Consider the following 115,343-nt stretch of genomic DNA (forward strand, 5'->3'; position numbering starts at 1 on the left):
GAGGTATTATTTTCATTATGAAATATAATATTATGTAGAATTTTAAATATTGTATTGAGTTTTTTTCTATTATTTATTTCTTTTGCCAAAGCGATAGCATATGTCGAAACCTCTAAAACAGATTCATCAAAATTTATTTCACGCTCTAAATGAATAAGATAATAATCAAGTGCTTTATCAGCAGCCTTATAGTCTCTTTGATCCAGCCAAATACACTCCCAAATATAAGCACTAAAGTACGGCAAAAAATTGTCAAAATTTAATTTTTCTAAACATTCTAAATCAGACTTAACAAGAAAACAATTATTAACTCTTACTAAACTTTCATCTAAAAAAATATTTAATTTACGCTTCTTATTTTCTTCAATTATTAATAATCCACATATCTTTTGTAATATCTTAAGAGCTTTTTTCTCTCCAATATTTTCTAACTCTACGTCCTTTAAGTTTACTATTGGCCAGTATCTTAAATTTCCTGTATTTAATTTAACTTGATTAATCAGTTCATAAATATTCACTTCATCATTCCTTAATATATAATTAGTTGAAAATTAGTGTGCTACTTTTTTATAAATTGATTTAATATTTTCAAGAAAAGCGTCTTACATTCTTCTAATGAAATATCGCCTCTAATTAAATTAGTTATAGCCATTATACTTTCTGCGTTATCCTCAATTATTAAATATAATTTTGCATTATCTATTACTTTCTCAAAGGTCATATTATTCCAATTCTGTGAAGTAGAAATTGATACGCCAGTATCAATTAATGTAGTAGAAATCGAGTAACCTGCTGGTATCTTTTTCGCTTTTTGCATATTATGCTCTACAATTATTTCCTGTAAAATGATTTTATATTTCTTATTAAGAAAATCTAAATCCTCTTTAATGGCAATAAAAACTCCTTTACCATACTCTTTAACTTCCTCATAGCTTGGAAAGTGCCCGTGATGGATAACACGATTTCTAAGATTCCGTAATTCACCAGTTAATAAATACGGCTTTCTACCTTCATTATTAAAGTACTCGTTTTCAAATAATTCCAACTGAGCTCCACTTTTTTTTCGTACTGCATTCCACTTATCATCCTTTGATTCATGATTAAATCTACATATAACTTCAATGTAAAACTCATAATATTTTTCTAGTGCTGCGGCATAATTTAATATAGCTGCACTATAATTTTTCTTCAGCAAGTTATAAGTTGCATTAAAAAAAATTTTCAAAAACTTCAGCTTGCATAATTATTGCAAGTTTATGACCTTTAGAACATTCTACAATATAAACTCCATCATCATTAAGTGTAAAATCTTTAATAATAATGTTAGGCGGTGTTGTATCACATTGATAACAAGCTGTCATTAAATACATATTCTACTCCTATTTCTAATAAAAAATAAATTATTTATTAATTATTTATTCTTCAATTTAATCAATTATTCCTCTCCATATGCTATTTTTTCTTATTTCTTTTTATTATCAAAATTTTATGCTTATAGGACAAAAGGGCCTCGCACAAGTACAGTTAATACTGTATATAGCAAAAGCCCTTCTATTTTAATATATAATTTTTTATTTTACTTCTATACCATTAGTTTGTATAGTTCTTACTTTATAATAGGCAGCCATACCCTTATTTAACCAAAAATCATTTTGTGATTTTGGTTTTAAATCTTCCAAACCATGAGCCGCACTATATCGATTCATAACCTGTACCGGATTAACATAAATGTCTTTTTCGCCACGGGATATGGCCGTTTGAATAATCTGCTCATTTACAGCGACTTGTCTATTATAATCTATCGTACTTTCAACAGCCGATCTATATTCTCTCCCAAAGGATGCAAGCATAATAACACTCAACGTTGCAATCAAAGCAGTTTTATTAAAACCTACATACGCTTCATTTCTGATAAAGTCAGCTATTAATATACCCGTAGCAATAATAAAGAGAATCGTACCACTAAAGACGATACGTGACCCAAAACCACCTACGGCCGACATGGCAATAGCACAAAGAAAAGTACCAACAAGATAAATTAGTGAGCTTTGTTTATCCGTTTTCTTCAACAAGAAATACAATATCACGAATATAAGAACTAAGAACAAAGTCTTTTCATAATCAATCAATCTTAGTGCATTTTGTGGGATTCGCCCGATAACTTTAAGAAATGCTCCTTGATGGCCTTCGGCTTCATAACGAATAAAATTACCCGGTGCAAACCACATTGCTGCACTACCTGCTAGAGTACCAAGGAGGCCCCAAATACTAAATTGAGGAATTAAATTATATTTCTTTTTATACTGCCACATATAGCAGAGAATAAATCCAATAATTCCTACCGAAAAATTTTCATTGGCCCAACCGGAGAAAATCCCTAAGATAAATAAAAGAATATACAAGAAATAGTTTCTGAAAGTTTCACGGTTGCCATCATATAACCTATAAAACAACATGAAAATTAACGGAATAATAATTGTCCACAAATAATTACCGGCACCGGTTAACCACAAAATATTCTGACCAAAAGCCGGTAAAAATACCCAAATGGAAAAGTTAATATAAATGAGAATTGACAAAGACCAATACTTAGCCTTTGTAATGTGAGCATAAACCAGCAATAGCAGTACAACGTAGATGAACGAGTTAGCCACATTGAATATGGATTTTGGCATGCTTAAAAATAATAAGGAGAAAAATTCGCCCCATACACGGCCACTCCAAGTGAGATAGTATTTCTCTAAGGCTTGATACATATCCCCCACGGAATGAATTTTCACTGCTGTCGCATACTTTAAATAATCGTCCACAACAAACCCAGTCAGGCTATTTAGTTTGAACATCAAAATAAAAATGCCAACCAATAATCCTACAAATGCTATTTTTGTTGCCACCGGTGACTTTAAATACTTATACAAAACAATTTCATCCTTCCCTCAATACACTATACTCCACTAATTATATCTTCCCGCCATTGGTGGTTATCCAAATACCATTGTATCGTTTTTTTGATTCCGTTGGCAAACTTCGTTTCCGGTAACCATCCCAACTCAGTATAAATCTTAGTCGGATCAATGGCATAGCGCAAATCATGTCCTTTACGATCAGCAACATAGGTAATTAAGTCTTCCGATTTACCTAACTCTTTGCAAATCAATTTTACTATATTAATATTAGCCATTTCATTATGTCCACCAATATTATATACTTCCCCTTCACGGCCTTTATGAATAACCAAATCTATAGCTCTGCAATGATCTTCTACATAAAGCCAATCACGAACATTTTGGCCGTTACCATATACAGGTAACTGTTGATTATTTAGAGCATTAACAATCATAAGCGGAATTAACTTCTCTGGGTATTGATAAGGTCCATAGTTATTGGAACAACGAGAAATCGTCACCGGAAGTCCATAGGTTCTAAAATAGGACAATACCAATAAATCAGCTGCAGCCTTAGAGCTACTATATGGCGAGCTTGGATGTAATGGCGTTGTTTCCGTAAATAGCAAATCCGGTCTATCCAATGGCAAATCACCATATACCTCATCCGTCGAAACTTGATGATAACGTTTAATGCCGTATTTGAGACACGCATCCATCAATACGTCTGTCCCCAAGATATTTGTTTCTAAAAAAATACCGGGATTATTGATTGAGCGATCTACATGTGATTCAGCTGCAAAATTAACAATCATATCAGGTTTTTCTTCTTCAAACAACTGATTAATAGCTTTTCTATCACAAATATCTGCTTTAACAAATCTGAAGTTTGGATTAGTCATTACACTCGTCAATGTAGAAAGATTGCCGGCATAGGTTAGCTTGTCTACACAAATAATACGATACGAAGGATAGGTCTTCAGCATATAAAATATGAAGTTTGAGCCAATAAAACCAGCACCGCCAGTGACTAGGACTTTCACATTAGAACTCCTCAGACGTAACTTTAATCAATACTTATCTAAAATTATCTTTTTAGCAATCCACAAACAAACACCAATATAAATAATCGTAGTCCCAAATAAATCTAAAAAAAATCTCTCATCAATTGACGATAAAAATAATGGATACGAAATAGTCGCATATATTATTAGTGATGTAATCTTGATACTATTATTATATTTCAAATAATTATAGTAATAACTATAAAATACCCCTAATAACCACATAACTCCTAACATACCGATTATCCCAAAAGCCTTAATATATCTCCATTCTGCAGTATAAACATTAGTATCAATACCTTCAAAATTAACAAACGGCAAAAATATCTCTACTTCTGGTAAGTTAAACCCTAAGAAATTAAGATTCCTATAAACACTAACCAATAAATTAGAACCAATTAAAGAATTCTCTACTGGTATCTGATGATATATAACATCAAAAGCTGGAACAGATAAGCCTAAATAATGCGATAAAATTATAAAAGGTGTTCTAGTACTACTAGCAACCTTTCCAGATAAATACCCCATTATCAAGAAAAAGGCTATGGCCATAATCCCTAGTATGCCAAGAATAATAATTGATTTTATACCGGCCTCTAGCTTAAATTGATTCTTCTTCAAATAAAGAAAATTTCCAATTACCACAACAAATATAACAAATGACATCATTGCCATACGCCCGGTTGTAAATATCATAAAAGGAATATAAGCTAAAACTGGCACAAGTAAAATTAGATTTATATTTGACCATTTAAAAAATATTAAATTGCTTAAAAATGCATATATATATACTGAAGCAATCGCTAGAGAAATATATTGTCGATAATTCATCCAGCGACTCAACATAACTTGCTCAGCTTCAATTGCTGGTCTTACAGTTTTTATAATATTAAATATACCATCTGTATTTCCAAGTAATACAGATAAGTGATAAATTTCACGAAAACTAAACATCGCCAAAATACTCATTATCAGAAAAGAAAAGAAAATTAATTTATTAGCTTTATAATATTTAACAGTCAAAATTGGCGAAATCGGTTGTCTATAAAAAGCAATCTTACAAGCAGCTAAATTACCGCAAGCAAATGATAAAATGGCCATAAATAATACTATTGTACTTGACATTGAAAACTGTAATTGCCAACGATCTATGTTTAATGCAGCCAATATAGAGCTTAATAACATAGTCATACTCATTAAAATACCAGGTTGAAGTACATCCCCTTTAAAAAAGTATATTAAACCTATTGTTAAAATCAATAATAATGCAGATAAAATATACAAAAATCCTGGATCAACCATTTTTTTCATTCCTTATCGAAATTAAAAATACTATCACCACTCCAATAATAGTTCCTAAAACAGCGCCTATAATTCCATACTTTATTATTATAATATTTTTATCATTTGCTAATAGTTTTGGTTCTAATGTATATGTACTTACTTCTTTAAATTGACTTTGTGGGGTTATCTGATTAATCCTCGACTCAGCAAAAGAAATATATTCGTCTAAATATTTAGTTCCATATAATTTTATATATTCATAATCTTTTGCATCATCTGCACTTAATGTGAAAATAAACTGAATAACCCCCGAATGAATATCAACAACATGAATATGTTTCTGCAACCATTCAACCTTCTGAATTTCAGTTAGCTTATCCCAATCGCTATTAATTTTTTTATAATCAAATCTATTTTCTGATTGTTTCAAAAATAAATCAATTTCACTATAACTCTTTAAAAATGTACCATAGTCAAGAGAATTATTAAACATTAATGGCTGATTATACTCAATTTTTATAGTTTTTTCAGTATAAAATCGTGTACTTTGAATAACATAGTCTGTAAAAAAAGTTTTTTCAATTACTAAACCTAATGAAAAAATAATTGCTAATAGAATGATGTAAATAAACTTACTTTTTAGTGTATCAATAAAAACTCCAAATTTTACACTTTGCATCATGACCTCCTAAATTTTTTATTAAATCTCTTTTAATACATTATTTTTAAAAACATATCCCAAAATAGCAAATGTAATTACCCCTTCAACAATTACCATTATTATAGCAACACCCTCACCAAGCCAATAAGGAGCTATACAAAACATCAATATGATATCTAAAATAGCCCCCAACACAAGAATATTGCTAAAGATCTTTTGATAGCCATAATTTAACAAAACTTGAATTCCAAAGACATTACTTATTGATATTATCATAGGTAATAATGCTAATATTTGTAAAATTTCTACACTTGACTGATATCCTTCACCAAATAATAGCTGTACTACATAAGGTGCCAAAAAGATTAAAGATATACTTCCTATCAAACAGCCACCGATATAAACTTTTCCATACAGTTTTATAAAATTCAAAAAATTATTTTTACCCTCTTGAATTTTTTTACTGGCATAAGGATACACCGCTTGATTAACAGTAAACATAACACCTTTAATGCTATCTATTAATTTATTAGCCGCACTAAAATATCCCACTATAGTGTCATTAGAAAAAATACCTAATAAGACTATATTACTAGTTGTATATATGTTTATAGCAATAGTAGAAAGAAAAATATGCCAACCATCATTCATAGTTTTTATTACACCTTTAAACGTTGGCTTTATAAACACAAAACTATATTGTCTTACTATAATTATATACGAAAGTATCCCTGCGAGGATTAATGTACTAGACTGAAATAAAGCCGCTAACAAATAATCATCCTGGTTTCGAACAAACAAAAAAACCAAAATAACAGTTGCCAACCTAGCTATTATATTGACAATTGTTATATATCTCATTTGTTGAATTCCCTGAAAAAACCATGTAGGGAAAATAAAATTACCTAATGCTAATAAAAAAACACTCCAGTACAAATAAGCATCAAACTTTATTGCCATAAAATCAATGATCAAAATAGAAAAAAAAGAAAATAAAGCTGTTAAAAGAAGAAGTAATGCCTTACAAGTCATAATATTAATAAAAATATCTGCAATTTGCTTCTTTTCAATTACTCTTGCAATATCTCTAGGTCCAGTCATATTAAAGCCGTAATCTACAATAATAATACAATATTGAACTATGCCTTGCATAAAAGCAATCGCACCAAATTTTTCAACGCCTAATACTCGAACTAAATAAGGTAATAATATAAAATTCAATATGTATTCTGCACCTTTTAAACTTACCAATGAAAAAATATTTTCAAACAACTTATTTATTTTCATAGTTCAATCTCTTAATAATATTTATTTATATTTCTTATACAAATAGTAAAATTTAAAAATCAATTTCATCAAATATCGGTTTTTAATTTTCTCTATAATAGCCCCAGACAACCATGGACTATTCTTAATAGAATTTATAGAGTCTTCAAAAGATGAGGCTTTTGAACTTAAAATTAATGGTCGTAACTCATCAAGAATCACCCTATAATCTTTCCATATTTTTATATCTTCTAGAGTTGGTGTAATTGCAAAGTTTTTAAAGTTTTGCAGAGCTATATTAGTACTAATATCTTCATCAAAAAATTGATTCATACTAGATTCAAAAAATGACAATGCCCCCCTCTGCAATTCTTGAATATAATATTTTTCGTCAACTTTCCCGTCTCCAATATACTCGAAGTCAGCTAATATTGGTTCCACTTTATTATCTATAACTTGATAACCTTTAACGCTCCCATGCGGAGCAGTGAGAAATATTTCTAAAAACATATAACAAAAACGCAATAGGACCTTATACGGCTTGGTTTTATTACCTGAGTCAAAAAATATGTTTCTAGTTGTATTTTCCTCAATTGCAGAATGCAAATAAAAATAAAAAGGATTTACATCTAAATTCTCTTGTTTTAAATAATATTTTAATGCAAACTCAATGCTACAGCCGGCTCCCATGTCAATAATACCAACATTTCCATAAAATTGCTCTTGATGAAAATATGATTGAATAAGTATTGCCTGAGCCTTAGAATCACTGAATATCTGTTCTTTAATAAAATCAAACAAAGACTCTACTCGCTGATCAATTTTCAAAGTATCAATATTAAATCTATCTTGACGAGCCAATTTAAATTTGTCTAACACTACATCATCAACTGTAATGCAAAATCTATCTAACACATATTCTAATGTAAAAGATTTATCCCAAGATTTATAATGTTTTACCATATCGTCAAAAGATTTATCATATTGTAAAATCGGCCTTATTACAGACTTTCTTGAAATATAAAAATATTTTGAATCTATGTTAGGACAATATAAAGAAAAAGCTTTTTTCAAAATGTATCCATCTCGTGAAAAGAAGAAAACTTTTTTTAAATTTTTTTGCTCTACTTGTTGCGCTAACCACTTAGTAAAACCTAATAATAATGGACCAAAAACCTCATATCCTATTTTAAAAATATCATTTTCTTTAATCGGCATATTATTATTAATAAACCGATTTATCCAATTGTATGTAAAAATATCCTGACTAAATAAACCCTCTTCATCATAATAAGTGGGAAATAATTCCCCTTCATCAATCAAAAATGCAGATAATCCTTGCATTTTTGCCTTTTTAAAGTCAGCATTTTTGTCATTACCAATATGAAGAACTTGAGATGGTAATAATCTTTCTTTTTCTAAAACCTTCTTAAATAGTAAACCCTGCTCCCATTTTGTAATCCGTTCATCACACGAAGAGTAAACTATTTTATGATGTAAATAATCGTTTTTCTCTAAAATTTTATTAATATCTGATGCACTAAAGTACATATCAGAAATAATGAGAATAGGTTTTTCTATGGACACGCAATAATTATAAATCTCTTGAAGTTCTTGATTCGCTGTACAAACAAGAAATTCTATTTCTAACTCCATTTTCTTTATTAAATTTTTCTCATTTTCACTATAATTATCATCAAAATTTTCATAAATTTCATCAATATTTACTTCTCGATAAGTGCATCTTTTTCTTGCATTAGCCTCAGCCGCAATTCGGGCATCGTATATCTTTTTTGATGTTCCTAACAACTTATTAACTTTACATTCTAGTAACCTAAATACATCTTTATTATTACCAAGATTTCTTTTTATCAAAGTATCAAACACATCAAATGATATAACATCATGTTTTGAAATTATTAATTTTAGTTTCTCAAGATCCATTTAATTTTTCTCTTTCAAGTAAAAACTCATTATCTTATTAACTTCTGTATCAATATCATAATCGGCTAAACTTAAATCTTTCGAAGTGTCTCTTCTAGTAACAGCACTCTTCTTTAATATTATATCTGCCCAAGTCTTTTTCTCTAATTTCTTATCGATAAAATAACACAAGCCATCTACTAGCTTTAATTCTTTGGTTATATTATCTGAAAAAAAACAAGGCAATCCGCAGGCTTGTGCTTCTACACCAACAACAGTAAGTCCTTCAAACCTTGAAGGCATTACAAAACAATCCATTGCCTGCATTAATTCAGCCACATCATGTCGTATCCCTAAAAATAAAACTGATTCTTCTAAATTTAATCTTTTTACTTGTTCTAAAGCTTTTTTATAATATGTGTCATCACCTACATAGTCACCTATTAATAATAATTTAGCTTCCACTCTTTTATTATGCACTTCATTGAATACATCAATCAAAAATTCGTGATCTTTTTGATACACAAATCTACCCACATGACCAACAACAAAGTCTTCATCATCAAATTTTAACTCAGAGCGTTTGATTTGTCTTACTTTATCATTAAAAACTAAATCTTTTGTATTAATAGCATTATGAATAACCGTAAATGGTTGTGTATTCCCAAACATCCACTGCCCAGCTAAATTCGAGCAAGCAAAGTAATCAGTTACACTCCACTTCATAAGAATTCGATTAAAGCTTATTAAAGCCCGTCTAATTTGACCAATCTTATTTTCAAAACCACCATTATGAGAATGTATTATTCTCACCGGAATTCCCATTATTTTTCCTAGAAATAATGGAAAAATATATTCTAAACTATTAGTATTTAGTACAATCGCCTTATAGTTTTTTGATTCTTTGCGAAGTAGTTTTATCCATTGCCAATAATGTTTTAAAGGATTCTTATGACGGGAACAAACACCAAAAATCTTTGATCCGGCTTTTCTTATTTTATCGGCAAAGACAATATCATATTCATTGGTAATATTTACAAAATCATAAACTACTTTATTTCTATCTAAATGGTCAAATTGCTGCATTAAATATGTTTCAAGACCACCTATATTCCGAGTCATGCCAATTTGTAAAACTTTTACCGGCAATAAATCTTGATTCATTTTAATTATCCTTTAATTTTTGCAAATAAAAATGGAAATTGTCTTTTTATTAATCCAATCATCCGTACAAGCCACAACAACATAACTCCTTTTTCATCGCGCAACAAAAATATCATTAATTTCTGTTTCTCAGAAATGTTTATAAACTCAACACACTTAAAATAATTATATATTTTACTATCTCTAATTGACGTTAATAACTTTTGAATATTTTCATCTGATTCAATAGCTCGTTGTAGTGTAGAATATACAATCCGAGTATACATCCAAAACAACATACTCTTGGATTCATCATCCATATTTTCAAAACCATGAAAAAATGCTAAGAAACGCTCGATTTTCATTATATGTAGATTATAGTAATCATCGTTCTTTTGCGACGATAAACTATTAGACTCTGTTAATTTAATATAATGATATCCTGTATAGTCAATACATTTGAATATATTAACATATTCAAAATAGCGGATATTAAAGTCAAAATCTTCATTTACACGATATGAAGGATTTAGTTCAAGTCCATTTCCCTCTATTATTTCACGGCGATAAAAACCATTCCATAAATAGCCAAATAATGGCACTAACTCCATTTTTAAAATTTGCTTGGCAATTTCGTTTCGATCTCTATATTCATGAGTTAATAAACTTTGCACTTTAAAAAAATGATTTTTTGTATCTTTTTGAATATATTCTTCAATACAACCATACTTTAAACAATCTATATCGCACTCTCTCAAATGAATATATGCTGTTGCAAGTAAATCTTTATCAACATAATCATCACTATCGCAAAATGTTACATATTTTCCTTTAATATTTGATAAGCCATAATTTCTAGCTGCTGCGGCCCCGGCATTTTGCTGCATCTGATAAAGTTTAATTCGATTGTCTTTTTTTAAATAGGACTCACAAATATCATAACTATTATCTGTAGATTGATCATCAACTAAAATCAATTCAAAATTTGTATATGTTTGTTCCAATATACTTTCTATCGCCCTTTGCAAAAAAGGTACAGCATTATAAACTGGCATAATGACACTAAAAAACGGTTTATTAACTTCCATATAATACTTCTCCCTTGCATACAACGATAATCAAGTTACTATAATCTAAAATAGTGTTTAATTTCTTACTTTCCAAATACCTTACGTTTCAAAAAGCTACCGCCTTTTTTGAGCCAATTTTGTTTTTCCATAAAAGAAACATTTTGCTCTTTATAGTTAATCTGATTTTTTTCAATCCAAACATCGAGTAAAATTTCACTGACGAATCCAAAGATGCGAGATTCATATGGATTATAGTCGGAAATATCTACTCGTTTTTCCAATTCAAACAATATAGCAAATAGCCATTCACAATATTGATTGTATAAATCACGACGCATCACAAACATATTGAACATATGAGCCCAAGTGCGATTGCATACAGTTGCAAAAGCTTCTGAATATTCCGGATACATTTCAGCAATAATAGTTTCAGTTACATCTAACCCTTCACTATGATGGGCATGGTTATAATGCGAACGATTGCTTTCAATATAATACCGACGTTTATCGGCAACTACAACCGGATATTGCTCTAATAAAGTTTGCCATTGTTCGCTAGTTAAAACTTGCTGCTTCTTTTCTTCAATATTGCGAACTTCTTTATTGGTAAAATAGCGACGATAATGCACTAACCCCACATAATCCGCCTCTAAGTTTTTCCATGCCCAATAAAGTGCCGTTAATTCACAATAGTTAGGATTTTTAGCTGATATATTATCACCGGTATTATCACCAACATACCCTAAATCAGCTTTGCCTTCTCTACCTACATGTATAGGCATATATACTGAATCATTTGGCATCCAATACAATTTATGTGCTGCCACTAAAATTTTTATTTCCGCCACTTACTTCAATTCCTTTTCTACTAAACGCAATGCACTTGCAATCACTTTATCCATATCATAATATACATATTCAGCTAAACGACCACCGAATATAACATTTTTTTCTTCTTTAGCTTTTGAAGCATATTTCGCATATAAATCATAGTTCTTTTCATTATTGACAGGATAATAGGCTTCCTCTCCTACTTTCCAGTCAGCAGGATACTCTTTAGTTACATAAGAAACAGGTTGTGTGCCAAATTCAAAATGTTTATGTTCAATTATACGAGTGTATGGTACATCAGCTGCTGTATAGTTAACTACTGCTACGCCCTGATAATTATCTGTTTCTATTTTTTCCGTTTCAAAACGCAAACCACGATATTCCAATTGACCAAATTCATAGTTATAGTATTCATCAATCGGTCCTGTATAGATAATTTTATCCGCTAAGGCTGTTAACTCTTCACGATTTTTAATAAAATCGATACCTAAGCGTACTTCAATACCTTCTAACATATTTTCAATTAGTTTGGTATAACCACCTTCAGGAATCCCCTGATAGCGATCATTGAAGTAATTATTATCGTATGTATAGCGAACCGGCAAGCGTTTAATAATAAACGACGGAATCTCTGTACAAGGTCGCCCCCATTGCTTTTCGGTGTAACCTTTGATTAGCTTTTCATAGATATCGGTGCCAACTAAACTGATAGCCTGTTCTTCCAAGTTTTTTGGTTCATCAGTAATTACGGCTCTCTGTTTTTCAATAATAGCTTTAGCTTCAGCTGGAGTAGAGATACCCCACATTTTACTAAATGTATTCATATTAAACGGCAGATTGTACATTTCACCTTTATAGTTGGCTACCGGAGAGTTTACATAGTTATTAAAAGTGGCAAATTGATTCACATAATCCCACACATGTTTCATCGAAGTATGGAAGATATGAGCACCATATACATGAATATTAATACCATCCTTATTTTCGCAATACATATTACCGCCAATATGATTACGACGATCGATAACTAATACCTTTTTACCACGTTTATGTGCTTCATGCGCAAATACAGAACCGAAAGGACCTGCACCAACTACTAAATAATCGTACTTCATTCGCATCACTCCTCTACTAATAAGCACCTTTGCGTTGTAATACGGCTGTTACGGTTTTTACTAAATATACAATGTCAATCCAAACTGACCAATTATGTACATACCACGAATCCATCTGAACACGTTCATCATAAGTAGTATCACTACGGCCGCTAACTTGCCAAACACCGGTAATTCCCGGTGGCACTAAGTAGAAATCTTGTATATATTCACCATATTTCTCTACTTCAGCCTGAACAATCGGCCTTGGTCCTACTAAGCTCATTTCCCCTTTTAAAACATTGAGCAACTGTGGTAATTCATCAAGACTTGTTTTACGTAAAAAGTGACCGATTTTAGTAATACGTGGATCGTTTTTCAATTTAAAATCTCGATTCCACTCTTCCTGTGCTTCCGGATTATCTTTTAAATATTCCTGCAAGGCTTCTTCAGCATTTACTACCATCGAACGGAACTTATAACAAGGAAACTCCTTGCCATGTTGCCCCACACGTCGATGTGCAAATAAAATTGGACCGGGATCGGATATATAAATAAAGGCAGCTATGATAAGTCCAATAGGAAGGAAAACTATCATCCCGGCTAAGGTTAAAACAGTATCAAATACTCGTTTTAAGAATCGATAATATGGTCTGGCCAAGTTGTTTTTTACATTAACCAAAAGCATATTTTCTTCCATTAAGCCTTGAACTGACACATTCGCTACCGGTAACCCGATTAATTCCGGCACAAACGATACATTTTTGATTAAAATTTCCAACCGATTAACTAAAGTGATTAGTTTATCCGGTGGCAATCCCGGAGCGCAGACGATTACATGCTGAATCTTAGTCTTAGCCACAATTTCATCAATATCGCAAAAACCACCCAATAATAGATATTGTTCGATTAAATTCTTACAAACCGGATTATCATCAATAAAGCCGACTATTTCATAGCACATAATCGGATGGCGGTCAAAAGACTGTAAGACAAGTTCTGCCGTCTTGCCGGCGCCAATAATAATAACCGGAATTTTAAGAACGCCCTTAGCTATTAAAACGCGTTCTAAAATATAGCGTCCCAATAATAATGTTATAAAGGTCAATACCCAAGATCCTATAATAAATAATCGCGACACATCACCTGCCACATTAGCTGCATACATAAGAAATACAGTGAGCAAGACGCTATAAGAAACGGCCTTAAATAAGTTTCTAACACGTTCCCAATACGGCAAAGCAATTTCATAACAATGGCACACAAACATCATGAATAGAAATAATGCCGGTGCAATTAAATAAATATATATGCTACGAATATGAAATGTATCAGATACAGGTGGAAACATCCACATTTTTCTTGCTTCAAAGGAAAGCGAAAGGCCTGAAACAATCATAAAATAATCAATAATAAACAAACATAAAGGCAATACATACGTGGTATTACGTTTTAATAATGGGATTGAATCTTTCATCGCAGTAAATCCTTTCAATAAACTTTTTATTATATAATAATAGGTTATTAATTGTTTAATACAAGGATTTAAAACTTATCTAAATCTAACGTTTTTAAATATTCGGTTAATGCTTCCCCAACTTGTTCATTACGAAGTCCATATTCAATCATAGCTTGCAAATAACCAAATCGGTTACCGATATCATAACGTTTACCTTCATAAGCTAAAGCAAATACATCTTCATCCAGCTGTGCAATCGCATCGGTTAATTGTAATTCATTGCCGGCACCAACCGGAATATTTTCCAAACAATCAAAGATTTTTGGTGACAATATATAGCGTCCCAAAACCGCAATATTTGACGGTGCTAACTCTTTTTGTGGTTTTTCTACTAAACCTTCTACTTTATATACGGTATCAGTAATCGGAGTCCCCGCCACGATTCCACAAGAACTAACCATATTCTCCGGCACTCGTTGTACTCCCAACACGGTTCCGCCATAGGTATTATATGTATCAATTAACTGTTTTAGGCATGGGTATTCCGGATTGTATACCACATCGTCACCCAACAAAACGGCAAATGGTTCACCGGCACAAAAGGCTTTAGCACATAATACGGCATCCCCCAAGCCACGCGGTGCTTTTTGGCGAATAAAATGCACACGAATATCAGCCAAGCGGCGTACCATGGCCAACTGTTTCTTTTTCCTCTGCTGTTGTAATAACTGTTCCAATTCAACACTCGTATCAAAGTGATCTTCAATAGCCCGTTTATTTCGTCCCGTAATAATAAGAATTTCTTCAATACCGGAATCAACCGCTTCTTCAATAATATATTGAATGGCCGGAGTATCCACAATAGGCAACATTTCTTTTGGCTGCGCCTTTGTTGCCGGTAAAAAACGAGTACCAAATCCTGCTGCCGGAATAACGGCTTTTCTCACACTTTTCATACTACACCTCAATAACTAACGACTCAACTTGATTTTTATAATACACAAAATAAATAAGTAGAAAAAATTAATTTATCCGTTTATATTTCCTTTTATTATAACATTTTACATAAATCATAACCACCCGTAGAACGGGTGGTTTGCTCTGACCCTATAAGGGTCTTTCTCTAGTGATTGCCCTCTAAAGAGGGCTTTGAGTAATCTGACAACCACTCTATTATCACTGGCTGCCCCCTGATATGCTCCCTTTTAGGTAGACACCAGAAATAATAAAATCTTGTGTTACTTGAAAGGGAGTATTTTTATGCCCAAGTCAAAAATCTGTGCAGAAGAAAAAATAAAAACCATAGAAAATATCCTTGAAGGAAAAGAATCCATGTCCACAGCTGCTAAGAGGTTAGGAATTGATTGGACTACCGTTAGGGCTTGGATTATCAGTTATAAAAGCAATGGGCTCGATGCATTTACACATGTAAAAAATAAGCATTATTCTGCTAAAGAAAAAATAGAAGCCGTAATAGCTTATCTAAGCGGAGAAGGATCCTTGAATTCTATTAGCCAAAGATTTGGATTACGGTCAAACATGCAACTACGAGATTGGATTAAGAGGTATAATAGTCATGAAGAATTAAAAACATCCGGAACAGGAGGATGTTTTACCATGACAAAAGGCCGAAAAACAACATTCGATGAGCGTGTTGAAATAGTACAGTATTGCATATCTCACAACCATAATTACACAGAAACAGCAGCAAAATACAATATTTCTTACCAACAGGCTCGCAGTTATACAGTAAAATATGAATCCGGTGGGCTAGACGCATTACAAGATAATCGCGGAAAAAGAAAAGCACTAGATAGTCTTACTGAAGTAGAACGATTACGCACTGAACTTAAGATGGAACGTGCTCGCCGAATGAGGGCTGAAATGGAGGCATCTTTCTTAAAAAAATTAGACGAAATAGAGAGGAGGCGGGGCTAAGCCAAGTAAAATATTTTCATATTTATTTGGCGATAAAAGAAGAACACGAAGAGCATCACTATGCCATTTCAGCTTTATGTAAACTAGGTAACGTAACTAGAGCTGCTTATTACAAATGGTTACATAGACAAACGCCTATAAAAGAGCGAGAAAACATAATGATTGCGGAAAAGATAGAGGCCATTCACTCAGAAAGTCCCGATAAGGGATACCGTAGAATTCGAGATGACTTGGATCGCTACTATGACATACAGGTTAATGATAAGCGAGTACTACGAATTTGCCGGATACAAAATATTAAATCTACCATTAAGTATTGCAATAAGGGATGCACTCGACATGCGGCAAGACCACAATATGTAGCAGAAAACATTCTTAATAGAGACTTTACTGCTACAGCCCCTAATGAAAAATGGCTTACAGATGTTACTGAATTTAAATATTACTTGGGCAATGAAGTTCATAAAGTATACCTTAGTGCAATTCTTGATTTATATGATCGTAGAATTGTTTCATTTGCAATCCGAGACAGAAATGACAATATATTGGTATTTGATACCTTTACCCATGCCGTAACTTCTAATCCAGATGCACATCCATTATTCCATAGTGACAGAGGATACCAATATACTAGTCGAATGTTCCATGCAAAGTTAATTGCGGCAGGAATGAAGCATAGTATGTCTAGAGTAGGAAAATGTATTGATAATGGCCCTATGGAAGGGTTTTGGGGTATCTTAAAACGCGAACGATACTATGGGCGTCACTTCACAGATAAAGAGTCTTTGGTTAAAATGATTGAAAACTATATTGAATATTACAATACTAAACGATTACAAAGAAAGCTCGGTGTTTTAACACCTATGGAAAAACATGCTAAATATTGGTTAGCAGCATGAAAAAACTGCCACCGGAAACCGGTGGCAGATACAAAACTAATTTTATTTTTTCGAGTGTCTACTTGACGGGTAGCAGTTCACCCTACTCGGGGGCTTTTCTTTTAGCCTACTTTACCTGCTCACCCGTGAACGGGTCCATATATTCTTTAAAATTTAACGTATCTTGAGCTATATCTTCTTGTAATTGATTGCGAATATACTCCTTTATCGCTCCTTCGTATCTGCCTACTGTATCCACATAATATCCTCTACACCAAAAATGTCGATTCCCATACTTATATTTTAAATTAGCATGTTTATCGAATATCATGAGGCTACTTTTACTCTTTAAATACCCCATAAAACTTGATACACTTAAATGTGGAGGTATAGTAACGAGCGTATGTATATGATCGGGGCAGCACTCCGCCTCTATAATCTCCACATTCTTTCTTGTACATAAATCTCTTAATATTTTCCCTATATCAACTTTTATTCGCCCATATATAACTTGTCGTCTATACTTAGGTACAAAGACAATATGGTATTTACATCTCCATTTACTATGTGATAAGCTTTTTACGTCATTCATTGACATTGAACCTCCTAAGTTGAAATGTTGTGGTTGCCAGACCAACTTCATTGTATCATTAGGAGGTTCTTTCCTTTTCTATAAGAATTTTTTGGCTTATAGGACAAAAAGTGTGTGTGGCTTTTTTAGTTAATCCCAATAAATTGGAAATTCCGTGGACATATGAAACTCATTCCAGACGATGGCATCGCCCCATTGCGGTAAGATATTATCAGGACGGTTATTCCGCATTATCCTACGGTAAGTAGCAGCAATGGTTTTATCTGTAGGCATACATTTTAATATTTCAGCAACAGGAAGCGGTCTAGGTGAGTGCTCGTAACACCACCAATAGACCGCTTTTAATCGTCTTTCTAAGGATAACCCTCTGTGATCTCGTAACATCCCCCTAAGTTGCGCATTAACGCCTCCTTCCAGTCGATTGTTCGTTGTAGGTACGGTAATATCTACAAACGTCAGGTAGGTAAATAGAGTCTCATCTCTAATTAATCGTAAAAGTCCTGCCTCAGCTTTTAAGAGGCGTTCATGAGTTGCCCTTTGATTCCCATTTTCGTCGACTGTCATTTCACGTAAGAAGTCATCAAACTCTTCTCTCCAAGCTAATAATCCATCAATCCAAGTATAGGCATCAGCTATCGATTAAATCTTAAATAAACGCTTTGCCAGTTCATATAAGGCCTTGCCGGCTATTGTTTTTGGCGCAGAGGTTGTATACCTTCTTACTTGCGCAAAAACATGAAATAAGCAGCGTTGATGGTTACTTGTCGGCCACCTCTTTGCTAAGGCCTTAGCAAATCCAGATCCGCCGTCTGAGATAACAACACGCGGAGGAGCAATACGGTCCATTAATGCCTGCCAAGCTCTAGAGTTCTCATATCTACAAACATACCAGCCTAATACATGGTCCTTACTACAACAAATAAGTACACAGAGCTTACGCGTTAGGTATATGCCGTCAAAGTAAAGCACATCATATACTTCCTCAATCTTTGGTGGGAGGCACCATATGGACCAAAATTTAGACGTTTTACGTCTAAATGTACGCCCTCTTCCAGGCATATGCTGCTGCAATTGTTTACTAAATAACCATTTCAAAAACAGCTTTAGATCATTACTATCAGTGTTAATTTTGTTAGTGAAAGCGACTTTACAGTGCTTACAAAACCATCGCTGAGAACCGGATTTCAATATACCGTGTTTTATACATTTTCGACCACAATCAGGGCAAACTACTTGTTTAATATTAATCATCCTCCTATTTATGTTTTTATTTAGGAAGATATAATACCATTTTAGTCAGTAGTTATGTGGGTTCACGTATGTTTTTACACACACTTTTTGTCCACCCTTTATCTTTGTCAAAAAAAGATAAAAGTGCTGCAAACCCAGTATTTATCTAGGTTTGCAGCACTTTCTACACACACTTTTTGTCCTATAACTCAATTTTTTACCGACCCCCAGTTTAACTGGGGGTTTTGTCATGCCTATTCGGCGTACAAAAAAAGGGTGTAGAATATTCACTTATTTGTGAATCTCTACACCTTTTTTCTCATATTTCTTATTCGTTTGTCTTATGCGTTTTTAGCTACTTCAACGAATTTAGCGAAAGCAACCATATCGTTAACAGCCAAATCAGCTAACATTTTACGGTCAACTGCAACGCCTGCTTTAGTTAAGCCGGCGATGAAACGGCTGTAGCTCATACCGTTCATGCGGGCAGCCGCATTGATACGGGTAATGAACAATTTACGGAATTCGCGTTTTTTCGCACGACGGTCACGACGAGCATAGTATAATGCTTTCATTACCGTTTCGTTTGCTTTTTTGAACAAACGACTACGTGTACCGCGATAGCCTTTAGCTAATTTTAAGATTTTTTTATGACGTGCATGAGCAGTTACGCCCTTTTTCACTCTAGCCATTGTATATTTCCTCCATTATCCAGTAATTTTAACTATTAAGCGTATGGTAAACATTTAGCAACGCGTTTGTAATCGGCTTTGCTAACCAAAGTTGCTTTGCGAAGATTGCGTTTACGAGCCGGGGATTTCTTTTCTAAGATGTGGCTCTTGAAAGCTTTCGCACGTTTGAATTCACCGCTACCGGTCGGTACAAAACGTTTAGCCGCTGCACGGCGAGTTTTAATTTTTGGCATGATTAGTTTCCTCCTCAATTATCCTTTTTTTGCTAATATCATCGTCATGTTTCGCCCTTCAAGCTTAGCTGCTTTCTCAACAACTGCCTGTTCTTCCAATTCTTTGGCAAAACGGGTTAATACATTCTGACCCAATTCAGGATGGCTCAATTCTCGGCCACGGAACATGATGGTAACTTTTACTTTGTTACCTTCTGCTAGGAATTTACTAGCATTCTTCATTTTTACATAGAAGTCATGATCTTCAATATGGGGACGAAGCTTTACTTCTTTTAAAGTAAATGTCTTCTGTTTCTTTTTAGCTTCTTTTTCGCGCTTCTGTTGCTCATAGCGATATTTACCGTAGTTCATAATTCGACATACCGGCGGCTTACCGTTCGGTGCCACTTCCACTAAGTCCAATTGATGTTCTTCGGCTAACGCAAGAGCTTCACGAGCCGACATAATACCTAATTGCTCATTATCGGCACTTACCACACGAACTTCACGGGCGCGAATCTCTTCATTAATACGCGGCGTATCTTTGCTAATAATAGTCACCTCCAACAAATTATTTTCTATAATAAAAAAACGGACGGCATAATGCCATCCGTAACTGATAACTAGTTAGATATTCAACCCGTTATTTCGAGACAACAGGTGAGAAGCGGATGGCCTCTACTTCATTCAACTTCATTATGATAACAAATCTAAAAGATCTTGTCAACCACTATTTGCTCTTTTATTTCGTTAACTTTGATAGTATATCATAGTTTGAGCGTTCAGTCAAAGCATCTGCTACAGACTAAAATGCTCAACTAACTATAATTACTAAGGCAATCTTTGCTTAAATTTATACCTTTATCGGCTACTTCACTGAGTAATATTCTTTGTACCATGCCACGAATTTCCCTAATCCCTCTTCAATCGTTGTTTCCGGTTTAAAGTCGAAATCTCGTTCCAATTCACTCACATCAGCATAGGTCTGATACACATCTCCTGCTTGCATCGGTAAAAATTCTCTTTCAGCCGTCTTCCCTAATTGCTGTTCCAAGACTTCGATAAAATGCATAAGCTGTTCCGGTTTATTATTGCCAATGTTATACACCTTATAAGCATCCCCTGCTTCATTTTTAGCCGGCGGATTACATAGCATCCGTTCAATCCCTGCCACAATATCGTCAACATAGGTAAAGTCGCGATACATATCACCCTTATTGTAGATCTGAATCGGCGTTCCGCTCATAATCTTGTTGGTGAATTTGAAGTAGGCCATGTCAGGACGACCATATGGACCATATACGGTAAAGAATCGTAAGCCCGTAGTCGGAATGCCATACAAATGGCTGTATGTATAGGCCATGAGCTCGTTAGATTTCTTTGTGGCCGCATATAGACTGATTGGATGGTCCACATTATCCGTTGTGGCAAATGGTGTCTTCTGCTGATTGCCGTATACCGAGGAACTGGAGGCGAACAACAGATGCTCTACCGGACTATGACGACAGGCTTCCAAAATATTGAAGAAACCCATCATATTCGATTCCATATAGGCTCGCGGATTGTCGATGCTATAGCGAACCCCCGCTTGAGCCGCCAAATTAACTACAATATCCGGTTTGAAGTTTTCAAAAAGACCGTTAACAGCCACTTCATCGGCTAGGTTCCCCTTTACAAAGGTAAACTTTGAATATGCCTTCAGAATCTCTAAACGACTTTCTTTTAACGACACATCATAGTAATCGTTCAGATTGTCAAAACCTAATATCGTAGCCCCTTTATCGAGGAGCAATTTTACCAAATGAAAACCGATAAATCCGGCCGCCCCGGTAATAAGAACTTTTTTAGTTATATCAAATTCTTTATAGGAAGCCATTATTGCCCCACAATCCCTTCTCAAACCACTCATTATTACTGAGCAAAATTTCCATTTAATTTACTAAATAATATGCTCCGTTCTAATTAATCTCTGTCAAATAAATCTCGCGTATAAACCTTATCTTGCACATCCGCCAAATCATCAGACCAACGGTTTGTAATGATAACATCGCTCATGGCTTTGAATTCAGCCAAATCACGAATAACGCGCGAACGGAAGAAGTCATCAGCTTCTAATGTTGGTTCATACACAACAACTTCAATACCTTTCGCTTTAATGCGCTTCATAACCCCTTGAATAGCCGAAGCCCGGAAGTTATCAGAGTCGCTTTTCATCGTCAAACGATATACGCCAACAATTTTCGGTTGCCGCTCAATAATCATATCGGCGATATGGTCCTTACGCGTGCGGTTAGCTTCTACGATAGCCGACACCAAGTTCTGAGGCACATCATGATAGTTAGCCAATAATTGCTTCGTATCTTTCGGCAAGCAGTAACCACCGTAACCGAAGGACGGATTATTATAGAAATCACCGATACGCGAATCTAAGCATACGCCCTTAATAATTTCAGCTGTATTTAAATTGCGCATTTCCGCATAGGAATCAAGTTCATTGAAGTAAGCTACGCGTAATGCCAAATACGTGTTGGCAAATAATTTAATTGCTTCCGCTTCGGTAGAACCGGTAAAGATAATCGGAATATCCTTTTTAACGGCCCCTTCAGCCAATAAATTGGCAAAGACCTTAGCTCGATCTGACCGTTCGCCCACAACGATGCGAGACGGATATAAATTATCATGCAAAGCCTTGCCTTCACGCAAGAATTCAGGCGAGAAAATAATATTTTCTGTGTTATATTTTTCGCGCATCTGAGCCGTATAACCAACCGGAATCGTTGATTTGATAATCATAATGGCGTCCGGATTAATATTCAATACCTCTTCAATAACAGCTTCTACGGACGATGTATCAAAGAAGTTTTTCTTCGGATCATAATTAGTCGGCGTGGAAATGATGATGTAGTCGGCACCCACGAACGCTTCTTTAGCATCCAGAGTTGCTTTAAAGTTAATATCATCACGTTGCAAAAATGCGGATATATCCGCATCAACAATCGGTGACTGCCCTTTATTCAGCATGTCTACTTTTTCGGGAATAATATCCAACGCCACCACTTCATGATGCTGTGCCAGCAATAAGCCGTTGGATAAACCTACATAACCGGTCCCGGCAATTGCAATTTTCATCTTCGCCACTCCTAATAATCAAATACTTCAAACATTCAATTGCTGCCTAACTTTAATAATTAAGCTGCTAATCTTTATTCACCTAATTCTTCTTGTTGCCGCCCAATTTATAAATCACACGCAACACACTGTACCAGAAAATACCTTGCAAGAATTTACCGTAATGGCCCTGCTTTTTCTGGTAGTCGCCCCATTGCTGGAAATCATGGTAGTTTTCCGGCTTTTTCACCGGCAAGACATGCGCAATCGTCTCCCATGGTGCCAAGGCATTATATTTACGCCACAAAGCATCAATATCGGTCAACACCATTTGCCAAGGTTTGCGACGACCCGTCCAATGAGCAATAACCGGTTTGCCGTCAAATTCAGCAGCACCGCCGTACGCATTAAAAGCAGCCGGCAAGAAATATAAATCACCATCAAATACTAAATTCAACACGTCCTGGCTTTGCCCTTTGAAACGACTAGGCGGTTCATTCTGATACGCAAAGGCCTTTTCGGTGATTTGGTCTATTTCCCATTGGGTAATATCTATAACCATAACGCCATCGTTAAAATATTTACCGGACTTTAACTTCAAATGACCGGCTCGATACGCAACGGATTCCGGTGTTTCCGAAACAGCACCCATAGCCTTGCCCTGCAAATCCATGTTCCATAATTCAGTAAGCGAATCGCACACCATGGTGTCCGCATCAAGATAAATAAACTTATCGCTGTATTCCTTAATGACTTTAGGCATATAAATTCGGGCATAGGTAATTCTGGAAAAACGCACCACTTTAATATGGAAGTCGTTAAACGGCGTCATGTCGAGCAAGTACACAATGCAATTACATTGCCACTGTTTGGCCATTTCTTCGATTTTTGCCAAATTTTCCGGACTGTAACCGTCCACAAAAATATGAACCACAAAGTTTTTATCTTTGTTATTTTCCAGTACCGACACAACCGAAACGCCCATGATATGAATGAACCCGTCATTGACATTATAGGCGATGTGGTAAGCACCTTCATCCGTGCTCGAGTAGTTAAAATCTATTCGCTCTTTTATGAAATTTTTTATTTGAAAAAAATCTTTTGAAAATGTTTTCATCTGTTTATCCACCTATAGCTTGCCAAAATTTTGCCCAATGAATTCGCATAAGCTGTCTTGCAAGGGATTTTCCGTGCATATCTTTACTCAGTTGTGGCATAACCGCATCATTAAAACGAGTTTCTTTTAACGCCTCATAATATATGCCGTTAAATGCTTTTTCATAGGTAAATTCCCACGGTTTATAGCGCCCCGCCCAGTGTATTACGGCCGGGCTTTTCAAGGCCTCAATGGCCTTTTTACGCCACTTGGCACTACATAGAATTTTTAGTGGCAACGAGAACACCGGCGGTATAACATTCCAACGGAGCGGCAATTCCTGCCAATCATTTTTAAACACTTTATTCAAACCGTCCTGGTCGTGGTGACGAAATTGATTCGACGTAATCTCAGCTAGTACTGCATTGCCATAATTTTTGACGCGCCACTGAGACACATCAATGACCATCATACCGGAATTAAAGTAGTCATCTAACTCATGTAAGCCGATAGATGCATGTTTTTCACGACGACTACGTTTGGATGACATAATACCTAAATCAACCGTCGCTCCCACCGGATGACCGCCCAATGACAGCTGCCAAAGTTCGGCCACATCACCGGTCACAACTAAATCCGTATCAAAGTAAATCGCCTTCTCAACATGGTCGGGCAACAATTCCGGAATCATTAAACGTAAATAAGCCGCTTTACTGATGTGACCGCTGGTAAAGCCTTCGATGGCGTCACCGTCCACGGCTATCAGCTGTACTCGGCCTTTTAAATCGTTAACCGTGTCTTTAATTTTCTGTTGCTTCGTTTCACTTATACCATCACTTAAGATATACAATGAAACTCGTTGCGGCTCAGTCGTATGAAGTAAGATAGAAGCCGCCGTTACGGCCGCGTGCTGTGCATAATTATCATCAGCCGCCAATACTATAACTATATCATCCATGCTTATTTACCCTTTTCCCGTTGCTGCAATTCATGCAATTTTACATATTTCAGCATGGTATAAAATGCGTGCTGATAGGAAGAAAACACGCCCATCCAGCCATCTAAAAAAGCACCTTTTAAAAGTAAAGCTCGCAAGCCGCCAACAAAGGAGTGCGAAAATGCTTTTCCCAGTGTAATACGCTTGCCTTTAGAATACTGCTCTTCAGCCCAAATTGTCGTATAATGATCGGCCTTTTGAAGCCAATGATGCCAGCTTTCATAGGAGTAGTGATCTAAAGCACCTTTTAGTATCGATTTTTGCAAATTCGTTTCCGGATGCTCATGCACTTTGCCTACCCAGGTAACCGCTTCGCGGGGAAATAATCGATAAACGATGTCCGGTGCAAAAATGCCATGTTTAAACCGATGGCCGTTAAAGATAACTTCGCGTTTTAAACCATATTCGCCCACACGGTTCTCCACAACAATGTAGCGAATTTCTCGGCACATTGTTTCATCCATGCGTTCATCCGCATCCAAATACAACACCCAGTCAGCCGAGGTTTGTTCTAAGGCGAAGTTTCGCTGCGCCGCAAAATCATCATCCCAGGCGCGATAACGAACTATTGCCCCGTTTTTTTCGGCAATGGCTACTGTATTGTCCGTACTACCGGAGTCGATAATGAGTACTTCATCCGCACATTGCTTCACATTCTGAATGGCTGCTTCGATATGTTTTTCTTCATTTTTTGTCAAAATAATGACGGCTAGTGAACTCACTGATTCGCCTCCAATTACTCCATACTGTACTAGTTGATCCCTATTTATTGCAACTGATTAAAATCTATTCTCCCGCGCTCTTTTGTCCTACTTCGTCTTCTCTAGCCGGCAAGCTTCTATGAGCAATGGCCACAGCGATTTCGTTCAAATGCAAAATACCGACGCCTACATAAATGGCCACGCTGATGTGTTCACGATAACGGGCAATGCCGATTTTACCGCCCACATTGAGGCCAATGGCCTTACGTTTGAGTTGTTCCAACGCTTCTTGGGTAGCCCCGATAACGGCTCCTTCGCCGATGTGATTATCGGCTACTACTTTTTGACGCTGAGCTGCTACGACGGCATGTTCTATAATTTTAGGAATGGACTGTACGAATTGACCGCCAAAGTCAACCGCTACGGAGCGAATTCCTTTTTCTTGTAATTCTTTACGTAATTCTTGTTCTTTTTGACGCGATTCTGTAATCGCCAACTGCAATGCTGCCCGTCCTACCGCAATACTGTTATATTCCATGATAGTCACCTTCCTACCAATCTACCAATTTATCTCTATCTTAATATTATATCACCGGTTGAAGATATTCTCCAACCGGTGATATTGAAAGTCTATTTCTATGTTATTTAAAATCATAAAATTCAAATTTAATTCAATTTATCTTGTTGCATCTTTTGAATATAAGGGAGCAAATTAACTAGATTACTCTGCTTATTCTGCAAGTTTTCAGGGGCTATTGAGTACTTATCTTTATGACTCATTTTATTATAATACAGTCTATTATTAGTGATTGATTGACATCCTAACCAATAGCTGCCATGATTTTTACTAATAAAATCAGCAACTTTATTTCCTTTTTTATAATCCATAGCACTTAAATCATCACTAGTAAGGTTTGGCCTTCCAATACAACACGCTACCCAATATTCAATTTCAGGGCCGGTCAAAAAAATAGTATTCATATTCGATAAAATATTCACCTTTTTTATCATTTCATTTAACAATCTTCTCGCCGATTCATCATTTTGAGCTTTGTCCAAATCCGCAACAATAAAGAATATCGGATATAAATCCTTGTTGCGTTCTACATAATTGGTAAACTTACCATAGCCACCACCATCAATACTTTTAACAGTAATGTACTTATAATCTTTTAAAACGTCTTTTAAAATTGATTCTTCACTTGGACCCTCACAAGCAATATGAATTTTTAAATGACTCGATTGAATTATATTGCGTTTTCTCCGCTTATACCCCACTTTTATACCTCGAATTCCCTTTGTAAAAATTTAACAGCTAACCTCTTATTGCTACTACGTAAATCAAAATCCGCCAATGAATTTATTTCAGTAGACAAACAATCATTTTTTGAAAGAATATAAATCTGCTCCGGTGCAAATAAGTCTAGGTTCAATAATTCTAAATTATGTGTTGATACTATTAATTGACCGGATCTATTTCTACCATTATTAATCATATTGTTATAAATAAGCATTAGTGAACGAGTACTAATAGAAGAATCTAACTCATCAATTACTAATGTTTCCCCATCATAAATCGACAACAATTTAGCTAATAATGACACTATTTTCTTTACCCCACTTGATTCATCCGCTATATTTTGTTTAATATTATTATTTTCTCTTCGAGAATATCTATGTAAATAAATCTCATATGTTTTTTCTTCCAAATCATATAGCTTAAAGCTTATATCAACAATAGAACTATCAATTTGTTGCAATAATTCCAAAGCTAATGCTTTATTAGTCTCAATCTTTTGCTTCGTTATTTCAGAAAATTCATATCGTAGCCCTTTATCATCTAAATCATAAGAATTGGTTATTACCACACTAATCTTTTTAACTGCTTCCATAAACTCATCATATTCTTTATGAATAAAATCTTTAAGTTTTAAAAGCACTGGCGACGTTGAGCGGATTGAATAGATTTCTTCAATTTTATTGTCCAACAACTCACTTTGTAAAATATTCGAATCAAATGTAAAAATGTTCTCTTCGTTCTTTAATAGAGCTTCACTAACTATATAACCGTCTCTATTAATTTTTATTTTATATTCGTAATAATCTCGCCCTTTTGATACTACCAATTCAAAGCCCATTTGAGTATTATACCAATTAAACCATCGAGGATCAGGAAACTTTCCTGTATTTAAAATATATCTCAATGTACTTAATGCTAAAATTACATTTGTTTTCCCCACTGCATTATTGCCAAAAAATAATATTGACTTGCACTCCCTAAACGGGCTTTCTAATACATAGTTCTCTTCATATTTGGTATTTTTTATACGTTGCTTGTTGAACGCTGTAAACGATATTTCTTGACGCTCATTAAACGACGTAAACCCTTCAATCGCAAAATTCAGAATCATATATAACACCTCCTTTTTCTTTATTATAACAAACCTCCCCAAAAAGATAAACCGAAAATCGGTTTATCTTTTAATTTTTATTAAAGATATTTTCAACGCTAAACTCAATGGCTTTAGGACAAAATAATTATTGTAATAATCGCTTAAACACAAAAAAGGCACGAGATTTTCATCTCGCACCTTTCATTCTCTCTATATGCAGTTCAAACTCTCTTAAAGTTTCTAAAGCTTTTAAAATCTATACGGTTCCAATGCCCCTACAACTTCACTCACATGATTCAAACCGCTTGCTTCGCAGTACTCATGCATTTCACGTGCAATGTTACCGATGGCACATGGATCAACCATGGTTGCTGTACCGACGGACACGATATCCGCACCGGCCAACATGAATTCGATGGCATCGGTGCCCGTCATAATGCCGCCCATGCCCATAATCGGCAAGTCGATGGCTTGCGCCACTTGATGCACTAAGCGAAGGGCCACCGGTTTAACGGCCGGACCGGATAAACCACCGTACAAATTACCGAGTACGGGACGACGTGTTTTAATATCAATCGCCATACCAAGTAAGGTGTTGATAAGGCATAAGCCGTCAGCACCGGCTTCTTTAACAGCCGTCGCAATTTCCACGATGTCCGTTACATTCGGCGACAATTTCATGATAACCGGCAAATTCGTGTTTTCACGAACGGTTTTACAAACGGCCGCCGCCGATTCAGCGCATACGCCGAAGGCCATGCCGCCGTTTTTAACATTCGGACAGCTGATATTGACTTCAAGGCCCGCAATGCCCGGCACAGACAATGTCTTCGCCATGAATGCGTACCCTTCCACGTCGGCCGCCGAAATATTTGCCAAAATCGGCACATCGTATTGTTTCAGTTCTGGTAAAATATCCCGTACAAACGCTTCCGCACCAGGGTTTTCCAAACCGATACAGTTCAATACACCGGACGGTGTTTCCGCAATACGGGTGCCCGGATTACCGTTCCGCGGCGTCGGCGTTAAGCCTTTCACCGAAATGGCGCCCACTTCGTTGCTGAGGTCAAGATAATCGGCATATTCAAAACCGAACCCGAAGGTGCCTGAGGCAGCCACAATCGGATTTTTCATCTTAATCCCGCAGAATTCAACAGCCAAATCTTTATAAGACGGCTTTTTACCGTTCAAATCTTTGCTGTGATCCATAGTCTGATAGTCTTTTTCACCGTGTAAATTGGCGTCTGCACCGTGATTGGCATGCATTTTAGTATCTGAGGTATTACTCATTGAAAAACACCTCCTCAGCGGCAAATACAGGGCCGTCCTTACATACTTTGTAGCGTTTGCCGCCACGGCCGTCACAGCCGCAACCTAAGCAGCCCCCCGTGCCGCAACCCATGCGTTCTTCAAGGGATACTTGGCAAGGCACGCTGAATTCGGACGCCACTTTCGCAACGCCTTTCATCATTGGGGTCGGACCGCAAGTCAACACGCTCGTAAACCCAATGCTCGCCACCTTTTCAGAGGATTCAGACTCAGCGGCGACTACATTCTCAGCAGTAGCAGCAGCTTCAGCGCCTACAGAATGTTCACCGGCCGCTTCACCGTGTAAAAACGGCGTTAACTGACGCGCTATTTCACCGCGTTCAGACTGAATGAGTTCCGGCATAATAGCTGTCGGGAACCCTTTCGTCCCAACGGAACCGTCATCGGTAGTCACATAGACCGGCACATCATAGGCTTTAAACAAGTCGGCCCAGAAGGTTTCCGATTCATTGCGGAAGCCGAGCACGACGGTTGCTTTTTTAGCCGCCACCGGTTTAATCACTGTTTCGTCTTCTTCATTGGTGTAACGAGTTGTATCTTCAATTTCGTTCAATTTTGACGCAATGCAGAGCATCGGTGCAATGCCGACACCGCCGCCCACGAGGAGCATGTTGTCGGTCATTTCAAAACGACTGCCCAAAGGGCCCAAACAATCGAGGGTATCCCCTTCTTTGAGGTGCGTCATCATGTCCGTACCGGTCCCCACTACGCGATACAAGAGCGTAATGGTGCCTTCAATTTTATCAAAACCGGCATAACTGATGGGACGGCGCAATAAAGGCGCCGTTCCGCCGGTTACTCGTACATTACAAAATTGGCCTACTTCCGCTTCAGCGGCCTGTTTCGGTGCATACAGATCCATAATCCATACATCGGCACCAATTTGCTCATTGCGGAGCACTCGCGCCATTTCTACATAACCGCTCATTGCGTGTATCACTCCATCTCAAAATCTTGTAACGCTTCGACTTCAATCTTAATTTCTTCATTAGCTCGACCGGCTACTACACGCAATACTTCGCGTGCCGTATCCAAGGATGTCAAGCAAGGGGTGCCCATTTCAACGGCCAAACGACGAAGCTGGAAGCCTTCGCGTTCAGGGCGTTTGCCGTAAGTCAAGGTGTTCAACATCAAGTCAACTTCACCGCGACGAATCAAATCGGCACAGTTGTTTTGACCTTCGTGAATCTTGTTAACAATGACACATGGAATACCATGTTCTTCGAAATATTTGCCCGTACCGCCGGTTGCCTGAATGTGGTAGCCGAGGTCGATAAAGCCTTTGGCAAGACGTGCTGCTTCTTCTTTATCACGGTCCGCTACGGTCATGAGGATATGGCCTTTTTCAGGAATGCGCATGTTGGCGCCATGAATGGCTTTGAACAAGGCTTCCGAATAGGTACGACCGATACCCATAACTTCACCGGTGGATTTCATTTCAGGTCCCAAAGCGATTTCTACGAGGCCCATTTTGGAGAACGAGAATACCGGCGCTTTAACAGCTACATAATCTTTAGCCGGTACCAAACCGGTCGGTAAGCCCATGGATTTAATCGTTTCACCGAGAGCAATGCGCGTTGCATATTCAATCATGTTGATGCCCGTAACTTTACTGATGAACGGTACGGTACGGCTGGAACGCGGGTTAACTTCGATAACATTGAGTTCACCGTTAGCTACGATGTACTGAATGTTTACGATACCTTTTACATTCAAACCGCGAGCAATACGCTGGGTGTAATCAACGATTTGGTTCGTAATTTCTTCAGACAAATGCTGAGCCGGATATACCGCAATGGAGTCACCGGAGTGAACGCCGGCCCGTTCAATCTGTTCCATGATGCCCGGGATACATACGTCTTCGCCGTCGGCGATGGCGTCAACTTCCACTTCCATACCCACCATATAGCGGTCGATAAGTACCGGATGATCTTTGGAGGCCACTACCGCTTCTTTCATGTACACGTCAAGTTCTTTGTCGTTGTACACGATTTCCATGGCACGGCCGCCGAGTACATAGGACGGACGCACGATGAGCGGATAGGATAAACGCTGCGCCGCAGCCAACGCTTCTTCATGGCTCGTTACCAAGGCCCCTACAGGACGTGGAATACCGAGTTCGGCAAGGAGCTCGTCAAAGCGTTCACGGTCTTCCGCCATGTCGATGCTGTCCACGGAAGTACCGAGGATTTTAACACCCCGTTCAGCGAGCGGACCTGCCAAGTTAATGGCTGTCTGACCACCGAACTGAGCGATTACACCGATTGGATTTTCTTTGCGGATAACTTCCATAACATCTTCCACGGTAAGTGGCTCGAAATACAAGCTGTCCGATGTATCAAAGTCCGTACTTACTGTTTCCGGATTGTTATTGATGATGATAGACTGTTTGCCGGCTTTGCGAAGAGCCCAAGAGGAATGAACGGAGCAGTAGTCGAACTCTACGCCCTGACCGATACGAATCGGACCGGAGCCGAGTACGATAACGCTGTTTTCACCGCGAGGTACCACTTCGTCTTCCATAGCATAGGCACTGTAGTAGTATGGCGTATGGGCTTCGAATTCGGCCGCACAGGTATCTACATATTTGTAGGTTGGGAATAATTTCATGTCCTGACGTTTAGCCAATACGTCGTCAGCCGTTACATTGGCATAGCGGGCAATCACTTTGTCCGGCATGCTGTAGCGTTTCGCCTGACGAAGGTTGTCTTCCGTAATACCTTCGGAGGCTAATTTCTTTTCTAAGGTTACGATGTTCTTAATCTTATTGATGAAGAACATGTCGATTTTCGTAATAAAGTGGATTTTTTCCACGCTGATGCCCGCACGAAGAGCCTGAGCCACTACGTAAATGCGTTCATCATCTACCAAACGAAGACGTTCGATGAGCTGTTCCGGTGTTTCGTGAGCAATCTTTTTGAGCTCAATATGGTCGAGACCGATTTCCAAAGAACGGATGGCTTTTAAAAGGGAGCCTTCCAGGGTGCGGTCAATGGCCATAACTTCCCCGGTGGCCTTCATCTGAGTCCCCAAGGTACGATCGGCCAAGTTGAATTTTTCAAACGGCCAACGTGGGAATTTCGTTACCACATAGTCAAGGGATGGTTCGAAGCAAGCTTTCGTTTCCCCCGTAACAGCGTTAGTGATGCTGTCCAACGTCATGCCGAGGGCAACTTTGGCGGCCACTTTGGCAATCGGATAGCCCGTTGCTTTCGACGCCAACGCGGACGAACGGGATACACGCGGATTTACTTCGATTACATAGTACTGGTTGCTGTACGGATCCAAGGCGTACTGTACGTTACAGCCCCCTTCGATTTCAAGGTAGCGAATGATGTCTACCGATGCGGTACGAAGCATTTGGTACTGAATATCGTTCAACGTCTGGCTTGGTGCCACAACGATGGAGTCCCCCGTGTGAACCCCTACCGGGTCGATATTTTCCATGTTACATACGATAATGCAGTTGTCCGCACTGTCGCGCATAACTTCATATTCCACTTCTTTCCAGCCCGCTACCGAGCGTTCAACGAGAATCTGATGAATCGGGCTGAGTTTGATGCCGCGAAGGGCAATCATGTACATTTCTTCTTCATTGGCCGCAATGCCGCCGCCCGTGCCGCCTAAGGTGTAAGCCGGACGAATAATAATCGGATAACCGATTTTATTGGCAAATTCAACGGCTTTATCTACGTCGCTGAAAATATCACTTTCCGGTACCGGTTGGTTGATGCGTTCCATGGCTTCTTTGAAAAGTTCACGGTCTTCCGCCTGTTTAATAGCCGCCAAAGTTGTACCCAACAATTTTACGCCGTATTTTTCAAGAATACCCGCTTCGGATAATTCCACCGCCATGTTGAGGCCTACCTGGCCGCCCAAAGTAGCGAGCAAGCCGTAAGGACGTTCTTTGCGGATAACTTCCGTTACAAATTCCAAACTGATTGGTTCAATGTATACGCGGTCCGCAATGTCGCGGTCCGTCATGATGGTTGCCGGATTGGAGTTTACCAGCACTACTTCATAGCCTTCTTCGCGAAGGGAGCGGCAAGCCTGGGTACCGGCATAGTCAAATTCTGCTGCCTGGCCGATAATAATCGGGCCCGATCCGATAACGAGTATTTTCTTATTTTCCATTGTCATTGGTCAGCCCTTTCTATTTATATTCTTTCATCATTGCTTTGAATTCGTCGAACAAGTACAGATTGTCAGTCGGTCCCGGCGATGCTTCCGGATGATATTGTACCGACATGATTGGCAAGCTGTTGTGGCGCATACCTTCTACGGTGTTATCGTTTACACTGCGATGGGTAATCGTGATATCAGCGTCTTTTAAGCTGTTTTCATCTACCGCAAAGCCGTGGTTCTGGGAGGTAATGTACACGCGGCCGGTGCGAAGGTCTTTAACCGGATGGTTGGACCCGCGGTGACCGAAACGTAATTTATACGTGGAGCCGCCAAACGCTAAGGACAATACTTGGTGACCCATGCAAATACCGAAAATCGGTTTTTTGCCGAGTAATTTTTTAATTTCTTCAACGGCGTAGCCGAGGTCCGAAGGGTCCCCCGGTCCGTTGGATAAGAAAATGCCGTCCGGATTTACGGCCAATACGTCTTCCGCCTTGGTGTCAGCCGGGAAAATGGACAAGCGGCAACCGCTCGCTTCGAGGGATTTCAAGATGTTTTCTTTAACCCCGAAGTCATAAACGGCCACATGGTATTCGGCGTTTTCACTGCCGCGAAAACCTTGCCACTTGGTGGTTACCTGCATAACCTGGTCGGTCGGTAAATCCTGTTTTAACAACGCGTCAATGCGTTCCTGCGGCGTGTCTACCGGGCAGATCACGCCTTTCATAACGCCGTGATTACGAATGTTACGAGTAATGGCACGGGTATCCACATCATAGAGACAAGGTACGCCGTACGCCCGTAAATATTCTTCAAATAAGCCTTCATTTTGCCAATTGCTTGGGAAGGTACAAAGTTCGCCCACAATCATACCGCGGCAATATGGTTTCGGTGCCTGCGCAATGTCGCGGTACACGCCATAGTTACCGATGAGCGGATAGGTCAATGTGATAATTTGATCGGCGTACGAAGGGTCGGTCAAAATTTCCTGGTAACCGGTCATACCGGTGTTAAATACAACTTCGCCGAGGATTGGTCTAGCCCCTAAGAGCTTACCTTCGTATACGGAGCCATCTTGTAATACTAATTTGCCTTTCACTGAGTCACAACTCCCTCTTTCATCACAATATTACCATCTACAACCGTCAATTTGGCTTTGCCCGTTAAGGTCATGCCGTCAAACGGACTCGTCTTACCTTTAGTATAGAATAAATTGCGGTCTACCGTCCACTCTTCGTCGGTGCTGAAAACGGTGATATCGGCGGTTTTGCCCACTTCTAAAACGCCCGCATCAACGCCCATGATTTCGGCCGGACGAACACTCATGAGATTTACGATTTCATCCAAAGTCAAAATGCCGGTTTTATACGTATGTGTCAAAACGGCTGCCAAGGATGTTTCAAGGCCGCTGAAGCCGTTCGGTGCACAGCAGAATTCCACGTCTTTTTCTTCTTCCGCATGCGGCGCATGGTCGGTAATAATGGCATCGATGGTGCCGTCTTTAACGCCTTCCAAAAGGGCCTGACGATGTTCTTCGGAACGAATCGGCGGTGCCATTTTGAAAGCCGGATTATATTCACGCAAGTATTCATCGGTGAAGGATAAATGCTGAGCCGTTACTTCACAAGTTACCTTAATGCCCTTCGCTTTAGCCGCACGGATTTGGTCTACCGTATCTTTACTGCTTACGTGAGCGATATGGATATGACCGCCGGTCATCTGAGCGAGGAGCAAGTCGCGAGCTACGGCCATGTCTTCCGCTACGGCCGGACGACCTTTAACGCCCATTTCATAGGCTACGAAACCTTCGTGCATATGACCTTCATGGGTGAGACTCACTTCTTCGGCATGGTCGATAACCGGTTTGTTGAACATGCTGGAGTATTCCAAAGCGCGGCGCATGAAAGCGGCGCTTTCCACATAGTGACCGTCATCGGAGAAGCCCACCACACCGGCTTCCGCCATGTCGCCCATTTCGGCAAGTTCTTTGCCTTCAAGGTTTTTACTTACGGCACCGATGAATTCCACTTTTACAAGGCCTGTTAATTCAGCCTGTTTTTGCAAACCGCGCACCAACGCCGCATTGTCTACGACCGGTTTGGTGTTAGCCATGGTGGCGATGCGGGTAAAACCGCCGGCAGCCGCTGCCTGAGTACCGCTGTGGAAGTCTTCTTTCGCTTCCTGACCAGGTTCACGCAAATGGGTATGCATATCGATGAGGCCCGGTGTTACGACAAGGCCCGTTGCATCATATACTTCGGCGCCGTCAGCGCTTAAATTCTGACCAATTTCGGCAATCTTGCCGTCTTTCACCAAAATATCGGCTACTTCATGTTGTTGTTTTTTCGGATTTACAATGGTTCCACCCTTAATCAGCAAGTTCACTGCCGTCACCTCCTACAATCGTCAAGTATAATACAGCCATACGTACCGCTACGCCGTTGCGTACCTGTTCCTGAATGGCCGATTCATCGCTGTAAGCCACATCGTGAGCAATTTCAAGACCACGATTCATAGGACCCGGATGCATAACCATCACATCGTCTTTGGTCAAGGCCAACACATTTTTATTGATACCGAAGATGCGTGCATATTCACGATTCGTCGGATATAAAGCAGAGTTAATACGTTCTAACTGAATGCGTAATACGTTGATTACGTCGGCGTCTTTCACCGCTTCACGCACATCGTGGTGAATGGTTACGCCCATTTTGGCAAGTTCCGGATACAGTAACGTACGCGGACCAACCAAGTGAACGTCGGCACCCATTTTGGTAAAACCGTAAATATCGCTGCGCGCTACACGGCTGTGCATGATATCGCCGGCAATAACGATTTTTTTACCTTCCAAAGTGCCTTTGCGTTCGATAATGGAGTACATATCGAGTAAAGCCTGGGTCGGATGTTCATGTGCTCCGTCACCGGCGTTGATGATAATCGGATCAACCACTTTAGTGGCGTATAACGGAGACCCTTCCGCACTGTGACGCATTACGATGGCATCGGTACCCATGTATGATACGGTAAGCAAAGTATCGCGGAAACTTTCACCTTTAGCCATGGAGCTGCCGCTCTTCGTGATGTTAATAACGTCGGCGCCCAAATATTTCCCGGCTAATTCGAAGGAACTGCGCGTGCGCGTACTGTTTTCCATGAATAAGTTGATGATGGATTTGCCTTTTAACAAAGGATACTTCTTATCATCCGATAAGACGATTTTCTTCATTTTCTTGGCTACGCGTAATATAAGTTCAATTTCTTCCTTTGTAGCATGCTGTAAACCCAGCAAATGCTTGCCTTTCAAACTTACTTCTCCCATTGTCAGCCTCCTTAACTGAGATTCCCGGTTATAACAAAAAAAGACCCTTTGCCTGTGGCAAAAGGTCTATAGCAGACTTAGTGATACACCTATAGCAATATACAGGTGCCTACCATATCCTTTACTAGCCTCACAGGACTAACTTAAAAGGTAAATTGTCGTGAAACGAACAGTCTCTCGTACCGTCCTTCTGTTTCTTCTTTTTATATTTTACCTGTCTCAAGTTAGCCTGTCAAGGTTAGTATTATGAAGTTAATTAGAACTTAATTTCCGCCCCTACGCGCCATACGCGGCCGTACATGTTGAGGTCTTCCACATCTTTATCAAGGATGTTATTTACTGCTACAAAGGCCGAGAAGTTTTCATTAAAGTTACGCGTTACCGCTGCGTTCAATGTATTGAAGGAATAGAGATCGTAACTGGTGCTGCTGCGACCGCTCGCATTGTACGCATAGTCATGAGTGAAGCTATTCCAAAGGACTGCATTGTAGCCGGTCTTCTTGTGATCATCGTATACGAGTTGTACCGTCGTAATCGATTTGGCACGATTCAACAAACGAGTATCGGTAGTTTTATCTTTCGCATCGATGTAGTTGTAGGTGCCTTTTAAGGTCAAACGGTCGCTCAATTTATGGCCCACCGTTAATTCTACACCGTTAATCTGCGCTTTATTTACGTTTACATATTGCGCATGGTACACGCCGGTAGCCGCATCACGCCACTGATTGTAGTTTATTAAGTTGGATACCTTATTGTTGTAGTACGTAATTTTGCCGAAGGAATTACCCCGTTCGCCTTCCAAGGAGAAGTCGAAGTTCGTGGATTTTTCCGGTTGCAAGTCCGGGTTCCCCACTACGTTTACCATGATTGGGCCCGGACTGTGCCACATATCCATGTAGAGTTCGGACACGGTCGGCGCTTTATAACCTTTACCGTAGTTAGCTTTGAAACGGAGATTGTCCTTAATACTGTAATTTAAGCCGATATGCGGCGACACATTGGAGCCGAAGGAGCTGTTGTGCTCATAGCGAACCGATGGCTGGAGCATGAGTTTATCCGTTACCTGCCAAGTATCTTCTACAAAGCCGGAGTAGGAGTTAACCGTATGGGCTTCCTGCGTTTTCACACCGTTCGAATCGGCTTGGCCGCCCAAACGGGTGCCCGCATAGTACACCTTGCGATATTCACCGCCGAAGGTCAATGTATGTTGGTCGTTGAGGAACATGGTGTTCTGTGCATCCGTTACCCATGTGTAGTATTTCGCACGGTCATAGTCGGAGCTCGGATACATACGCTCCATCATGGTCTGTGCCACTTTGCTGAAACGGCCCAAGAAGGAGAAGTCCACATTATTGCTCATGTCATAATCTTTTTTCAACTGATTATAGTACGTGCGCACTTGGTATTCGTTTTTGGCAGTCGCCCCGGTATAGGTAGCACTCACACCGTAGCCCGTATTGTTGTAATGCTCCACCTTGTCTTTTTGCTGATCATAGGTCATGCCACGGCTGATGCCCTGTACATCGGCGAGCTCGGTGCGAAGTTTTTCTTTAAAATAATTCGCATCCAAACGAAGTTTATTCTTGTTGGCGTTTTCAAAATCATAGGTAGCGCTGATGTCAAAATTCTGGCGATTGCCGAACATGTAGCGATTATAGCCTTCACTGCCCATTTTAGTGGCAGACGCTTCCGTTACGGTCAAAATATTCTGCGGGCGAACTTTGGTAAATTGAGCGCCGGTGGTCAAATTCCAACGCCCCTGTTTGCCGGAATCATAGCGATAGTAATTGTTCTGCTGTCTGGTACCCGTATTAACACCGACTGTTACGCCTTCTTTGTCCGGAATCTTCGTAATGATGTTAATAACACCACCCATAGCATCGGAACCGTACAGGGAGCTCGTAGCACCGCGTACAATTTCCACCCGTTCCACCGTGTCAAGACTCATACGACCGAGCGTATACACGTTCGCCGTGCTGTCCGTATCTTCACCGGCAATACGCTTACCGTCTACCAAAATAAGGGTATGTTTCGTATCCATGCCGCGGAGCATGACCTGATTGCCCGTCATAGCCGATTCGGCAAGGCTCACATTGTCAGCCAACTGCAAGGCCGATACTAAGTCGGTAGCGCCCATGCGTTTCATATCTTCCGCCGTAACTACTTCTACCGCCTGCGGCGCCGCTTTAATAGTTTCTGCTGTTTTAGACGCGGTAACCACAATCGTATCTGTTTCTAAATCAGCGGCCTGCACACCATATACCGGTGCCAACAACACTGCTAAGGTCATAGCACGCAACACAAGTTCTTTGGATTTTACTCTTTTCATCTCTAAACACCTCTACACAACACAAAATAAAAACACAAATCAACACATTTCACAATTGCACATTACAAATCCCTAATTATATATAGAACTTACCGGTATATTTTTTAAAAATCTATGTATAAAAAATGACATAATAAAAGGACCTGTCTGCACCATAATGACTATAGCGGCAAAGCCCCGGTCGCCACGGAAGCTTCGGGGTCTTTAATCCGTCTATCACATATGTGTTTAGCTAGGTCCTTACCTATTATGTCAATTTATTACACTCAATATGTATTGTATTAGCCTAATTTGGCCAAAACGTCTTTAGCAAATGCGGCTGCATTGGCCAAGTCATTAGCATCCGGATGAGATGCCGCCTGTTTATGGCGTTCTTCACGTTCCGGATTGCGTCCGTGCGGATGACCGTCCGGGAAGATTTTAAACATCATTTCGATGACTTTCGGATCTACTTTGCCTTGGCACATGAAAGTCCCGATTGGCTCCTGACCTTTTGGCAAAAGACCGGTAGCGGCTACCATGGTTTCTTTCGCATGGGGCATCATCGGCGGTACACCTAACGTAGCAAAGAGAGCTACTTTTTCATTATCGATGCGTTTTAAAACAGCCTGCGCCGCTTTATCTGCATTGCCTTGGTCGGCCCAGAAGCCCATGAAAACCAAGTCGTATTGGCTCAAATCAGCCGGTGCTTCGTTTACCGGCACACAAGGCGTACCTTCCGGTAACACACCTACGATTGCTTCCGCTACTTGTTTCGTGTTCCCTGTACGGGACGAGTAAATAACAATGCTGTTCATCTATATCTCCTTTCAACGTTTCCGTTTTGAAAAATCTAAAGCTACGCTTTTGCTTTCATAGTAAATACCGTCTATCTCTGTAAGCGGTAAATGCCGATGCACTCAATAAAGCGACAACGACTCTAATACACTACCGACTTTCATAAGGCACGCATATATTGTGCGTTACGCCATTAATACTAAGTTCGGTAAATACCATCTGCACTTCGTACAAATCACTGAGAACCGGTTCTGTGAAAATCTCAGCCACCGGACCGTCCGCCACGATGTTGCCTTTTTTGACGGCAATCAAGCGGTCACTGAAATGAGCCGCATGATTCAAATCGTGAAGGACCATGATAACCGTAATCCCCCGCGTACGATGAAGTTTCACGACCAATTTCATGAGCTCCAATTGGTAGCGCACATCGAGGAAGGTAGTCGGTTCATCCAAGAGCAGAATGTCCGGCTCCTGTGCTACGGCCATGGCGAGCCAAGCACGTTGCCGTTCACCGCCGGATAAATCTTTTAAGGGACGATGTTGCAATTCCACGAGGCCCGTTTCTTCCAATGCCGTTTGCACCGCCGCCACGTCTTCCGTAGTGAGCGAACTGAAGGGATTCTGATACGGCAAGCGACCGCACATGACCAAATCCCGCACCGTCATATCCGCCGGTGCCTGCGCCGATTGCGGCAACATGGAAATAATACGGGCCACCGCTTTCGAATTCATGCTGTGAATATCTTTACCGTCAAGGTATACGGTACCGCCCAAGGGCTGCAACAAACGGCCCAAAGTTTTTAATACCGTCGACTTACCGGAGCCGTTCGGTCCGATAATGGACACGATTTCCGGTTTGTCAAAAACGAGCGAAACGTTTTCACCCACAGCCCGCGTATCGTAACCGATACGGCCGTTTTTCATAACTAATGTTCTTGTCATGCGCGGCTCCTCCGTTTCAATAAGTATAAGAAGAACGGTGCACCCAAGAAGGATAAGAAAATACCTACGGGAATTTCAGCGGGGCTGAAAATCGTGCGGGCAAATGTATCGGCACCAACCAATAGGCCGGCCCCGAATACAGCCGATGCGGGCAATAAGTACTCAAAGTCCGAACCCACAACCAAGCGCATCAAATGCGGTACAATTAAGCCTACAAAACCGAGTAAGCCTGCCACACTTACGGAAGCGGCCGCTAAAATCGCCGCCAAAAGTACTAAAATGATACGCGTTTTTTTCAAATTAATGCCCAGTGACAGGGCCACTTCTTCGCCCATTTGCAACGCATTGAGTTTACGGTAGTTCCAAAGGGCCCCTACCAAACCGATAATGCTGTATGGCAAAACAATCCACACATAGGTCCAACGGGCACCGGCAAAGCCGCCGGCCAACCAGTTAACTACGCCCTGAATTCGATCAGGGAACATAACGGATAACGCCGTCGTACCGCCCCCGAAAAAGGCCGCCACGGCCACACCGGCTAAGATAAGTCGCAAGGGATTAATACCGCGGTCCCAAGCCAGGATGAATACAACCGCTAAGGCCACCAAAGCACCTACAAAAGCGGCTAACGGCACCCACGCCGTCAAGGCCGGCGCCAAAATCATAACCGCCATGGCCGCCACACCGGCACCGGCCGTTACGCCGATAATCCCGGGGTCCGCCAACGGATTATGCAATACACCTTGCAAAATACAGCCGGCTAAGGCTAAATTCATGCCTACCAAGGCGGCTGCAATCACGCGGGGCAAGCGCAAATAATATAGGATACGCTCTGTATCCGCCGTTCCCTGCCCCTGCATTACAGCTAACAGTTCCTGCCAAGTAATAGGCACGGCGCCATACATAAAGCCGGTAATAACCACAAATACTAAGAATAGGCCGGCTATAAGATATGTCAGGCGGCGTTTACGTTGCCGCGAATCATGGTACTTTTGAGTTTGTTTCGAAGTCACCGCCGTTTGCCCGTTTATGGCTCGTTCTTGAGCTTTTATTGGTGTTGATGTGCCGGCCGGCGCGTTACGGTTCGTCATGTGCCGCCTCCTTTCCGTATAAATCATCATACATAATGGTGAGCGCCTCACTGATGCGCGTGCCCGGGTTTGCCGCAAACAAGCCACCGGACAAGTAATAAATCCGCTGTGTTTTAACAGCACTTACATCAGCCCAGGCCGAGCTCTCAAGCATCTCACGTTTAAATACATTAACGCTGTCCGATTTAGGCGACATACTGATAAAAAAGATAACTTCCGGATCGGTTTTCACCACATACTCCATGCTGAGCGGCACATAATCGCCGTCAAGGCCGGTCGCCATATCGGCTATATTATGCCCGCCCAAGAGTTCTAATAAATTACCGCTGAAGGCTTTACTTGTGGCCATGCTGAAACTGCCGGGGGCGCCGAAAATAATAAGGCTGCGCGGTCCCTTTTGTTTTTTAGCATCATCAACAAGTTTATTATAATTCGCCATTGCTTTGTCAGCCGTTGCTTTCGCAACATCCGGCTGATTGGTGAGTTCACCGAAAAATGTCAGCGTCGTCACCACATCGTCATAGGTGTCTAAATCATTAATGTATAACGGAATATCCGCCTGGGCGAGAATATCCCGTAAATTCGTGTTAAACGGTACATTTATACCGATAACAAGGTCCGGATGAAGCCCGATAATGGCCTCCACGCTGGGGCTGTGAAGAGTGCCCACGGCGGGCACATCCTTCGTCTTTTCCCTTATTTCTTTAGAAATATACGACGAAGTAGGCTTACCGACTACAGTGCCGCCAACGGCATAATACATGTCTAAATTGGCGGAGTTCAAAATAACGACGCGCTTCGGATGTTGCGGAATCACTACTTCGGTGCCGGTTGCATCCGTCACCGTGCGCATCGGTATCTTGGTGTTATCCTCATGAGTCAGGGAAATCCAACTTGTCAACGCTACAACGCACAAGACTACGATGGTCACCGGAATCAATACGTATCGTTTCAACCGGACACCTCATTTCCTTTGGCGCCACGCACCACATGGATGCCCGGCGGTTGTTCCTTAATCATACTGCCCATGTGACCCTTTATCATCCCTTCCGGTTCGGTCATAGCATGTGCCGATTTCTTAGCAATGCCGGTCGGATGACCCGGATTTCCCTGTGATACACCGGTCGGATGACCTTTAGGGATTCCCCCCGGATGACCTTTTGGCATGCCACCGGGATGGCCTTTTGGTACGCCACCGGGGTGGCCGGCCGGTTTACCCGGTGCATTTTGGGCCGCAATGCGTTCGTGGGACATACTCGATTCGCCAGTCAGTAAATACTGCGCCAACTCAATCGTTGTTTGTGTCAAATTCACATGCCAGAATTCACCGGCCAAAGTTAATTTATACATAATGCCGTTATGTTCAACGAGCCCTCGTTCACGCCACAAATCATAGAGCCAGGTAAGCTCGGCCAAACGTTCATCGTAAGCCACTAACGGCTTCAAGTCAAAATAACAATGCTCCAGTTGATCAACGATGATATTGGCCACTTCCTGTAATGGTGATTGCTTCATAAGCACCATGAACGGTTTTTGACCCGCTTCAACCATGTGCTCATAAGCGCCCAACGAACGATGAAGCATCGTCATGTAGCCACCCACATTACCGCCGGCGCCACAGCCGAACGGAAACATGGGATAACCGCGTTTAGCCATGGTGTTATATAAGCTGCGTTCACGGGACGAACGGCTCCAATGAGCGGCACTGAGGCGACGATAATTATACGAATCAACAAATGCACGCGCTTGGGCAAACATGGCCGCCTGTTCACGAGTTGTCGCCGCCGGCGATACTTTGCCGTTCTTGATAGCCGTATTCAAATCACTGTTTTCAAACACATTGAGCTGATACAAATCCATCCCGTCGATTGGTGCCGCTTCCAACAGCTCCAAATCTTCCTGCCATTTTTCAGGCGTCTGATCCGGCAAACCGTAGATTAAGTCGACCACCAAGGCACATTGATTGTACTCTTTTAATTGACGCAGTCGCTCTAAGATGGTCTCTTGATCATCAAGGCGTCCCAATTGACGACGAATCTTCGTGTGAAAAGACTGTACGCCCAGCGACATGCGATTCACACCGTTGGCAAACCAGGCCTCCATTTTCTCCGGCACCACATCATTAATGCGCCCTTCCAAGGTTAATTCGTAATCATTGGCCAGTGGCAAGCATTTTTTAATGGCCTGCAACAAACGAGCCGCATTGGTTGCCGATAACGACGTCGGTGTGCCCCCGCCGATAAATACGGTCTGAATTAAGCCGTCTTTTAAGCGACGCTGCGTGGCATCACTTTCTAAATCCTGAATCAATAAATCTATATAACGGTCCTCAGCAGACTGATTGGCCGCGTTTTGAAAAAAACCGCAGTACAGGCACTTCGTCTGGCAAAACGGAATGTGAATATACGCCGATTGCAATTGTCCTTTAACCGGCTCCGTTGCCATGACCTTTTGCCATGTTTGTTGCGCTTCTTCAGGGCTTAAAGGACGACCGTTGAGACCGGCATGAACGACGCGCTTCGCATCAAAGGCCTCCATCAACGGATTATCCGTAGCCCGCCCCAATTGCATCAATCGCTCTTCGGGGGACATCTTCGCAAATAACTCTTCCGGTTTCATCATATACAAATCCTTTCCATAACTTTAAGAGGCTATGCCTTCACAGCTCTGCTTGCCCGCTTATGCCGACTCCAATACGTTTTTCACCGTATGAATTCTACTTATTTATTGGTGGCACCGATGGAGAATTTTTTAATCCCCGCACTGCGCACCAGGTCCATAATAGCTACCACTTGACCGTGAGCCGAATGAGCATCGGCCTGAAGCACTACGGCCACCGCTGGATTGGCTTCCTGCTTAGTCACCAGTACCTCTTTAGCATCGGTCAAACTGAGCGGCTTCCCGTCGATTACGATATGACCCGCCGTATCCAAGGTAATAATAACCGGCACATGCTTTTGTTGCACCGCCGCCTGAGCTACCGGGAGTTGCACATCGAGCGACTTTTGCGCTACCGTTTGCAAGCTGTTCATCATAAAAAATACGAGTAAAAAGAAAATAATATCAATCATGGGAATAATCATGAACATGGGCTTTTGTTTCAATCCAAATTGCTTGAACATAGTATCACCATTCCTTTTTCATGGCATTCACCATGGTTAAACACAATTCTTCGGAACGAATCACAAACTGATCCAAGCGATGGCTGAAATAGGTATAAATGGCAAAGGCGATAATAGCTACGCAAAGGCCTGTGGCCGTTGCAATCAAGGCTTCCCCGATACCACCCGTAATCGCCGCCGCACCGCCGCCGTTATCGAGGACACCAAAAGTACCGATCATGCCCGTAACCGTCCCCAACAGGCCCAATAACGGAGCCACCGTAACGATAGCACTTAAATAATCCAAATACCGTTTGAAAGACGACGTTTCAAACGTCATTTGCTCCATAAAGGCATTTTTCATACTTTGCTCTGATTCTCGATTACTGCAACCGGCATGCACTACGCGACTGATAGACAACGGATACTGCTGACAAAGCTCATCGATTTCACGCCAATTGCCGGCTTTGGCACTGTGATACACGCCATGTGAAAAACCGCGACCGCCTTTCGTATTCAATCTGAAAAAATACCAGCGCTCTATCCCGATAGCCACGGTTATTAGCGATAATGCCAACAAAGGGTACATAACCAAACCACCGGTGACAAATAAATTAACGATATAGTTTATACCTTCCATTATAATGGCCTCCTTAAGCCCTAGCAAGCGAATTCAGCTGACTATACCAATTCGCTATACATTAAATGATAACAAATCTTAATTTCAGTAAACTACCCCAAAACGCCCAAACCAATCCGTTTAGACATTTAATCAACTTATTTATATGACTAATTTAGTAAATATTCGAAATAAATTTAACTCATTAAGTAAAGCAATTTAAAATCGCAAGTCAATTAATTCTCCGATGAATCAATATATTTATTACACTTACCTTAATTGAGCATTTTATTTTTTACCCGATATTCACGGGGATTACAGCCCATAATTTGCTTAAAAGCAGAAGAAAATTTGCTGCCGTTTTCATAACCCCAACGATTGGCTATCTCCAAAATTGCGTCATTGGTATTCACCAAATCTTTAGCGGCAAAGTTCATACGACAACGCTTCACATATTGGTAAATCGTAATGCCGTACACCGCTTTAAAACAACGTTTTAAAGCTGTCATAGAAATACGATGACGATTCGCCAAGGCTTCAATGGTGTGATGATTACCGAGGTCGTTATAAATTTCATCATGAATCCGCTTAATCGTTTCCACTTGAGCACGCTCGAAATAGATATGCTCATCTCCCGACTCACACGTCAATGTGCCAAGCAATACAAAAATCTCCACACATTTCACGCGCAAATACACTTCCGGCAGTACATCCGGCACATTATAGAGATCCATAAAAAGCTCTTTTAAGCGGCCCGTATCCTTCACCAGCCCCACACCGTTAGCCGTGCAGAAACGATTGCACACTTCTTCAAGGTCAATACTGTTTTTGCCCACAAAGGCATCCACCGCCGCCTGAGCCTTCGGCACATATACGGCGAGCGACAAACCTTTGTAAAAACCGGTCGGAAAATACGAACTATGGCGAAAGGTACTGCACGTTTTCCAGCCCAACGAAATATCGCCGCCATTCATGTACAGGCATTTGCCGTTTTCAAAAGAGCATTCAATGCGCCCGTCTTGGCAAAAATGAATCTCAAACAAACCGGACATGGGCTTGGCATTATGGGTAATTCGCTCCATCACGACATCGTTGTAGACGATGTCAATACCGTCAAATACGGGCTGACTAATCATGCGGGCATACCCGTTTTCATCCTTGCGCTCATATACTTTACGATTGTGCAGAATCTCGAGCAAACGTGTGCCGGAATCCTGCATTTTATCCCTAATCGATTCTACTAACTGCATATTTCCTCCAAAATGCAAAAAAAGACCTTTCTGTCAGTACAAACTGTATACCTGCTTTGAGGCTATACAAAATCTGTACTTACAGAAAGGTCTTTACTCTAAATATCAATGAATTGCTTTGGTATTCTCCATCTAAACTAAATGGATCCTTAATTCTATACTTGAGAATTAATCTTAAATAAATTATGTTAGTTTGTCAAGCGAAAACTAATCGGCACATTCACCGTGACACTTTCACCGGTCGGGTTGTTATATGGCGTGGCATTATACACAGCCTTCAACGCCGCATCGGCAAGCAACGAATTAGTTGAAGATATTACATCTGCCGCTACCAAATTACCCCCGCTGTCCAAAGTGACCTGTACCGTCACATCGCCTTCAATATTACGCCTTACAGCCATGGGCGGATACGATTTATTGGCATTGACGGCACTCCAAAAACCATCCATATCAAAGGGCTCACCGGGAGCTACGCCTTCTTCTGTGCCGTTCCCGACACCGGCACCTTCACCATTACCAAGGCCTTCGCCAACGGGACCACCCGCTTCATTCGCCCCTTGACCGATACCGTCAAATGATGTAGCAGTACCTTCGTGAGCTCCCGGTATATCCAATGTACCGCTGCCGGGCGCTACTATCGAGGCCGGTGCCACCGCTTGCGGTGTTTCTGACGGTGTCCCGCCGCCATAACCGCCGGCTGCCGGATTCGTAGTTTGACTCACCGCGGCTACACGCTGACTCACATCCTCTACGGCTAAGGGTTTGGGAAACTCTACTTGTTTCACTATAGTCTCTTCCTGCGCCACAGGAATCGATAAATCAATTTCATACGCCTCGGCTGCCGCCATTTGGCTCATGTGATAGCCGATAACGCCTAAAGCGACAGCAGCTATTATATGAAAACCAAGCGAGCCGATGACGGCTTTACGCCATACAAATACCTGTTCCATAATTACCACCTTATACGATAAATCCTAAGTCTAATCCTATCTAAATCAAAATTTAGATCATTTTTTACCTTTAGGAATTATGAGAATATTACTCAATAAGTTAATAATAACAGGGACATGTTCTGAGTTCTGCTCCAAAAAGACATTTAATTTCAATTTACAGGTAAGCTTGCGGTATAAAGCAAAAAGTGAGAGCAAAATACATCGCTCTCACTTGAATAAATTTATTCTACTTTGCAACTAGTACAAAGCCACTATTCAGCGCAATCTTAACTTTGCCTGTAATTATGCCTGTGGCACCAATAAGAACTGAATCGGCAAATTCGACGCCCCGGCCGGAATAAATTGAATCGTCAATAATTTACCCGCTTTATACGTATTAAAATACTGGCTGTCTTCCGTCGTATTATTACCTAAAAATAAGCGCGCCCCCGTCGGTACATTATAAATTTCCGATTGGCCGTCATACGTTACCTTAAAGGAACCGGCATAAGCCCCGCCCAAAGGGTTAATATAAAGGGCAAAATCTCGATTGCCCATAGTGGGAATCGTCACTTCATAGCTCACACCGTAATTACCGCGATTCGTTACGGCCGTTCCGCTTACCGCCGTAGCGGTGCTTATATCACCTGTAGCACCGGCAACACCGGCAGCACTTCCGGTACCTGAAGCATTGGAAGGTGCATTTGGTGTCAATTCATCAACGCCTTCCACGAAGGGATCTTCACGGTCATTGGCCACCATAACGGACACAGGTCCCAAGGAACTGTCAAACGGTTGCATCAAGGTCAAACGACGCTGAGCGCCCACATAGGTACCACGCAAAGCCACTTCATCCATAGGCAAAGTTTCCGCCATCAAAGAACCGCCCAAAGCCGGCGTTTCAAATGGCAACATCATAACTTTTACGTACACCGGACCGGTAGACGTAAAGTCAAAAATCCCGGAGAACAAGTCATCCTGCGGAATCGGGATTTTATCGAGTTTTGAAAAGAACGCTTGTTTGCCACCCGGCGCCAACGTCACCGTATCAAGCACGGTGGGCTTTAATTTAGCCTCAGCCTGAGCCTGCTGACGAACTTCTGTACGCCAAGCCTTTACCGCCTGTTCACGCTGTTTGCCCACTACGTCATCGCCTACTATGACAGCCTCATCGTCACCTCTTTGGCCGGCTACGGCCATCTTCTCAATCGCGCCACTTGTATTGGCCGTGACGACATTAGCTGTCGCTGTATTTGCTACGGCTGTACCGACCGTTGATTTATCGGTCGTGGCGGTATCGGCAATTTGTTCAATCGTATCCTTCTTTGCGGTTACTGTCGGCACCGGTACACCGGCTGCCTTTGCCGAACGTTCCCGTTGAGCGGCCGGTTGCCATTGACGATTCGTGCCCACGTATGGAGCATCCAAATCTTCCCGTGACAATTCACTGCCCACTACAAAATATTCACGATTCGGTTCTGCAAAGATCTCACGGTGAACCGTCACTTCCACATTCTTTTTTGATGTATTTTCCAGTACAATAGCGATTTTTTGTGGTTCTTTCATTTCATTAACATGGTAGAAATACACACGACCCGTGCCGTTAACCGTACCGGCCGCCAATACACCGCTTTTATTTACATATTCAGGACTGTCAGAAAAAATCAATGTGTCTTTTTCTTCCGTCAAAACTACGGGCAATGGCGTAAAGCTTGTAGTTTTGAAGTCCACCGTTTCCGGCGGTGCCCCGATTACAAAGCCTACGCCGCGTGTCCATAACGCTACTAAGATGGCTAACCATCTATATTTATTGCGTAATAATTTCACTGAATTATTCCTCTTTCCTACATAAATTCTTCAAGCCCCATAGGCTCATAAGACAGTGCTAATTGTTCCAATTTACGGAAGCGATGGCCTACGCCGGATTTAGAAATATGGCCGCCCAAAAGATCAACCAATTCCCCTAAACTGGCGTCCGGATTATCCAAGCGCACCATCGCCACCTCCAATAACTTCGGCGGCAAATCGCTAAGCTCTTGGTGTCGCTCGATGATACGAATGCTCTCGAGCTGACGCACGGCGGCATTTACCGTTTTTTGCAAATTAGCCGTTTCACAATTAACCTGCCGATTAATCTGATTGCGCACCGTTTTGACAACACGCACCGTTTCAAATTCCATAAGGGCTGACTGAGCCCCCATGATTTGTAGACAATCTGTTACAGCATCGCCTTCTTTAATATACACCACATAGGAATCTTTACGCTCCGTTACCCGCGCCACGATATGAAAGAGTCGCAGTACGCGCACAATTTCATCGGCAAAATGCTGATTACTCGTCATAAACTCCAAATGGTAATCACTTTCCGGTTTATTGACGGAACCGCCCCCTAAAAAAGCACCGCGCAAAAAGGCACGCCGTCCTTCCATGGTTGTCAGCCACTCCGCCGGTAACGCCGTATCCATGGGCCATAACGCCATATCTTCCAAAGCCTCACGGCCTTCAACGGTTGGCTCTACGGTTAAGGTATACACATTCTTTTTGCGTAAATTTAAACCGCGGCGAATGAGGACTGACGTATGCAACGCATAATGAGCGCGTAAAATAGACAATACACGCCGAGCTACCGCATTATTCGCCGTCGCCAAACGAATGCCTACACGGCCCTGACTGCCCAATAACAATGAACCACCCATGCGTAACAAACAAGAGGCTTCTACTTTGGCAGACAAACTGTCTTCATTCTTATACTGACACAGTTCGTTTTTTACATCTTCTGCAAACGACATAGGTGCCTCCCTTCTCTTCTCTCAAAACTGCCGGTAAGACAGCAGCAGGCTTACGCCTTATTTAATACAAAATCTAACTAAAATCGCAGTAACCGCATCAACCGCATCAGCCGCACCAATTACATCAATATTTTCAAGAGTTAGTATCAATCACACAAATGTCTTTAAGAGTTATCGGTGATTAACGGTCTTCGCGTTTTAAATAATATTCCAAAATATGCGGCTCTAAACCGGACTGCATGGCGTAAATAACATCCATTACAATCTTACCGAGACGTTCCGGATCATGAACAGCCGTTTCCGGATGCTGAATAAGACCGGCACGCACCGTACGCACCCCAAGGCCTGCCAATTTATCCGTATCCACCTTCACCGGTTCGGCGCCTACTGCTTTATACTTCTCGATAACTGCTTCGTCAAACGGCACATCATTGACAATAGCCGTATCGACAATGCCTTGACCGGCCAAGCGTTGCAAGGCGGCCACATGAGCGGCCGCTGTATAACCGTCCGTCTCACCCGGCTGAGTCATAACATTACAAATATAAATTTTTGGTGCCTTGGAAGCCTTAATATGCTCTGCAATTTTATCAATCAAAAGGTTTGGCATAATACTTGTGTACAAGCTGCCCGGTCCCAAAATAATAGCATCCGCTTCATCGATAGCTTGCAAAGCTGCACCCTGCGGTTGCGGTAAAGCAGGTTCTGTGAAAACACGTTTAATACGTTTTTGCACAGTCGGAATCTGACTTTCACCGGCTACAATGGAACCGTCTTCCATTTCCGCCATGAGCACAATATTCTGCGTGGACGCCGGAATAACACGGCCGCGCACCTTCAAAATCTTACTGGATGCGTCAAGCGCCTTATCCACATCTTCATCAAGAATCTGCGTCAACGCAGTTAAGAATAAGTTGCCGAAACTATGACCCGCCAAATCGCCTTCACCGCCGAAACGATAACGGAACAGCTGTTCCATGAGGCCTTCTTTTTCCGCCAAGGCCACTAAGCAGTTACGCAAATCGCCCGGTGCAATCATCTGGAAGTCTTCACGCAAACGACCGGACGAACCGCCGTCATCGGCTACCGTTACGATGGCCGTCAAATTGGATGTGTGCGTTTTCAAACCGCGCAACAAGGTAGATAAACCGGTACCGCCGCCGATAACAACGACTTTCGGTCCTTTCGCCATGCGGATATTTTGGAAAATATAGTCCCCCACCTTATCCGTATCGGCCGGAATGATGGCTCGCACCACCGCGCTACCTACCTGCTTGGTCCCGATAGTCATGAGCACGATGCCTACTAAAATGGTGATAAAGCCGCCGGTCGCCAACGTAGTATAGTTATAGGAACCGGTCGTTTCATATAAAAATTGTAAAAATAAATCTTCAAAATATGACAGCCATTGATAATTAAGCATCAAGGCCACACCGATGATTACGAGCAGCATACCAAGACCAAACACAACCAGCCATCGTTTTAATTTAAGGCCTGGCGTGAGCCACCGGAATCCTGACATATGTATCATTTGAATTCTCCTATCTAGCGATAACCCTGCCGAATTATTTGATTTCGGCCGCCGTTACCTCGCGAGGATTGCAATCCTCTTCAACATTATTTTTAAACATATCCCGATGCTCAATTGTTGCCCGATAGCCTAATGTCTGTACATGATTATACAACGCTTCCGCCATAGCTACACTGCGATGCATACCACCGGTGCAACCTACGGCCACTACGAACTGACTCTTGCCTTCTTTTTCATAATTAGGCAATAAGAAGTCCATAGTTGAAAACATGGTACTCAAAAATTGTTCCGTCACCTCGAAGGAATTAATGTATTCATTAACCTGCGGTACACGGCCCGTTTTATGACGAAATTCCGGATTATAGTACGGATTTGGTAAAAAACGAACGTCCCATACCATATCCGCATCAAGAGGAATGCCGTATTTAAAGCCGAAACTTACGACTGACACGGCAATGCCCTGTTTCTTTTCTTCCAATTGTGAAAACTTCTGACGCAAGTACGCCTTCAACTGGCTCGTTTTCATGTTCGTCGTATCGATAATATAATCGACAAACGGACGGATGGAGTCAAGAATCTTGCGTTCTTTTTTAAGACCTACCGTAATGCGGCCGTCCGGAGCCAACGGATGACTGCGACGACTTTCTTTGTAACGTCGAATCAGCGTTTCGTCGGTAGCATCCATGAACACGATTTCATAAGGAACCTGCATTTCTTTGAGTGATGCCAACGCGTCGGACAAGCTTTCAAAAAACTGGCCGCCGCGAATATCCACCACCAGCGCCACTTGATTAATACGGTCGCTTGCTTGGCGGCACAAGTTACTAAACTTCGGAATTAAAACGGGCGGCAAATTATCTACACAAAAGAACCCCATATCTTCCAGGGCTTGCATTACCTGTGTTTTGCCTGCACCGGACATACCTGTCACAATGAGTAATCTGAATGTACCTTCCACAATAGGTCTCCCTTCCTATAAAATATGCTCCTCGAGCCAGTGCGCTACCCCGTCATCTTCATTAGACGGACATATTTCGTGAGCCACCGCTTTTACATTATCATCCGCATTCGCCACGGCTACCGCCGTGCCGGCGTATTTCAGCATAGAAATATCGTTTTGCGAATTGCCGAACGCCACTACCTGCTCCGGTTTCAGCCCTAATTCTGAAACCATATGAGCCAAGGTGTTGCCCTTCGTGCAATTCATACTGTTAATCTCTAAGAAATTCGGCTTGCTGCGCACAATTTCCACTTTGTCGGCAAACTCTTTATTTAAACTTGCTTCTATGTGCAGAATCTTTTGCGGCTGCGCAATAAACAATAACTTATTCGGCCCTTTCGGTGCAGTGTACACCGCATCACCGATATATACCGGCTTGGCACCGACACCTTTTTCATACATGCGAGACTCTTCCGTTTCATGATGAACGAGCAATTCATCATCGATATAAGACTGCACATACCAATCATTGGTTTTGGCCAATTGCAAAATCTCGTTAGCCACCGACACATCTACCGTTTGTTCAAATAACTTTTCACCTGATTCGATGCGTTGCACCAACCCGCCGGAGAAAAGTATCATAGGCAAATCACCGATGTCCATGGCGAGCCCCACCGGCCGTGCCGTCTGGTACATGCGGCCTGTGGCAATCACAATGTGAATGCCCTTGGCCTGTACTATTTTCAAAATACTTCTTGTATAGTCTGAAATAGTATTATCTTCTCTCACTAATGTATCGTCTAAATCAATTGCCAATAATCGTATATCTGTCATAGATACCCTCACAATCCGATCTAAATTCTATCCTCTAAAACCCGCTAATCTATTTTAAGGGGCTATTATTAAGTATACCATATTTGCTGAAGTTATTCGACTTTTATCAATCTTTACTACTGTTTATGTTACGATATAATTATATAGTCATTTTATTTTTGAAAGGAGGGATTATTTTAATTGAGTACTCATCTTTATTCTTGAAAGGAGGTATTGCTATTGAATAGATGACTCAATAGCGACTATGAATGACTGCAAAACGTTCAGCACTTTACATTCGCGTATCTCACGAAGAACAAGCTATGAACGGCTACTCTTTACAAGCTCAGGAAAACAGGCTACGCCAATATGCCTTGGAGCATAATTATCAAATTGTGGAGTGTTATCGCGATGAGGGCATTTCAGCCCGCAGTCGCCCCGGTCGCCGTAAAGAGTTTGCCCGAATGTTACAAGATGTTCAGGCCGGTCGAATCGACTGTATCTTATTTATTAAGCTGGATCGATGGTTTCGTAATGTTTCCGATTTTTACACTTATCAGGCTATTTTGGATAAATATAATGTTGTCTGGGAAACAACGGAGGAAGATTACAATACAAATACGGCTCAAGGTCGTCTCTACCTTAACATTAAGCTATCCATTGCTCAAAATGAATCGGACACTACTTCGGAGCGAATCAATTTCGTATTTGCCGATAAAATTAAACGAGGTGAAGTTATCTCCGGCAAATTGCCTTTAGGTTATTCTATCAAAGATAAACATATCGTTCCCGATGAAAAAGCACCTATTATCCGTGATGTTTTCAATTATTATTTAAAAACTAAATCAATTCGACAAACCATGATTTATTTAGCTGAAAAACATGGCATCGTTCGTGCCTATCCTACCATTACCCAATTATTGCGTAATGAAAAGTATATGGGGCGTTTTTATGGAATTGATAATTATGCCCCTCCAATTATTTCTCAAGATACCTTTTCGGCAGTTCAACAGGAGTTAAAAAGACCACGCCATCATGGAGCATCCTTCTCAGCCAAGGAATTAAGCGAACCATATCTTTTTAAGGGACTGCTTCGATGCCCCTCATGTCACCACCGTTTAGTCGGTATGCGACGACGGTACAAAGATAAAATTTATGTGTACTATCAATGCCCTCAATCCATTAATCACTCCGATATTTGTGGCAATAAAGCGCTATATAAAGAACCTCAAATAGAAGGTGCACTATTGGTGGCTATACCGCAACTTATTAAAACGTCCGCCCCTTATCTTTCTTCATCGATATTACAGCTATATTTACAGTGCCATAAGGATTATCAGAAATGGTCACTTGTCGGTAAATATCAGTATTGGCATTTTTTACTGAAATCCGTACTACTCCCTGCTATATCGTCTCGAAGTTCGAACTTGTTAAATCCTACAGCAACACAGAAATTAAATGCAAAACTACTTTCAGCATTATTAAAAGATTCTTCTTTAAATGATTCTAAAAACAACAAACTATTTACAGAAACAAACTATGTAATACCTATTGAAAACGTACAACTCAATGAAAACTATGCTTTAAAATTCAGTAACAATTAAAATTAAATATGGCAAGAGTTTTAAAACACTAAGATAAATTTTTTCAACGTTAAATTGAAAATTCACTACTTGTTTCACGGTTTTACATAAATTGTACCCTAAGGGGTAATTACAATGAAAAAACGTTTTGCAGCCGTATTTGCAGCAACTGCTGTACTTGGCGTAACTACTGCATTCGCAACTAATCCATTCTCCGATGTAACTCCTAACGATTGGGCATACCAGAGCGTATCTCAATTGGCAGCAGCTGGTGTAATCAACGGTTACCCAGATGGCACTTTCAAAGGCCAGAACAACATCACTCGTTACGAAATGGCTCAGATGGTAGCTAAAGCTATGGCTAACGAAGCTCGTGCTAACGCTGAACAACAGGCTATGATCAACCGTTTGGCTGATGAATTCGCTAGCGAATTGAACAATTTGGGCGTTCGTGTTGCTACTTTGGAAAACAAAGTTGGTAACGTAAAAGCTACAGGCGACGTTCGTCTTCGTTACCAAGGCTTTGAAAAGAAAGGTATCATTAACGAAGATAAACCAAGCAAAAAATCTTACTTCGATTATCGTGGTCGTGTTCAATTCAATGCACAAGTAAATGAAAACACAACTGCTGTTATCCGTATCGTTGGTTCTAACGAATTCGGTAATGCTAACAAAGCTTCCGTATCTGCTGACCGTATCTATGTAGCTCATAAATTCGGTGATGAACTTACAGCTGTAGGTGGTCGTTTCGGTGCATTCGTTGGTAACGGCTTAATCTATGATGATACTTTTGACGGTGCTGCTTTGGCATAGCATACGACAATGGTAAATTCAGTGCTTTAGCTGCTTACGGTTACTTTGTTGAAGGCGAATTAAAAGGTCTTTCTGAAGAAAATAACCTTTCCGTAACATTGTTACAGGCTCAAGGTAAACTTAGCGATGACATCACTATCGGTGGCTTCTATGCATTCGCTAACAACAACGGTTCTAAATTTGCAAGTGCTTATAATTTAGATGGCGACAGCTTCGACATCTATGGCGGTTTTGCTGACTTCCAGTTCAAAAACGTTTGGATTGGCGGCGAATACGCTACATTTGCTGAAGATGCTAAAGAAGGTGGCAATGACGCTTGGGTAGCTGGTATCGGTTTCGGTAACTACAACATTAAAGAAGCCGGTTCTTGGGATGTTAAAGCTCAATACTTTGATTTAGCTGAAAAAGCTCCTGTATTCAGCTCCACTTGGAATCAACCTGCAAACTACAACTACAAAGGTTGGTTAGCAACTGTTGATTACGCTTTAGCTAAAAACGTTGGCTTATCTGCATACTGGGCATTCAACGGTGAAACTCAGGACGGCGAAGACGTATCCGATTACTACCGTGCAGAATTAAACTACAAATTCTAATTTCTTGTAAAACAGAATTAATAAGTAGTGAAAATAAGACAACCACTTCCTTCGGGAAGTGGTTGTTTTTGTTTGCCGTTTAAAAAAAATACGACTAAACTTTATTATAAAAATCTATAAATATGAAGGATTTTGAAAATTTATGTCGAAATTATTAAGTATGGTATTTTTAGAGTTATAGGACAAAAAGTGTGTGTAAAAACAAACGTGAACCCACATAACTACTGACTAAAATGGTATTATATCTTCCTAAATAAAAACATAAATAGGAGGATGATTAATATTAAACAAGTAGTTTGCCCTGATTGTGGTCGAAAATGTATAAAACACGGTATATTGAAATCCGGTTCTCAGCGATGGTTTTGTAAGCACTGTAAAGTCGCTTTCACTAACAAAATTAACACTGATAGTAATGATCTAAAGCTGTTTTTGAAATGGTTATTTAGTAAACAATTGCAGCAGCATATGCCCGGAAGAGGGCGTACATTTAGACGTAAAACGTCTAAATTTTGGTCCATATGGTGCCTCCCACCAAAGATTGAGGAAGTATATGATGTGCTTTACTTTGACGGCATATACCTAACGCGTAAGCTCTGTGTACTTATTTGTTGTAGTAAGGACCATGTATTAGGCTGGTATGTTTGTAGATATGAGAACTCTAGAGCTTGGCAGGCATTAATGGACCGTATTGCTCCTCCGCGTGTTGTTATCTCAGACGGCGGATCTGGATTTGCTAAGGCCTTAGCAAAGAGGTGGCCGACAAGTAACCATCAACGCTGCTTATTTCATGTTTTTGCGCAAGTAAGAAGGTATACAACCTCTGCGCCAAAAACAATAGCCGGCAAGGCCTTATATGAACTGGCAAAGCGTTTATTTAAGATTCAATCGATAGATGATGCCTATACTTGGATTGATGGATTATTAGCTTGGAGAGAAGAGTTTGATGACTTCTTACGTGAAATGACAGTCGACGAAAATGGGAATCAAAGGGCAACTCATGAACGCCTCTTAAAAGCTGAGGCAGGACTTTTACGATTAATTAGAGATGAGACTCTATTTACCTACCTGACGTTTGTAGATATTACCGTACCTACAACGAACAATCGACTGGAAGGAGGCGTTAATGCGCAACTTAGGGGGATGTTACGAGATCACAGAGGGTTATCCTTAGAAAGACGATTAAAAGCGGTCTATTGGTGGTGTTACGAGCACTCACCTAGACCGCTTCCTGTTGCTGAAATATTAAAATGTATGCCTACAGATAAAACCATTGCTGCTACTTACCGTAGGATAATGCGGAATAACCGTCCTGATAATATCTTACCGCAATGGGGCGATGCCATCGTCTGGAATGAGTTTCATATGTCCACGGAATTTCCAATTTATTGGGATTAACTAAAAAAGCCACACACACTTTTTGTCCTATAAGCCTATTTTTATTTTTAGGTAAGAGGAGGTTTATTTATGAAGAGAATTTTTTCACTGTTAATGATGGGGATTTTTGTTTTAGTTGGGGCTGTATTTACAACAAATGCCTTTGATGTTACCGCTTATTCTAATAGCGGTAGTAAAGAAAGAATAATGCCGCTCGTGTATGTAGGGAATGCAGGGGTGAGCAATGAAACAGAGGCAAGAGAAATTTTATACAAAGCTATCGATCGTGAACTGGCTAAACACAAAAATTTATCACCTGTTAATATGGCTGAAAGCCAAAGTGTATTTGAAGAATATTTATTGGAAAACGATTTGAATCCTGATGATACTGCTTTGGGGCGTGGTTATGTGCCGAAGAAAAAGGAATTAAATGAAATGGCACAGCAAACAAATTCCGATTATGTATTATTGATTAATGCCAGAATCACCGATTCGAAAGTAAAAACTGCTTGGCTCGGTTTTTCTCCGGTAAAATTTGAAGTCACCGTATTGTACACTGTTCTTATTTATTCCGTTAAAGAAGATAAATATGTGTATAATGAAAAATACATTGTAAAAGAAAATGCTGCCGGTACCAGCAGCACCGAACGTGCTTTCAAAAAAGCTTGCATCAAATTTGCCGATAGAGAATTTACACTCGATCATATGACTTTGACTAAAGAAGCAATGTTAAAACAGTAAAATGTCAGTCTTTAGCTAGTATACGTCTTATTAAATCTGGTTTAATCCCGATTAAAATCTAATGAAAGAAAAAAATAGCACTATGAATTTGAAATATTAATTCTCAAATTCATAGTGCTATAATAATATTCAGAGCTATTAACGTGAGTTAGGTTCATCACCGAAAGGTGGTGATACTATAACAGTATACGAAGCTATATCATTAATGATTGGTTTTGCTACTCTTATAGTGTTAATTATTTCACTAAAGAAATAGACCTAACGCCCAGAAGTATTGCAGACTTCACACGTTAGGTTTATCATTTGCTACAGCTTAGATGAGCCTAACGCCTTCACACGTTGATAGCTCTCTTTGTACTTTTAGTATATCATGTATTCCATTTTCGTCAAGTTATGAGCAACATGGAATATACATCTAAGTAAAAACAACCACCGCCATAGGCAGTGGTTGTTTTTTATGCTACGAGATAATTCTATTTCAGGAGAAATTAGAATTTGTAGTTTAATTCTGCACGGTAGTAATCGCTCAAGTCGTTACCGTCTTGGTCTTCAGCATTGAATGCCCAGTAAGCGGACAAGCCAACGTTTTTAGCCAATGCATAGTCTACAGTAGCCATCCAAGCTTTGTAGTCAGCATTGTATGGTTGGTTCCAAGTAGAGCTGATTACTGGAGAAGTAGCTCCTTCATCAAAGTACTGAACTTTAACACCCCAAGTACCTTTTTCTTTAATGTTGTAGTTACCAACACCAACGCCTGCTACCCAAGCATCTTTATCGCCGTTGTTGTCCGAAAAATCATCTTTCCAAGTAGCATATTCGCCACCAATCCACAATTTATCAAATTGAAGATCTAAGTGACCGCCGTAGATATCGTTATCAAGGAAACGGTTCCCAAATGCGTAGAAACCACCGATAGTAGCGTGTTCACCCAATTTACCTTGTGCTTGTAATAAAGTTACAGAAATATTTGTATCAGCATCTGCATCTTTAACATCTAAACCATCAAAAGAAGCGCTACCGAACAAGTTACCAGCCATGAAGTAACCATGAGCAGCTGTAGCAGAGAAATTACCATTGTCGTATGCCAAAGCAGCACCGTCAAAAGTATCATCATAGATTAAACCGCCGCCAATGAAGGCACCAAAACGACCGCCAACTAAAGTTGTATCTTGGCCGAATTTATGAGCTACATACACGCGATCGAATTCAACACTGCTACTAGATGCATTACCAAATTCTTTGCTACCTGTAGATACACGAACTACAGCAGATGTATTTTCATTTACATTAGCATTGAATTGGATACGACCACGATAGTCGAATTTAGATTTTTTATTAGGGTTGTTGTCATTGGAGAACATGTCTTTTTTGTCAGAACCCTGGTAACGAAGACGAACGTCACCGGTAACTTTTACGTTACCAACTTTGTTTTCCAAAGTAGCAACACGAACGCCCAAATTGTTCAATTCGCTAGCGAATTCATCAGCCAAACGGTTGATCATAGCCTGTTGTTCAGCGTTAGCACGAGCTTCGTTAGCCATAGCTTTAGCTACCATCTGAGCCATTTCGTAACGAGTGATGTTGTTCTGGCCTTTGAAAGTGCCATCTGGGTAACCGTTGATTACACCAGCTGCTGCCAATTGAGATACGCTCTGGTATGCCCAATCGTTAGGAGTTACATCGGAGAATGGATTAGCTGCGAATGCAGTAGTTACGCCAAGTACAGCAGTTGCTGCAAATACGGCTGCAAAACGTTTTTTCATTGTAATTACCCCTTTCGGTAAAAAACAGAAAAAAGAAATAAAATAGCAGATGGCATCTCATTTCATTCTTCATGTTTCTATACTCATGTAATTTACAATGGAGTGTCCATGTTTCCTCACACTTAATTACATTTTCTGTCAATCATGAAGCTGTCATGACTACCAATCTACGGACATAATACCACACTCGAATCAAAAATCAAAGGGTTTTGTTATGATTATTTCGCATAGGTTATGCATCTGTCTTCTTAGAAAGGATTCAACTTCATCAAACTCACACCTTACAACCCCTTTATTTATCAACGTTTATCCCTATATTGATTTTTGTTGATGTTTACGACAACAAAAAAAGACAACTTCCGAAGAAGTTGTCTTTTTTATATCCGAAACTACTATATTATAGTAATTATTGGTCAGATTAGAACTGGTAGTTCAATTCTGCACGGTAGTAGTCTGGTAAGTCAGCGCCGTCTTGGTTTTCAGCGTTGAATGCCCAGTAAGCGGACAAGCCAACGTTTTTAGCCAAAGCGTAATCAACAGTAGCCATCCAAGCTTTGTAGTCGGAGTTTACTGGTTGATTCCAAGTAGAGCTGATTACAGGAGAATGTTTAGCCTGGTCGAAGTACTGAACTTTAACGCCCCAAGTACCTTCGTTTTCAATGTCGTAGTTACCTACGCCAACACCGGCTACCCAAGCATCTTTACCGTCGTTGTTTACGCCAGTATTCCAATTTTTGTCCCAAGTAGCATATTCGCCACCAATCCACAATTTGTTGACTTGAAGATCTAAGGAACCGCCATAGATATCGTTATCCAAGTTGTCTAAGCCCCAAGCATAGAAACCACCGATAGTAGCGTGTTCACCTAAGTTACCTTTAACCTGTGCAAGTGCTACTTTGTAGTTATTATCAGCAGTTTTATTTGCGATATCACCGTCAAAGCCTACAGGCATGCCTGTTTTATCATTAACGATTTCATTATTAGCATTATATTTGCTGAACAAGCTACCAGTAATGAAGGAACCGTAACCACCGGTCAATGCGAAGTTGCCGTTGTCATAAGTAATAGCAGCACCATCAAATGGATCGTCGTATACTAAACCGTTACCGATAGTGTTATCGAAACGACCGATTACCGCAGTAGTGTCTTTACCGAATTTGTGAGCAACGTACATGTTATCAAATTTAACAGTAGTACCGGTTGCATCACCAAATTCTACACCGTCAAAACCATTATCTTCACCGGTTGTTACAATACGAACTACTGCAGAAGTGTTGTCAGCTACATTAGCATTGAACTGAACACGTGCACGGTAGTCGAACTGGGAACGTTTGTTGCTGTTTGCGTCAGTAGCGAACATACCTTTTTTATCGGAACCTTGGTAACGAAGACGAGCGTCACCGGTTACTTTTACGTTACCAACTTTGTTTTCCAAAGTAGCAACACGAACGCCCAAGTTGTTCAATTCGCTAGCGAATTCATCAGCCAAACGGTTGATCATAGCTTGCTGTTCAGCGTTAGCACGAGCTTCGTTAGCCATAGCTTTAGCTACCATCTGAGCCATTTCGTAACGAGTGATGTTGTTCTGGCCTTTGAAAGTGCCATCTGGGTAACCGTTAATTACACCAGCTGCTGCCAACTGAGCTACGCTCTGGTATGCCCAATCGTTAGGAGTTACATCAGAAAATGGGTTTGCTGCGAAAGCAGTAGTTACGCCAAGTACAGCAGTTGCTGCAAATACGGCTGCAAAACGTTTTTTCATAATAAATTACCTCTTTCCAAAAAAAGATTTAATAATGTTTGAACCAACATTATCTATTCTTCATTTCAGATACTCAGTAATCTTAAATGGAGTGTCCATGTTTCCTCACAAGTGACCGCTTTTCTCATATCAATGAATTTCGATGTCGTTCGTTCTGTAATCATTGTATCGCGGTCTTCATGATTTGTAAAGAAAACTCAAAATTTGTCCACGAGTTTTCAAGAAAAAATATGACAATTTTCGATGTAATGTAACTTGTAACCCTCATGAATACTTCAACTATCACTAACTCTCATTTATAGCAATATTACACGAATTGTTAATCTATTTTTTCAGAGTTTTCTGATTAAATTGAGTATTCATCTATATTTAGTCTATTAAGAGAAAACAAATTGTAAGATATCAAATACATATACCCCTCTCCAATTTGATTTATAATTTTAATATAATAATTAGCTTGATTTTTATATCTACTTTATGTTTCTTTTTATTAATACATGTTTTTGTCCACTACAATTACACATTTTGTAAAATTCATGTAAATTACACCAATCAGCATCTTATAAAATGCATAAAAAACAGAGCCGATTAACACGATTTCTCGTGCCAATCGGCTCTTAAAATTTACCTCAAAATTGACTTTTTATGGTCAATTTATATGTAGTTTTCACTGTTAATTGAGAATTAACTTCAAACTTATTAACTCTCTTTTTTCATTCGAATAACTTTTTGTTCATCCGAATTCACTACATCAATTCTATATTTTGAACTTTATATTCGTAAAGAACTTCTATCCAAGTCAAATATTAGAATTTGTAGTTCAATTCTGCACGGTAGTAATCGCCTAAGTCGTTACCGCTCTGGTCTTCAGCATTGAATGCCCAATAACCGGAAAGACCTACGTTTTTAGCCAAGGCATAATCAACGGATGCCATCCAAGCTTTGTAATCGCTGTTGTATGGTTGGTTGAATGTGGAGCTGATTACAGGCGAGTATTTACCTTCATCGAAGTACTGAACTTTAACGCCCCAAGTACCTTCTTTAGCGATATCGTAGTCGCCGTAACCAATGCCGGCTACCCATGCGTCTTTATCGTTGGATTGTACCAAAGTGCCGTCTTTATCGGAGAAGGTTGCATATTCGCCGCCTAACCAAACTTTACCGTAGTTGAGGTCTAAGGAACCGCCATAGATATCGTTATCTAAGTTCTTGTTACCAAAGGTGTAGAAGCCACCTACTGTAGCATGTTCACCAAGTTTAGCTTTTGCCTGTAACAAGGTTACGGTTGCGTTTTCATCGGAAGTTGCATCGCTGAAGTCGTGTGCATAGGAGCTCATGCTACCGTTATTGAATAAACCGCCTTCCATGAAGGAACCGTAAGCAGCGGTTGCGGAGAAGTTACCGTTGTCATAGTTTACAGCGGCACCATCAAACGTATCATCGTATACTAAACCGTTACCAACGAAAGCACCGAAACGACCGGCTACGGCAGTTGTATCTTTACCGAATTTGTGAGCTACATATACACGGTCAAATTCAACATCGGATGTTGTGGAATCACCGAATTCCATATCACCGCTGGTTACGCGGATAACTGCGGATGTGTTGTCATTTACATTAGCGTTGAATTGTACACGACCGCGCATATCGAACAAGGATTTTTTATTAGTGTTATCGGAGCTGATTTCACCTTTTTTATCGGAACCTTGGTAACGAAGACGAGCATCACCGGTTACTTTTACATTACCTACTTTGTTTTCCAAGTTGGAAACACGCACGCCCAAATTGTTCAATTCATCAGCAAATTCGTTAGCCAAACGGTTGATCATAGCTTGCTGTTCAGCGTTGGCACGGGATTCGTTAGCCATTGCTTTAGCTACCATCTGAGTCATTTCGTAACGAGTGATGTTGTTCTGGCCTTTGAAAGTACCATCAGGATAACCGTTGATAACACCGGCTGCTGCTAATTGAGCTACACTCTGGTAAGCCCAGTCATTAGGTGTTACATCGGAGAATGGGTTAGCGGCGAACGCTGTAGTTACGCCAAGTACGGCTGTAGCCGCAAATACTGCTGCAAAGCGTTTTTTCATAATTATTACCCCTTTCGGAATAAAACAACTAAAATATATCTTTTAGGTTGTCAACTTCCGAAACAGAAGGAATTAAGAAATAATAGTTTCGATTGGAGTGTCCATGTTTCCTCACAATGTAGTTTTATTATTTCGTTAACTCAGTTGTTTCATCGTCTGAACTAACCTATGGACTCATAATACCAATGAAAACTAAATTCAAAATGAAAGTACCAAAACTTCACGTTCAAGGAACGGATGTTTAAATCTATGATATTAGATATAAAGGTATATTGAACAACCTCTAAAGCCTGTTATTAAGGGATTTATACCCTTTTGGATTATTTTTATCTCCGAAAATTCACAAAACTAAAAAACCTAAATAAGTTTTTCAGTTTCATCTTCTTCATCATTTACCATGAATTTTTCATGTAAAACTGACTTATATTGTGAATTTACCATGAATTCTGACACACAAAAAGGGGCTTATAGGACAAAAAGTGTGTGTGGCTTTTTTAAATTAATCCCAATAAATTGGAAATTCCGTGGACATATGGAACTCATTCCAAACAATGGCATCCCCCCATTGCGGCAAGATATTATCCACACGGTTATTCCGCATTATCCTACGGTAAGTAGCAGCGATTGTTTTATCTGTAGGCATACATTTTAATATTTCAGCAACAGGAAGCGGTCTAGGTGAGTGCTCGTAACACCACCAATAGACCGCTTTTAATCGTCTTTCTAAGGATAACCCTCTGTGATCTCGTAACATCCCCCTAAGTTGCGCATTAACGCCTCCTTCCAGTCGATTGTTCGTTGTAGGTACGGTAATATCTACAAACGTCAGGTAGGTAAATAGAGTGTCATCTCTAATTAATCGTAAAAGTCCTGCCTCAGCTTTTAAGAGGCGTTCATGAGTAGCCCTTTTATTCCCATTTTCGTCGACTGTCATTTCCCGTAAGAAGTCATCAAATTCTTCTCTCCAAGCTAATAATCCATCAATCCAAGTATAAGCATCATCTATCGATTGAATCTTAAATAAACGCTTTGCCAGTTCATATAAAGCCTTGCCGGCTATTGTTTTTGGTGCAGAAGTTGTATACCTTCTTACTTGCGCAAAAACGTGAAATAAACAACGTTGATGGTTACTTGTCGGCCACCTCTTTGCCAAGGCCTTAGCAAATCCGGATCCGCCATCTGAGATAACAACACGCGGAGGAGCAATACGGTCCATTAATGCTTGCCAAGCTCTAGAGTTCTCATATCTACATACATACCAGCCTAACACATGGTCCTTACTACAACAAATAAGTACACAGAGCTTACGCGTTAGGTATATGCCGTCAAAGTAAAGCACATCATATACTTCCTCAATCTTTGGTGGAAGGCACCATATGGACCAAAATTTAGCGGTTTTACGTCTAAATGTACGCCCGCCTCCAGGCATATCCTGCTGCATCTGTTTACTAAATAACCATTTCAAAAACAGCTTTAGATTATGACTATCGGTGTTAATTTTGTTAGTGAAAGCGACTTTACAGTGCTTACAAAACCATCGCTGAGAACCGGATTTCAATATACCGTGTTTTATACATTTTCGACCACAATCAGGGCAAACTACTTGTTTAATATTAATCATCCTCCTATTTATGTTTTTATTTAGGAAGATATAATACCATTTTAGTCAGTAGTTATGTGGGTTCACGCATGTTTTTACACACACTTTTTGTCCACCCTTTATCTTTGTCAAAAAAAGATAAAAGTGCTATAAACCCAGTATCTATCTAGGTTTACAGCACTTTTTACACACACTTTTTGTCCTATAACTCCAAAAAGGCCGAACCACCTTGATTTCCTTCATGGAGCGTTTAGAAAACTCCATAAAATCAGCAAAATCGGCAAGCATTTTTGTTAATATCGCTAAATTTATAATATTCTGTATGGACAATCACATAAAAAAAACACCCGTGAAACCTTTTTTAAAGATTCACAGGTGTCAAAAACATATTAACTTACTTACTGTAACTTACTAGTTGTAAGTTACTTATTGTTTTACATATCGGCAGCGTCAATCCACGTCTGAAGTTCCTCTTCAGCAGCTTCAATATCTTCGTCAAAAGCGCCACAGAGGCTTGGATAACGACCTACTTCAAGCGTGTACACAATGGCTTCATCACGAGCATTGCGAAATGTACCGAGCCAAATACCGGAGAATTGTGTTTCATACCACTCTACGGGCTGATCGGTTTCCGTAAAATTAATGGTAATGTTACCACGCCCCAGCGTTTCCATGACTTCAACTTGTTCTTCCATGGTAAGACCCGTTTTTTCAATATAGATTGTATGAGTCTCCCCCGTTTCACGAAGTCGTTTTAACGCCAATTGCAATTCTCTTAAAATGGCCTGCACATTGCCATAATTTTCTATCATTTCTTACATACCTCAATTCCCCAAGCGTTTAGTTGCCGAATAACACGCTGTATCACGTCCGGCAAGGCCGCCTGTACAATTTCAGAAGGCTCAAAACCTACTTCAAGACTGGCCGGCTCTACGCCTATAACCATAGCATCTTCCAGGGGATCTTCTTGCAACGCACGAATGCGCAAAATATCCTGCATGCCCACTTCGTGAACCGAAATATTCCCGGTGAAGTAGTTTTCTGTTTCCTGATGGGGAAACTCATAAATTGTACCGGGCTTTTCACCACCGTTAACAGCATCCACCAAGAGCAGTTTTTTCATGCCTCGCATATAGCTGAGGAGCTCCATCCCCATGGTGCCGCCGTCAATTATATTTACGGCCGGGCTAAATTCGTACTCTTTTTCTAATTGATGTACGACATGTACGCCCAACCCTTCATCGGTAAGCAAAATATTACCTACGCCCAACACGGTAATACTATTCTCGTTTACCATATAAATCCTCAATATCTTCCGGATCCTGCGGATAGAATTTCATCCCCGATACCATACTGGATACTTCCCCGGATTCTTCCATTACGTCTTCGCGGAAAGCCAAGTATACATGGGCCACCGTGAACAACAAGAAGAACCAAGCAATATAATGATGAATGATATGGATCTGATATTCATTGAACAGTAAATTAATCGGATTAAATACAATGGCCAGCCAGCTTTCCGGACGAATCTGCGAATACATAGCCAGACCCGTGCAGATTTCGAAGAACATCATAATATACACAATTAAATAACTGGTACGTGCTAAGGAGTTACGAAGCACACGGTGTTCTTCCTGACGTGGCAACATCAAATAGTGTAACGTGGTTTGTTTTAAACCGTCCCAATATAAGCGTTTACGGAACTTAGGTAATAAACGGTCACCGCGATAGCGAATAGCCCCATAAATGCGGAATATAAAGGCAAAAATGAGGATAAATGCAAATCCGAAATGAACGCGTCGAATCATTTCCATGGAAAACCAGCTGTTAATAGCTTCTGCCGGTTCTTTTCCTACGAACATGCTGAAACCGGGATCACCAATATAGAGACCGGTCCAGAACAGGAACGTAACGCAAAGCACCATGGTCCAGTGAAAAATACGCAACCACAGACTAAATACACGATACGGCTTTTTTTCCGGTTGTTCTAACATATGAATCCCCCCTATTATTTGCACAAAGCATCCGTATTAACAGAGACGATTTTTTCACCTTTCTTATTGTACAAGTGGGTTGCACAAGCAAGGCAAGGGTCAAACGAGTGAATCCCTTTCAAAATTTCGAGCGGTTTATCCGCAATTTTAACGTGCGTATCAATCATGTTAGATTCGTAAGCACCATGTTCATTGGCCATTGTCTTAGGACATGCATTCCAAGTGGATGGTACGATACACTGATAGTTGTCGATTTTTGCATCTTTAATAACGCTCCAGTGACCGAGGGCACCACGAGGCGCATCAAGAACACCAACGCCTTTGGCTTCTTTTGGCCAAGAGTTAGGATCGAATTTGCTCATATCGGCTACTACTTCGTCGCCGCCTTTAATATTGGCTACGAGTTTATTGAACATGTATTGGCTCATATTAACCGCAACCTGTGCATCGAGGGCACGACAAGCGGTACGGCCTACCGTACTACACATCCATACATGAGCCGGAACGCCCAATACGGAAGAAACGGTATCAATTTGTTTTACAATCATCTGTTCTGCCCAAGATGGGTTACTGATGATGCCTTGTTTAACTTTCGTATACACTACGATATATTTTGCCAATGGACCCACTTCGCAGGCTTTGCCTTTAAATGTTGGGGATTTAATCCACGAATATTTCTTAGTTTCATCGAGGAATTCCCAATGTTCCTTCGTACCTGTCTTAGGACCGGTATAGTTAGGTTTGGTAATCCCTTCAGACGGATGGGCTGTCTTAGTACCGTTTGGATATTCATACCAAGAGTGTTCAACTTCTTCTGATAAGAAGTCAGGATTCATCAAATCAGGACCATCCATTGGGATAAATTTAGCTTTATCTACGCCGAGGCCGAAATCTTCAACTACACCGTTGGCACGGACTAAGATTTTTTTGAAATAATCGCCGTTGGAAATACCGCTGTATGGTTCATCCGGATAGTCACCGTAAGCCATGGCGCGTTTCTTGGATAAACCGCCGCCATCAACCATACCCGCTTTGGCGTAAATCTGACCGATAGCCAACACGTCAGGTACATAGAAGTAATTTACCAAATCCTTAGCCAACGAAATGGATTCATCAACTGTTGCGAGGCGCGCCGCATTAACCGGTGCATTCATGTCATCCATGGAGATGGAGCAAGGCATACCGCCGATACAGAAATGCGGATGTGGGTTTTTACCGCCAAATACAACATGCGGTGTTACAATATCACGCTGACGGTCCAAAATATTGAGGTAATGAGCTACGCCCATCAAATGAACTTCCGGCGGCAATAATTGATAATCAGGATGATCCCACCACTGAGCGGCAAAAATACCCAATTGACCGCTGTCTACGATTTTTTTAACTTTCGCTTGAATAGCGGCATAGTAAGTTGCATTGCCTTTAGGGAATTCTTTCGGATACGCCGATGAAGTACTTTGTGTTTCAGCCGGTTCTAAACCGCTCAAGTTGTAGTTTTTAAGCACGGTTTCCTGAAGGGCTGCTGTTTGCGCCGGATTGGCTTTTAACGCTTCGATTGGACTAACCCAGTCGAGAGCATGCAAATGATAAAAGTGAACGATATGGTCATGCGCATCTAAACAACTATGCATGATGTTACGAATATAGTTCGCATTTTTAGGAATTTGAATGCCTAAAGCATCTTCGACGGAACGCAAGGATGCAATGGCATGCGTAGATGTACAAACACCGCAAATACGCTGCACAAAAGCCCACACATCACGAGGATCGCGACCTTTAGCTACCAATTCAATACCACGCCAAGCAGTACCACTGGACAACGCGTCTTCTACCTTACCGGTTGCTTCATCTACATTCACCTCAACCCGCAAATGACCTTCAATACGAGTAATCGGATCAACTACTACACGTTTCATTAGTGGTTACCTCCTTCGTTATTCGTCTGCTCAGACGCTGCTTTTTTTGCTTCCTGTTCAGCTATCATTTTCTTTTCCAGCTGAATTGTATCATATTTATGTTTAGCCAACGTTACACCACCATGAGCTACAACGGCACCGAAAGCGGTAAGACCGGCAATAGTACCGATGGTATCAGCGGTGGTAACGGTATTGGCCACTTGTACTTGCGGCAAGCGTTGTGTGAAAACACCGTTATCCCAGAAGCCTTTTTCACTGCAACCGATACAGCCCGAACCGGACTGAATCGGATAGGATAAACCATTCCACCAACGTAAGTTACCGCAGGAGTTATATGTTACCGGACCACGGCAACCCATTTTATAAAGACACCAACCGGCTTTAGCCCCTTCATCATCGTATTTTTCAACAAAAAGTCCGGAGTCAAAGAACGGACGACGATAGCATGTATCGTGAATGCGGTTGCCATAGAATTGTTTTGGACGACCTTCCACATCGAGAGGCGGAATTCCACCAAACAAGGCATAGTGCATGATAACGCCGGTCATAACTTCAGGAATCGGTGGACAACCCGGTACTTTAATGATTTTCTTACCCGATACTACTTCGGAAACCGATACAGTATTGGTAGGGTTAGGGTTCGCTGCTTGAACACCGCCCCAAGCGGCACAGGAACCGTATTCAATGATAAAAGCGGCGCCGGCGGCACATTCTTTAAGCACGTCAACGAACGGACGTCCGCCAACCATACAGTATGTACCGTTATCGTCAAGCGGTACACCGCCTTCAACGGCTAATACATACTGCCCTTTTTTATCGTTTAATAATTTATGTAGGTGAGCTTCAAAAGGAGCACCTGCCGCTGCAGATAAGGTATCATCGTATTCCAACGCAATCATGTTTAATACCACATCGGAAGCGAATGGTGACGTAGAACGGATGAAGGATTCATCACATCCCGTACATTCATGGCCATGTAACCAAATTACGGTTGGTAATTCTTTTGTATCGGCCGCTTCCACCACTTTATTTAAAAAGGTCGGTGGCATGCCTAAAATGGCGGTCAAAGCCACACATGTTTTCATAAATGTGCGGCGGCTGAGTTTACGTTCCTGGAATAATTTCCACAGACTGTTTGTCTTCTCTTTCACAGGTGGCCCCCCCTCGCTTGCAATAACTTTACTGTCCTTTGGAAAATATCTAAATTTTTATATTAATTATTATAGTAAGTATATCATGTTGTATTCAGATTTTCTATAGAATATTACATGAAATTGCTGTATTACAGGCAAAACTTAACTATAACTTAATACACATTATTTAATAATAGAACGAATTAAGCCTTCTACAACAGCTGCCGTTTTGTAACCTGCAATGCGATCTTTTTCTTTGCCGTTTTTGAAGCAAATAAGGGTAGGAATACCTTGGATTTCATATTTCAAGGCAACATCTTTTAGGGCTTCCACATCAATGGTAACTACTTCAATGTCATCTTTCATGTCTTCAGCTAATGTTTCCATTTCGGGATTCATTAATTCACAAGGTTTGCACCAAGTGGCCCAAAAATCGGCAACTACCACTTTAGATGATTCTTTTACTACTTTTTCCAATGCTTCTAAGCTTTCAATTTTTGTAACAGACATTACAATCCCTCCTTAATACCTAATCCTCTTAGTATTGTTTTATTATACGTATGTGGTGACAATGTTTAGTCAAAAAATGTATTATATTTTTCTACATTCTAGTTTTAATTATACTCATCTGCCAATCAATTTTGGACTAAAATAAAACCGCCCCGAAGAGCGGTTTTAAGCAAGCAATCAATAAGCCGAGTTCTGTTCTGTTTGCACAGCGGTGATTATCTTTCTAGGCCTATAATTGCTTATAGGCTCAAGCGGCACAACCCGAAAGGTAGGCGGGCCACCCTTATCCCTTCCCTATTCGGCCTTGCTCCGGATGGGGTTTACCGAGCCAATATATTACTATATTGCTGGTGCGCTCTTACCGACACCGTTCCACCCTTACCGCATAAGCGGCGGTTTACTTTTCTGTGGCACTATTCCCTATGGTCACCCACGCCGGACGTTATCCGGCATCCTGCCCTATGGAGCTCGGACTTTCCTCGAACTTACACTCGCAATCACCTTTCATACTTGCTACTTAAAGTCTAGCAGATACAGCGAAGTAGGTCAATTATCTTTTTCTCAATAATTGTATGAACTAACAGCACATCTAAAGGTATCGAATAAGCTTATAACCATCTAATTGAGATTGACCTTCAACACTGTTTATGCCAGATATCCCACTCTAATCAAATTAGCATAGTTTGTTACTTAAAAAATCTATTTACCTAAAAAACTATCTAATCAATATTTATTTAAGCCTAATTTATTTTAGCCTAATTCGTTTACGCGAAGAAAAAATCTTCATGTACATCACTGATAACAACCGGCACGTCAGTCATTTTTTGTTCTTGTAATTGGATACCGATATGAGCAGCCAATAAAGCAGCCGCACCAATTTCAGTACCAAAATGACCAACATCAGCAACCAAGATGCCCAGTTCTTTGGCAAGTTGCATATCGTGATACTTCACGTCACCCGTTACATAGGCTTGTGCCCCCATTTTAGCAGCCACTTTAATAAATTCGGCGCCACTGCCTGTGCAAAGGGCCACTTTAGTAATAGCGTCCACTTTAGCCCCGCCAAAACGCGCTCGTCCCCGTGGGAAACAAGCTTTAATGAGTTCTATAAAGCCTTCCGTGTCTAACGTATCAGCTAATTCACCGATGCGGCCGATGGTCGCTTCTTCACTCGGTGTCACCAATTGATGCACTTCATAGGCCGGCACTTCATAAGGGTGCGCGGCTTTCAGTGCTTCGATAACGGCACTTACCAAAATCTGCGGCACAATAGCTTCAAGGCGATTTTCTTGCACCGTAGTTGCTTCCCCTACTTCGCCGATATATGGATTAGCTCCGTCCAACGGCTTAAAGGTTCCGGTGCCTTCCGTATAAAAAGCACAATGACTGTAGTTGCCAATTTGACCGGCTCCCGCATCACCCATGGCTTGCATTACCGCATCACGGTGAGTAGCCGGTACAAAGGTAATAATTTTGCAAAAACCTTGTTCGTGAACAGTCTCAAGTCCTTTCACATTACCTAAGCCGATTTGTGCCGCCGCCAAGTCATTCAAGCCACCCGGTGCGATGTCTAAATTCGTATGGGCACTGTATACGGCGATTTTCTTGGAGATTAATTCAATAACCAAACGGCCCAAGGCAGACTCATCGGTAATCTGTTTCATCCCCTTAAAAATAACCGGATGATGGCTCACAATCAGGTTGCAACCTTTCGCTTCTGCTTCGGCAACCACTTCAGGCGTCACGTCAAGGGTTGTCAAAACACCCTTGACTTCCATGTTGCGTTCGCCTACCAAAAGGCCTACATTATCCCAATCTTCTTTTAAATGCTTTGGTGCCAATTTTTCTACGATTTTGGCGATATCCTGCACTGTTGCCATAGTTGCCTCCTTTATTTTATAAAAGTTGTTATTCATTTTCATTAGCCGATTCATTAGTCGATTCATTAATCGATTGATTGGCCCATTTGTCTGGACTCATCTAGCAAATCAGCTTATATTAATTCTTTTAACTCTTTAACTTCAGCTGCTAACGCTTGATATTTTTCCGTATGCGCCATAGCATCCGTCATACCTGCCAAGGCCGATTCACGAATATGAAGTAAATGCGCCATGTGATCTTGCCACAAAGGCGGCTTTTCGCGTTGAACCAGCGCTCCTATCAGCCACAATAGGGATGTATCCGGCAGAGCGTCATAAGGGTCTTTTGCATCAATTGTTGCTTGTGTAACCGGTCCATCAGCCGTAACATAGACCGATTCTCGGCCTTTTTTAAGGGCTAAGAATGCTTGGTAATGTTTACCCATGTCCGTCATAATCACTTCGCGCACAATGCGATAGCCCTGTTGCACCATATACTGCCGCAGTTCCGCTTGGCCATTCTGCGGTTGGAGTACATAAAAGTCCAATAATTCCGGACCTGCTTCAATAATGTCTCTCATTAAAAAACCACCCATACCGCAAATGACAGCGCCCTGTAATTCGCCTTTTTTTACCACTTGCAAACCATTGCCCAAACGACAATTGATAAATTGGGCCACGTCCGTTGACGCCACATAGGCTTTGGCCGATGCTAAGGGGCCTTTATTTACATCACCGGCAATCGCTTTGTCAGCACGTCCGCGTCGCACCAATTCTACCGCCAAATAACCGTGATCGGTACCGATATCGGCAATGACTTCAGCCTTGGGAATCAAGGTAAACACCGCTTCTAACCTATCGGTCATCTTTTTCATTGTCACACTCACATTCCTCGCAATCTTTCTATAAATCTATTGTAATATGCTTTCTATATAATAATATAAACAAACTCCGTGCTTAGTAATTATATTTATTTCTATTATTATTGTATCATAAAACATCCTTTTTATAAGTTGAATACTTGATATAGCAGGAGTTTTTCATGTCACTGTCGAAAGAAGCAACAAGTAAGCTGTTTAGTGTTAAATATATTAATTGTAAACGGAGGTATGGTATGTGGAAAAAAATTCTTATTTCATCCGGTCTTCTGGCCTGTCTTAGTTGTCCCCAGTTTACAAGCGACGCCTATACTGTTCTAATGCACCAAACAGATGTGAATATGAACCTCACCTACCCGCTGGTTTATCTGTACAATGAAGCAGCGCAAACTAAAGTTAACACTGAAATTGCCATTTATGTGGATAAAATGCGCGACCTCTATTACAAAGAAAAAATGTACACGGTTAATTTAAACTACGAAACCACCTATGAAGATGATGATTATATATCGCTTATCATCACAAGCGGTTGGTATAACGGTCAAAGTGCGCACGGCTACTACACATCGCAAGGTCTCGTTTTTGACAAGCATACAGGAAATCTCATCCCGGCCACCAACTATGTCCATCTCAAAGACGATGAGCAATTGTATAAATTAGTTATGGAAGGTATGCTGCCGGTTTTCAGCTCTCGCGAACATCAATTGCAGTACAATGAATTCCAAATTCTCGATAAAAAAATTCCGATTCGTAACAATAACTATGTTTTGCTCGGCGAGGGCAAAATCGCTATGCTCTATCAGCCGTATGAAATCTCTTATTACGCTAACGGCGTGACAAGGATTGTGTTTACACCGGAAAAGATTGAGTATATTAATCGGTTGAACTCGTAAGATAAATCTACTAATCATCATTGTCGGTACCGAATCCAATACGCGTCATTTTTCAGGAGCTGCCGTAAAAGCGACCCGTAATAATACAAAGTTGTGCGATAATGAAGGATCTTATTCTGCCTTTATTTAAACAGGAAGTTTTTGCTGTAACAGAGAGAACACTGGAGAGAATTGATGCGATTATATATTTTTTATTATGTGCTATTGAAGTTAAGGAATGATATTGTGAAAAAGTTTATTTTAGGGGTTATGTTAATTGGTTTGTTGTTCTTTCCTGTTTCTACAACTCATGCTGTTACTTTAAATGACCTCACTATAGGGAATTATACAGTAATTGAAAAAGATGAGATCATGACAACCTACGCCGATAACAATATAGAAGTAATAAACGGATTAACAGAAACACCAGAAATTAAAATGAAGCTATATGTTATCTCGACATCACATCGCAGTTATGCAGTATCTGAACTACTGTGCCATTATTACTATGACTTAAATACTAAAAAAATTATATTAGCTACAGAGCAGATATATTTGATTAATGGCAGAAATGGTAAAGTAGTCAGTAAAACAATTTATAAGAATCCTAAAAAAGTGGTGCTGGGGCCGGAATATCCAGCCTATCCAGAAGCAATGTATGCTCTTAAGTTAGCCATAGAAACCGGCCAGGTTAATTTAGTCTTATAGCACAAGAACCTCATTATAACTACAAAAAACCGCTTGTATCATCAATTTGATACAAGCGGTTTTTCTTTCAAATCATGGTGGGCCCACCTGGGTTCGAACCAGGGACCGACCGGTTATGAGCCGGTTGCTCTACCCCTGAGCTATAGGCCCATAGGGGAATACTGCAGTATTCCACCAAAATATTATACACAATAAGTGTGATTCACGTCAATATAACGCCGAAAATCTACACTTAAAGTGTAATTCACATCAATACACCAGCGATAGTCAACGTTAATCTCAAATTTTCAGAGTGCGTCACTACCAATGTTTAATCTTATAAGAAGTCTTTGATCTTATCGCGTTTGCCACGATTACGAAGTTTCGTCAAGGCTTTACCTTCAATCTGACGAATACGTTCACGGGTAACGCTGAAGTGCTGACCTACTTCTTCCAAGGTACGAGGTTTGCCGTCTTTCAAACCGAAACGCAATACCAAGACTTGCTGTTCACGATCGGTTAAGCAAGAGAATACATCTTCGATTTGTTCTTTAAGTAAGATGTAGCTGGCTGCATCATCCGGTGCAATAGCATCCTGATCTTCGATGAAATCGCCCAAATGGGAGTCTTCTTCTTCCCCGATTGGCGTTTCCAAAGAAACCGGTTCCTGTGCGATTTTCTGGATCTCACGAACACGTTCTACACTGATGCCCATACCTTCCGCAATTTCTTCAGGCAATGGTTCGCGACCTTTATCCTGCAAGAGTTGACGGGAAATACGAATCAATTTATTAATTGTTTCTACCATATGTACCGGAATACGAATGGTACGTGCCTGGTCGGCGATGGCACGGGTAATGGCCTGGCGAATCCACCATGTTGCATAAGTGGAGAATTTATAACCTTTCGTATAGTCGAATTTATCAACCGCTTTAATGAGGCCCAAGTTACCTTCCTGAATTAGATCCAAGAACAACATGCCGCGACCTACGTAACGTTTAGCGATACTAACTACCAAACGCAAGTTGGCGTCAATCAATTTCTGTTTCGCTCTTTCGCCGGCTTTCATTTCTTTATACGACGCATCATCCTTGGCACCCGCTTCAATCTGCTGAGCCAAAAGAATTTCTTCGTCAGCGGACAACAAAGGTACGCGACCGATTTCTTTTAAGTACATGCGAACAGGATCGTCAATGTTAACGCCTTCCGGAATACTAAGGTCAAGGCTTACTTCTTTCGCTTCGCGAACTTCGTCGCTTTCTTCTTCATCTTCGATGATGTCATCTTCTTCAGCTGCCACTTCAGCATCATCGGTGATAACGTCTATATTACTTTTCTGTAATACTTCATACATATCGTCTAACTGCTCAGCCGTAAGTTCTACTTCTTCGTGAAGAGCATCCGTAATTTCTTTACTCGTTAATGCCCCTGCCTTACGACCTTTTGCCAGTAATTGTTCTATTATTTCTTCTAACCGTGATTTAGTTTGCTTCTTAGCCACAATGCTCTTCCTTTCTTTCATAGTTTATCGAGACCATTCCTTAATCAATTTTTGTAATTCCTGGCAAATACGTAATTCCTCAATAAATTTAGGATTACCTGCCCGGTTCAGTTGATCTGCTAACACACTATGTTGTTTATACTGTTCTCGTAATGACTTCAAGCGCACTGCTCGTATATAGCCATCCACTTGTGCTTCCTTATACTCGCCTTCACCAAGCACCATTAAGCGACCATAAGCGGTCTTTTCATCGTCAGTAAGCATTTCTTCCAGCGCCACTGTCGAAAGCGCACCGGTCTTACTTAGAAGTTCTCCGGCTTTGTTAAACAAAGCACGGTACAAAGGATTGGTTATATCCTCCAACGGTAAATATTGATGGACCCGTTCCCAAGCCGCCGGCCAAACTACGGCCGCGGCCAGTAATCGGTCTTCTTCGGTCGTCACATTTTCCGGCACAACCGCACTAGCCGTATCGGTTGGTAATTCTACCCCACCTTTGGCCAAGTATTGGCGAAACATGCGAAAAATCTGACTATTATCCAACCACAATGGCAATGCCAGTGCTTTCAGATAATTTTCGCGCTCTATCTGACTGCTTGTAGCACCTATGAGGGGAAACACTTCTTCTAAAATAGCCTGTTTGCCGGCCATCGTATTACTGTCGTGCCGAATCATGGCACTGTTCAAGTAAAAATCAAATGGCCGCACGGCCTCATCTACGAGTTTTAAGAATGCTTCCGGCCCATGGTTGCGCACATAATCATCCGGATCTTTGCCGTCCGGCATAGCTACCACGCGCACTTTAAATTCCGTATCTTGTAAAAGCTCAATAGCCCTGCGCGCTGCTTGTTGCCCGGCTCCGTCCATATCATAGGCCAATACGACTTCATCAGCTTGACGCACTAATAAGCGCCCGTGATCTTTGGTATAAGCCGTGCCTAAAGAGGCCACTACATTGGTAACCCCTCGATTATGAGCACTTATAACATCCATATACCCTTCTACTAAAATGACCTGTTTTTTCTCCCGAATAGTTCGGTATGCTTTGTCAAAAGCAAAGAGCATATGGCCTTTATTGAATAATTCATATTCCGGTGAGTTTAAATATTTAGGCTTGCTGTCATCCAGCACACGGCCACCGAACGCAACCACACGCCCTTTTCCGTCCATAATGGGAAACATTACACGATTACGAAAATAATCATACGTTTTACCATTACTTTTACGGCAAAGACCGGTTTCAATTAATATGCGTTCATCTATGCCTCGCTCTCTGAATGAGCGATATAGTTTGTCCCAATTGTCGGGCGCAAAGCCAAGCTGGAATTTTTCAATGGTGTCTTTAGTGAGACCCCGTTTCTCCAAATAAGCAAGCCCTGCTTTACCCATTTCAGTCTGCGTCAGGCAATTATGAAAAAATGTAGCCGCCAAGGCATTCACCTTGTACAAACTTTCCCTGTGTGCCTGCCGATGTAATTCTTCTTTGGTTAAATCGCGCTGAGGTAACGCAATGCCCGCACGATTCGCCAACCTTTCCAAGGCTTCGGGGAATGACAGTCCATCATATTTCATTAAAAAGCCAATCGCATTGCCTGATTCGTGACATCCGAAACAATAAAAAAAGCCCTTTTCTGGGTTTACACTGAATGAAGGCGTTTTCTCATTATGAAAGGGACAACAGCCCCAGTAATTCCTCCCCTTCTTCTTCAATGTCATATGCTCAGAAATCACTGACACAATGTCATTTGCATCTTTTATCTGTTCAATCAGTTCAGCATCGAAGTGTCTACTCATTTCCTCACATCCCTTAATAAACTTCACTGTATATATATTTCTACAAAAGATAATGTTTTTCCTTCTATGTCAAGAAGATTTTTTTAAATATATTCATTTTTTATCTGCAAAATTTTTATGCAATTTATGCAATTGCTTTTAGGGTATGAAATAAGCCATTATAATTTATTTTGTTCACAAGGACTATTATTATACTTCTTTTCTCAATTAAAAACAAGACGAAAAAAAGACTATAATTGTCCACTCCCTCGTGACGTCCGCCAAAGGGAGTGGTAATTATAGTCTTTTGGTTATTAATCTTTTATAAAGAGTCCGTTTCCGTTCTCTTTAATTATTTAGCGTAATCAACAACGCGGGTTTCACGAATGATAACGACTTTAATCTGACCCGGATATTCCAATTCAGACTCAATACGTTTAACCATTTCGCGTACCAATAAGGTTGCTTCCGCTTCGTCAATCTTTTCAGGTTTAACCATAACGCGAATTTCGCGACCCGCTTGAATTGCGAAACATTTTTCAACGCCATCAAAGGACTCGGCAATTTCCTCTAACTTAGTCAAACGTTTCAAGTAGTTTTCAAGGGTTTCGCGACGTGCGCCCGGACGAGCCGCCGAAATAGCGTCAGCAGCTGCCACCAATACGGCTTCAACCGATTTGAATTCTTCATCCCCATGATGAGCACCGATACAGTTCTGTACCAATACACTTTCATGGTATTTCTTAGCTACATCCACACCAATCTGTACGTGGGAGCCTTCCATATCGTGGTCAAGCGCTTTCCCTAAGTCATGGAGTAAACCACCGCGTTTAGCAAGGGTTACGTCACAACCTAATTCGGCTGCCATCATGCCGGCCAAATGAGCCACTTCAACGGAGTGTTTCAATACATTTTGACCGTAGCTGGTACGATATTTTAAGCGACCTAAAATACGGATAATTTCAGGATGTAAGCCATGTACATCGGCTTCAAAAGTTGCCTGTTCCCCCGCATCTTTAATAACTTGGTCAACCTCTTTACGAGCTTTACCAACCATTTCTTCGATGCGAGCCGGATGAATACGGCCGTCAACAATCAATTTCTCAAGGGCAATACGCGCTACCTCACGGCGAATCGGGTCAAAGCCGGAGAGAATAACTGCTTCAGGGGTATCATCAATGATAAGATCTATACCTGTTAAGGTTTCTAGGGCACGAATGTTTCGGCCTTCACGACCGATAATTCGCCCTTTCATTTCATCATTTGGAAGAGCTACTACCGATACGGTAGACTCTGCAACATGATCCGCAGCACAACGTTGAATTGCGGATGCAATAATTTCTCGGGCGTTCTTTTCAGCCTCTTCCTTGGCTTGTTGCTCTAAATCTTTAACAAGAACCGCCGTTTCGTGACGAATTTCTTGTTCTACATTGGAAAGTAAAATTCCTTTCGCTTCCTCAAATGTCATGCCGGAAATACGTTCTAATTCCGCCATTTGTTGGTCGTACAGAGCTTCTGTACGTTCTTTTAAAGTTTTTGTTTCTTGTTCTTTACGATGCAACGCATCTTCTTTTTTCTCTAAGGATTCCAATTTACCGTCGAGATGTTCTTCTTTCTGAAGAATACGTCGTTCTAAACGTTGTAATTCATTGCGTCGATCTCGGTTTTCTTTATCCGCTTCACTGCGAAGTTTATGAATTTCTTCCTTAGCTTCTACTAAGGCTTCTTTTTTCTTAGACTCAGCCAATCGCTCAGCATCAGCTACAATACGAGCCGCTTCAGTTTCAGCACGGTTAAGCTTCCCTTCAGCGATGTTCTTACGCATCATATAGCCTACACCAAGACCGATAAGCACCATTACAACGGCAATAATACTATACTCTAAAATAATGTTCACCTCCTCATATAAAAGTAAGAAGCGCTTTCGTCTTCTCCTAAATTGCCGTCTGTTTCATACATATTTGAAATTTGCCCACTACTGTGAGACTACTATAATTGTAGTCTGTCATCAATCCCCTGTCAAGGTAAACTCTATATAGACTACTCATAGCGAGCAACCCGGTCACAGATATTCCGGATTGTTCCGGCGCTAAAACCACGGTTTTTCAAATAGTTAAAAACTTTCTTGTATTCAACGCGGGCCTCCAGAGGCCAAGTGTTATCAAACCACTCGGCCTCTGCTGCCGCATCAACACCGATAAAATGACGAACCACCAACTTAAGGGCCGGCTCAGTTTCATCATACTGCGAAAGTTCATTCCCAATTGGCAAGCCTCGTTGATAAAGCTTATTACGAATGAACTGAACACTGTATTTAGCTTCACTTATGTATAATTGTAATGCATCATGAGCTAAACGTTCGTCGTTGATGTAATCAAGGTCTTCCAGACGCTCCAATACTTGATGTATTAAATCGGCCGGCACGCCTTTACGCTGAAGTTTTTGCGTCAGCTCCAAGCGGCTCAGGAAGCGAGGCGCCAAAAAGCGCATCGCCTGGTCTATGGCCGTTGTAAGCGTATATTCTTTGGTCAAAGCCATCGAATTATTCTTCCGTCGTTTCTTCGCCGACTACATCAAAAGTTTCCGGTTCCGCCATCAAAGTATCACGAATGATAGTATCGATTTCATGAGCGATTTCCGGATTAGAACGTAAGTATTCTTTAGCCGCTTCCTTACCTTGGCCCATACGTTCATCATTGTAAGAGTACCAAGCACCGGATTTTTTAATAATTTCCATGTTGGTACCGATATCAATTAAAGTACCTTCATAGGAAACGCCACTGCCATACATCAAATCAAATTCAGCAGTTTTAAATGGCGGTGCCACTTTATTCTTAACAACTTTTACTTTAGTTCGGTTACCTACGTTTTCATTATTTTGTTTAATAACTTCCCCTTTACGCACATCGAGGCGAATGGTGGAATAGAATTTTAAGGCACGGCCACCGGTCGTTGTTTCCGGATTACCGAACATAACGCCAACTTTTTCACGCAACTGGTTGATAAAAATTACAACCGTACGAGATTTGCTGATAATACCTGTTAATTTACGAAGCGCTTTACTCATTAAACGAGCCTGCAAACCTACGTGAGCATCGCCCATTTCACCTTCGATTTCGGCTTTCGGTACCAACGCTGCTACGGAGTCGACAACGATGATATCAACAGCACCACTGCGAACGAGGGACTCTGTAATTTCAAGAGCCTGTTCACCATTATCCGGCTGAGATACTAATAAGTTATTAATATCGACACCCAAATGACGGGCATATACAGGATCGAGCGCATGTTCCGCATCAATAAAGGCCGCAATGCCGCCACCCTTTTGTGCTTCTGCAATAGCATGCAAAGCTACGGTTGTTTTACCGGAGGATTCAGGGCCATAAATTTCAATAACACGGCCGCGGGGAAAACCACCTACACCTACAGCAAGGTCAATAGCCAAACAGCCGGTGGAAATAACTTCAATATTCATGCGGTCCGTAATATCGCCAAGGCGCATAATAGCACCTTTACCATAATCTTTCTCGATTTTCTTCAACGCATTGTCTAAGGCTTGTTCTCTACCTTCCATGATATAATCCTTTCTTTGTCATATCATACATGACTTAATAAATATATTAATCTTTAAAATTGATAAGCATACTTTTGCAACAAGCCTTCCGCTCACAACGTAAACGTAGAACTTCTAAAAGTATAAGTAACACCTTATCGTTTACCGGTTATAGCCTGATACAAGAGATATAAGGCTCGTTCCGCCGTACTCTGACGAATACTTTCACGGTCACCGATAAAATCATTGCGATAGGCTACCGTACCGTTAGGCCCGGAAACCCCGATATATACAAGGCCTACCGGTTTTGTTGCCGTTCCGCCGCCCGGTCCGGCAATACCGGTCGTAGATACGCCATACGTTGTCCCTAACAGTTTACGCGTACCTTCCGCCATGGACTTGGCCACTTCTTCACTGACAGCGCCATAATTATCCAATTCTTCTTGCGGCACGCCGAGTACTTTGTGTTTTACTTCATTGGAGTAGGAAATGACTCCGCCCTGTACATAAGCACTGCTGCCCGGCATTTCAGTGAGCTTTTTCCCCACCAAGCCACCTGTACAGGATTCGGCGGTAGCCACCGTAGCTTCAGCCTCCAATAAGGCATCCGTTACCAGTTCCAGCATGGATTTTTCTAAACGGCGCCCTAAGGAATCGCCGAGGCGTTCCCGCAAGATAGCATCCCATGGAGCCAATAAAGCTTCCGCCTCTTCCGGCGTCATAGCTTTTGCCGTAATCCGTAATTCGATATAGCCGTTTTTAATTAAAAAAGCAATGGTCGGATTCTGCTGTGCTTTGACTAAATCCATGAGAGCTGATTCCAACTCCAGTTCGCGCATACCATACACCGCATAGCGATGAGATTGAACAACACCTTGACCGCCAAAATGTTCCATCAAATACGGGCGCACCGATTCATCAAATACGGCTTTCATTTCTGCCGGCGGTCCCGGCAAAAGTATATACGTCGTGCCTTCAGCTTGAACGGCTACGCCGGGCGCTACGCCGCAACTATTCATGAGCGCTTGGCTGCCAACGGGCAACATCATTTCCCGACGGCTCGGATCCGGCATTTCCCGCCCTTTGTTGGCAAAAAAGGCTTTTACCATGCGTTCTGCATCAGCATTGAGCTCCAATTCAAGACCAATGGCTTTTGCCAAGGATGGACGGGTAATATCCCCCTGAGTCGGTCCCAAACCACCGGTACAAACCACTAAATCGGCACGGCTGCCGGCCAATTTAAAACAGTCTTCCATTCGCGTCGGATTATCGCCAATTGTGCTTTGAAACGCTACGGTATAACCGAGCTTATTGAGCTCACGCGCCAACCACGCCACATTGGTATTAATGGTATCGCCTAATAACAATTCTGAACCTGTTGAAATCAATTCTACTATCATCATTTGCCTCAATTCTCCCATTCGGGATTACGGATACCGATTTCTTTGTTACTTCAAATTCCGTCAGTTCGCCTGAAAGCGCGTTACTTCTTGGGAATTACTTCTTGGGAATTACTTCTCAGAAATTACTTAGTGCGCACTTCGGCTACCACGTCATAAGCAAAGCCTTGGGCCACTGTAACCGGCACGATTTGCCCCACTTCAAGGCCTGCCACATCTTCAATGTACATATTGCCGTCTACATCAGGCGCCTGCGTTTCCAAGCGGCCTTTAGCCAATAAATGACCATGTTCGTCTTCGCTGATTTCTTCGATAATCGCTTCGTGCTCCGTGCCTTCTAAGTCACGGTTATTTTCCTCTGAAATGGCCGCCTGAATGGCCATCAACGCATGATAACGTTCTTCCTTGACCTCTTCCGGAACTTGGTCATTCATAGCGCCTGCCGGTGTACCGTCTTCCTGAGAGTAAGTAAATACGCCCATATTATCGAAGCGAACGTCTTTGACAAATTCGCAAAGTTCTTCAAACTGTTCGTCCGTTTCACCGGGGAAACCTACAATAAGGGATGTACGAAGCGTTACGTGACTCGCTTTGCTGCGAACTTTTTGCAATAAATTCACAATATCCGCTTTACGGTCTTTACGATTCATGCGACGCAAAATATCGTCATTAATATGTTGCAACGGCAAGTCGATATAATTACAAATCTTAGGTTCCGCTACAATAAGATCCAAAAGCTCATCGGTGAAATATTTAGGATATAAGTACAATAAACGGTACCACTCTATACCTTCCACTTTTACGAGGGCTTTTAAGAGTTCCGCCAACATCGGTTTACCATTGTTAAGATCGGAGCCGTAACTCGTTGTATCCTGAGCAATGAGATTAATTTCTTTAACGCCCATAGCGGCTAAACGCTCCACCTCTTCTACGATGGATTCAATTGTACGGCTGCGGTAAGCACCACGTACTTTTGGAATAATACAGAAAGTACAACCATTGTCACAACCTTCGGCAATTTTTACATAGGCACTGTACGTCGGTGTAGTCTGCATACGCGGCATGCGTTCATTATAAATATTGGTAATCGAGTCCATAATGCAGATACGTTTGCCATCATCAATCGCTTCGATAGCTTCCATGATACGATTCCATGAACCGGTACCGATGAGGGCGTCGATTTCAGGAATTTCCGCAAATAGCTCTTCCTGATACTGCTGACTTAAACAACCGGCCACAATCAAGCCGCGACAAGCGCCGAATTGCTTATATTCACTCATTTCTAAAATCGTATTAATCGATTCTTGTTTAGCTTTTTCAATAAACGTACAGGTATTAACGATGATAATTTCTGCTTCATCCAAGGTTTCCGTGATTTCATAGCCGTTATCCTTGAGGGCCCCCAGCATAATCTCCGTATCCACCAGGTTTTTGGCACAGCCTAAACTCACATAGCCTAATTTTTTACTCATTGTATATCCTTTCTAAAGCGCACTTGGCTAATCCATTTATCCAACAATACTTTTTTGCCGTCTTCCGTGTAACCACCCTTGGTATCCCAAAGAACCAATTCACGGCCTAAAGAATCCACCGGATTTGGCAATTCCGGATTGGTGTACACATAATAAAAGCCATTGTCTTGCAAAAATTGCGACACTTGTTTTGACAATAACCATTTAATAACTTGGGTCGCCTCTTCTTCATGGGTTGTGCCTTTTAACATACCCACACCGGTCAAGTAATACGGTGTACCGTCAGCGGGGAAAATAATTTTCACCGGATATTTATGGTTCACATATTGCTGACCGTCAGAATAGTTACCGATACCCAAATCAGTTTCACCCAAGGCGGCCAAGCGAATCGGTGTCGATAAAAATTTCGCGTATTGCACCACATGCGGTTTTAATTCCACAAAAAAATGCAAACCCTGTTCTTCCCCGTTCATTTCGACAAAGCTGTATAAAATATTCGCCGCACTGCGCGAAGCTACAAAGTCTGTCATAATGATGCGCCAATCGCCGGGAAGAATTAATGATTGCCAGGCCGTTACATAGCGGCCCATGCGATTATAAAAGGCATCGCTCTGGGCAAATACAACCGGGTCATACCAAATGCCGACCCAAAGGGCATCGTTATTTTTAAAACGATCGGATATTTCGTCTACCCCTTCGGTAAGGACCGGTTTTAATTGATTATATTTAACACCGATGTCTAAATTATCTCGGGTCGTGATGACCAAATCGCCCTTTTGATCGGATGCGGGCAAGGTCATACGCGTTGCCATCTGTTCTTCCGTAATCGGCAACATGGTGAGGCGTACATGGTACTGCATTTCATACTGTTGCGCCAACAAAGTGGTCAAGTTGGAAGGCAGGTCCGTATAAATCGTCAGCTCCGCTTTAACCGGAATGGCCGTACGCTCTTTTTCTTCAGTTTTTTCAAAATATGTTCCCGCTGCAAACATGCCGAGAACAAAGGCTATTAATAATGCGATAGGCCAAAATCGTTTCATGCTCATGCCCGCCTCCATTATGACACACTAAGGTCGTCTATTGCCAGCCAAACCACCTCGTTTTGACTGTTTACTTATACTGATTTTGCCACGGTCGTTCGACTTTGACCCCTGACTTCTGCCGGAGCCGGACCGACCACCTTGAGTCCGTCGATTTGGCGGCTGATTACCGGTCTGCTTTCTATGCTGATTACCGGCCTTATTACGTCCGATTGGACGAGGCGGAATTAAGCACAAAGGTCCGAAGCCGATTAAATCGGTACGCCCTGCCTTTACCAAGGCTTCGCGGACTAAGTCATAGTTATCGGGATTCTTATATTGCATAAGTGCCCGCTGCATCGCTTTGTCGCGCCCTTTTTTGGCCACATAGACGGCTTCGCCGGTGAGCGGATTAATACCCGTATAATACATGGCGGTGGATAAACTGCCCGGCGTAGGAATAAAGTCCTGCACCTGTTCCGGCGTCATCTTCTGATCCCGTAAAAACTCCGCCAGTTCAACGGCGTCAGCCAAGGTACAACCGGGATGAGAACTCATAAAGTAAGGAACTAAGAATTGTTTCTTACCTAATTGGCGATTAGCCGTTTCAAACCAATCTTTAAATTTGAGGAAAACGGTTTTGTCCGCTTTCCCCATGATTTCCGTAACCGCTTCCGACACATGTTCCGGTGCCACTTTCAGCTGACCGCTTACATGATGTTCGCATAATTCTTTCACAAATTCGCGGTTATTATCTTCCAATACATAGTCATAGCGTAAACCGGAGCGCACAAAGACCTTCTTAACGCCTTTGAGCTTACGCAATTTACGCAATATTGCTAAATAATCATCATGACTGGTGTCGAGATTTTCACAGGCATGAGGGGCCGCACAGTTCTTACCGGGGCACGCACCTTTAGTTCCCTGTTTCTCACAAGCCGTGTGGCGGAAATTTGCCGTCGGACCACCTACGTCATGAATATAGCCCTTAAAATCAGGCATGGCTATCATACGTTCCGCTTCAGCGATGAGCGATTCATGACTACGGTTCTGAATAATGCGTCCCTGATGGCTCGTAATGGCACAGAAGGAGCAGCTGCCGAAACAGCCGCGATGGCTTACCAGACTAAACTGCACTTCCCTAAGTGCCGGCACGCCGCCCTTCGCATCATAACGAGGATGCCAACGCCGCGTGAACGGCAAACTGTATACTTCATCCATTTCAGCCTGCGTGAGCGGCAAAGCGGGACTGTTTTGAATCACATAACGGTCCCCGTGAAGCTGAGCCACGGTTTTGCCGATAAACGGATCTTGTTCATAATATTGAATGCGAAAAGCTTCAGCAAATTGCTTCTTATCTTCTTTCACTATTTCATAAGACGGACATTCCTTGATTTTTCCTTCCGGCAAAGTCTTTGACATGTAGCAAATCCCTTTAATGGTTGGCAATTGCTCGATCAGACGATTTTCATCCAAGGCTTTCGCCAATTCTAAAATCTGTTTTTCACCCATACCGTAGATGAGTACGTCCGCTTTACTATCAACTAAGAGCGAACGGCGCACCGTATCGGACCAGTAATCATAATGGGCAAAACGGCGCAAACTCGCTTCAATCCCACCGATGATTACGGGCACATCACGGAATGCTTCACGCATGCGGTTCGCATATACCAGTGTCGCCCGATCCGGCCGATGACCGCTTTCACCGCCCGGTGAATAAGCATCATTGTGGCGGAATTTTTTAGCCGCCGTAAATTTATTAAGCATAGAATCAAGATTACCGGCTGTTACCAACGAAGCCAATCGAGGTTTGCCCAGCACTTTAAAGGCATTTACATCTTGCCAGTCGGGCTGTGCAATGAGCCCCACCCGATAACCGTGGTGCTCCAACAGTCGGCCAATCACACTACCGGCAAAAGAGGGGTGATCCACATAGGCATCACCGGTAATCAACACGAAATCGAGTTCAGCCCAACCGCGTGCTTCCATCTCCGCCCGTTCCGTAATTAAAAAGTCGCTCACTACACATATCTCCTTAATTTATACTGTATTTACACAAAAAATAACCAGCCTAAAAATACAACTATACAAATAACAATAACAGATACGGCTAATCGCTCCTGAGCCAACGTCTTCTGACGACGTTGCTGCCGTGACGTATAGCTCAAGCGCTTGGAATGAGGTACTACAACGTCCACTTCCCGTTCAACATCTTCATGATGAACAAGTTTACGCGGTTTTACTCGCCGCAAAGGTACGCCCAAGGGCTCACCGATTAAACTTTTATAACGATCAATCATGCGATGTCGTTCAAGGCCCATTAAATCCGCATAATTGCCGATAAAGCCTTTTACATACACATCACCGGGGATAATCTTATAATTGTCCTCTTCAATCGCTTCCAAATACGCGGAGCGGATGTGTAAAGCCTGTTCAATATCTTTAATAGTCAGACCTCGCCGTGTACGTTCTCGACGTAATTCTTCGCCTATCGTTGACAAGTTCGGCCTCCTTTAAATTCTAACATCATTTTAACTTTCTAATTCTACCAATGCTTCTAGTTTTTAACTCATAAAATCCTATGAGAAATAACGCGTTTTCACTTCTTCCGGTGTCATTAAAATATCGCGCGGTTTACTGCCGTTAGCAGGCCCGATGATTTTCATTTCTTCCATCGTATCCACTAAGCGAGCCGCCCTGGAATAACCGATTCGGAAGCGACGTTGCAACATGGACGTAGAAGCCTGACCTTCACTCATAACGCGCTCAATCGCCCGTTCTAAGAGTTCATCCCGCTCTTCCGCCGGCGCGGCCGCTTCTTCCGAAGTGCCTTGTTCCGTTTCTTCCGTTATGGATTCGTCATAATCAGGTCGTCCCTGCTGTTTAACAAAGGCCACCAATTCTTCCACTTCTTCATCGGAAATGAAGGCCCCTTGAATACGAATCGGCTTGCTAGCCCCGATTGGATTAAAGAGCATATCCCCTTTACCGAGGAGTTTTTCAGCCCCTGCCATATCCAGAATGGTACGGGAGTCGATTTGCGTTGCCACGGCAAAGGAAATACGACTCGGTACATTGGCTTTAATGGTACCGGTAATAACGTTAACCGATGGACGCTGCGTTGCCAATACCATATGGATGCCGGCAGCACGCGCTTTAGCGGCCAAACGGTTAATGGATTCTTCCACATCCGGTGCCACCAACATAAGGTCTGCCAATTCGTCGATAATAATCAAAATAAGCGGCATAGCCGATTCCGGATATTGTTCATTATAACCGCTGATATTACGCACCCCGGACGTAGCCATGGTGAGATAACGGGCTTCCATTTCGCGAACGGCCCAACGTAACACGGCAGCCGCTTTTTTCATATCCGTTACAACCGGTACTTTTAAATGAGGAATACCGTTATAAACAGATAATTCTACCATCTTCGGATCCACTAAGATTAACTGTACTTCGCTCGGTTTACGACTGAACAAAATACTGGAAATCAGCGTATTTACGCACACAGACTTACCGGAACCGGTAGAACCGGCCACGAGTAAATGCGGCATTTTAGCAAGGTCGGTAATAACCGCTTCGCCTGCAATGTCTTTGCCGAGACCTACTGGAATACCACCCCGTGCTTTTTGGAATTTCTCAGATTCCAATACGTCCCGCAAATGAACGGCCGAGGTATTTTTATTCGGTACTTCGATACCCACTGCCGATTTTCCCGGAATTGGTGCTTCAATACGAATATCAATAGCCGCCAATGCCATCTTAAGGTCATCGGTAAGGTTCAAAATCTTGCTTACTTTAGTGCCCGGCGCCGGTTCCAATTCATAGCGGGTTACCGTTGGTCCCTGTGTAGCATTTACTACATGGGCTATTACGCCGAAGCTTTTTAATGTTTCTTCCAATACCGTTACATTATGAGTAACTTCTTGACTGGTCACCTGATTAGGCTGGCCTTTGGCAAGCATCGCCAATGGCGGAAAATGATACGGTAATTCAATGCGGCGCGGTTTCGGTTTACCGTCAACAGTAACGGCCACCGCCGCCGTATCTTCTTCCGTACCTTTTAACGTCGGTACGGGGTGCATATTAGAGGTAGCCAACGTGTCGGCCGCTACCGGAATTACGTCCGTCTCAGATTCTGTATTATTAATTGTACTTGCATCAGCAGCTACGGCCTCCGTTTCAACTGAATCGGTTGCTACCGTACCGGAAGCGTCATCACCGTCAGTTGCTACACCAACGGTAGCCGGATTAGCCTCCATAGGCATAGCCGTATCGGCAGCAACTGCCGTGCTTGTAGCCCCACTCGTTATTGTCGTAGTCGGCGTTGTGCCGGCGCCACGACCGCGTAAAAACGGCGGCACTTCCAATTCATCATCTTCGTCATTTGAAGCAGGCTCATTATAATTAGTAGCTGCGGTAGTATTGCTTGTCTCAGAAGCAACAGTGGCATAGAATTCAGCCGCTTCGGCTTGGGCCGCATCAATACGTTCAGCCTGGGCTTTAGTAAGATCTACTTGTTCTCCCATTGCCACAAGGTTAGCCTTCGCCTCAGCCTCCGCTGCCACCCGCTGTTCTTCGGCCGCTATACGGGCCGCTTCTTCCTGCGCTTTAGCCTTAGCTTCAGCCGATACTTGTGCTGCATTGGTCAGTACTTCTACGGCCGCACTCGGTGAAAAACGCGTATCTTTTTCTTGATTATAAATGCGGCGTTTTTCAGTTTGTTCTTCTTTCCAATCCGCATAGCGTTCTTTCGCATGCTGCACGGTTTCTTCCGTAAGCACGCGCGCTTTTTCCAAACCTACATCGGTTTTAGCCTTTGCCTTATGAAGACCGGTACGCAAGGAAATCTGATAAATCAATAGGATTAAACCTAATTCCACAACGATAGTCACCAGGATGGCCCCCACATTGCCAAGCAAACTGCGTAGCAGGCTGGCTATCATACCACCTAAAACGCCGCCTTGAGCAGCAACTTTAGTGGTCATTAATTCTTCCCCATTGCCGGCCATAAGAAGGGTTACGAGCGTAATGGCAAACAAGTATACCAAACTCAACAAAAGCCCCCGACGGGTGATTGAAAACCCTTTGTCGGCATACAAAATACGCCAGCCCACATAACCTACATAGAGGCAAGGGATCAAACCGCCAATACCGAAACCGTATTTAAAAATACCGGCTATTATATCAACTACCGTACCGGATGTAATGTTAAATATCCCCAGCAAAGCTACCACAGCAAAGAGCATGGTAAAAAGGCCTCGCACTTCTTTACGAATTTTAGGGGCCTTATCGCTTTTATTCGTTTTAACAGTCCGCGAGGAAGTGGTCGTCTTGCGCTTTGTTGCCGTTTTACGCGGCGCCGCCTTCGCTCGCTCCTTCTTTTGTTCCGCCATAATCTATCTACACACCTCTATACATATCAATCCGATTAAACTATAAACTCGTTAGCATTTTATTATACCACAGATTGACTACTTTTTAGAAGTTTTACCGCTTGTACGTTCGTTCCAAAGAGTCAGTAATTCTTTTTCTTTGCCGCGCTCAATGCCTTCATAATAGGTGCGTCCCACCAACGGGGTCGGCAAGTATTGCTGCTTCACATACCCGTTCGGATAATTATGGGCATATTTATAGGAAACGCCATGACCTAATTTAGCCGCGCCGCTGTAATGAGCGTCCCGCAAATGCTCCGGTACTTCCCCATGTTCGTAATGACGTACATCTTGAATAGCCGCATCAACAGCCATATACGCACTATTGCTCTTAGGCGCTAAGGCTACATATAAAACAGCTTCGGACAAAATGATACGTGCTTCCGGAAAGCCCACTAAGTGCGCCGCCTGAGCCGCTGCATTCGCTATTACGAGGGCCTGCGGATCGGCGAGCCCTACATCTTCGGCCGCACAAATCACAATGCGCCGGGCAATGAAATTAGGATCTTCCCCCGCTTCAATCATGCGCGCCAAATAATATACCGCTGCCTGCGGGTCGGAACCACGCATACTTTTAATAAAAGCGGAAATCGTATCATAGTGGTTATCACCCTTTTTATCATAACTGTAAATGCGACGACCCACTACGCGCTCTAAAATTTCCAAGGTCAATTCGCCGCCGTTTTCAACCATGGCGGCGGCCTGTTCTAAAATATTAAGAGCCATACGGGCATCACCATTTACAAACATGCCCACTTCGCGCAATACAGATTCTTCTGCTTTAAGTTGTTGCTTACCAAGCCCCTTATCTTCATCGGTAAGTGCCCGTTGCAATACTTTGACAATCGCATCCGGCGTCAATGTTTCCAAGGTAATCAAACGCAAACGCGATAAGAGTGGTCGGTTTACTTCAAAAAAAGGATTTTCCGTGGTAGCGCCGATTAATATAATAGTCCCGTCTTCCACACATGGTAAAAGCACATCCTGTTGACTCTTGTTAAAACGATGAATTTCATCGAGGAATAAAATCGTACGCTGTTGCAAATTCTGAATCGTTTTGCGTGCTTTTTCAATAATAGCCCGCAGTTCACCAATGCCCGCATTGGTAGCGTTCAAAACCACAAATTGACTATGGGTCATAGCGGCTATAATACCGGCCAAGGTAGTCTTACCGGTGCCGGACGGCCCGTAAAACAACAAAGACGGAATTGTATCGCGCTCTATCATAGCCCGTAAAAAACTGTCCTTCCCCACTGCTTTTTCCTGTCCGTAAAAGTGATCCAATGAGGTAGGACGCAGTCTCACGGCCAACGGTTCAAACCGTTTCGGTTCATATTCAGCAAATAAACTGTCCATAAATTTCTCTCCTAAAATATATGCTAAAGGCTTATCTTCTATAACTGCCTATTCAAATTTACCGTTAAAGGCTTACCATCTATAACTGCTAATTTAAATTTACCGTTAAAAGCTCGCGTTCAAAGTGTAAAGACAATATGTAACGTCTTACTTTGCACTTATATTTATTATACCCTATATCCTCTTTTTATTTGGGATTATCTCGCCTTAATTTGAGGATTATTTGACCTTAAATTTATAATTATCGGCCGCAAAAACGGTCCTCTAGGTCCTCTATTACCTAATTCAAGATAAAAAAATAAGCCGCCCTAAGGCGGCTTATAAGAGCCCCACCATGCCGTATATGTACCGTGTTTTAATCCTGCGATAGCAGGTGGGTGCCCTCCTCGTAATCTTACTGTCCTTCATCAGGCATAGTGCCAATACAAGAGTCCAGGCTCCCGATGTAATAGTGTTGGCTCAAAACTACGATACCACACGCACACAGCAGGGGGATTCTTTACTATTATATTAACAAAATCAGCCGTTTATTTCAAGGTCTTGAAACAAACGACTGATATAGATTTAGCATATATCAAGCAGAAGTAGACCAAAAAGTACTAGCGGTCATACTTTTTTTAACAAGAAACTTGATTTTACACTAACTTTTCTTTTTCCGTATCGGTTTTAATGTGAAGTTCACGCAACTGTTTTGGTGCTACCGTAGACGGAGCCTGGCTCATGAGGTCGGCCGCACTCTGTGTCTTAGGGAACGCAATTACGTCACGGATGGATTGGCGTTTAGCCATGAGCATTACCAAACGGTCAAGACCGAAGGCACAGCCGCCGTGTGGAGGTGCCCCGAACTGGAAGGCATCCAACATGAAGCCGAATTTGCTGCGGCTTTCTTCTTCCGTAAGGCCGATAGCTTTGAATACTTTTTCCTGTACATCGGATTGGTAAATACGGATACTGCCGCCGCCGATTTCAACGCCGTTTAATACCATGTCATAGGCGATGGCTTTAACGGATGCAGGATCGGATTCCAATTTATCCATATCTTCGGCACGCGGTGAAGTGAACGGATGGTGCATAGCCACATAACGTTTTTCTTCTTCATCGTATTCGAACATTGGGAAATCGGTTACCCAAGTGAAGGCCAATTTGTTTTCGTCGATAAGGTTCATACGACGCCCCATTTCAAGACGAAGTTCACCCAAAGCTTTAGCTACCACAGCCGGTTTGTCCGCAATCATGAGTACCAAGTCGCCAGGTTTAGCCTGCATTTTTTCACCGATGGCACGGATAGTATCTTCACCCAAGAATTTCATAATCTGGGATTTGATAGTGCCGTCTTCGTTGAAGCATGCCCAAGCAAGACCTTTCGCACCGTATTGACCAACATAGTTTACGAGGTCATCAAGTTCACGACGCGGAATGCCGGCGTCGCCAGGTACTACGATACCTTTAACCATGCCGCCATTGTCGATTACGGAGCGGAACACTTTGAATTCAGTTGTGCGAACCAAGTCGGTTACATCGGTGAATTCCATACCGAAACGAAGATCCGGTTTGTCGGAACCGTATTTATCCATGGCTTCATCCCAAGTGATGCGCGCCATCGGAATCTGAACATCAATGTCCATCGTTGTTTTGAATACGTGGTGAATCAAACCTTCCAAGGTTTCCAAAATCTGTTCCTGGTCAATGAAGCTCATTTCCAAGTCGAGCTGGGTAAATTCAGGCTGACGGTCGGCACGTAAGTCTTCGTCACGGAAACAACGAACGATTTGGAAGTATTTTTCATAGCCCGCTACCATCAAGATTTGTTTAAAAATCTGAGGAGACTGTGGCAATGCATAGAAAGAACCAGGGTTCACGCGGGACGGTACCAAGTAGTCACGAGCCCCTTCCGGTGTACTCTTCGTAAGCATTGGTGTTTCAATTTCGAGGAAATCGCGGGAATCCAAGAAGTCACGCATAGCCTTAGTCACGCGGTGACGAAGGATTAAGTTACGTTGCATTTCAGGACGGCGAAGATCCAAATAACGATATTTTAAGCGGATGTTTTCATCAACGTCGATATTGTCTTGAATATAGAACGGTGGTGTTTTGGACGCATTGAGTACGCGAAGTTCTTCGCAGTACATTTCATAACGACCGGTTGCCAAATTAGGGTTGATGGCATCTGCATCACGTTCCGTAATTTTACCGCGAACACAAAGTACATATTCACTACGTACATCTTCCGCTTTGTGGAAAGATTCTAAATTATGATCAGGGGATGCTACGACCTGAACTACGCCGGAGCGGTCGCGAAGGTCGATAAAAATCAATCCGCCATGGTCACGACGGCGTTCTACCCAACCGCAAAGGACAACCTCCTTACCTACTTGTTCTTCGCTGATAGTACCGCAACCATGTGTGCGGTGCAATCCTTGCATTGTTTCCATTCTTGTCATCCTTTCACTAGTGAAGTTACTCGTGCCAATACATCCGTAAAGGCTACGGTTTCCTGCTCGCTGCTTTCCATGTCGCGAATAATTGCTTCGCCGCGAGCTAATTCATCATCACCCACTATAATAACATATTTTGCATTAATTTTGTTAGCATGTTTTAACTGGCTCTTCATACTTTTACCTTCGCCGTCCATAGCCGCCTTAATATAGGCTTTATGAAGGTCGTTAACCAATTTAAAACCGGCAACCTGTGCTTCTTCGCCTAAAGCAACTACAAATACGGACGGATCAATCGTTTCTTCCGGTAATAAGCCTTGCTTTTCAAGGGCCAACAAAAGACGTTCGATGCCCATGGCAAAACCGACGGCCGGCGTATGCGGACCATCCAATTCTTCTACAAGGCCGTCATAACGACCGCCACCGGCTACGGCACTTTGAGAACCAAGCGGTGCGTACTGTACTTCGAAAGCTGTCTTCGTGTAGTAATCCAAACCGCGTACCAAACGAGGGTTTACTACATAATTAACATTCGCTGCGGTCAAGAATTTCTGGAGCTGATCGAAGTGGTCGGAACATTCCTGGCAAAGATTTTCATGAATTTCAGGGGCGCCGACAGATAAAGCTTTACAAGTTTCTTCTTTGCAGTCCAAAATGCGAAGTGGGTTCTTATATAAACGAGCTTGGCAATCCGGGCAAAGTTGATCTTTTTTAGGTTCGAAGAAAGCAATTAATTTTTCACGGTACGCCGGACGACAGTTCGGGCAACCTACGGAGTTAACCTGTACGCTTAAGTCCTTAAGGCCGAAGTCGTTAAATAATTGCAATACCATCAAAATCACTTCGGCGTCAGTTGCCGGAGCCTGCGTACCCAATACTTCCACACCGAATTGGTGGAACTGGCGATAACGACCGGCCTGTGGTTTATCATGACGGAACATCGGTCCGATGTAGAACCATTTCGTCAAGTTTTCCTGGCCGTATACTTTGTTTTCTAAATACGCACGTACGGCGGATGCCGTATTTTCAGGGCGCAAAGTATACGTCTGTTCTTTTTTGTCGCCTGTCGGGAATGTGTACATTTCCTTCTGTACTACGTCGGTTGTTTCACCGATACCACGCAAAAACAACCCTGTTTCTTCAAACATAGGTGTACGAATCTCGTCAAATCCATACGCTGCGCAAATACGGCGAATTTTGTCTTCCACATAGCGCCAATTACCAATTACATTAGGTAATAAGTCTTGTGTACCTCTAGGCTTTTGAATTCCCATATTTTATCCCTCCCAAAACTTTTTGCATAATCGACTGCGCTTTTCAAGCAGTGCTGATAAGGTATCAATATAAACGGACACATCTTTAGGCATATGCTGTTGTAATTGCCGATATTCCGGAGCGCGCATCCATTTAGAGGAGCTACCCGGACCAACGGATAATATGCTCTGCCGTTCTTCCATAATCCGAATATTATATTCACAAATATACCCCGGCAAAGTATAGCCGATATTTTCAGTCTGGCTCGTCATATATTGTTGACGATACACATAATAAGGCACATAACCGGCCGCCTCAAGGCGCTCTTTACTGCGCGCCACCATTTCTTCCACGGCTGCGGCTTCCGGCATGGCCTCGCGACCTACACCGTCATAAAGCGGACTACCCCGCTTCAATGCCAATGTATGAATTGTAACATTTTCAGGCCGTGCCTGACAAACATAATCTAGATTTTCTTCCATGTGCGAAAGAGTCTGATACGGTAAACCTGCAATAAAGTCCATATTCACCGCAAAATTCGTATAAGAACGCACATAGGCATATAATTCTTTAATAGCCGCAGCCGTATGACCGCGCCCGACGGCTTTTAAAATATCATCGTGCATACTCTGCGGGTTGATACTGATTCGGTTAACCCCGAGTTTAGCCATAGTTGCAAGTTTATGAGGCGTCACCGAATCAGGCCGCCCCGCTTCCACCGTAAATTCACTGTTTTCACGATGAAGCTTGGCCAAGGCCGCCAAGGCTGTGGCAAAATCCTCATCACCTAAGCTCGTCGGTGTGCCGCCACCCATGTACACCGTGGCAACTTGTAAGCCATATGTCTCAATAAGCCCCTTAAGCTGCGTTGCATCGTTTACAAAAGCGCCCAAAAACTCCGGAATGCGCCGGTAATCCTGAATCAGTCCGTACGGGAACGAACAATACGTGCAGTGCGTTTGGCAAAACGGAATGCCCCCATAAACGCTCACTTCCCGATCCGCCGTTTCATGAGGCGCCACAAAAGGACGTTGCAGCGTAGCTACCGCTTTTAACAGCTCAATCTTCGGCTCGCTGACGTCAAAACGTTTCCGCAAGACTTGTACCGCCGTGTCACAACCGTTTATGACAGTACCGGGCTCATCGGGATTCGATGGTTCAGCGGCTGGTGGTGTATCGCTATTTTCGTCAATGTCCCATAATTTATGGAACATTTTTGTTGGCCGAACACCTACCAAAGTGCCCCACTCACCCAGAGCCGGTCGTCCCTGGGTAGTGCGAATTAATTTAAGTAATTGCCCACCTATCTCGAGGCGTCCTTCATTGGAAAGAGCCCCTTTAAACACTGCTACCGGCACGTCATTATGATACACCGTCAAGGTATAGCCCTCTTCAGCACCCAGCCCTTCCAGGCGCCAAACGGGGGCCCCTTTAGTCGTCGTAAGACCGGCGGCGCCGCAATAATGCGCCACCACACTGCCCAAAGGCAACGGTCCCGTATAACGATAGGTCAAATTACTCACCCTTTTGAGCAGCTGCTTCCGCTTCTTCCGCTTTCATTTTTTCCTGACAGTCGCCGCAATAGCCATAGACTTTCAACTGATGGTCAATTGTCTTAAAGTTAAGTTTTTTGGCAATGATGGACTCCAAAGTTTCGAGCATATCGTCTTCAAATTCTTTGACGCAACCGCATTTTACACAAATCAAATGATGATGGAAATGAGCAAATTCTTCATCATTTAATTCGTAACGATTACGACCGTCACCGAAGTCAAGGCGTTTTAATAAATCAAGTTCAGTGAATAAATCAAGGGTACGGTAAATGGTAGCCAAACCGATATCAGGGGCTACGGCTTTAACCAATACATATACGTCTTCAGCGCAGAGATGCTTTTCTTCCGCATCAATAAACGCTTGTAAAATTGTCTGGCGTTGCGTCGTCAACTTATACTTTTTGTCTTTAATACGTTCTTTCAATTTTTCTAATGTCGTGTTCATACAGTTCCATCCTTCTTGTAAAACGAGTTAAAATACCAAAGTTTTGTAAGCACGATTTGTAACATCGCTGTGATCGGCACTGCCGTCATCATACCGATGATGCCATAGAAATAACCGCCTACAAAAATTACGGTTAATATAACTAACGGATGCAGCTTGATAACGTGACCTAAGATTTTAGGCATCACAATCTGCCCGTCAATTAACTGAATAATGGCATAGGTAATGATAATTTTCACTACCAATGCAGGCCCCACCAAGGAGGCCAATATAATAGCCGGTATGGCTGCAACAATAGGTCCGATAATAGGAACCCATTCCGCGATAGCCGCGAACAAAGCCAATACCAAGGGATAAGGCAATTCAAAAAAATAGGCTATGACCAGCGTTATGCAGAACATATTGGTTGCCAAAAGAAGCTGTCCCCGCAAATAGCGCCCCATGGTGCGGTGAATCTGATTCACCACGTCCATTAAATACCGATTGTGCGGCGGCTGGAAAATCGAAATGACTTTGCCCTTAATTTGCCGTCCGTCCTTCAATAAATAGAAGGTCATAATCGGTACGAGTAAACATTCCAAAACAGTCGTTGCCAATGAAAAAATAGCGAAAATGCCGCGCTGCGCCAACTCGACGCCGTACGAACTGATACGGGCCAAAGTAGTCATGACGATGGCATCAATCTGTGGCGGTAACTTCAACCATTCACCGGACGTGATATCTTGCCACAACACAATGAGTTGTGACATCAAGACCGGTAAATTATTGAGCAAACGGGTAAATTCAGCAATAAACGGTAAGATAATAAACTGAATTACCAATAGTAAAATGAGTGCTACCAACAGAAATGCCGGTATGATGGCCAGCCAGCGCGGGAACCACGTAAGCCCCACCCGATGCCGCATGTAATCCTGGATGCCATTCACTACGGGTAGCAAAATGAGCGTACAGATTAACGATACGATAAGCGGCCAGAGCACCGGAATAATGGCCCACAGAAAAATCACGGCCAGCACAATCAACACGACTCTGAGCCAATACTGTGTTGATTTTTTTAACATATTCGGTCACCGCCTAACGAACAAACGGATTATAAGTCTTTTCATGACCGATGGTCGTCTCTGGCCCATGGCCCGGATAAACGACAGTTTCTTCCGGCAAAGTAAAGAGTTTATGGCGAACTGAATCAATCAGATCTTCGTAGCTGCTCCCCGGGAAATCGGTACGGCCGATGGATTCCAAAAAGAGGCTGTCCCCTGCCAGAACCATGCCTTCACCGTAGAAGCAAACACCGCCCGGCGTATGCCCCGGTGTTTCAATAATCTTAAAGGAGTACTCACCGAGATGAATCACATCATCTTCTTTGATAAAATGAATATCGCCGGTCACCTTCACGGGCTGACCGATGGCACCACTCAAGTTAAGATTGCTGTTTGTCAAAAATTCTTCATCGCCCTTATTGATGTAAACGGGCACTTTGAATGCATCCACCACGGCCTGTACCCCACCGATATGGTCACCGTGACCATGGGTGAGAATAACGGCTTCCGGTTGCAGCCCTTTTTCTTTCAAAAGCGCAACAAGACGCTCGCCTTCACCGCCCGGATCTACGACCAAACAATGCTGATTGCTTTCATCAACGACGATGTAACAATTCGTCCCCAACGCCCCTAAGGGCATCCGATATAATTTCATACGCATCACTCTCCACAATGTATTACGCGAAATAGACTAAAACGTCATCATTCGAACTTGCCGATAACATTAGCTACCGGATTCATTCTATAAATTCTTAACTGCTAAAGCACTGGCATCAAAATAGCTTCTGACTGTCTAACAAGATGGTCACCGGCCCATCATTAGTGAGGCTCACCATCATGTGCGTTCTAAAACGACCGGTTTCAACATTAACGCCCGCTTCGCGACAGCGATTGATAAATACTTCATATAAGCGCTCCGCTTCGTCCGGCGGTGCCGCTTGATCAAAACCGGGGCGACGGCCTTTACGCACATCACCGTACAGTGTAAACTGCGACACAGCCAAAATCTCACCATTCACATCGGCTACGGACAGATTCATCTTTTCCTCGGCATCTTCAAAGATGCGTAAGTTAACAATCTTGTCAGCCAAATAAACGGCATCTGCATCCGTGTCACCTTTGCCCACACCTAAGAGGACTACAAGTCCCTTAGGAATGGCACCGCTTGTTTCTCCGGCTACGGTTACGGCTGCTTCGCTTACTCTTTGCACTACTGCCCGCATCAACTACCTCCATTGGCGCGTTGCACGGTATACACATCGCGAATACGCCGTAATTTAGTCATAACAAAATCAAGTTCCGATACGTCGCGAATTTCAATAACTAAGTTGATGTTCGCATTCTTCGTATCGTCTACTTTGGCATTAATATTAACAATGTTAATTTTCATCTCCGACAGCGTGGCCATGATTTCCATGAGTAAACCACCGCGATCGTAGGCGGTAATTTCAATGGCTACGTGGAAGTTTTCCGACGTGCCTGCATCCCACGATACTTCAATCATGCGGTCCACGTCTTCCGGCGTATGACCGATATTCGGACAATCCGCCCGATGAACGGATACCCCGCGACCGCGGGTAATATAGCCTACCACTTCATCGCCCGGTACCGGATTACAGCAACGAGCCATACGAACCATTACGTCCGGTTCGCCGTTGACAAGAATCCCCGTACTGCTCTTACGATGCACCGGTTCGTGGGTTTTGAGTTTTTCCAACAGAGCCATCGTATCGCGACGATTGTCTTCTTTTGCCAAATCACGTTTATATAAATCAACAAAACGTAACAATACGGAATTGACCGGAATGCCGCCGTAACCGACAGCCGATAAGAGTTCAGTTTCACTGCCTGCATTCAAAGCTTTCGCAATTTGTTCCATGCGGCCCGGCTTATTGAGCTCTTTCCAATCATAATTGAGTCGTTTCGCTTCTTTTTCGAGAAGTTCACGTCCTTTAACGATGTTTTCTTCTTTATTTTCCTTTTTAAACCAGTTGCGAATCTTACTCCGGCTTTCCGTAGAGCCTACGATATTAAGCCAATCAAGGCTCGGTTTGCCCGTTTTCGACGTAATAATATCGACGATATCGCCGTTTTGTAAGGTGTAATCAAGGGATACGATTTTACCGTTTACCTTAGCCCCTACACAACGATGGCCTACATCGGTATGAATACGATACGCAAAATCAAGCGGTACTGCCCCTTTAGGGAGCTTCAATACGTCACCGCGCGGCGTGAAAACGAACACTTCCCCGGAAAACACATCCAGTTTTAACGCATTAACCAGTTCCTTCGGATTGCTGGCATCCTGCCATTCAAGGACTTGGCGAAGCCAACCGACCTTCTGGTCAAAGTCTTTATCGCCGCCCTTATTGCCTTCTTTGTAGCGCCAATGAGCGGCTACGCCGTATTCGGAAACGCGGTGCATTTCCCAGGTTCGAATCTGAATTTCTACGGAATGCCCCATGGTCCCGATGATCGTGGTATGTAGGGACTGATACATATTCGACTTCGGCATGGCAATATAATCTTTAAAACGATACGGCAACGGTTTCCACAGATTATGAACGATACCCAGTACGGCATAACAATCCGGAATCGTATCCACGATAACGCGCACTGCATACAGGTCGTAAATCTGCGACAAATCACGATTGTCCTTTTTCATTTTTTTATAAATACTGTAAAAATGTTTTGGTCGACCTTTAACATCCGCCTTAATATGAGCATCATCCAATGCCTTTTTCAGCTGTTCCATGGTATCGTCAACAATTTCTTCGCGTACATGGCGCTTTTCACGCATTTGCTCTACCAAGTCGTAGTATTTGTCCGGTTCCAAATAACGGAAGGACAAGTCTTCCAATTCCCATTTAATGTTAAAAATCCCCAACCGATGAGCCAACGGTGCAAAGATTTCCAAGGTTTCCTGAGCAATGCGCTTTTGCTTATCGCTGCGCATATGCTTCAAGGTACGCATATTATGGAGGCGGTCACCTAATTTAATAACCACCACGCGCACGTCCTTAGCCATAGCCAGAATCATCTTGCGATAGTTCTCCAGCTGCTGATCTTCTTTGGTATGATACTGAAATTGATTTAATTTCGTAACACCATCGACTAAAAAAGCCACTTCTTTCCCAAATAACTCTTCAATCTGCGGCAACGTATACTCCGTATCCTCCACAACATCATGGAGCAGTGCGGCAATAACGGTAGTCGCATCGATTTGTAAATTGGCCAAAATGGTGGCTACGGCTAAAGGATGTAAGATGTACGGTTCGCCGGACGCTCTTTTTTGCGGTGCGTGAGCTTTATCCGCTACTTTAAAAGCCCGCATAATGTCGTCACAATCTTTATCATCCAAATAGGAGTGAACAATCTCCATCAGATGTGCCAATTCCACTTCTTTATTAAAAGCCGGTTGATCGACGATAACCTTGCCTTCTTCATTTTCAGCCATAATTTCCACCTCCTTAGGCACTGTATTTTAAAAATGTCAGTGATGTAATTAACTCTAATTTTTCTTTTACATGGCACCAACGATAAAGCGCCATGCCGTCATCCGTGGCTTCTTCCTGCAAAATCCCAAGCTCTTTGAAAACATCCAAGGACAGCATAGCTTCCTTATTCGTCTGATTGTCCGGATGGCGGTGCAATACTTCCGATTCCACAATATAACGCGGCGCCGTAGCACTTCTGAAAATACTGCGCACGATGACATACATTTCGCGCAAGCCCTCTGCCGTCAGTTTGATGGGCTGTTCATCCAAAAGCGCCAAATCCTGCACCATCAATTGTGGCGAAATGCGCCCTTGCCACTCATTCTTTTGCAAAGAAAACGCGACTTTAACCCGTTCATCAGGAAATACTTCCCGATGATAGTCGGCGCCGTGCCAAATAATCGCATCCAACGGGCCTATTTGAGATTGCAAAATAATCTTACAATGATTCTTCTGCTGCCCCAATAAGTACACGTCCTGTACGGCAATCGGATTGATGGCAAATACCGGAGTACTGTTCCCCATGCCGTAGGGCTCTAAGGTTTCAATCTGGTCCACCAATTCTACCGTTACTTCACCCGGTTCCAACTCCGAGTCGATATCGATAATCGGCACATAATCTTCCGCCGTCAAATTCGCTTCGCAATAGGCGGCCAAGCGCTCCCGCAAAGCGGGGATTTTATCCGCTTCAATACTGAAACCGGCCGCCTGTTTATGACCGCCGAATTGCAAGAGTAAATCTTCTGCCGATTTTAAAGCATCATAAATATTGCAATTATCTATACTGCGGCAGGATCCTTTGCCCACACCGTCATGAATACTGATAACCATAGATGGCCGATAAAATTCTTCCACCAGGCGCGACGCCACGATACCGATAACGCCGGGATGCCAACCTTCACCGGCTACGACGATAACCTTATGAGCCGCTTCCCCCTGATTGATTACGTCCTGCCGGGCCGCTTCGTGAATGCCCCGCTCAATGGTTTGGCGCTCCAAATTAGTTTCTTGCAGTTCTTCCGCAATGGTATTGGCTGTTGCCATATCGGCAGCGGTCAATAATTCCACCGCCCGCGTCGCATGAGTTACACGGCCTGCCGCATTGAGGCGCGGTGCCAAGGTAAAACCGATGTGACCGGTTGTTAATTTACGACCTTGAAGGCCCGCTACCGCTACGAGGGCATCAATCCCCATATTGGGCGAGGTCATCATCTTCTTAAGCCCTTCGCGAACAATAATGCGGTTTTCACCGACTAGCGGCACCACGTCAGCCACTGTCCCCAAGGCCACAATATCCATATCATCCAAATATTCTGCGCCGGTTCGTTCCTGCCAAACGGCTTGGCAAACTTTAAACGCCACGCCTACGCCGGATAAGTTCTTGTCAGGATACGGGCAGTCGGGCTGCTTATGATTGATAACGGCCGCCGCTCGCGGTATATCGGGCGGTGCCGTATGATGGTCCGTAATAATCATGTTCAAACGGTCCCGCACACCTTCCACAATATCGTAGGAGCTGATGCCGCAGTCCACCGTAATGACAAGCTCCGTGCCCTGCTGAATGATATGCTCCAAAGCCTCCTCATTGAGGCCATAGCCTTCGCTTTGCCGCTCCGGAATGTAATAACTTACATTGGCACCGCACCGTTTCAAAAAACGATACATCAATGAGGTAGCCGTAATGCCATCCACATCATAGTCACCGTAAATAACAATCCGTTTCTGCGTTGCAATCGCATCTTGAATAAGCGGCACCGCTTCTTTCATGCCTTTTAACAAGTAAGGATCCAATAAATCCCCTACATTGCCATATAAAAAATCACGGCCCGCCTCTGCCGTCGTAATACCGCGGTTCACCAATAATTTAGCTACAACCGGGTATACTTTAAGGTCTCGCACTAATTCTTGTTCAATTGTTTCATCACCGGGCTCTATGCGCCATCGTTTTGCTTTACTCTGTCTCATATGTCGTCTCACTTATCATCTGCTTATCATCAATTTATCTGTTTAGCGCATGTATAAAATCACTTAATCGAATATCAATCTCAATTTATGATTTCCTACTATTAAATACTGTATTATCATTCTCAATTTATTTTATTATACACCATTACCCTATTAAATTAAACCTCTTTTTCATTTTTCTTGATTATATATTATAAAAAAAGAAAGAGCAATTATCATTATATAATCGCTCTTTCTTTATCATTTTCAGTTAATAGCTCATGTTAAATAAACTTTTAAATGACAAAATTCTTATTCAAATATTTTTATTATTGATGGCTGAGCCATACATGTTCAACAACTAATAGGAGAATCGGAATCTCTTATTGTTTATATCGCGTTGAAAGTAATTCTTAGAAGCGGAAGTCCCGTTCGCCGTGTTCCATCTGTTTGATGTAGTTGGCCGATGCTTCTTTAACCTTTTCATTGCGGATAAGATCTAACTGTTTTTCAATAACCGCTTCGCCGGTAGCTTTCGTTTCATCCGTTGCATAGTCAAGCAAGTATTCGTTGAGGGTCATCAACGCGTTTGGTTGACAGCAGTTATGAATCTGGCCGCTCTTCGCCAAGGCCATGAAGCGGTCGCCCGTACGGCCCGCACGATAGCAAGCAGTACAGAAACTAGGCACATAGCCGAGTTCCAACAACCAGTCAACAATTTCATCGAGACTGCGACGGTCGCTGGTATCGAACTGCGCCGAGTTGTCTTCCGGTAATTCTTCTTCTTTGTAGCCGCCTACGCTGGTACGAGAACCACCGCTGATCTGCGAGATACCGAGAGCCAAGCCGCGTTCACGCATGCGCTGACTTTCACGAGTGGACATAATCATACCGGTATATGGTGTAGATACACGAATAAGGGCTACGATTTTTTCAAACGTATCATCCGGCACAGCATTGCTGAAATCATCTACATCGATGTCATCAGCCGGGCAAATACGCGGCACGCTGATTGTGTGAGGGCCTACGCCGAATACGGCTTCCAAGTGTTCCGCATGCATCAACAAGCCGACGAAGTCGTAACGGTAATGTTCAAGACCGTATAAAACGCCGATACCTACGTCATCAATGCCGCCTTTCATAGCACGGTCCATGGCTTCCGTATGGTACGCATAGTTACTCTTAGGACCATGGGGATGCAAGTTTTCGTAGTTTTCTTTGTTGTATGTTTCCTGGAACAAAGTGTAAGTACCGATGCCCGCTTCGTGAAGTTTCTTGTAATCTTCAACTTCGCAAGCAGCAATATTTACGTTTACACGACGAATTTCGCCGTTTTTATTCTTAATGCTGTAAATCGTTTTGATACATTCCAAAATGTATTCCAACGGATTGTTTACAGGGTCTTCACCGGATTCGATAACGATACGTTTGTGCCCCATTGCTTCCAAAGCCAACACTTCTTCACGAACCTGTTCCTGTGTCAACTTCTTACGGGTAATATGACGGTTTTTGGCATGATACGGGCAATATACGCAGCCATTTACACAGTAGTTGGACAAGTATAAAGGGGCGAACAATACAATGCGATCGCCGTAAATTTTGCGTTTAATATCTTTAGCCAAAGCAAATAATTTATCTTTATATTCAGGCAACGGGCATTCCAATAAAACAGCCGCTTCGCGGTGATTTAAGCCATTCATGGTCGCCGCTTTTGCCAAAATTTGGTCCAAAATTTCACGATTTTCTTTATTCGCTTCCGCATAGGCCAACGTATCAAGAATCTCTTCGTGGTTAATAAACTCTTCTGCTTTAGAAGATTTTACATCGTACATACTGGTCTCCTTTACTCATACCATAGAGAAGTCCTGTGCCCTCGTCCTTTCCCAAGTACGAGCTCAATGACAGTCCACACTTCGACTGCCTATTCAGGTCAAGCATACTTACTATGCACTTCACTTCTTCTATATTGAATCTCTTGAATATGTCTTATATTATACACCTTTTCTCCACTTTTGAAAATAAAAACACCACCTAATAAGCCCGTTTTTATCATTATTTGATTGATGTTAGTTGCTCATCGAATTTTCTCATTACCATGCCTATTTAGCGCATACAAATAGGCATTTCAGACATTACATTTATATCGCATAAAAAGAACTGTACTGTCTTAAAATGGCATGCAAAAAAGCCCCCGATATAAATCAGGGGCTCTTGTATATTCGTTTCAGCTTACGCTTCTACTGGGTATACGCTAACTTTACGGTTATAGCGACCAGCACGTTCGAAAGCAACTTTACCAGGAACTAATGCGAATAAAGTATCGTCTTTACCAATACCTACATTAGTGCCGGGATGGAAATGAGTACCACGTTGACGAACGATGATGTTACCGCTTTTTACTACGGAACCATCATGACATTTAACGCCAAGACGTTTGGATTCGCTATCGCGACCGTTACGTGTACTGGATACACCTTTCTTATGTGCAAATAATTGCAAATCAAAAGTAAACATTCCGTTCACCTCCTATGTTTCACTAAGTGATACAAAATCATCATATTGGCGAGCAATTTCTTGGAAGCCAAGAACCATGGTTGCCAATATAGCCTGTCCCTTTTCTGTGATTGCCCCTTGTAATTCAATGGTACATTCACCGGAACTGTTCTCGTAAATACCTTGCTGTTCAGCTACTGATTGTAACCCCAAAATGGCGGTACAAGACAGTACGGAAACGGCGGCACATACGATATCATAGCCATGCTCGTCATAGCCGGCATGTCCGTTAATGGAGCAAGCAACAATTTGTTGTGCCTCATTACGACGAATATGAATCTTAATCATGACTTACGCCTGAATGGATTCAATGCGAACTTTTGTGAACGGCTGACGATGACCTTGGCGACGACGATAGTTGGATTTTGCTTTGTATTTGAAAACTAAAATCTTCTTCGCTTTACCATGTTCAAGTACTTTACCTGTTACTTTTGCACCGTCCACAAGTGGAGCGCCTACTTTAACGTCACCGTCGTTAACTACAGTTAACACTTCGTCAAACGTTACGGATTCTTCAGCAGCTGCTTCCAATTTTTCGATAGTAATTACATCGCCTTCGGCAACGCGGTATTGTTTACCACCGGTTTTAATAATTGCGTACATTGTGACACCTCCTTGTTTTCGAACTCGCTGAATACGGTATTCTCTCATGCCGGAATCGGGATGAGTGAAATTTACACACCTCTCCACGCGGCTGCAATAGTTGGGCGTACCCAAACTATGACTAATTTATTTTACATGATTAGACAATAAAAGTCAATGACCTATCTTCATAGTTTGTCATCGACTTCTTAAAAATTAAAAGGGATTCTTCAAATTCAATTAAAGCACTACAGCTAACCTATTACGCCCTCTCCCTAGATAATCTGTAAATGTTGCAACAAAATTTTTAATCCGATTAAAATGAGCACGACACCACCCAGTACTTCTTCACGGCCGCCCAAAAATCGTTTTAATTGTTGCCCCAAAAATACCCCCACCAAGGAGATAAGGAACGCAACCACGCCGATTAAACCGCTGGCACCCCACACATTGATGTCCATAAAGGCAAACGTCAAACCGATGGCTAAGGCATCAAGACTGGTAGCAAAGGCCAATACTACAATTTCACGCCAGCTTACCAGTTGGCATATAATATGAGCTTCTTCTTCGGCCGCCTTTTTACTGTTGCGTATCATATTAATCCCCAAATACGCCAGTAAACCGAAAATAATCCAATGATCGTAATCATTGATTTTATCCGCCAATTGAGCACCTATAACCCAGCCAATAAGCGGCATAGCCATTTGGAATATACCAAACAAAAGAGGCATTCCTACTCTCTTTAAATCGTCCCGACTCGTGAGACAAGGGCCCTTAGCTACGGCCACTGCAAACGCATCCATGGCCAAACTTAAGGCAACTAACACGAGCTCCCACATTGACATACAGCATGCACCTCACTTAAAAGGTAAATCAATAACCTAACTATTATATCGAAAAAAATAAGACTTAGCAAGCTAAGTCTTAAAAATTTTACAATCGATTAGTCAAGCGCCAAAGGTCCATTCGACGCACAAAGCTTAATGTGCGAATGGTTTACTCATCCCCTAAGGCGAGCAAAGAGTACGCTTCCCGGCTCATAGTCGGTTGCACTTCCACCTTAATAGTCCGTTTGCATTCAGCTTCCAAATCAGCCACAACGGATTTTGTGAAGTATTGTTTTACCTCCTCATTGACTTCAATGAGTACATTAGATTTCAAACGGCCGCCTCGATATAATTCCCGTAAGCGCCGAATAATCTGTAAATACACGGTTTCCGCCGAAAATAATTGACCGGTGCCGCCACATTGGGAACAAGTATCAAATAAAATACTCTGCAAGCCTTGTCGTTCCCGTTTACGGGTAATTTCTACGAGCCCTAAAGAGGTAATGCCGCACACCACGGTTTTTACCCGATCCTGACGAACCAGTTGTGTCAAATAGGCCACCAATTCATCCCGTTGTGCTTTCTTTGGCAAATCTATAAAGTCACACACGATGATACCACCGATATCGCGCAAGCGCAACTGTCTGGCAATCATCTTGGCGGCCTCACGATTCACTTCCATGGCTACTTCCCCGGCGGTGCCGGAACGACCCGTAAAATGACCGGAATTAACATCTATTACCGTCAAAGCTTCCGTCGTATCGATTTTCAAAAAACCGCCGGACGGTAAATCCACGGTAGCATTTAACAATATATCAAGCTGTGACTCTACCTGCCACTCTTTAAAAATAGGTTCCGCCGAATTATGGAGCTGCAGCGAAACGGCCTCCGTCATGTTAGTGATACTCAACAATTCCTGCAACCGTTCGTAAGCCCCGCCGTCATCTACGATGATTTCATTAACATCATGGCCTAAATATTCGCGGATAACGCGGAACCAAAAATCCGCATCACTATAGAGCTCAGAGCCACCCTTGGCCACCTTGTAGCGATTTTGCAATTGCTGCCAAGTACGCCAAAGGAATTCCATATCCCCCTTTAACTCATCCGCCGTAGCTTCCGCTGCCGCAGTGCGCAGAATAAAACCGCAACCGTTCGCTAAATACGGCGCTGCCATATCAGCCAATTGAGCGCGTAAATTGTCATCGGTAATACGCTTGGAAATATGGAGCCCTTCCGAATAAGGCAAAAGCACCATAAAACGACCGGCCAGGCTCACGTCGGCACTGACGCGCGCCCCTTTGCCGAGCATTTCTTCCTTCACAACCTGGACGAGTATATTTTGACCTACAAAGAGTTTGCCCATAGCCTTAGTCTGCTTACCTTGTTTCAAATTAACGTACGCATTTTGCTTAAGACCAATATCAACGAACGCCGCCGACATGCCGGGCAGTACATTGCGCACTATGCCCTTGTAGATATGGTTGATGGTCTCGTCACGAGTGGGACGATAAAAGGCTGTATCTACCAGCTCATTCTGCTCATCCAACACAACCATACGAATTTCTTCAGCCATCACATTGGCTACGATTCGTTTCATGGCAAACTCCTTTCTTTATACTTATACCGTTACATCTAACGGGGACAATAACTCCCCATCCCGTTCCACCATGATTTCATGGCGATGAATGGAGTAACCGTCGGTTACAGGCCAGCCGTATTTTTCACGGCCAAGTTGCCATACATCCCCCGGTTTCATGGTACCTTCCGGATATATGCCGATGCCCATGGTTAGAGTCACGCGGTCACCGTCAAGGCGCGCTGTAATCGGTTCTTTTACAAAATGCTTCACATCGATAGTACGGGTTTTCTTCGGTGTCACCTTTTCATAAGCGATTTCCGAAGCCTCATTGAACTCTTTTAAAAGTTCATCCCAATTGACATCGGCCGTTATCGGACCGGATACTTCATAGACCGCATAGTTACAAATGGCCATGAGTTTTTTTACCTTATCCGGCATTTCACGACCGGACATTACGGTGAGTCCCGGCGGTGCTACCCGGTTTAAGCGCTCCATAATGGATTCCACGGTGGCCTCATCTTCCAGAATATCCATATCAAGATATTCCACTTCCGCCGTAATACCCAAGGCTAAAGCGGAGGAAAAGCTTATTTTCATATGCGGGTTAAAACCTTCCGAATAGGCCATTTTAATAAAAGCACGACGAATCATACGTTCCACGGCCTGTGCATAATCCAGGTGCGATAAAAATCGCATTTCTTCGCCCTTACTTAAGGCCAAACGTAACTTTTTCAACGCGTCCACCCTCCTGATAATCTACAATCGCCGTATTAAGTTCCGGACACACATTACAGCCGTTACATGGTAAGCGGCGGCAGTCACGGGTCAAGGTTGCCTCAACGGCACGGTCCCATTCCTGTTTTAAGTATTTCTTGGAAACAGTATCATCTAGATGATCCCATGGCAACGGTTCATCAAAATCGCGGTCGCGACGGGCATAGTAATCAGGATCGATGCCTGTATTTTTGAACGCCTGCATCCATTTATCAATGGAGAAGAATTCAGTCCACCCGTCAAACTTACAGCCTAATTTCCACGCTTCAATCAATGTTTTCGCCAAACGACGGTCGCCGCGGGCAAACACCGCTTCCATATAACCGGTAGCCCCGTCATGATAATGATAGGAAATATTGCGGTTATTGATGAGCGTTTTTAAATATTGCTGTTTACGATGAATTTCTTCCACCGACTGCTGGCCGTACCACTGGTATGGAGAATGACTCTTCGGCACGAAGAAGGATACGCTGACCGTTACCTTGCCATTTCGTTTGCCCGTGATTTCACGATGTAAATCAAGTACTTTATAGGCCAAATCGGCAATGCCTGCTACGTCTTCATCCGTTTCGGTCGGCAAGCCCATCATGAAGTACAATTTAACCGTATTCCAGCCCGATTTAAAAGCATTGGTACAAGCGGCGATTAAGTCTTCTTCGCTAACCCCTTTATTGATAACATCACGCATACGCTGGGAGCCCGCTTCCGGCGCAAACGTCAAACCACTCTTGCGAACTTGCTGCACTTTTTTGGCAATATCGATTGAGAACGCATCGATACGCAATGAAGGCAAGCTTACGCTGACCTGCTTGTCCTTAAATTCTTCCATGAGCATGTCAACCAGTTCCGGCAAACGGGAGTAGTCGGCGGAGCTCAAGGACATAAGGGAAAATTCGTTATAGCCCGTATTGGCAATGATTTCTTTCGCCAATTGAACCAGTTTTTCCGGTGAACGTTCACGCACCGGACGATATAACATACCGGCCTGGCAAAAACGACAGCCACGGGTACAACCGCGGAACAATTCCAATACGGCACGGTCATGAACGACATCGATATACGGTACAACCGGTTTAGTTGGATAGAAACAGTTGTCCATGTCTTCGATGATACGTTTCTGCACTACTGCCGGTGCCTCTTCGGCCAGCACTTTCATGCCTTTGAAATCACCTTTTTCGGTATACTGCGGTTCATATAAAGACGGCACATAGTTACCCGGAATCTGCGCCATTTTGCGCAAAAGCCCTTCTTTGCCGCCCGGGAAGCCGGCCGCTTTTTCCTGACGGTAGAGTTCCACCATTTCAACGATGTGCTCTTCCGACTCACCGAGGTTTACGATATCTACAAAATCGGCAATCGGCTCCACATTGTATGCACAAGGACCACCCGCCGTAATGAGTGGGAAGGACAAGTCTCGGTCTTTACTGTAGAACGGAATGCCGCCCATATCCAACATGTTTAAAATGTTGGTATAACTCATTTCATATTGTAAGGTAAACGCTAAGAAATCAAAATCTTTAACCGGTGTCTTCGTTTCCAAAGAATACAACGGAATGTTGCGTTTACGCATTTCCTCTTCCATATCATGCCACGGCGCGCATACGCGTTCTGCCGCCACATAGGGTAATTCATTGAGCAAGGAATATAAAATCTTAATACCTAAGTGACTCATGGCCACTTCGTATACGTCAGGAAAACCAAAACACATGGTAACATCCATATCTTTGTGATCTTTCACAACGCTATTCCATTCGCCGCCTGTATATCGCGCGGGCTTTTGTACATGCTGCAACCAGCTCGCATCTAATTGAACCATAGGACCTCCGATTCAAAATCTATCATAATGACAACTTTCTGAAGTTGCCTTTCACTTTCATTAAAACATTTTAAAACTTCTTCTAAGGCTATTTTTATAGCCTCTGCTATTAATTTATTGGGCGTAATTTCAATCAATCTAAAATTAAATTTAGAACATTAACTTCTTGCGGTGCATTGCAATATTAAGCAATAAACCGACACTAATCATATTCGTGGTCAACGCACTGACACCGTAACTGATAAACGGCAACGGAATCCCCGTAACCGGCATAATACCGGTCGTCATACCTACGTTAACGAGCACTTCGAATACCAACATGGAGCCGATACCGGTAGCTAAGAGTGTACCGAAAGTATCGTTGGCACTGCGGGCAATCATAATACTGCGATAAATTAAAAGGAACAATAACAATAATACGATTACACAGCCTACAAAGCCTAATTCTTCCCCGATAACGGAGAAAATAAAGTCTGTATGATTTTCCGGCAAGAAGTTTAACTGACTTTGCGTACCTTCAAAAAGGCCCTTACCGAGAATCATACCGGAACCGATGGCGATTTTCGACTGAATAATGTGATACCCGGCCCCAAAGGGATCAATATTCGGGTTTAAAAATACTAAAATACGTTGTTTCTGGTATTCTTGCAAAACGAACCAACCTAACGGCGCCAAAACAACGGCAACACCTACGATGATTTGTACCAAACGCATCCGAATGCCTGCTACGAAGAGCATGCCGCACAAAATGGCCAGATATACCAAGGATGTACCAAGGTCAGGCTGTTTAAATACCAATAAGGTCGGAATCCCTACATATAATACTATCGGCACCAGCGAGCGAAAGGTGTTCAGTTTATTCACTCGATTTTCCATCATTTGCGCCATACTGATAATCATGAGTAATTTCGTGAATTCCGACGGCTGAATGGTGATTGGCCCGATTTGGATCCAACG

Annotated in this window: 98 protein-coding genes, 1 tRNA gene, 2 other RNA genes and 2 pseudogenes (2 of these 103 only partly in view); 9 read left to right on the forward strand and 94 right to left on the reverse strand. The window is 42.2% G+C overall.

Annotation, left to right across the window (positions count from 1 at the left end; all coding sequences use genetic code 11):
* The 15 genes from CCC71_RS08925 to galU form a co-directional block, all read right to left on the reverse strand.
* Positions 1–518 carry the start of a DUF4209 domain-containing protein gene (locus CCC71_RS08925; protein ID WP_296333472.1) on the reverse strand. The gene continues 1,195 nt to the left of window position 1, outside the view, so only the first 518 of its 1,713 coding nucleotides appear in the window; the start codon lies at positions 516–518; its stop codon lies beyond the left edge, outside the window.
* Between the two features lie 41 nt (positions 519–559).
* Positions 560–1,195 carry a hypothetical protein gene (locus CCC71_RS08930; RefSeq protein WP_295272447.1) on the reverse strand — a complete coding sequence of 212 codons (636 nt, stop codon included), beginning with the start codon at positions 1,193–1,195 and terminating at the stop codon, positions 560–562.
* Positions 1,196–1,208: 13 nt separating this feature from the next.
* Complete coding sequence (locus CCC71_RS08935; RefSeq protein WP_296333475.1) at positions 1,209–1,370, reverse strand: hypothetical protein; 162 nt, start codon at positions 1,368–1,370, stop codon at positions 1,209–1,211.
* 201 nt (positions 1,371–1,571) lie between these two features.
* A complete protein-coding gene (locus CCC71_RS08940) occupies positions 1,572–2,918 on the reverse strand; it encodes a DUF3329 domain-containing protein (RefSeq protein ID WP_296333477.1) in 1,347 nt (448 codons plus the stop codon).
* A 26-nt stretch (positions 2,919–2,944) separates the two neighbouring features.
* Positions 2,945–3,928, reverse strand: a complete 984-nt coding sequence (gene rfbB, locus CCC71_RS08945; protein ID WP_021840951.1) for a dTDP-glucose 4,6-dehydratase — start codon at positions 3,926–3,928, stop codon at positions 2,945–2,947.
* A 27-nt stretch (positions 3,929–3,955) separates the two neighbouring features.
* The gene (locus CCC71_RS08950) at positions 3,956–5,251 is read right to left on the reverse strand and encodes an O-antigen polymerase (protein WP_021840952.1); all 1,296 of its coding nucleotides are present in this window, start codon (positions 5,249–5,251) and stop codon (positions 3,956–3,958) included.
* Entirely contained in the window at positions 5,244–5,915 is a 672-nt protein-coding gene (locus CCC71_RS08955; protein WP_296333479.1) for a hypothetical protein, read from the reverse strand. Before CCC71_RS08955 ends, CCC71_RS08950 begins: the two co-directional genes overlap by 8 nt.
* 18 nt (positions 5,916–5,933) lie before the next feature.
* Positions 5,934–7,181 (reverse strand): flippase, encoded by a 1,248-nt coding sequence (locus CCC71_RS08960; RefSeq protein WP_156705919.1) that lies wholly within the window; start codon positions 7,179–7,181, stop codon positions 5,934–5,936.
* A gap of 21 nt (positions 7,182–7,202) precedes the next feature.
* Entirely contained in the window at positions 7,203–9,104 is a 1,902-nt protein-coding gene (locus CCC71_RS08965) for an HAD family hydrolase (RefSeq protein ID WP_296333480.1), read from the reverse strand.
* A complete protein-coding gene (locus CCC71_RS08970) occupies positions 9,105–10,247 on the reverse strand; it encodes a glycosyltransferase (RefSeq protein ID WP_296333481.1) in 1,143 nt (380 codons plus the stop codon).
* 5 nt (positions 10,248–10,252) lie between these two features.
* Positions 10,253–11,314: a glycosyltransferase gene (locus CCC71_RS08975; protein WP_226974518.1), complete on the reverse strand. Its 1,062-nt coding sequence runs from the start codon at positions 11,312–11,314 to the stop codon at positions 10,253–10,255.
* A gap of 65 nt (positions 11,315–11,379) precedes the next feature.
* Entirely contained in the window at positions 11,380–12,144 is a 765-nt protein-coding gene (locus CCC71_RS08980; RefSeq protein ID WP_226974519.1) for a DUF4422 domain-containing protein, read from the reverse strand.
* Entirely contained in the window at positions 12,145–13,242 is a 1,098-nt protein-coding gene (gene glf / locus CCC71_RS08985) for a UDP-galactopyranose mutase (protein WP_021840959.1), read from the reverse strand.
* 16 nt (positions 13,243–13,258) lie between these two features.
* Complete coding sequence (gene wbaP / locus CCC71_RS08990; protein WP_021840960.1) at positions 13,259–14,698, reverse strand: undecaprenyl-phosphate galactose phosphotransferase WbaP; 1,440 nt, start codon at positions 14,696–14,698, stop codon at positions 13,259–13,261.
* A gap of 68 nt (positions 14,699–14,766) precedes the next feature.
* Positions 14,767–15,636 (reverse strand): UTP--glucose-1-phosphate uridylyltransferase GalU, encoded by an 870-nt coding sequence (gene galU / locus CCC71_RS08995; RefSeq protein WP_296333482.1) that lies wholly within the window; start codon positions 15,634–15,636, stop codon positions 14,767–14,769.
* 304 nt (positions 15,637–15,940) lie between these two features.
* Between galU and CCC71_RS09000 the strand changes: the two genes are divergently transcribed.
* Both CCC71_RS09000 and CCC71_RS09005 read left to right on the forward strand, forming a co-directional pair.
* Positions 15,941–16,618 (forward strand): transposase, encoded by a 678-nt coding sequence (locus CCC71_RS09000; RefSeq protein WP_226974520.1) that lies wholly within the window; start codon positions 15,941–15,943, stop codon positions 16,616–16,618.
* Positions 16,619–16,644: 26 nt separating this feature from the next.
* Positions 16,645–17,517, forward strand: a complete 873-nt coding sequence (locus CCC71_RS09005; RefSeq protein WP_247240057.1) for an IS3 family transposase — start codon at positions 16,645–16,647, stop codon at positions 17,515–17,517.
* Between the two features lie 106 nt (positions 17,518–17,623).
* Here the strand turns inward: CCC71_RS09005 and tnpA are convergent, their stop codons facing one another.
* From tnpA to CCC71_RS09175, 34 genes and pseudogenes are all read right to left on the reverse strand, one after another.
* Positions 17,624–18,088 carry an IS200/IS605 family transposase gene (gene tnpA / locus CCC71_RS09010; protein ID WP_156705627.1) on the reverse strand — a complete coding sequence of 155 codons (465 nt, stop codon included), beginning with the start codon at positions 18,086–18,088 and terminating at the stop codon, positions 17,624–17,626.
* 129 nt (positions 18,089–18,217) lie between these two features.
* Positions 18,218–19,330 (reverse strand): annotated as a pseudogene (locus CCC71_RS09015) (IS1249 family transposase).
* A 329-nt stretch (positions 19,331–19,659) separates the two neighbouring features.
* Positions 19,660–20,010, reverse strand: coding sequence for a 50S ribosomal protein L20 (rplT, locus tag CCC71_RS09020; protein ID WP_021841290.1), 351 nt, complete (start codon positions 20,008–20,010; stop codon positions 19,660–19,662).
* Positions 20,011–20,045: 35 nt separating this feature from the next.
* On the reverse strand, positions 20,046–20,243 hold the full coding sequence (gene rpmI, locus CCC71_RS09025; protein WP_006555054.1) for a 50S ribosomal protein L35: 198 nt from the start codon (positions 20,241–20,243) through the stop codon (positions 20,046–20,048).
* Between the two features lie 18 nt (positions 20,244–20,261).
* Positions 20,262–20,783 carry a translation initiation factor IF-3 gene (infC, locus tag CCC71_RS09030; protein ID WP_006555055.1) on the reverse strand — a complete coding sequence of 174 codons (522 nt, stop codon included), beginning with the start codon at positions 20,781–20,783 and terminating at the stop codon, positions 20,262–20,264.
* Between the two features lie 307 nt (positions 20,784–21,090).
* Positions 21,091–22,098 (reverse strand): NAD-dependent epimerase, encoded by a 1,008-nt coding sequence (locus CCC71_RS09035; protein ID WP_296333484.1) that lies wholly within the window; start codon positions 22,096–22,098, stop codon positions 21,091–21,093.
* Between the two features lie 86 nt (positions 22,099–22,184).
* Positions 22,185–23,351: a nucleotide sugar dehydrogenase gene (locus CCC71_RS09040; RefSeq protein WP_021841292.1), complete on the reverse strand. Its 1,167-nt coding sequence runs from the start codon at positions 23,349–23,351 to the stop codon at positions 22,185–22,187.
* A gap of 82 nt (positions 23,352–23,433) precedes the next feature.
* Entirely contained in the window at positions 23,434–24,447 is a 1,014-nt protein-coding gene (locus CCC71_RS09045; RefSeq protein ID WP_296333486.1) for a glycosyltransferase family 8 protein, read from the reverse strand.
* 4 nt (positions 24,448–24,451) lie between these two features.
* Entirely contained in the window at positions 24,452–25,384 is a 933-nt protein-coding gene (locus tag CCC71_RS09050; RefSeq protein WP_021841294.1) for a glycosyltransferase family 8 protein, read from the reverse strand.
* Between the two features lie 2 nt (positions 25,385–25,386).
* Positions 25,387–26,145, reverse strand: coding sequence for a glycosyltransferase family 2 protein (locus CCC71_RS09055; RefSeq protein WP_021841295.1), 759 nt, complete (start codon positions 26,143–26,145; stop codon positions 25,387–25,389).
* A 64-nt stretch (positions 26,146–26,209) separates the two neighbouring features.
* On the reverse strand, positions 26,210–26,662 hold the full coding sequence (locus CCC71_RS09060) for a HutP family protein (RefSeq protein ID WP_156704305.1): 453 nt from the start codon (positions 26,660–26,662) through the stop codon (positions 26,210–26,212).
* Between the two features lie 128 nt (positions 26,663–26,790).
* Positions 26,791–27,402, reverse strand: coding sequence for a Maf family protein (locus tag CCC71_RS09065; RefSeq protein WP_021841297.1), 612 nt, complete (start codon positions 27,400–27,402; stop codon positions 26,791–26,793).
* Between the two features lie 2 nt (positions 27,403–27,404).
* Positions 27,405–28,535, reverse strand: coding sequence for an AAA family ATPase (locus CCC71_RS09070; protein ID WP_021841298.1), 1,131 nt, complete (start codon positions 28,533–28,535; stop codon positions 27,405–27,407).
* 231 nt (positions 28,536–28,766) lie between these two features.
* Positions 28,767–29,726, reverse strand: coding sequence for a dihydroorotate dehydrogenase (locus CCC71_RS09075; RefSeq protein ID WP_156704317.1), 960 nt, complete (start codon positions 29,724–29,726; stop codon positions 28,767–28,769).
* Between the two features lie 73 nt (positions 29,727–29,799).
* Positions 29,800–30,774, reverse strand: coding sequence for a dihydroorotate dehydrogenase electron transfer subunit (locus CCC71_RS09080; protein ID WP_247239981.1), 975 nt, complete (start codon positions 30,772–30,774; stop codon positions 29,800–29,802).
* A gap of 8 nt (positions 30,775–30,782) precedes the next feature.
* Positions 30,783–33,986, reverse strand: coding sequence for a carbamoyl-phosphate synthase large subunit (gene carB, locus CCC71_RS09085; RefSeq protein ID WP_021841301.1), 3,204 nt, complete (start codon positions 33,984–33,986; stop codon positions 30,783–30,785).
* Positions 33,987–33,999: 13 nt separating this feature from the next.
* Complete coding sequence (gene carA, locus CCC71_RS09090) at positions 34,000–35,070, reverse strand: glutamine-hydrolyzing carbamoyl-phosphate synthase small subunit (RefSeq protein ID WP_021841302.1); 1,071 nt, start codon at positions 35,068–35,070, stop codon at positions 34,000–34,002.
* Complete coding sequence (locus CCC71_RS09095) at positions 35,067–36,356, reverse strand: dihydroorotase (RefSeq protein ID WP_021841303.1); 1,290 nt, start codon at positions 36,354–36,356, stop codon at positions 35,067–35,069. Before CCC71_RS09095 ends, carA begins: the two co-directional genes overlap by 4 nt.
* Positions 36,340–37,290, reverse strand: coding sequence for an aspartate carbamoyltransferase catalytic subunit (locus tag CCC71_RS09100; protein WP_021841304.1), 951 nt, complete (start codon positions 37,288–37,290; stop codon positions 36,340–36,342). The genes CCC71_RS09095 and CCC71_RS09100 overlap by 17 nt, the downstream gene beginning before the upstream one ends.
* Before the next feature lie 256 nt (positions 37,291–37,546).
* Entirely contained in the window at positions 37,547–39,619 is a 2,073-nt protein-coding gene (locus CCC71_RS09105) for a TonB-dependent receptor plug domain-containing protein (protein ID WP_295243203.1), read from the reverse strand.
* A 281-nt stretch (positions 39,620–39,900) separates the two neighbouring features.
* On the reverse strand, positions 39,901–40,416 hold the full coding sequence (locus CCC71_RS09110) for a flavodoxin family protein (protein WP_021841306.1): 516 nt from the start codon (positions 40,414–40,416) through the stop codon (positions 39,901–39,903).
* A gap of 130 nt (positions 40,417–40,546) precedes the next feature.
* Positions 40,547–41,338, reverse strand: coding sequence for an ABC transporter ATP-binding protein (locus tag CCC71_RS09115; protein WP_021841307.1), 792 nt, complete (start codon positions 41,336–41,338; stop codon positions 40,547–40,549).
* Complete coding sequence (locus CCC71_RS09120) at positions 41,335–42,429, reverse strand: FecCD family ABC transporter permease (RefSeq protein ID WP_021841308.1); 1,095 nt, start codon at positions 42,427–42,429, stop codon at positions 41,335–41,337. Before CCC71_RS09120 ends, CCC71_RS09115 begins: the two co-directional genes overlap by 4 nt.
* A complete protein-coding gene (locus CCC71_RS09125; protein ID WP_021841309.1) occupies positions 42,416–43,384 on the reverse strand; it encodes an ABC transporter substrate-binding protein in 969 nt (322 codons plus the stop codon). The genes CCC71_RS09120 and CCC71_RS09125 overlap by 14 nt, the downstream gene beginning before the upstream one ends.
* Entirely contained in the window at positions 43,381–45,051 is a 1,671-nt protein-coding gene (gene hutW, locus CCC71_RS09130) for a heme anaerobic degradation radical SAM methyltransferase ChuW/HutW (protein ID WP_021841310.1), read from the reverse strand. The genes CCC71_RS09125 and hutW overlap by 4 nt, the downstream gene beginning before the upstream one ends.
* A gap of 98 nt (positions 45,052–45,149) precedes the next feature.
* The gene (locus tag CCC71_RS09135; RefSeq protein ID WP_021841311.1) at positions 45,150–45,551 is read right to left on the reverse strand and encodes an ExbD/TolR family protein; all 402 of its coding nucleotides are present in this window, start codon (positions 45,549–45,551) and stop codon (positions 45,150–45,152) included.
* Between the two features lie 4 nt (positions 45,552–45,555).
* A complete protein-coding gene (locus tag CCC71_RS09140; protein ID WP_021841312.1) occupies positions 45,556–46,170 on the reverse strand; it encodes a MotA/TolQ/ExbB proton channel family protein in 615 nt (204 codons plus the stop codon).
* A 254-nt stretch (positions 46,171–46,424) separates the two neighbouring features.
* Positions 46,425–47,399, reverse strand: a complete 975-nt coding sequence (locus CCC71_RS09145) for a helix-turn-helix transcriptional regulator (RefSeq protein ID WP_021841313.1) — start codon at positions 47,397–47,399, stop codon at positions 46,425–46,427.
* Positions 47,400–47,587: 188 nt separating this feature from the next.
* A complete protein-coding gene (locus tag CCC71_RS09150; RefSeq protein ID WP_021841314.1) occupies positions 47,588–48,349 on the reverse strand; it encodes an energy transducer TonB in 762 nt (253 codons plus the stop codon).
* Positions 48,350–48,634: 285 nt separating this feature from the next.
* A complete protein-coding gene (locus tag CCC71_RS09155; protein WP_226974589.1) occupies positions 48,635–50,158 on the reverse strand; it encodes a hypothetical protein in 1,524 nt (507 codons plus the stop codon).
* A 17-nt stretch (positions 50,159–50,175) separates the two neighbouring features.
* Positions 50,176–51,120, reverse strand: a complete 945-nt coding sequence (whiA, locus tag CCC71_RS09160) for a DNA-binding protein WhiA (RefSeq protein WP_021841316.1) — start codon at positions 51,118–51,120, stop codon at positions 50,176–50,178.
* Between the two features lie 181 nt (positions 51,121–51,301).
* A complete protein-coding gene (locus CCC71_RS09165; RefSeq protein WP_021841317.1) occupies positions 51,302–52,651 on the reverse strand; it encodes a gluconeogenesis factor YvcK family protein in 1,350 nt (449 codons plus the stop codon).
* 34 nt (positions 52,652–52,685) lie between these two features.
* Positions 52,686–53,609, reverse strand: a complete 924-nt coding sequence (gene rapZ / locus CCC71_RS09170) for an RNase adapter RapZ (RefSeq protein WP_021841318.1) — start codon at positions 53,607–53,609, stop codon at positions 52,686–52,688.
* 15 nt (positions 53,610–53,624) lie between these two features.
* Positions 53,625–54,425, reverse strand: coding sequence for a Cof-type HAD-IIB family hydrolase (locus CCC71_RS09175; RefSeq protein ID WP_296333490.1), 801 nt, complete (start codon positions 54,423–54,425; stop codon positions 53,625–53,627).
* Positions 54,426–54,673: 248 nt separating this feature from the next.
* On the opposite strand from CCC71_RS09175, the gene CCC71_RS09180 reads away from it, so the two are divergent.
* The 5 genes and pseudogenes from CCC71_RS09180 to CCC71_RS10890 all read left to right on the forward strand — a co-directional run bounded on the left by CCC71_RS09180 (position 54,674) and on the right by CCC71_RS10890 (position 59,764).
* Positions 54,674–56,008 (forward strand): recombinase family protein, encoded by a 1,335-nt coding sequence (locus CCC71_RS09180; protein WP_021841320.1) that lies wholly within the window; start codon positions 54,674–54,676, stop codon positions 56,006–56,008.
* Between the two features lie 114 nt (positions 56,009–56,122).
* Positions 56,123–57,393 (forward strand): annotated as a pseudogene (locus tag CCC71_RS09185) (S-layer homology domain-containing protein).
* 282 nt (positions 57,394–57,675) lie between these two features.
* Positions 57,676–58,788 (forward strand): IS1249 family transposase, encoded by a 1,113-nt coding sequence (locus tag CCC71_RS09190; protein ID WP_296333587.1) that lies wholly within the window; start codon positions 57,676–57,678, stop codon positions 58,786–58,788.
* A 69-nt stretch (positions 58,789–58,857) separates the two neighbouring features.
* Positions 58,858–59,508, forward strand: coding sequence for a hypothetical protein (locus tag CCC71_RS09195; protein ID WP_156704315.1), 651 nt, complete (start codon positions 58,858–58,860; stop codon positions 59,506–59,508).
* Between the two features lie 178 nt (positions 59,509–59,686).
* Positions 59,687–59,764 (forward strand): putative holin-like toxin, encoded by a 78-nt coding sequence (locus tag CCC71_RS10890; RefSeq protein WP_363305357.1) that lies wholly within the window; start codon positions 59,687–59,689, stop codon positions 59,762–59,764.
* A 232-nt stretch (positions 59,765–59,996) separates the two neighbouring features.
* Here the strand turns inward: CCC71_RS10890 and CCC71_RS09200 are convergent, their stop codons facing one another.
* The 13 genes from CCC71_RS09200 to CCC71_RS09260 form a co-directional block, all read right to left on the reverse strand.
* The gene (locus tag CCC71_RS09200; protein WP_295255941.1) at positions 59,997–61,271 is read right to left on the reverse strand and encodes a putative porin; all 1,275 of its coding nucleotides are present in this window, start codon (positions 61,269–61,271) and stop codon (positions 59,997–59,999) included.
* Positions 61,272–61,689: 418 nt separating this feature from the next.
* Positions 61,690–63,033, reverse strand: coding sequence for a putative porin (locus CCC71_RS09205; protein ID WP_296333493.1), 1,344 nt, complete (start codon positions 63,031–63,033; stop codon positions 61,690–61,692).
* 806 nt (positions 63,034–63,839) lie between these two features.
* Positions 63,840–65,123 (reverse strand): S-layer homology domain-containing protein, encoded by a 1,284-nt coding sequence (locus CCC71_RS09210; protein WP_296333495.1) that lies wholly within the window; start codon positions 65,121–65,123, stop codon positions 63,840–63,842.
* Between the two features lie 499 nt (positions 65,124–65,622).
* Positions 65,623–66,735 carry an IS1249 family transposase gene (locus CCC71_RS09215; protein ID WP_296333591.1) on the reverse strand — a complete coding sequence of 371 codons (1,113 nt, stop codon included), beginning with the start codon at positions 66,733–66,735 and terminating at the stop codon, positions 65,623–65,625.
* A 422-nt stretch (positions 66,736–67,157) separates the two neighbouring features.
* Positions 67,158–67,535, reverse strand: coding sequence for a hydrogenase expression/formation C-terminal domain-containing protein (locus CCC71_RS09220; protein WP_156704625.1), 378 nt, complete (start codon positions 67,533–67,535; stop codon positions 67,158–67,160).
* Positions 67,532–68,020 carry a HyaD/HybD family hydrogenase maturation endopeptidase gene (locus CCC71_RS09225; RefSeq protein ID WP_156704627.1) on the reverse strand — a complete coding sequence of 163 codons (489 nt, stop codon included), beginning with the start codon at positions 68,018–68,020 and terminating at the stop codon, positions 67,532–67,534. Before CCC71_RS09225 ends, CCC71_RS09220 begins: the two co-directional genes overlap by 4 nt.
* Entirely contained in the window at positions 68,004–68,717 is a 714-nt protein-coding gene (gene cybH, locus CCC71_RS09230; RefSeq protein ID WP_021841641.1) for a Ni/Fe-hydrogenase, b-type cytochrome subunit, read from the reverse strand. The genes CCC71_RS09225 and cybH overlap by 17 nt, the downstream gene beginning before the upstream one ends.
* A 14-nt stretch (positions 68,718–68,731) precedes the next feature.
* The gene (locus CCC71_RS09235; RefSeq protein WP_021841642.1) at positions 68,732–70,633 is read right to left on the reverse strand and encodes a nickel-dependent hydrogenase large subunit; all 1,902 of its coding nucleotides are present in this window, start codon (positions 70,631–70,633) and stop codon (positions 68,732–68,734) included.
* Positions 70,633–71,784: a hydrogenase small subunit gene (locus CCC71_RS09240; protein ID WP_296333503.1), complete on the reverse strand. Its 1,152-nt coding sequence runs from the start codon at positions 71,782–71,784 to the stop codon at positions 70,633–70,635. The genes CCC71_RS09235 and CCC71_RS09240 overlap by 1 nt, the downstream gene beginning before the upstream one ends.
* 165 nt (positions 71,785–71,949) lie before the next feature.
* Entirely contained in the window at positions 71,950–72,276 is a 327-nt protein-coding gene (trxA, locus tag CCC71_RS09245) for a thioredoxin (RefSeq protein WP_021841644.1), read from the reverse strand.
* 165 nt (positions 72,277–72,441) lie between these two features.
* Positions 72,442–72,790, reverse strand: an RNA gene (gene rnpB, locus CCC71_RS09250) — RNase P RNA component class A.
* A gap of 250 nt (positions 72,791–73,040) precedes the next feature.
* A complete protein-coding gene (locus CCC71_RS09255) occupies positions 73,041–74,156 on the reverse strand; it encodes a Nif3-like dinuclear metal center hexameric protein (protein ID WP_021841645.1) in 1,116 nt (371 codons plus the stop codon).
* Between the two features lie 113 nt (positions 74,157–74,269).
* Complete coding sequence (locus CCC71_RS09260) at positions 74,270–75,010, reverse strand: tRNA (adenine(22)-N(1))-methyltransferase (RefSeq protein WP_264294438.1); 741 nt, start codon at positions 75,008–75,010, stop codon at positions 74,270–74,272.
* Between the two features lie 323 nt (positions 75,011–75,333).
* Here CCC71_RS09260 and CCC71_RS09265 point away from each other — a divergent pair, with 323 nt between their 5' ends.
* Together CCC71_RS09265 and CCC71_RS09270 are read left to right on the forward strand one after the other, a co-directional pair.
* Complete coding sequence (locus CCC71_RS09265; protein WP_156704631.1) at positions 75,334–75,906, forward strand: hypothetical protein; 573 nt, start codon at positions 75,334–75,336, stop codon at positions 75,904–75,906.
* 225 nt (positions 75,907–76,131) lie between these two features.
* Positions 76,132–76,593: a hypothetical protein gene (locus CCC71_RS09270; protein ID WP_156704633.1), complete on the forward strand. Its 462-nt coding sequence runs from the start codon at positions 76,132–76,134 to the stop codon at positions 76,591–76,593.
* Positions 76,594–76,668: 75 nt separating this feature from the next.
* Here CCC71_RS09270 and CCC71_RS09275 read toward each other — a convergent pair.
* From CCC71_RS09275 to rodA, 32 genes are all read right to left on the reverse strand, one after another.
* Positions 76,669–76,743 (reverse strand) — tRNA-Ile (locus CCC71_RS09275).
* Between the two features lie 166 nt (positions 76,744–76,909).
* Positions 76,910–78,073 (reverse strand): RNA polymerase sigma factor RpoD, encoded by a 1,164-nt coding sequence (rpoD, locus tag CCC71_RS09280; protein WP_021841649.1) that lies wholly within the window; start codon positions 78,071–78,073, stop codon positions 76,910–76,912.
* Between the two features lie 24 nt (positions 78,074–78,097).
* Positions 78,098–79,867, reverse strand: coding sequence for a DNA primase (gene dnaG / locus CCC71_RS09285; protein ID WP_021841650.1), 1,770 nt, complete (start codon positions 79,865–79,867; stop codon positions 78,098–78,100).
* 331 nt (positions 79,868–80,198) lie between these two features.
* Positions 80,199–81,743 carry a ribonuclease Y gene (gene rny, locus CCC71_RS09290; protein ID WP_277600405.1) on the reverse strand — a complete coding sequence of 515 codons (1,545 nt, stop codon included), beginning with the start codon at positions 81,741–81,743 and terminating at the stop codon, positions 80,199–80,201.
* A 143-nt stretch (positions 81,744–81,886) separates the two neighbouring features.
* Positions 81,887–82,384, reverse strand: a complete 498-nt coding sequence (locus tag CCC71_RS09295; RefSeq protein WP_021841653.1) for a regulatory protein RecX — start codon at positions 82,382–82,384, stop codon at positions 81,887–81,889.
* Between the two features lie 4 nt (positions 82,385–82,388).
* A complete protein-coding gene (gene recA, locus CCC71_RS09300) occupies positions 82,389–83,420 on the reverse strand; it encodes a recombinase RecA (RefSeq protein WP_021841654.1) in 1,032 nt (343 codons plus the stop codon).
* Between the two features lie 134 nt (positions 83,421–83,554).
* Entirely contained in the window at positions 83,555–84,799 is a 1,245-nt protein-coding gene (locus CCC71_RS09305) for a competence/damage-inducible protein A (protein WP_366375396.1), read from the reverse strand.
* 125 nt (positions 84,800–84,924) lie between these two features.
* Positions 84,925–86,271, reverse strand: a complete 1,347-nt coding sequence (gene rimO / locus CCC71_RS09310; protein ID WP_021841656.1) for a 30S ribosomal protein S12 methylthiotransferase RimO — start codon at positions 86,269–86,271, stop codon at positions 84,925–84,927.
* A complete protein-coding gene (locus CCC71_RS09315; RefSeq protein WP_226973990.1) occupies positions 86,268–87,311 on the reverse strand; it encodes an extracellular solute-binding protein in 1,044 nt (347 codons plus the stop codon). The genes rimO and CCC71_RS09315 overlap by 4 nt, the downstream gene beginning before the upstream one ends.
* 27 nt (positions 87,312–87,338) lie before the next feature.
* Complete coding sequence (locus tag CCC71_RS09320) at positions 87,339–89,312, reverse strand: YgiQ family radical SAM protein (protein WP_296333509.1); 1,974 nt, start codon at positions 89,310–89,312, stop codon at positions 87,339–87,341.
* A gap of 29 nt (positions 89,313–89,341) precedes the next feature.
* Entirely contained in the window at positions 89,342–89,791 is a 450-nt protein-coding gene (locus tag CCC71_RS09325) for a helix-turn-helix domain-containing protein (RefSeq protein ID WP_296333514.1), read from the reverse strand.
* 78 nt (positions 89,792–89,869) lie between these two features.
* Positions 89,870–92,689 (reverse strand): FtsK/SpoIIIE family DNA translocase, encoded by a 2,820-nt coding sequence (locus CCC71_RS09330; RefSeq protein ID WP_226973989.1) that lies wholly within the window; start codon positions 92,687–92,689, stop codon positions 89,870–89,872.
* 78 nt (positions 92,690–92,767) lie between these two features.
* Positions 92,768–94,084: a replication-associated recombination protein A gene (locus tag CCC71_RS09335; RefSeq protein WP_021841662.1), complete on the reverse strand. Its 1,317-nt coding sequence runs from the start codon at positions 94,082–94,084 to the stop codon at positions 92,768–92,770.
* 322 nt (positions 94,085–94,406) lie between these two features.
* Positions 94,407–94,580: non-coding RNA, 6S RNA (ssrS, locus tag CCC71_RS09340), on the reverse strand.
* A 139-nt stretch (positions 94,581–94,719) separates the two neighbouring features.
* The gene (gene aspS, locus CCC71_RS09345) at positions 94,720–96,516 is read right to left on the reverse strand and encodes an aspartate--tRNA ligase (protein WP_127058781.1); all 1,797 of its coding nucleotides are present in this window, start codon (positions 96,514–96,516) and stop codon (positions 94,720–94,722) included.
* A gap of 5 nt (positions 96,517–96,521) precedes the next feature.
* Positions 96,522–97,793 (reverse strand): histidine--tRNA ligase, encoded by a 1,272-nt coding sequence (hisS, locus tag CCC71_RS09350; RefSeq protein WP_021841664.1) that lies wholly within the window; start codon positions 97,791–97,793, stop codon positions 96,522–96,524.
* Between the two features lie 3 nt (positions 97,794–97,796).
* Complete coding sequence (hemZ, locus tag CCC71_RS09355; RefSeq protein ID WP_021841665.1) at positions 97,797–99,296, reverse strand: coproporphyrinogen dehydrogenase HemZ; 1,500 nt, start codon at positions 99,294–99,296, stop codon at positions 97,797–97,799.
* Entirely contained in the window at positions 99,289–99,771 is a 483-nt protein-coding gene (locus CCC71_RS09360) for a Fur family transcriptional regulator (RefSeq protein WP_021841666.1), read from the reverse strand. The genes hemZ and CCC71_RS09360 overlap by 8 nt, the downstream gene beginning before the upstream one ends.
* Positions 99,768–100,832, reverse strand: a complete 1,065-nt coding sequence (locus CCC71_RS09365) for an AI-2E family transporter (RefSeq protein WP_021841667.1) — start codon at positions 100,830–100,832, stop codon at positions 99,768–99,770. Before CCC71_RS09365 ends, CCC71_RS09360 begins: the two co-directional genes overlap by 4 nt.
* Before the next feature lie 13 nt (positions 100,833–100,845).
* On the reverse strand, positions 100,846–101,466 hold the full coding sequence (locus tag CCC71_RS09370; RefSeq protein WP_021841668.1) for an MBL fold metallo-hydrolase: 621 nt from the start codon (positions 101,464–101,466) through the stop codon (positions 100,846–100,848).
* A 118-nt stretch (positions 101,467–101,584) separates the two neighbouring features.
* On the reverse strand, positions 101,585–102,034 hold the full coding sequence (gene dtd / locus CCC71_RS09375; protein WP_296333518.1) for a D-aminoacyl-tRNA deacylase: 450 nt from the start codon (positions 102,032–102,034) through the stop codon (positions 101,585–101,587).
* Positions 102,034–104,271, reverse strand: coding sequence for a RelA/SpoT family protein (locus CCC71_RS09380; protein WP_156704669.1), 2,238 nt, complete (start codon positions 104,269–104,271; stop codon positions 102,034–102,036). Before CCC71_RS09380 ends, dtd begins: the two co-directional genes overlap by 1 nt.
* A 10-nt stretch (positions 104,272–104,281) precedes the next feature.
* Complete coding sequence (gene recJ / locus CCC71_RS09385; protein ID WP_021841671.1) at positions 104,282–106,273, reverse strand: single-stranded-DNA-specific exonuclease RecJ; 1,992 nt, start codon at positions 106,271–106,273, stop codon at positions 104,282–104,284.
* 392 nt (positions 106,274–106,665) lie between these two features.
* Positions 106,666–108,084, reverse strand: a complete 1,419-nt coding sequence (gene hydG / locus CCC71_RS09390) for a [FeFe] hydrogenase H-cluster radical SAM maturase HydG (RefSeq protein WP_296333520.1) — start codon at positions 108,082–108,084, stop codon at positions 106,666–106,668.
* Between the two features lie 397 nt (positions 108,085–108,481).
* Positions 108,482–108,766: a 50S ribosomal protein L27 gene (gene rpmA / locus CCC71_RS09395; RefSeq protein WP_006555123.1), complete on the reverse strand. Its 285-nt coding sequence runs from the start codon at positions 108,764–108,766 to the stop codon at positions 108,482–108,484.
* Positions 108,767–108,778: 12 nt separating this feature from the next.
* Complete coding sequence (locus CCC71_RS09400) at positions 108,779–109,093, reverse strand: ribosomal-processing cysteine protease Prp (RefSeq protein WP_006555124.1); 315 nt, start codon at positions 109,091–109,093, stop codon at positions 108,779–108,781.
* Between the two features lie 3 nt (positions 109,094–109,096).
* Positions 109,097–109,408, reverse strand: coding sequence for a 50S ribosomal protein L21 (gene rplU / locus CCC71_RS09405; RefSeq protein WP_006555125.1), 312 nt, complete (start codon positions 109,406–109,408; stop codon positions 109,097–109,099).
* Between the two features lie 254 nt (positions 109,409–109,662).
* The gene (locus tag CCC71_RS09410) at positions 109,663–110,232 is read right to left on the reverse strand and encodes a manganese efflux pump MntP (protein ID WP_021841674.1); all 570 of its coding nucleotides are present in this window, start codon (positions 110,230–110,232) and stop codon (positions 109,663–109,665) included.
* A gap of 151 nt (positions 110,233–110,383) precedes the next feature.
* Entirely contained in the window at positions 110,384–111,814 is a 1,431-nt protein-coding gene (locus CCC71_RS09415; RefSeq protein WP_296333523.1) for an Rne/Rng family ribonuclease, read from the reverse strand.
* 21 nt (positions 111,815–111,835) lie between these two features.
* Complete coding sequence (locus CCC71_RS09420; protein WP_021841676.1) at positions 111,836–112,531, reverse strand: TIGR03936 family radical SAM-associated protein; 696 nt, start codon at positions 112,529–112,531, stop codon at positions 111,836–111,838.
* Positions 112,503–114,386 (reverse strand): TIGR03960 family B12-binding radical SAM protein, encoded by a 1,884-nt coding sequence (locus CCC71_RS09425; RefSeq protein WP_296333524.1) that lies wholly within the window; start codon positions 114,384–114,386, stop codon positions 112,503–112,505. The genes CCC71_RS09420 and CCC71_RS09425 overlap by 29 nt, the downstream gene beginning before the upstream one ends.
* Before the next feature lie 150 nt (positions 114,387–114,536).
* Positions 114,537–115,343, reverse strand: partial view of a rod shape-determining protein RodA gene (gene rodA / locus CCC71_RS09430; protein ID WP_021841678.1) — the 3' portion only. 297 nt of this gene lie beyond the right edge of the window; only the last 807 of its 1,104 coding nucleotides appear in the window; its start codon lies off the right edge, out of view — the gene reads right to left on this strand; the stop codon is at positions 114,537–114,539.

Origin of the sequence: Veillonella sp. LMAG:90, assembly GCF_008679445.1 — a bacterium.
Classification (GTDB): Bacteria; Bacillota; Negativicutes; order Veillonellales; family Veillonellaceae; genus Veillonella_A.

Bases quoted from the DNA above. Each gene is read 5' to 3' on its own strand.
- CCC71_RS09110 (WP_021841306.1), bottom strand. From the start codon at position 40,416: ATGAACAGCATTGTTATTTACTCGTCCCGTACAGGGAACACGAAACAA.
- CCC71_RS09225 (WP_156704627.1), bottom strand. From the start codon at position 68,020: ATGGTAAACGAGAATAGTATTACCGTGTTGGGCGTAGGTAATATTTTG.
- CCC71_RS09330 (WP_226973989.1), bottom strand. From the start codon at position 92,689: ATGGCGGAACAAAAGAAGGAGCGAGCGAAGGCGGCGCCGCGTAAAACG.
- CCC71_RS09335 (WP_021841662.1), bottom strand. From the start codon at position 94,084: ATGGACAGTTTATTTGCTGAATATGAACCGAAACGGTTTGAACCGTTG.
- rplU (WP_006555125.1), bottom strand. From the start codon at position 109,408: ATGTACGCAATTATTAAAACCGGTGGTAAACAATACCGCGTTGCCGAA.
- CCC71_RS09265 (WP_156704631.1), top strand. From the start codon at position 75,334: ATGCACCAAACAGATGTGAATATGAACCTCACCTACCCGCTGGTTTAT.
- CCC71_RS09075 (WP_156704317.1), bottom strand. From the start codon at position 29,726: ATGGATCACAGCAAAGATTTGAACGGTAAAAAGCCGTCTTATAAAGAT.
- dtd (WP_296333518.1), bottom strand. From the start codon at position 102,034: ATGCGGGCAGTAGTGCAAAGAGTAAGCGAAGCAGCCGTAACCGTAGCC.
- CCC71_RS09120 (WP_021841308.1), bottom strand. From the start codon at position 42,429: ATGACGAACCGTAACGCGCCGGCCGGCACATCAACACCAATAAAAGCT.
- CCC71_RS09425 (WP_296333524.1), bottom strand. From the start codon at position 114,386: ATGGTTCAATTAGATGCGAGCTGGTTGCAGCATGTACAAAAGCCCGCG.
- CCC71_RS08960 (WP_156705919.1), bottom strand. From the start codon at position 7,181: ATGAAAATAAATAAGTTGTTTGAAAATATTTTTTCATTGGTAAGTTTA.
- CCC71_RS09305 (WP_366375396.1), bottom strand. From the start codon at position 84,799: ATGATAGTAGAATTGATTTCAACAGGTTCAGAATTGTTATTAGGCGAT.
- CCC71_RS09410 (WP_021841674.1), bottom strand. From the start codon at position 110,232: ATGTCAATGTGGGAGCTCGTGTTAGTTGCCTTAAGTTTGGCCATGGAT.
- rpmI (WP_006555054.1), bottom strand. From the start codon at position 20,243: ATGCCAAAAATTAAAACTCGCCGTGCAGCGGCTAAACGTTTTGTACCG.
- CCC71_RS09100 (WP_021841304.1), bottom strand. From the start codon at position 37,290: ATGGGAGAAGTAAGTTTGAAAGGCAAGCATTTGCTGGGTTTACAGCAT.
- CCC71_RS09000 (WP_226974520.1), top strand. From the start codon at position 15,941: ATGCCCAAGTCAAAAATCTGTGCAGAAGAAAAAATAAAAACCATAGAA.
- rplT (WP_021841290.1), bottom strand. From the start codon at position 20,010: ATGGCTAGAGTGAAAAAGGGCGTAACTGCTCATGCACGTCATAAAAAA.
- hutW (WP_021841310.1), bottom strand. From the start codon at position 45,051: ATGATGAAACCGGAAGAGTTATTTGCGAAGATGTCCCCCGAAGAGCGA.
- CCC71_RS09115 (WP_021841307.1), bottom strand. From the start codon at position 41,338: ATGACAAGAACATTAGTTATGAAAAACGGCCGTATCGGTTACGATACG.
- cybH (WP_021841641.1), bottom strand. From the start codon at position 68,717: ATGTTAGAACAACCGGAAAAAAAGCCGTATCGTGTATTTAGTCTGTGG.
- CCC71_RS09035 (WP_296333484.1), bottom strand. From the start codon at position 22,098: ATGGCTTCCTATAAAGAATTTGATATAACTAAAAAAGTTCTTATTACC.
- CCC71_RS09235 (WP_021841642.1), bottom strand. From the start codon at position 70,633: ATGAAACGTGTAGTAGTTGATCCGATTACTCGTATTGAAGGTCATTTG.
- CCC71_RS09060 (WP_156704305.1), bottom strand. From the start codon at position 26,662: ATGGAATATAACAGTATTGCGGTAGGACGGGCAGCATTGCAGTTGGCG.
- CCC71_RS09105 (WP_295243203.1), bottom strand. From the start codon at position 39,619: ATGAAAAGAGTAAAATCCAAAGAACTTGTGTTGCGTGCTATGACCTTA.
- CCC71_RS09315 (WP_226973990.1), bottom strand. From the start codon at position 87,311: ATGAAACGATTTTGGCCTATCGCATTATTAATAGCCTTTGTTCTCGGC.
- CCC71_RS08950 (WP_021840952.1), bottom strand. From the start codon at position 5,251: ATGGTTGATCCAGGATTTTTGTATATTTTATCTGCATTATTATTGATT.
- hisS (WP_021841664.1), bottom strand. From the start codon at position 97,793: ATGGGAATTCAAAAGCCTAGAGGTACACAAGACTTATTACCTAATGTA.
- CCC71_RS09365 (WP_021841667.1), bottom strand. From the start codon at position 100,832: ATGTTAAAAAAATCAACACAGTATTGGCTCAGAGTCGTGTTGATTGTG.
- CCC71_RS09205 (WP_296333493.1), bottom strand. From the start codon at position 63,033: ATGAAAAAACGTTTTGCAGCCGTATTTGCAGCAACTGCTGTACTTGGC.
- CCC71_RS09150 (WP_021841314.1), bottom strand. From the start codon at position 48,349: ATGGAACAGGTATTTGTATGGCGTAAAGCCGTCATCGGCTCGCTTGGT.
- wbaP (WP_021840960.1), bottom strand. From the start codon at position 14,698: ATGAAAGATTCAATCCCATTATTAAAACGTAATACCACGTATGTATTG.
- dnaG (WP_021841650.1), bottom strand. From the start codon at position 79,867: ATGAGTAGACACTTCGATGCTGAACTGATTGAACAGATAAAAGATGCA.
- galU (WP_296333482.1), bottom strand. From the start codon at position 15,636: ATGAAAAGTGTGAGAAAAGCCGTTATTCCGGCAGCAGGATTTGGTACT.
- CCC71_RS09200 (WP_295255941.1), bottom strand. From the start codon at position 61,271: ATGAAAAAACGTTTTGCAGCCGTATTTGCAGCAACTGCTGTACTTGGC.
- recA (WP_021841654.1), bottom strand. From the start codon at position 83,420: ATGGAAGGTAGAGAACAAGCCTTAGACAATGCGTTGAAGAAAATCGAG.
- CCC71_RS09045 (WP_296333486.1), bottom strand. From the start codon at position 24,447: ATGAAAACATTTTCAAAAGATTTTTTTCAAATAAAAAATTTCATAAAA.
- CCC71_RS09415 (WP_296333523.1), bottom strand. From the start codon at position 111,814: ATGAAACGAATCGTAGCCAATGTGATGGCTGAAGAAATTCGTATGGTT.
- rimO (WP_021841656.1), bottom strand. From the start codon at position 86,271: ATGAGTAAAAAATTAGGCTATGTGAGTTTAGGCTGTGCCAAAAACCTG.
- tnpA (WP_156705627.1), bottom strand. From the start codon at position 18,088: ATGAATGACGTAAAAAGCTTATCACATAGTAAATGGAGATGTAAATAC.
- CCC71_RS09050 (WP_021841294.1), bottom strand. From the start codon at position 25,384: ATGGATGATATAGTTATAGTATTGGCGGCTGATGATAATTATGCACAG.
- rpmA (WP_006555123.1), bottom strand. From the start codon at position 108,766: ATGTTTACTTTTGATTTGCAATTATTTGCACATAAGAAAGGTGTATCC.
- CCC71_RS09220 (WP_156704625.1), bottom strand. From the start codon at position 67,535: ATGATAGAAAATTATGGCAATGTGCAGGCCATTTTAAGAGAATTGCAA.
- CCC71_RS09370 (WP_021841668.1), bottom strand. From the start codon at position 101,466: ATGAAATTATATCGGATGCCCTTAGGGGCGTTGGGGACGAATTGTTAC.
- CCC71_RS09080 (WP_247239981.1), bottom strand. From the start codon at position 30,774: ATGAGCGGTTATGTAGAAATGGCGCGAGTGCTCCGCAATGAGCAAATT.
- carB (WP_021841301.1), bottom strand. From the start codon at position 33,986: ATGACAATGGAAAATAAGAAAATACTCGTTATCGGATCGGGCCCGATT.
- CCC71_RS09295 (WP_021841653.1), bottom strand. From the start codon at position 82,384: ATGGCTTTGACCAAAGAATATACGCTTACAACGGCCATAGACCAGGCG.
- CCC71_RS09195 (WP_156704315.1), top strand. From the start codon at position 58,858: ATGAAGAGAATTTTTTCACTGTTAATGATGGGGATTTTTGTTTTAGTT.
- CCC71_RS08965 (WP_296333480.1), bottom strand. From the start codon at position 9,104: ATGGATCTTGAGAAACTAAAATTAATAATTTCAAAACATGATGTTATA.
- CCC71_RS09360 (WP_021841666.1), bottom strand. From the start codon at position 99,771: ATGAACACGACATTAGAAAAATTGAAAGAACGTATTAAAGACAAAAAG.
- CCC71_RS09260 (WP_264294438.1), bottom strand. From the start codon at position 75,010: ATGAAAAAGATGACCGATAGGTTAGAAGCGGTGTTTACCTTGATTCCC.
- CCC71_RS08970 (WP_296333481.1), bottom strand. From the start codon at position 10,247: ATGAATCAAGATTTATTGCCGGTAAAAGTTTTACAAATTGGCATGACT.
- CCC71_RS08935 (WP_296333475.1), bottom strand. From the start codon at position 1,370: ATGTATTTAATGACAGCTTGTTATCAATGTGATACAACACCGCCTAAC.
- CCC71_RS09175 (WP_296333490.1), bottom strand. From the start codon at position 54,425: ATGACAGATATACGATTATTGGCAATTGATTTAGACGATACATTAGTG.
- hydG (WP_296333520.1), bottom strand. From the start codon at position 108,084: ATGTACGATGTAAAATCTTCTAAAGCAGAAGAGTTTATTAACCACGAA.
- CCC71_RS09210 (WP_296333495.1), bottom strand. From the start codon at position 65,123: ATGAAAAAACGCTTTGCAGCAGTATTTGCGGCTACAGCCGTACTTGGC.
- CCC71_RS09070 (WP_021841298.1), bottom strand. From the start codon at position 28,535: ATGATTCTGAATTTTGCGATTGAAGGGTTTACGTCGTTTAATGAGCGT.
- CCC71_RS09140 (WP_021841312.1), bottom strand. From the start codon at position 46,170: ATGGAAGGTATAAACTATATCGTTAATTTATTTGTCACCGGTGGTTTG.
- CCC71_RS09145 (WP_021841313.1), bottom strand. From the start codon at position 47,399: ATGCAGTTAGTAGAATCGATTAGGGATAAAATGCAGGATTCCGGCACA.
- glf (WP_021840959.1), bottom strand. From the start codon at position 13,242: ATGAAGTACGATTATTTAGTAGTTGGTGCAGGTCCTTTCGGTTCTGTA.
- CCC71_RS09165 (WP_021841317.1), bottom strand. From the start codon at position 52,651: ATGATACATATGTCAGGATTCCGGTGGCTCACGCCAGGCCTTAAATTA.
- CCC71_RS09255 (WP_021841645.1), bottom strand. From the start codon at position 74,156: ATGGCAACAGTGCAGGATATCGCCAAAATCGTAGAAAAATTGGCACCA.
- CCC71_RS09040 (WP_021841292.1), bottom strand. From the start codon at position 23,351: ATGAAAATTGCAATTGCCGGGACCGGTTATGTAGGTTTATCCAACGGC.
- whiA (WP_021841316.1), bottom strand. From the start codon at position 51,120: ATGTCGTTTGCAGAAGATGTAAAAAACGAACTGTGTCAGTATAAGAAT.
- CCC71_RS08955 (WP_296333479.1), bottom strand. From the start codon at position 5,915: ATGATGCAAAGTGTAAAATTTGGAGTTTTTATTGATACACTAAAAAGT.
- CCC71_RS09400 (WP_006555124.1), bottom strand. From the start codon at position 109,093: ATGATTAAGATTCATATTCGTCGTAATGAGGCACAACAAATTGTTGCT.
- aspS (WP_127058781.1), bottom strand. From the start codon at position 96,516: ATGGAAACAATGCAAGGATTGCACCGCACACATGGTTGCGGTACTATC.
- trxA (WP_021841644.1), bottom strand. From the start codon at position 72,276: ATGTCTGTTACAAAAATTGAAAGCTTAGAAGCATTGGAAAAAGTAGTA.
- recJ (WP_021841671.1), bottom strand. From the start codon at position 106,273: ATGAGACAGAGTAAAGCAAAACGATGGCGCATAGAGCCCGGTGATGAA.
- CCC71_RS08975 (WP_226974518.1), bottom strand. From the start codon at position 11,314: ATGGAAGTTAATAAACCGTTTTTTAGTGTCATTATGCCAGTTTATAAT.
- CCC71_RS09135 (WP_021841311.1), bottom strand. From the start codon at position 45,551: ATGTTCAAGCAATTTGGATTGAAACAAAAGCCCATGTTCATGATTATT.
- CCC71_RS09180 (WP_021841320.1), top strand. From the start codon at position 54,674: ATGACTGCAAAACGTTCAGCACTTTACATTCGCGTATCTCACGAAGAA.